The organism is Cupriavidus sp. SHE (assembly GCF_000812445.1).
Taxonomy (GTDB): Bacteria; Pseudomonadota; Gammaproteobacteria; order Burkholderiales; family Burkholderiaceae; genus Cupriavidus; species Cupriavidus metallidurans.
The window spans coordinates 1-115,343 of record NZ_JWMB01000005.1; the positions used below are offsets into that span (position 1 = coordinate 1).

The 115,343-nt window shown below is 64.6% G+C and carries 92 protein-coding genes and 2 tRNA genes (1 of these 94 running past the window's edge); 54 read left to right on the forward strand and 40 right to left on the reverse strand.

What is annotated here, in order from left to right:
• From RN01_RS33710 to RN01_RS01755, 6 genes are all read right to left on the reverse strand, one after another.
• On the reverse strand, positions 1-128 hold a 128-nt coding region (locus tag RN01_RS33710; RefSeq protein WP_156149772.1), incomplete at its 3' end, for an NAD-dependent epimerase/dehydratase family protein.
• A gap of 11 nt (positions 129-139) precedes the next feature.
• Positions 140-1,066 (reverse strand): formyltransferase, encoded by a 927-nt coding sequence (locus tag RN01_RS01735; protein ID WP_017513427.1) that lies wholly within the window; start codon positions 1,064-1,066, stop codon positions 140-142.
• Positions 1,054-2,055, reverse strand: coding sequence for a glycosyltransferase (locus RN01_RS01740; RefSeq protein WP_017513428.1), 1,002 nt, complete (start codon positions 2,053-2,055; stop codon positions 1,054-1,056). The genes RN01_RS01735 and RN01_RS01740 overlap by 13 nt, the downstream gene beginning before the upstream one ends.
• Complete coding sequence (locus tag RN01_RS01745; protein WP_017513429.1) at positions 2,034-3,209, reverse strand: DegT/DnrJ/EryC1/StrS aminotransferase family protein; 1,176 nt, start codon at positions 3,207-3,209, stop codon at positions 2,034-2,036. The genes RN01_RS01740 and RN01_RS01745 overlap by 22 nt, the downstream gene beginning before the upstream one ends.
• Positions 3,210-3,214: 5 nt before the next feature.
• Complete coding sequence (locus RN01_RS01750; RefSeq protein WP_008648542.1) at positions 3,215-3,586, reverse strand: multidrug efflux SMR transporter; 372 nt, start codon at positions 3,584-3,586, stop codon at positions 3,215-3,217.
• Positions 3,583-5,325: a glycosyltransferase family 39 protein gene (locus tag RN01_RS01755; RefSeq protein ID WP_017513430.1), complete on the reverse strand. Its 1,743-nt coding sequence runs from the start codon at positions 5,323-5,325 to the stop codon at positions 3,583-3,585. The genes RN01_RS01750 and RN01_RS01755 overlap by 4 nt, the downstream gene beginning before the upstream one ends.
• Positions 5,326-5,672: 347 nt before the next feature.
• On the opposite strand from RN01_RS01755, the gene RN01_RS01760 reads away from it, so the two are divergent.
• Together RN01_RS01760 and ilvD are read left to right on the forward strand one after the other, a co-directional pair.
• Complete coding sequence (locus RN01_RS01760; RefSeq protein WP_017513431.1) at positions 5,673-6,533, forward strand: hypothetical protein; 861 nt, start codon at positions 5,673-5,675, stop codon at positions 6,531-6,533.
• Positions 6,534-6,864: 331 nt separating this feature from the next.
• Positions 6,865-8,727 carry a dihydroxy-acid dehydratase gene (ilvD, locus tag RN01_RS01765; RefSeq protein WP_024570759.1) on the forward strand — a complete coding sequence of 621 codons (1,863 nt, stop codon included), beginning with the start codon at positions 6,865-6,867 and terminating at the stop codon, positions 8,725-8,727.
• 129 nt (positions 8,728-8,856) lie between these two features.
• Here ilvD and RN01_RS01770 read toward each other — a convergent pair whose 3' ends face one another.
• The 3 genes from RN01_RS01770 to RN01_RS01780 all read right to left on the reverse strand — a co-directional run bounded on the left by RN01_RS01770 (position 8,857) and on the right by RN01_RS01780 (position 12,501).
• Complete coding sequence (locus RN01_RS01770) at positions 8,857-9,156, reverse strand: hypothetical protein (RefSeq protein ID WP_008648536.1); 300 nt, start codon at positions 9,154-9,156, stop codon at positions 8,857-8,859.
• 155 nt (positions 9,157-9,311) lie between these two features.
• Positions 9,312-10,226 carry an amino acid ABC transporter substrate-binding protein gene (locus RN01_RS01775; RefSeq protein WP_017512119.1) on the reverse strand — a complete coding sequence of 305 codons (915 nt, stop codon included), beginning with the start codon at positions 10,224-10,226 and terminating at the stop codon, positions 9,312-9,314.
• Positions 10,227-10,410: 184 nt separating this feature from the next.
• A complete protein-coding gene (locus RN01_RS01780; RefSeq protein WP_017512120.1) occupies positions 10,411-12,501 on the reverse strand; it encodes a 3-hydroxyacyl-CoA dehydrogenase NAD-binding domain-containing protein in 2,091 nt (696 codons plus the stop codon).
• Positions 12,502-12,825: 324 nt separating this feature from the next.
• Between RN01_RS01780 and RN01_RS01785 the strand changes: the two genes are divergently transcribed.
• Positions 12,826-14,058: a TetR/AcrR family transcriptional regulator gene (locus RN01_RS01785; protein ID WP_017512121.1), complete on the forward strand. Its 1,233-nt coding sequence runs from the start codon at positions 12,826-12,828 to the stop codon at positions 14,056-14,058.
• Positions 14,059-14,106: 48 nt separating this feature from the next.
• Here the strand turns inward: RN01_RS01785 and RN01_RS01790 are convergent, their stop codons facing one another.
• From RN01_RS01790 to RN01_RS01820, 7 genes are all read right to left on the reverse strand, one after another.
• Positions 14,107-15,084 carry an ABC transporter ATP-binding protein gene (locus tag RN01_RS01790; RefSeq protein ID WP_017512122.1) on the reverse strand — a complete coding sequence of 326 codons (978 nt, stop codon included), beginning with the start codon at positions 15,082-15,084 and terminating at the stop codon, positions 14,107-14,109.
• A gap of 112 nt (positions 15,085-15,196) precedes the next feature.
• Entirely contained in the window at positions 15,197-16,174 is a 978-nt protein-coding gene (locus tag RN01_RS01795; protein ID WP_017512123.1) for an ABC transporter ATP-binding protein, read from the reverse strand.
• 40 nt (positions 16,175-16,214) lie between these two features.
• Positions 16,215-17,942, reverse strand: coding sequence for an ABC transporter substrate-binding protein (locus RN01_RS01800; protein ID WP_017512124.1), 1,728 nt, complete (start codon positions 17,940-17,942; stop codon positions 16,215-16,217).
• Between the two features lie 74 nt (positions 17,943-18,016).
• Positions 18,017-18,943: an ABC transporter permease gene (locus tag RN01_RS01805; protein WP_024570760.1), complete on the reverse strand. Its 927-nt coding sequence runs from the start codon at positions 18,941-18,943 to the stop codon at positions 18,017-18,019.
• Positions 18,943-19,899, reverse strand: a complete 957-nt coding sequence (locus RN01_RS01810) for an ABC transporter permease (protein WP_017512126.1) — start codon at positions 19,897-19,899, stop codon at positions 18,943-18,945. Before RN01_RS01810 ends, RN01_RS01805 begins: the two co-directional genes overlap by 1 nt.
• A gap of 209 nt (positions 19,900-20,108) precedes the next feature.
• Entirely contained in the window at positions 20,109-21,248 is a 1,140-nt protein-coding gene (locus RN01_RS01815) for an acyl-CoA dehydrogenase family protein (protein WP_024570761.1), read from the reverse strand.
• Positions 21,249-21,331: 83 nt separating this feature from the next.
• Positions 21,332-22,516: an acyl-CoA dehydrogenase family protein gene (locus RN01_RS01820; RefSeq protein WP_008648515.1), complete on the reverse strand. Its 1,185-nt coding sequence runs from the start codon at positions 22,514-22,516 to the stop codon at positions 21,332-21,334.
• Positions 22,517-23,279: 763 nt separating this feature from the next.
• Between RN01_RS01820 and RN01_RS01825 the strand changes: the two genes are divergently transcribed.
• The 10 genes from RN01_RS01825 to RN01_RS01870 all read left to right on the forward strand — a co-directional run bounded on the left by RN01_RS01825 (position 23,280) and on the right by RN01_RS01870 (position 33,716).
• A complete protein-coding gene (locus tag RN01_RS01825) occupies positions 23,280-24,380 on the forward strand; it encodes an acyltransferase (RefSeq protein WP_024570762.1) in 1,101 nt (366 codons plus the stop codon).
• 206 nt (positions 24,381-24,586) lie between these two features.
• Positions 24,587-25,825 carry a GTP cyclohydrolase II gene (locus tag RN01_RS01830; RefSeq protein WP_008648510.1) on the forward strand — a complete coding sequence of 413 codons (1,239 nt, stop codon included), beginning with the start codon at positions 24,587-24,589 and terminating at the stop codon, positions 25,823-25,825.
• Positions 25,822-27,129 (forward strand): URC4/urg3 family protein, encoded by a 1,308-nt coding sequence (locus RN01_RS01835; protein ID WP_011519021.1) that lies wholly within the window; start codon positions 25,822-25,824, stop codon positions 27,127-27,129. The genes RN01_RS01830 and RN01_RS01835 overlap by 4 nt, the downstream gene beginning before the upstream one ends.
• A 149-nt stretch (positions 27,130-27,278) precedes the next feature.
• Positions 27,279-27,971, forward strand: a complete 693-nt coding sequence (gene upp / locus RN01_RS01840) for a uracil phosphoribosyltransferase (RefSeq protein WP_008651376.1) — start codon at positions 27,279-27,281, stop codon at positions 27,969-27,971.
• A complete protein-coding gene (locus RN01_RS01845) occupies positions 27,971-28,633 on the forward strand; it encodes a TetR/AcrR family transcriptional regulator (RefSeq protein WP_017515220.1) in 663 nt (220 codons plus the stop codon). Before upp ends, RN01_RS01845 begins: the two co-directional genes overlap by 1 nt.
• A gap of 83 nt (positions 28,634-28,716) precedes the next feature.
• Positions 28,717-29,997, forward strand: a complete 1,281-nt coding sequence (locus RN01_RS01850) for an amidohydrolase family protein (RefSeq protein WP_017515219.1) — start codon at positions 28,717-28,719, stop codon at positions 29,995-29,997.
• 107 nt (positions 29,998-30,104) lie between these two features.
• A tRNA-Leu gene (locus RN01_RS01855) sits at positions 30,105-30,191 on the forward strand.
• A 372-nt stretch (positions 30,192-30,563) separates the two neighbouring features.
• The gene (locus RN01_RS01860) at positions 30,564-31,454 is read left to right on the forward strand and encodes a hypothetical protein (protein ID WP_024570763.1); all 891 of its coding nucleotides are present in this window, start codon (positions 30,564-30,566) and stop codon (positions 31,452-31,454) included.
• Positions 31,455-31,572: 118 nt separating this feature from the next.
• Positions 31,573-31,649, forward strand: a tRNA-Arg gene (locus RN01_RS01865).
• Between the two features lie 654 nt (positions 31,650-32,303).
• On the forward strand, positions 32,304-33,716 hold the full coding sequence (locus RN01_RS01870) for a DUF1254 domain-containing protein (RefSeq protein ID WP_017514189.1): 1,413 nt from the start codon (positions 32,304-32,306) through the stop codon (positions 33,714-33,716).
• A gap of 85 nt (positions 33,717-33,801) precedes the next feature.
• Here RN01_RS01870 and RN01_RS01875 read toward each other — a convergent pair whose 3' ends face one another.
• The gene (locus RN01_RS01875; RefSeq protein ID WP_024570764.1) at positions 33,802-35,901 is read right to left on the reverse strand and encodes a TonB-dependent receptor; all 2,100 of its coding nucleotides are present in this window, start codon (positions 35,899-35,901) and stop codon (positions 33,802-33,804) included.
• 133 nt (positions 35,902-36,034) lie between these two features.
• Positions 36,035-38,428 (reverse strand): 5-methyltetrahydropteroyltriglutamate--homocysteine S-methyltransferase, encoded by a 2,394-nt coding sequence (gene metE, locus RN01_RS01880; protein ID WP_024570765.1) that lies wholly within the window; start codon positions 38,426-38,428, stop codon positions 36,035-36,037.
• Positions 38,429-38,548: 120 nt separating this feature from the next.
• Here metE and RN01_RS01885 point away from each other — a divergent pair, with 120 nt between their 5' ends.
• Positions 38,549-39,472: a LysR family transcriptional regulator gene (locus tag RN01_RS01885; protein ID WP_017514593.1), complete on the forward strand. Its 924-nt coding sequence runs from the start codon at positions 38,549-38,551 to the stop codon at positions 39,470-39,472.
• Between the two features lie 22 nt (positions 39,473-39,494).
• On the opposite strand, the gene RN01_RS01890 is transcribed toward RN01_RS01885, so the two are convergent.
• Complete coding sequence (locus RN01_RS01890; protein ID WP_017514594.1) at positions 39,495-39,800, reverse strand: hypothetical protein; 306 nt, start codon at positions 39,798-39,800, stop codon at positions 39,495-39,497.
• A 168-nt stretch (positions 39,801-39,968) separates the two neighbouring features.
• Here RN01_RS01890 and RN01_RS01895 point away from each other — a divergent pair, with 168 nt between their 5' ends.
• Positions 39,969-40,439, forward strand: a complete 471-nt coding sequence (locus RN01_RS01895; RefSeq protein WP_008649534.1) for an Lrp/AsnC family transcriptional regulator — start codon at positions 39,969-39,971, stop codon at positions 40,437-40,439.
• 13 nt (positions 40,440-40,452) lie between these two features.
• On the opposite strand, the gene RN01_RS01900 is transcribed toward RN01_RS01895, so the two are convergent.
• Complete coding sequence (locus RN01_RS01900; RefSeq protein WP_051385321.1) at positions 40,453-41,391, reverse strand: DMT family transporter; 939 nt, start codon at positions 41,389-41,391, stop codon at positions 40,453-40,455.
• 126 nt (positions 41,392-41,517) lie between these two features.
• Between RN01_RS01900 and RN01_RS01905 the strand changes: the two genes are divergently transcribed.
• Positions 41,518-41,988 carry an Lrp/AsnC family transcriptional regulator gene (locus RN01_RS01905; protein WP_008649536.1) on the forward strand — a complete coding sequence of 157 codons (471 nt, stop codon included), beginning with the start codon at positions 41,518-41,520 and terminating at the stop codon, positions 41,986-41,988.
• 16 nt (positions 41,989-42,004) lie between these two features.
• Here the strand turns inward: RN01_RS01905 and RN01_RS01910 are convergent, their stop codons facing one another.
• Entirely contained in the window at positions 42,005-42,610 is a 606-nt protein-coding gene (locus RN01_RS01910; protein ID WP_024570767.1) for a uracil-DNA glycosylase family protein, read from the reverse strand.
• Positions 42,611-42,676: 66 nt separating this feature from the next.
• Here RN01_RS01910 and msrA point away from each other — a divergent pair, with 66 nt between their 5' ends.
• Positions 42,677-43,183: a peptide-methionine (S)-S-oxide reductase MsrA gene (msrA, locus tag RN01_RS01915; protein WP_017513051.1), complete on the forward strand. Its 507-nt coding sequence runs from the start codon at positions 42,677-42,679 to the stop codon at positions 43,181-43,183.
• A gap of 178 nt (positions 43,184-43,361) precedes the next feature.
• On the forward strand, positions 43,362-49,223 hold the full coding sequence (gene uvrA / locus RN01_RS01920; protein ID WP_017513052.1) for an excinuclease ABC subunit UvrA: 5,862 nt from the start codon (positions 43,362-43,364) through the stop codon (positions 49,221-49,223).
• 73 nt (positions 49,224-49,296) lie between these two features.
• Here uvrA and RN01_RS01925 read toward each other — a convergent pair whose 3' ends face one another.
• Entirely contained in the window at positions 49,297-50,040 is a 744-nt protein-coding gene (locus tag RN01_RS01925; RefSeq protein WP_017513053.1) for a TetR/AcrR family transcriptional regulator, read from the reverse strand.
• Between the two features lie 292 nt (positions 50,041-50,332).
• Between RN01_RS01925 and RN01_RS01930 the strand changes: the two genes are divergently transcribed.
• The 3 genes from RN01_RS01930 to RN01_RS01940 all read left to right on the forward strand — a co-directional run bounded on the left by RN01_RS01930 (position 50,333) and on the right by RN01_RS01940 (position 52,785).
• A complete protein-coding gene (locus RN01_RS01930; protein WP_017513054.1) occupies positions 50,333-51,490 on the forward strand; it encodes a porin in 1,158 nt (385 codons plus the stop codon).
• A 194-nt stretch (positions 51,491-51,684) separates the two neighbouring features.
• The gene (locus RN01_RS01935) at positions 51,685-52,266 is read left to right on the forward strand and encodes a helix-turn-helix domain-containing protein (RefSeq protein ID WP_035836917.1); all 582 of its coding nucleotides are present in this window, start codon (positions 51,685-51,687) and stop codon (positions 52,264-52,266) included.
• A 105-nt stretch (positions 52,267-52,371) separates the two neighbouring features.
• Positions 52,372-52,785: a hypothetical protein gene (locus RN01_RS01940; protein ID WP_011519001.1), complete on the forward strand. Its 414-nt coding sequence runs from the start codon at positions 52,372-52,374 to the stop codon at positions 52,783-52,785.
• 27 nt (positions 52,786-52,812) lie between these two features.
• Here RN01_RS01940 and RN01_RS01945 read toward each other — a convergent pair whose 3' ends face one another.
• A complete protein-coding gene (locus RN01_RS01945; protein ID WP_024570769.1) occupies positions 52,813-53,577 on the reverse strand; it encodes an SDR family oxidoreductase in 765 nt (254 codons plus the stop codon).
• Positions 53,578-53,680: 103 nt separating this feature from the next.
• Between RN01_RS01945 and RN01_RS01950 the strand changes: the two genes are divergently transcribed.
• The 3 genes from RN01_RS01950 to RN01_RS01960 all read left to right on the forward strand — a co-directional run bounded on the left by RN01_RS01950 (position 53,681) and on the right by RN01_RS01960 (position 56,910).
• The gene (locus tag RN01_RS01950; RefSeq protein ID WP_017513824.1) at positions 53,681-54,595 is read left to right on the forward strand and encodes a LysR family transcriptional regulator; all 915 of its coding nucleotides are present in this window, start codon (positions 53,681-53,683) and stop codon (positions 54,593-54,595) included.
• A 198-nt stretch (positions 54,596-54,793) separates the two neighbouring features.
• Positions 54,794-56,161 (forward strand): MFS transporter, encoded by a 1,368-nt coding sequence (locus RN01_RS01955; protein ID WP_024570770.1) that lies wholly within the window; start codon positions 54,794-54,796, stop codon positions 56,159-56,161.
• 191 nt (positions 56,162-56,352) lie between these two features.
• Positions 56,353-56,910, forward strand: coding sequence for a hypothetical protein (locus tag RN01_RS01960; protein ID WP_008649555.1), 558 nt, complete (start codon positions 56,353-56,355; stop codon positions 56,908-56,910).
• Here RN01_RS01960 and RN01_RS01965 read toward each other — a convergent pair.
• Positions 56,899-57,363, reverse strand: a complete 465-nt coding sequence (locus RN01_RS01965; protein ID WP_017513822.1) for a hypothetical protein — start codon at positions 57,361-57,363, stop codon at positions 56,899-56,901. The two genes, RN01_RS01960 and RN01_RS01965, sit on opposite strands and share 12 nt — an antisense overlap.
• A 102-nt stretch (positions 57,364-57,465) precedes the next feature.
• Positions 57,466-57,894, reverse strand: coding sequence for a RidA family protein (locus RN01_RS01970; protein WP_008649559.1), 429 nt, complete (start codon positions 57,892-57,894; stop codon positions 57,466-57,468).
• A 122-nt stretch (positions 57,895-58,016) separates the two neighbouring features.
• Here RN01_RS01970 and soxR point away from each other — a divergent pair, with 122 nt between their 5' ends.
• Complete coding sequence (gene soxR / locus RN01_RS01975; RefSeq protein WP_017513821.1) at positions 58,017-58,526, forward strand: redox-sensitive transcriptional activator SoxR; 510 nt, start codon at positions 58,017-58,019, stop codon at positions 58,524-58,526.
• Positions 58,527-58,550: 24 nt separating this feature from the next.
• Here the strand turns inward: soxR and serA are convergent, their stop codons facing one another.
• Complete coding sequence (gene serA, locus RN01_RS01980; protein WP_017513820.1) at positions 58,551-59,804, reverse strand: phosphoglycerate dehydrogenase; 1,254 nt, start codon at positions 59,802-59,804, stop codon at positions 58,551-58,553.
• A 243-nt stretch (positions 59,805-60,047) separates the two neighbouring features.
• On the opposite strand from serA, the gene RN01_RS01985 reads away from it, so the two are divergent.
• The 12 genes from RN01_RS01985 (at position 60,048) to RN01_RS02040 (ending at position 75,271) form a co-directional block, all read left to right on the forward strand.
• Positions 60,048-61,004 (forward strand): transporter, encoded by a 957-nt coding sequence (locus tag RN01_RS01985; protein WP_024570772.1) that lies wholly within the window; start codon positions 60,048-60,050, stop codon positions 61,002-61,004.
• A 120-nt stretch (positions 61,005-61,124) separates the two neighbouring features.
• On the forward strand, positions 61,125-62,765 hold the full coding sequence (locus tag RN01_RS01990; protein WP_017514676.1) for a phage integrase family protein: 1,641 nt from the start codon (positions 61,125-61,127) through the stop codon (positions 62,763-62,765).
• Positions 62,766-62,952: 187 nt separating this feature from the next.
• The gene (locus tag RN01_RS01995) at positions 62,953-63,468 is read left to right on the forward strand and encodes a DUF4381 domain-containing protein (RefSeq protein ID WP_017514677.1); all 516 of its coding nucleotides are present in this window, start codon (positions 62,953-62,955) and stop codon (positions 63,466-63,468) included.
• On the forward strand, positions 63,455-64,459 hold the full coding sequence (locus RN01_RS02000; RefSeq protein ID WP_024570774.1) for a VWA domain-containing protein: 1,005 nt from the start codon (positions 63,455-63,457) through the stop codon (positions 64,457-64,459). The genes RN01_RS01995 and RN01_RS02000 overlap by 14 nt, the downstream gene beginning before the upstream one ends.
• Positions 64,456-66,051 carry a VWA domain-containing protein gene (locus tag RN01_RS02005; RefSeq protein WP_024570775.1) on the forward strand — a complete coding sequence of 532 codons (1,596 nt, stop codon included), beginning with the start codon at positions 64,456-64,458 and terminating at the stop codon, positions 66,049-66,051. Before RN01_RS02000 ends, RN01_RS02005 begins: the two co-directional genes overlap by 4 nt.
• Positions 66,048-67,139, forward strand: a complete 1,092-nt coding sequence (locus tag RN01_RS02010; RefSeq protein WP_017513182.1) for a BatD family protein — start codon at positions 66,048-66,050, stop codon at positions 67,137-67,139. Before RN01_RS02005 ends, RN01_RS02010 begins: the two co-directional genes overlap by 4 nt.
• A 128-nt stretch (positions 67,140-67,267) precedes the next feature.
• Entirely contained in the window at positions 67,268-68,494 is a 1,227-nt protein-coding gene (locus RN01_RS02015; RefSeq protein WP_029700515.1) for a formylglycine-generating enzyme family protein, read from the forward strand.
• A gap of 63 nt (positions 68,495-68,557) precedes the next feature.
• Positions 68,558-69,634: an HAD family phosphatase gene (locus tag RN01_RS02020; RefSeq protein ID WP_017513184.1), complete on the forward strand. Its 1,077-nt coding sequence runs from the start codon at positions 68,558-68,560 to the stop codon at positions 69,632-69,634.
• 189 nt (positions 69,635-69,823) lie between these two features.
• On the forward strand, positions 69,824-72,358 hold the full coding sequence (locus tag RN01_RS02025; protein ID WP_038316093.1) for a fused MFS/spermidine synthase: 2,535 nt from the start codon (positions 69,824-69,826) through the stop codon (positions 72,356-72,358).
• Positions 72,355-73,335 (forward strand): MoxR family ATPase, encoded by a 981-nt coding sequence (locus RN01_RS02030; protein WP_017513186.1) that lies wholly within the window; start codon positions 72,355-72,357, stop codon positions 73,333-73,335. The genes RN01_RS02025 and RN01_RS02030 overlap by 4 nt, the downstream gene beginning before the upstream one ends.
• A 17-nt stretch (positions 73,336-73,352) precedes the next feature.
• A complete protein-coding gene (locus RN01_RS02035; RefSeq protein ID WP_024570777.1) occupies positions 73,353-74,360 on the forward strand; it encodes a DUF58 domain-containing protein in 1,008 nt (335 codons plus the stop codon).
• A 260-nt stretch (positions 74,361-74,620) separates the two neighbouring features.
• Positions 74,621-75,271 (forward strand): FMN-binding negative transcriptional regulator, encoded by a 651-nt coding sequence (locus RN01_RS02040; protein WP_024570778.1) that lies wholly within the window; start codon positions 74,621-74,623, stop codon positions 75,269-75,271.
• A gap of 33 nt (positions 75,272-75,304) precedes the next feature.
• On the opposite strand, the gene RN01_RS02045 is transcribed toward RN01_RS02040, so the two are convergent.
• Positions 75,305-76,105, reverse strand: coding sequence for an SDR family oxidoreductase (locus RN01_RS02045; protein ID WP_017515020.1), 801 nt, complete (start codon positions 76,103-76,105; stop codon positions 75,305-75,307).
• 144 nt (positions 76,106-76,249) lie between these two features.
• Here RN01_RS02045 and RN01_RS02050 point away from each other — a divergent pair, with 144 nt between their 5' ends.
• Complete coding sequence (locus RN01_RS02050) at positions 76,250-77,191, forward strand: GlxA family transcriptional regulator (RefSeq protein WP_017515019.1); 942 nt, start codon at positions 76,250-76,252, stop codon at positions 77,189-77,191.
• A gap of 20 nt (positions 77,192-77,211) precedes the next feature.
• On the opposite strand, the gene RN01_RS02055 is transcribed toward RN01_RS02050, so the two are convergent.
• Complete coding sequence (locus tag RN01_RS02055) at positions 77,212-77,880, reverse strand: helix-turn-helix domain-containing protein (protein WP_227874127.1); 669 nt, start codon at positions 77,878-77,880, stop codon at positions 77,212-77,214.
• Positions 77,881-78,385: 505 nt separating this feature from the next.
• Between RN01_RS02055 and RN01_RS02060 the strand changes: the two genes are divergently transcribed.
• Both RN01_RS02060 and RN01_RS02065 read left to right on the forward strand, forming a co-directional pair.
• Positions 78,386-79,210, forward strand: a complete 825-nt coding sequence (locus RN01_RS02060) for a universal stress protein (RefSeq protein WP_024570779.1) — start codon at positions 78,386-78,388, stop codon at positions 79,208-79,210.
• A 122-nt stretch (positions 79,211-79,332) separates the two neighbouring features.
• Positions 79,333-80,691 carry an MBL fold metallo-hydrolase RNA specificity domain-containing protein gene (locus RN01_RS02065; protein ID WP_017514205.1) on the forward strand — a complete coding sequence of 453 codons (1,359 nt, stop codon included), beginning with the start codon at positions 79,333-79,335 and terminating at the stop codon, positions 80,689-80,691.
• A gap of 63 nt (positions 80,692-80,754) precedes the next feature.
• Here the strand turns inward: RN01_RS02065 and RN01_RS02070 are convergent, their stop codons facing one another.
• Complete coding sequence (locus RN01_RS02070; protein WP_017514206.1) at positions 80,755-81,603, reverse strand: universal stress protein; 849 nt, start codon at positions 81,601-81,603, stop codon at positions 80,755-80,757.
• A 198-nt stretch (positions 81,604-81,801) separates the two neighbouring features.
• On the opposite strand from RN01_RS02070, the gene RN01_RS02075 reads away from it, so the two are divergent.
• Entirely contained in the window at positions 81,802-82,254 is a 453-nt protein-coding gene (locus RN01_RS02075) for a universal stress protein (RefSeq protein ID WP_017514207.1), read from the forward strand.
• Positions 82,255-82,284: 30 nt separating this feature from the next.
• Here the strand turns inward: RN01_RS02075 and RN01_RS02080 are convergent, their stop codons facing one another.
• Together RN01_RS02080 and RN01_RS02085 are read right to left on the reverse strand one after the other, a co-directional pair.
• On the reverse strand, positions 82,285-82,929 hold the full coding sequence (locus RN01_RS02080) for a response regulator transcription factor (protein ID WP_008645920.1): 645 nt from the start codon (positions 82,927-82,929) through the stop codon (positions 82,285-82,287).
• Positions 82,926-84,071: a PAS domain-containing sensor histidine kinase gene (locus RN01_RS02085; RefSeq protein WP_024570780.1), complete on the reverse strand. Its 1,146-nt coding sequence runs from the start codon at positions 84,069-84,071 to the stop codon at positions 82,926-82,928. The genes RN01_RS02080 and RN01_RS02085 overlap by 4 nt, the downstream gene beginning before the upstream one ends.
• Before the next feature lie 792 nt (positions 84,072-84,863).
• Between RN01_RS02085 and RN01_RS02090 the strand changes: the two genes are divergently transcribed.
• Both RN01_RS02090 and RN01_RS02095 read left to right on the forward strand, forming a co-directional pair.
• The gene (locus tag RN01_RS02090; protein ID WP_024570781.1) at positions 84,864-86,543 is read left to right on the forward strand and encodes a site-specific integrase; all 1,680 of its coding nucleotides are present in this window, start codon (positions 84,864-84,866) and stop codon (positions 86,541-86,543) included.
• Between the two features lie 174 nt (positions 86,544-86,717).
• Entirely contained in the window at positions 86,718-87,569 is an 852-nt protein-coding gene (locus tag RN01_RS02095; protein ID WP_017515519.1) for a 3-hydroxyacyl-ACP dehydratase FabZ family protein, read from the forward strand.
• Between the two features lie 7 nt (positions 87,570-87,576).
• Here the strand turns inward: RN01_RS02095 and RN01_RS02100 are convergent, their stop codons facing one another.
• The 4 genes from RN01_RS02100 to RN01_RS02115 are packed head-to-tail and all read right to left on the reverse strand — an operon-like array spanning position 87,577 to position 92,404.
• The gene (locus tag RN01_RS02100) at positions 87,577-89,139 is read right to left on the reverse strand and encodes a TolC family protein (RefSeq protein ID WP_024570782.1); all 1,563 of its coding nucleotides are present in this window, start codon (positions 89,137-89,139) and stop codon (positions 87,577-87,579) included.
• On the reverse strand, positions 89,132-91,123 hold the full coding sequence (locus tag RN01_RS02105) for an FUSC family protein (protein ID WP_024570783.1): 1,992 nt from the start codon (positions 91,121-91,123) through the stop codon (positions 89,132-89,134). Before RN01_RS02105 ends, RN01_RS02100 begins: the two co-directional genes overlap by 8 nt.
• Positions 91,104-92,153: a multidrug transporter subunit MdtN gene (mdtN, locus tag RN01_RS02110; protein WP_017515668.1), complete on the reverse strand. Its 1,050-nt coding sequence runs from the start codon at positions 92,151-92,153 to the stop codon at positions 91,104-91,106. Before mdtN ends, RN01_RS02105 begins: the two co-directional genes overlap by 20 nt.
• Positions 92,150-92,404, reverse strand: coding sequence for a YtcA family lipoprotein (locus RN01_RS02115; RefSeq protein ID WP_008643890.1), 255 nt, complete (start codon positions 92,402-92,404; stop codon positions 92,150-92,152). Before RN01_RS02115 ends, mdtN begins: the two co-directional genes overlap by 4 nt.
• Before the next feature lie 345 nt (positions 92,405-92,749).
• Between RN01_RS02115 and RN01_RS02120 the strand changes: the two genes are divergently transcribed.
• Positions 92,750-93,622: a flagellar brake domain-containing protein gene (locus RN01_RS02120; protein WP_008643888.1), complete on the forward strand. Its 873-nt coding sequence runs from the start codon at positions 92,750-92,752 to the stop codon at positions 93,620-93,622.
• 39 nt (positions 93,623-93,661) lie between these two features.
• Here RN01_RS02120 and RN01_RS02125 read toward each other — a convergent pair whose 3' ends face one another.
• Positions 93,662-94,873 carry a M20 aminoacylase family protein gene (locus RN01_RS02125; protein ID WP_024570784.1) on the reverse strand — a complete coding sequence of 404 codons (1,212 nt, stop codon included), beginning with the start codon at positions 94,871-94,873 and terminating at the stop codon, positions 93,662-93,664.
• Positions 94,874-94,938: 65 nt separating this feature from the next.
• The gene (locus RN01_RS02130) at positions 94,939-96,243 is read right to left on the reverse strand and encodes an MFS transporter (protein WP_017513733.1); all 1,305 of its coding nucleotides are present in this window, start codon (positions 96,241-96,243) and stop codon (positions 94,939-94,941) included.
• 281 nt (positions 96,244-96,524) lie between these two features.
• Between RN01_RS02130 and RN01_RS02135 the strand changes: the two genes are divergently transcribed.
• Positions 96,525-97,451, forward strand: coding sequence for a LysR family transcriptional regulator (locus tag RN01_RS02135; protein WP_017513732.1), 927 nt, complete (start codon positions 96,525-96,527; stop codon positions 97,449-97,451).
• On the opposite strand, the gene RN01_RS02140 is transcribed toward RN01_RS02135, so the two are convergent.
• On the reverse strand, positions 97,408-98,598 hold the full coding sequence (locus RN01_RS02140; RefSeq protein WP_017513731.1) for an AraC family transcriptional regulator: 1,191 nt from the start codon (positions 98,596-98,598) through the stop codon (positions 97,408-97,410). The two genes, RN01_RS02135 and RN01_RS02140, sit on opposite strands and share 44 nt — an antisense overlap.
• A 296-nt stretch (positions 98,599-98,894) precedes the next feature.
• Here RN01_RS02140 and RN01_RS02145 point away from each other — a divergent pair, with 296 nt between their 5' ends.
• The 8 genes from RN01_RS02145 to RN01_RS02180 all read left to right on the forward strand — a co-directional run bounded on the left by RN01_RS02145 (position 98,895) and on the right by RN01_RS02180 (position 111,635).
• Positions 98,895-99,902, forward strand: coding sequence for a tripartite tricarboxylate transporter substrate binding protein (locus RN01_RS02145; protein ID WP_024570785.1), 1,008 nt, complete (start codon positions 98,895-98,897; stop codon positions 99,900-99,902).
• 13 nt (positions 99,903-99,915) lie between these two features.
• Complete coding sequence (locus tag RN01_RS02150; RefSeq protein ID WP_024570786.1) at positions 99,916-101,613, forward strand: long-chain fatty acid--CoA ligase; 1,698 nt, start codon at positions 99,916-99,918, stop codon at positions 101,611-101,613.
• A 69-nt stretch (positions 101,614-101,682) separates the two neighbouring features.
• The gene (locus RN01_RS02155) at positions 101,683-102,666 is read left to right on the forward strand and encodes a tripartite tricarboxylate transporter substrate binding protein (RefSeq protein ID WP_024570787.1); all 984 of its coding nucleotides are present in this window, start codon (positions 101,683-101,685) and stop codon (positions 102,664-102,666) included.
• A 687-nt stretch (positions 102,667-103,353) separates the two neighbouring features.
• Entirely contained in the window at positions 103,354-103,854 is a 501-nt protein-coding gene (locus RN01_RS02160) for a sigma-70 family RNA polymerase sigma factor (protein ID WP_008643876.1), read from the forward strand.
• A gap of 27 nt (positions 103,855-103,881) precedes the next feature.
• Positions 103,882-104,868: a FecR domain-containing protein gene (locus tag RN01_RS02165; protein WP_024570788.1), complete on the forward strand. Its 987-nt coding sequence runs from the start codon at positions 103,882-103,884 to the stop codon at positions 104,866-104,868.
• A 103-nt stretch (positions 104,869-104,971) separates the two neighbouring features.
• Positions 104,972-107,206, forward strand: a complete 2,235-nt coding sequence (locus RN01_RS02170) for a TonB-dependent siderophore receptor (protein WP_024570789.1) — start codon at positions 104,972-104,974, stop codon at positions 107,204-107,206.
• Positions 107,207-107,216: 10 nt separating this feature from the next.
• A complete protein-coding gene (locus tag RN01_RS02175; RefSeq protein ID WP_017510607.1) occupies positions 107,217-109,631 on the forward strand; it encodes a TonB-dependent siderophore receptor in 2,415 nt (804 codons plus the stop codon).
• A gap of 543 nt (positions 109,632-110,174) precedes the next feature.
• Positions 110,175-111,635: an acetate kinase gene (locus tag RN01_RS02180; RefSeq protein WP_017510609.1), complete on the forward strand. Its 1,461-nt coding sequence runs from the start codon at positions 110,175-110,177 to the stop codon at positions 111,633-111,635.
• An 81-nt stretch (positions 111,636-111,716) separates the two neighbouring features.
• Here RN01_RS02180 and RN01_RS02185 read toward each other — a convergent pair whose 3' ends face one another.
• Positions 111,717-113,774, reverse strand: coding sequence for a TonB-dependent receptor (locus RN01_RS02185; RefSeq protein ID WP_017510610.1), 2,058 nt, complete (start codon positions 113,772-113,774; stop codon positions 111,717-111,719).
• Between the two features lie 1,014 nt (positions 113,775-114,788).
• On the opposite strand from RN01_RS02185, the gene RN01_RS02190 reads away from it, so the two are divergent.
• Complete coding sequence (locus RN01_RS02190) at positions 114,789-115,094, forward strand: hypothetical protein (RefSeq protein WP_017510611.1); 306 nt, start codon at positions 114,789-114,791, stop codon at positions 115,092-115,094.
• 199 nt (positions 115,095-115,293) lie between these two features.
• On the opposite strand, the gene RN01_RS34860 is transcribed toward RN01_RS02190, so the two are convergent.
• Positions 115,294-115,343, reverse strand: the end of a protein-coding gene (locus RN01_RS34860) for a hypothetical protein (protein WP_017510612.1). Its footprint extends 73 nt past the window's final position; only the last 50 of its 123 coding nucleotides appear in the window; its start codon lies beyond the right edge, outside the window; it ends in the stop codon at positions 115,294-115,296.

Sequence of the window (115,343 nt, forward strand, 5' to 3'; positions counted from 1 at the left end):
ACCAGATCGCCCAGGCGGTCCGACGACATATCCATGCCGTAGACCTCCCATTGCGTCGTTTCCAGGATGCGGCGCGTCAGATGGTGGCCGATGAAGCCATTGACGCCAAGAATCAGGACCTTTTTCATCGGTTTTCCTCTTAGGACTTCGCAGTAATGATGTTTTGGAATACTTGTACAGATACCGGGCTCGCGTTGTCGGCGTTCGGACCTTCGAGCAACTGCGTCACGCGGATGGCTCCGCCGTCTCCGCCGACCGCCACGATACGTCCATCCACGACATGCAGGCCAGGCTTCAGGCCCGCAGGCACGCTCGACGGTTCGATGCGGCGTGCCCGCGCGACGATGAAGCGGCGGCCGCCAATGTCGGTGAACGCGCCCGGGTAGGGCGGCGCGACCGCGCGGATCAAATTGTAGACCGCTGCTGCCGGTTGGCTGAAATCGATACGGCCGTCCTCGGGTTTGCGTCCCGAGAAATAGCTGCCCTCGGAGAGCACATTGGGCCGCTTGGGCGTCTGCCCGGCCATCATGGCGGGCAGCGCGCGCCACAGCGTTTGCTCGGCGGCGACGGTGACCTTCTCGAAGACCTCGCCGGCCGTGTCGTCCGGCAGGATTGGCACTGACGTCTGGTCGACGATATAGCCGGCGTCGGGCTTGGCTTCCATCGCGTGCAGCGTGGCGCCGGTTTCTTCCTCGCCGCGCAGCACGGCCCAGTTCACCGGCACGCGACCGCGATACTTCGGCAGCAGCGAACCATGCATGTTGAAGGCGCCCTGCGGCGCCACGGCCAGCAGGTCAGCCGGGATCATCGACCGGTAGTAGAACGAGAAGATGACATCGGGCTTCGCGGCGCGAACGGCTTCGGCCAATGCCGGGTCGGTCGGGTCCTCGCCATAGATGAACGACAGGTTCAGTTCGGCGGCCGTGTCGGCCACGCGGCGGAACCAGATGTTCTCGTCGGGTCGGTCGCGGTGCGTGACGACCAGCGCCACGTCCACACCGCGCGCGTGCAGCACGCGCAGGCAGCGGTCGCCGACGTTATGGTAGGCAAAGACTACTGCGCGCACGAGGCCTCCGCTGCGTTGTCGGTCTTCGGATCACGGGGGTCACGCTCGAGCACTGCCTGGATGCGGTAGCGCGGGCGGTCGCGCACTTCCTGATAGATCCGGCCGACGTACTCACCCAGCAGGCCGATGCCGAACAGCATGATGCCGACCAGGAAGAAGTTGAGTGCGAACAGCGTGAACACACCCTGGACTTCAGAGCCGAGCAGGAAGCGGCGAATCAGCAGGATCACGAACAGGCCGGCCGAGGAGATCGACAGCACCGTGCCGATCGCCGAGAACCATTGCAGCGGCACGATCGAGAAGCCGGTGACCAGGTCGAAGTTCAGGCGGATCAGTTGGTAGAGCGAATACTTGGATTCGCCAGCGTGGCGCTGCTCGTGGCCGACTTCGATTTCCACCGGGTTCGACGAGAACGTGTAGGCCAGCGCGGGAATGAACGTGTTGACTTCGCGGCACGCGTTGATCGTGTCAATGACGTTGCGATCGTAGGCGCGCAACATGCAGCCCTGGTCCGTCATCTTGATCTTCGTAATCTTCTCGCGCAGGCGGTTCATCGCGCGCGACGCGTAGCGGCGGAACGCGGAGTCGTTGCGCTGGCGGCGAATCGTGCCGACGTAGTCATGGCCCTTGCGCATCTCGGCCACCAGCCGGGGGATTTCCTCGGGCGGGTTCTGCAGGTCGGCGTCGAGCGTGATCACGATGCGTCCGCGCGTGTGCTCGAAGCCGGCCAGGATGGCCATGTGCTGACCGAAATTGCCGTTGAACAAGATGACCCGGGTCACGTCCGGGCGCTTGTGGAACTGCGCGGCCAGCATCTGCGGCGAGCGGTCGGCGCTGCCGTCATTGACGAAGATGATCTCGTAGGATTCGCCCAGGCTGTCCAGCGCCGGATAGACGCGGTCGAACAGCGCCTGCAGGCCACCCTCCTCGTTGTAGACGGGGATGACGACCGAGACCTCGACGGAGCTTAGAGAGAGAGGCGTTTGCATGTTTCGCTTAGAGTTGCGCAAACCCGCTCCACGTCGGCTGTCTGCATGGCGGGGAACATCGGCAGCGTGACGATGCCGCGGCCAATGCGCTCGGCATGCGGCAGCATGCCTTCGCGCCAGCCCAGGGAGCGGAAGTAAGTAAACAGGTGAACCGGTGGGTAATGCACGCCAGTGCCGATGCCTGACTCGCGCATCGACTCCATGACGTGCTTGCGCGCTTCAGCGGCGCCGCCACGCAGGCGGTCGGTCGGCAGCACCACCTGGAACATGTGCCAGTTGGTGGTAGCCACGTCCGGGTCGCGCGGCAGCGGCAGTTCGATACCGAGATCGGCCAGTCCGGCGTTGGCGGCGCAGCGGAAATAGGTCTCGGCCAGTTCGGCGCGGCGTGCGGTGATCGCGTCCAGATGCTGGAGCTGGGCCAGCCCAATGGCAGCGTTGACGTCGGTCAGGTTGAACTTGCCGCCCGGCTCCTCGACGTCCATGCCGTCCATGCCGGTGCGGATCACGCCTTGCAGCCGCAGGCGCTCCGCGCGCTGCGCTTCCTCCGGCGAGTTCATGACGAGGCAGCCGCCCTCGATCGTGGTGATGTTCTTGTTGGCCTGGAAGCTGAAGCTGACCAGATCGCCAAATGCGCCGATGCGCTGGCCGCGCCAGCGCGAGTCGATGGCCTGCGCGGCATCTTCGATCACACGCAGGTTATGGCGCTTCGCGATGGCGTAGAGGCGGTCCATGTCGACCGGCAGACCGGACAGGTAGACCGGAATGATGGCTCGCGTGCGCGGCGTGATGGCGGCCTCTACGGCATCCAGGTCGATATTGCGCGTGCGCGGATCGATATCGACGAAGACCGGACGGGCGCCGACCGTCAGGACCACGTTTGCCGTGGCGACCCAGGTGATTGGCGTGGTGATGACTTCGTCGCCGGGGCCGATGTCGGCGATGCGCAGCGCGATTTCCATCGTTGCCGAGCCGTTGGAGAACGTTCGCACGGGGCGGCCGCCGAACAGCTCGGACAGCGTGGCCTCGAACGCCTGCACCTTGGGTCCGGACGTGATCCAGCCGGATGCCAGCACCTTGCCGACTTCGGCAATGGTGGCATCGTCAATATTTGGGCGGACGAACGGCAGGAAATCCTGCGGAGCGGAAGCAGTCATGATCGTCAGGAGCGGGCAATCAGGAAAACGCCAGCCAGTATCAGCAGGATGCCGGCGACGCGCAAGGGGCCAATCATCTCACCGAACAGCCACCACGCCGCCAGGGCGTTGACCACGTAGCCGAGCGAGAGCATCGGGTAGGCAATCGACACGTCCACACGGGACAGGCCGACAATCCATACCGCCACGCTTACCACGTACAGGGTCAGGCCGCCGATAACCGGCCATTGGGTCAGCACGCGGAAAGCCGTGGTGAACAGCGTGGCGCGATCGATCGTGATCGCGCCCACGGCGTTGACACCGGCCTTGAGCAGGAGCTGCGCGCAGGCGTTGAGCAGCACGCCGGTAAAGATGAAGGCGAAGGTCGATAGCGTCATGGCGCGGTTCTGGAGTCCTTGGGCGACGGTGCCGGCGCGGCCGGCGGCGGGAAATTGCTGACTACCACGCGGCGCACGTCGCGGGCCACCACGTACATCGGCAGGTGGCTGGCCGCCAGACTATCGTAGGTGTCCGGAGACATGATGCCGAGGGCCGGCTGGCCGTCACGCCACTTGGCGAGGAAGCCGTCCATGGTGGGAATCCACTTGTCCGGCTCCTGCTGGGTGCCGAATTCGAGTTCGTCCGGGGCCGCCACCATGACCAGCGTGTGGCCCAGGTAGAACGGCAGCGTGTGATCCAGAACACCCACGCCATAGAGCGGCATGTCGTCCTTGAGCACGGCCTTGATGGCCGGCACCAGGTCGACGCCCGATGCCCGGCGACCCATCACTTCGTGGCCCATGAGGGCAATGGTGCAGGTCAGGAAGAAGGCGAGCGAGAACGCGGTGATGCTTGGCAGCAGACCATAGGCGCGCAGCAGGCGGCGCGCCAGCACCATTCCGACCAGAAGTACGGCAAACGCCACGCCAACGTAGATGGCGAAGACGCGGAACACGGCATTGGGGTTGGTCTCGTTGCCGAGCGTGGCGACGAACGGCGAAGCGATGATGCCGGCCACCGACAGCACCGTGACCGCATTGATCTGCCGCAGCCACGACCGTTCGTTGATCTGTTCCAGCGCCACGGCGACCAGGATGGCCAGCGCCGGGAACACCGGCACGATATAGCCGGGCAGCTTCGAGCCGGACAGGCTGAAGAACACGAAGATCGCCGCGAACCAGATGAATGCCAGCAGGGCGGGCTGGAACGGCTTCGCGCCCACGCCGCGCACCGCGCCAGCGCGTTCGCGCACCGCGGTCCACATGCGCGGGGTCAGGCCTAGCCAGGGCAGCGTCCCGGCCAGCAGCAGCGGTACGAAATACCAGATCGATCCCTTGCGCGAATGCACGGTCGAGGTATAGCGGTCCCAGTGCTCATGAATAAAGAAGAAATGCGGAAACTCGGGGTTGCGCGAGGAAATCAGCCAGAACCAGGGCACGGTGACCACGAGCATGGCGACGATGCCGCTCACCAGGTGCAGGCGGCCCCACAGGGCAAGGTTGCGTGTCACGAGGGTGTAGACCACCAGCACCAGGCCGGGCAGGGCGATGCCCACCAGCCCCTTGGTCAGGATCGCCACGCCCATGGCCGCCCAGCAGGCCAGCATCCAGCCACGGCGGGCCGCCGGCGACGCATCGGGGTGCTGGGCCAGCAGCATGAAGGCCAGCACGCACGCCAGCGCACCCGAGAGGGTCATGTCCAGCGAATTGAAATGACCGGTGACGCTCCACATCGGCATGGCCAGCAACGCCAGCCCGGCCAGCAGCCCGGCACGCGCGCCATACCAACGGATGACGGCCATCATGGTGACCACGAGACCAACAAGGCCGGACAGCGCCACGGCGAGCCGGGCTTGCCAGTCTCCGACGCCGAACAGCTCGTAGCCGATCGTCGTCACCCACATATGGAAGGGGGGCTTCTCGAAGTACTTGAGTGCGTTATAGCGAATCGTCACCCAGTCGCCCGTGGCGAACATCTCGCGCGAGATTTCTGCGTATCGGCCCTCGTCCGGGCGTAGCAGGTGGCGGGCATCGAGCGTGCCGAACCAGACCAGCAATACCGCGATGACGACCAGCACCACTGGGGCGATCATGCCCGGGGGCAGCCCGTCGTGACGCGAGGGCGAGGAACTACGCATAAATCTCCTGAAATGGCCGGAAGCCGGACGCGATACGACGGCCGGCGTGTGGCGAACTCCCCACAACGCGACAAGACCCGACTTGGTGGACAACAGGCTTTGAATAAGCCCCAGGAACCGGCAATACCGATCGGGCTCCCGAGCGCCCGGCATCGCCTGGGCCCGGCCGCGAGGGGCACGGGCGCGCAATGGTAGCACGACAGCACACCGGGGTCGTGGTTTCGGCCGGATCGGCCATGTATCAGACATGAGTCCGGCCATTTCTTTCAAGGGCATTTCGCGCAATACTCATGACTCGTCGGCCGGCTGCGCGGGAGGATGCCGACGCTCGAACCCGGGTGACCTCGATGAAATCGGCCTTGCTATCGATCTTGCTGTTAGGAGTGCTTGGTAATGCACTGGCGGATTCGGCCGAGCCGATGGCCGCGCCTGTGACCGATGGCGCATCCGCCGCCGAGGCGGCGCCCGTCGGTCCCCAGCTCTGCGACGCGCCCTGGTTCCGGTCCGGCGCTCGCGTCCAGATGGAAGGCGATGGCACCATGCCGATGTCCATCACAATGACGCTGCGTGACGTCATGCGCACCGCACGGGGCTGTAGTGCACAACTAGAAGTACGGTCGAAGTCGGCGCTTTCCGCCCTGATGGGGCCGCCGGTGGTGATGGATCAGGTCCACGAGATCAATATCGACCGAAACTCCACCCGTACCCGGATCGACAGCCGGAACGCCACGATCAACGCCCAGGCCCGATACGCCCGGATGTTCGGCGGGGCGTCATTTACAGGCAGCGGGGTCTTCAACTACGCCGGCATGACGATTCGCGAGAACACGACGCTGGAAGGCGAGACCTTCCAGTCCGCCGTCGACCTCAAGATCTACCCGCTCGGGTCCGACGACATGGTCGGCACCATGCAGGCGCAGCACGCCTCGATCATCGTCGGCTCGCGCCACGTGGGCCGCAAACAGATAATCGACACGGTGCTCGGCCGCAAGGAATGCATGCCGATTACCTATGAGAAGCGCACGTCGCTCGGGCCGTTGATGATTGGCGACGAACTGCTGCAACTCGAACCGAGCGTCCTGCACGTGACTGACTGGTACTGCCCGACCGAGGCGTTCGTGCTACGCACGGAGATCCGCCAGAACAACAAGGTGCAGAAGGTCAATGTCACGGCGCTGGAGCTGACCGGGGATGAGGACTCCCATTGACATCGACACGGTCATTGAAACGGTCACGGGCGCTTCCTTGACCGCTGACTGATTGCACTGGCAATGCCCGCAATCCTTGATGGCGGCGACGTCTTGTCTGCTTGCCTCCCAAGTCCGGCCTGACTGGACGCTCGTCCATTGATATTTTTTTCGACCTTGTTGTGGCGAAAAAATATATTGGACGTCTCACCGGTGCTCCCGCATTATTTCGCCTTTCCGCCATGCGCAAATGTGCGGCTGGCGGCTATGGCTTGCCCGGCCGCCGTATACCGGCGCCTTGGCTGGCCTGTGTCCAATTACAACCCCACAACTGCAAGATCCGAGGAAAGAGATGCCTGAGTACCGATCACGAACTTCGACGCACGGCCGGAACATGGCGGGTGCTCGCGCCTTGTGGCGCGCCACCGGGATGAAGGATGGCGATTTCGGCAAGCCCATCATCGCCGTGGTGAACTCGTTTACCCAGTTCGTGCCGGGCCATGTCCATTTGCGCGACCTCGGCGCGCTGGTTGCGAAGGAGATCGAAGCGGCCGGCGGCGTGGCCAAGGAATTCAACACGATCGCGGTGGACGATGGGATCGCCATGGGCCACGGCGGCATGCTCTATTCGCTGCCCTCGCGCGAGCTGATCGCCGACTCGGTGGAATACATGGTCAACGCGCATTGCGCCGACGCCATGGTGTGTATTTCCAATTGCGACAAGATCACCCCGGGCATGCTGATGGCCGCGATGCGGCTGAACATTCCCGTGGTGTTCGTCTCCGGCGGCCCGATGGAGGCCGGCAAGGTCAAGTCCCCAACGGACGGCCAGGTGATCGCAAAGATCGACCTGATCGACGCCATGATCAAGGCCGCGGACCCGAAGGTCAGCGACGCTGAAGTGGCCGAAGTGGAGCGCAGCGCCTGCCCGACATGCGGTTCCTGCTCGGGGATGTTCACGGCGAACTCGATGAACTGCCTGACCGAGGCGATTGGCCTGGCGTTGCCGGGCAACGGCACGATCGTTGCCACGCACGCATGGCGCAAGGGCCTGTTCGAACAGGCGGGCCGCCTGGTCGTGGACCTGTGCCGCCGCTACTACCAGGAAGAGGACGCATCGGTCCTGCCGCGCAACATCGCCACCAAGTCGGCATTCGAGAATGCCATGGCACTGGACGTGGCCATGGGCGGTTCGACCAATACCGTGCTGCACCTGCTGGCGGCAGCCCAGGAAGCCGGTGTCGATTTCACGATGTCCGACATCGATCGCATCTCGCGCAAGGTGCCGTGCCTGTGCAAGGCCGCACCGGCCACCGACAAGTACCACATCGAAGACGTGCATCGCGCGGGCGGCATCCTTGGCATTCTCGGCGAACTGGCGCGTGCCGAGTTGCTGGATCTGTCGTGCGGCAACGTGCATAGCGGCACGCTTGGCAATGCCATTTCCCAGTGGGATGTTGTCGGTGGTGCGGGCGAAGACGCGCAGAAGTTCTTCCGCGCAGCACCGGGCGGCATTCCGACGACCGTCGCGTTCAGCCAGGCGGCCACCTTCGAGTCACTGGATACCGACCGAAAGACCGGCTGCATCCGGAACAAGCAGAACGCGTATTCGAAGGACGGCGGTCTCGCCGTGCTCTACGGCAACCTCGCGGAGAAGGGCTGCATCGTCAAGACCGCTGGCGTGGACGAATCGCAATGGGTCTTCTCCGGGCGCGCCCGTGTCTTCGAAAGCCAGGACGAAGCCGTCGACGCCATTCTGGGCGACAAGGTCGTGGCTGGTGACGTTGTCGTGATTCGCTACGAAGGTCCCAAGGGTGGCCCGGGCATGCAGGAAATGCTCTATCCCACGTCGTACCTGAAGTCGAAGGGCCTGGGCAAGACCTGCGCGCTGTTTACCGACGGTCGGTTCTCCGGTGGGTCGTCCGGGCTGGTCATCGGACATGCCTCGCCGGAAGCCGCCGAAGGCGGCACGATCGGCCTGGTGGAGGACGGCGATCTCATCGAGATCGACATTCCGCAGCGCAAGATGCACCTGGCGGTGTCGGACGAAATCCTGGCGCGCCGTCGCGAAGCCATGGAGGCACGCGGTGACAAGGCGTGGGAGCCGGTGGATCGTGTGCGCGTAGTGTCCCAGGCATTGCAGGCGTACGCTGCGCTCGCTACTTCGGCGGATCGCGGCGCAGTGCGCGATATCTCCCAGCTCAAGCGCAAGTAAGGCGCGCGCGGCGCGAAGCAGGTCGTTTCGTCCTGCTTCGCCGTGCGCCGCTGAATGGCACAAAAAAAGCCTCGCATCTGCGAGGCTTTTTACTTGCGCGGACCCGATTCGGGCCCGTGCGCGGGGTGCTCAGTTGTTCGAGGCTGTCGGCTTCTTGGTCGCCTTCTTGCTGCTCTTGCTCGACTTCTTGGTCGTGTCGGTCGACTGGGTCGACTGATCGGTCAGGTCGGCACGCGTGCTCTTGTTCGCGCCCTGCGAATACGGGTCGAACTTGTCCCCTGACTTGGCGCCCTCGCTATAGGTATCGAACTTCTGCCCGGCCTTCGCGCCTTGCGAGTACGGGTCGAACTGCTTCTTGTCTTGCGCGACGGCAGCCACGGAGGCAGTGGCCAGACCCAGCGCGATAGCGGTGGCGATAAGCTTGTTCATGGAATTCTCCTGAGTGATGCCGCTTTCCGGCGGTTCGCGTTATTTCGCTTGATGCACGGGTTACCGGGAGGTAAAGACGCGCTCAAGCCAGTGTGTCCAAGGCCGGTTGGGCCGTCAACTCAGGGGTTTTCCGGGGGGAGCCCCCCGGAATGCGCTTATTCCGTCACAACGTCGGAGGGGTGCTTCCACGCCTGCAGGACTTCCGTCGACGGGGCCAGCGCCAGATTGGTACCGCGCGTGCCGATCGGCTGCTGGAACCAGCGCTTCTGCATTGCCGCGACGTCCGGGCTGGCGAAGGTCTTGGCCAGCGTCTGGTCGACCAGACGCTTCCATTCCGGATCGGCCTTCGACAGCATCAGTGCGTTCTGTTCGACCGACAGCGCCGGGCCGACGATCACGTACTGCGACGGATCCTTGGACTTCGCGCGCAGGCCGGCCAGCAGCACGTCATCCATGACGAACGCTTGCGCGCGGCCGGTTTCCAGCAGCAGGAACGATTCGCCGTGGTCCTTCGCGTAGACATCGCGGTAGCCGTACTCGGCCTTCAGGCGGCGCACATGGCGGTCACCGGTGGAGCCGGCGCTGGTCACCACGGTCTTGCCACGCAGGTCATCGAACGACTTGATACCCGAGTCGGCGCGCACGAGCATGCGGACGGTCGACACATAGTGCGACACGCTGAACGCCACCTGCTTCTGGCGCTCCAGCGTATTGGTATTCGGCGCGCAGTCGAGATCGACCAGGCCGTTGACCACGGCCGGAACCCGGTTCTGCGGCGTCAGCGGCAGCCAGCGCACCTTGATGGTCTTGAGCCCGAGCTTCTCCTTGGCGGCTTCGGCCACGCGCAGGCAGAGGTCGACGGCGTAGCCGGCCGGCTGTCCCTTGTCGTCGCCGAACGAGAACGGCAGGGCGGATTCGCGGTAGCCAAGCGTGATCGTTCCGCTGTCGCGAATGCGATCAAGGACCGGGCTCTGGGGATTCTGGGCGTGGGCGGCCGGCACCAGCGCGGCAGCCAGGGCGATACCGGCCAGCAGGCGTTGAAGAGACGAAACAGACACAATCGACGGCATGTTCGGGGTCAGGCAATGAAAGACTGCGAGGGTATACCCGGGCCGTTCCCGTTAGAAGAATTTCTTTTTCATAAGCTAATGCCGGGCGCCGAAGCGGGAAGGGGGTTGCCCTCCGCTTCGGCACTCAACGCTGCCTGTCGCGCCGGATCGACCGGATCGGCAGGATCGACTCAAATCGGCAGGATTAATCGAAGGTCTTGCCCGCTTCGGCCAGGCGCACCAGCAGCGGCGCAGGCTGCCAGGCCGGGTCGGCACCCGGTTCAGCGGCGAAGCGGCGCAGGCTCCGCACGACGTTGGGCAGGCCCACCATGTCGGCGTACAGCATCGGCCCGCCGCGCAGTCGGGGGAAGCCGTAGCCGTTGAGATAGACCACGTCCAGATCGGAGGCACGTGCGGCGATGCCTTCCTCCAGAATGCGCGCGCCTTCGTTGACGAGGGCGAAGATACAGCGCTCCACTACCTCTTCATCGCTGATGGCGCGCGGCGTGATGCCCTGGGCGCTGCGGAATTCGGCGATCAGGGCTTCGGTGGCCGGGTCCGGGATCGGGTCGCGGTTGCCGGCTTCATAGCGATACCAGCCGGCGCCGGTCTTCTGGCCCAGGCGGCCGGCCTCGGCCAGCTTGTCGGCCACCGACGGACGCAGCGGCACGCCGGCCTCGGCAGCCTTGCGCTTGCGCGTGGCATAGCCGATGTCCAGGCCCGCCAGATCGCCCATGCGATATGGGCCCATGGCCATGCCAAACTTTTGCAGCGCTCCGTCGATCTGCTGCGGTAGCGCGCCGGCGTTGATCAACGCGCCGGCGGCGGCGCCGTAGCGCGCCAGCATGCGATTGCCGATAAAGCCGTCGCACACGCCGGAGACCACGGCGATCTTCTTGATCTTCTTCGCCAGCGCCATGCAGGTGGCCAGCACGTCGGGCGCGGTCTGCGCGCCGCGCACGATTTCCAGCAGGCGCATCACGTTGGCCGGGCTGAAGAAGTGCAGGCCGATCACGTCGGTCGGCCGCTTTGTGAACGAAGCGATGCGGTCGAGATTCAGGTACGACGTGTTCGACGCCAGGATGGCACCGGCCTTGCATGTCTTGTCCAGCGTTTCGAACACGGCCTTCTTGACGTCCATGTTCTCGAACACGGCCTCGATGACCAGGTCCGCATCGGTCAGGTCCGCATAGCTCAGCGTGCCGGTGATCAGCCCCATGCGCTGCTCGACCTGCTCGGGCTTGAGCTTGCCCTTCTTCATCGAGTTTTCGTAATTGCGGCGGATGGTTGCCAGACCCTTGTCCAGCGCTTCCTGCTTCATCTCCAACAGTACGACGGGAATCCCGGCGTTAAGGAAGTTCATCGTGATGCCGCCGCCCATGGTGCCGGCGCCGATCACGCCAACCTTCCTGATCTCGCGCAGCGGCGTGCCGGCCGGCAGATCGGCGATCTTCGACGCAGCATGCTCCGCCTTGAAGATATGGCGCAGCGCGCGCGACTCCGGCGAGGCCATCAGGCTCATAAAGCCTTCGCGCTCCACGCGCATTCCTTCGTCGAAGGACTTGGTCAACGATGCGGCCACGGCTTCCAGCGCCTTCATCGGTGCGATCTGTCCCTTGGCTTGCTGCGCCACGCTGTTGCGGGCGAACTGCAGGAAGGACTCCCCTTGCGGGTGGCTGACGCTCAGTGCGCGGGTGCGGCGCGGCGGCGTCTTCGCTGCGATGAGCTCCTGGGCGAATGCCACCGCGGCGGCAACCACGTCACCATCGGCCACGCGGTCGATCAACGGCGTGCCCGCGAAATTCTTGGCCGGAGCCGGGTTGCCGAGGGTCACCATGTTGACGGCCGGCTCCAGGCCAATCAGGCGCGGCATGCGCTGCGTGCCGCCGCCACCGGGCAGCAGGCCAATCTTGACTTCCGGAAGGCCCAGTTGGGCGTCCGGCAGCGCGACGCGAAAGTGGCAACCCAGTGCCAGTTCCAGCCCACCGCCCAGGCACTGCCCGGCGATCGCGGCGACCACTGGCTTGGCGCCGCCCTCGATCTGGTCGATCACGACACGCAGATTGGGCTCGCGCGAGGCGTTGGGCGTTCCGAACTCGGTGATGTCGGCACCGGCCGAGAACGCGCGGGGCGTGCCGGTCAGCACGATGGCCTGCACGGCCGGGTCCGCGTTGGCCCGATCGACTGCATCGGCGATGGCCGTGCGCAGTGCCGCGCCAAGACCGTTGACCGGCCCCTTGTTCATCGAAAGCACGGCAACCGGGCCGCGAAGTTCGTAGTTGACAATGTCGCTCATGAGAAGTCTCTCTGCACGGGAGGTCGTGATGGGTGTGGGGCAAGGCGGCGCGCGATGCGGGCGACGCGTTGACGCCGGGGTCGGATGTGGCTCGGCAAGCGTAGCAGCACCGCTGGCTTCCTGCAAACCACGATTTCTAAAAATACATCGCGTATCAGAAAACTTAATGCTATCAATCAAGAGCGCACATACCATGTGTTCGATAACCGGAAGGTATGTGCCGATCCTCGACCGGCGCGGAACCGCCCTTCGCCCGCGAGTCGCTCACATATAATCCGCAGCACTCAACCTGCAGGCCCGCGCTCCCAGCGTGCCCAACCGCTTATGCTCACGGACCAATCGGAAGCCCGGCAGACCCGCCGTTACGTCGAAAAGCGCGAAGTCATTCTCGATACTGCTGCGGCACTGTTCAACCGCAAGGGGGTGCGCGGCACGACCCTGGCCGACGTCGGGCAACAGGTAGGGCTCAGCACCAACAGCATCACGTACTACTACCGAAAAAAAGAGGATCTGGTCCTGGCCTGCCTGATGCGTGCCATCGCGGAGACGTGCGGTCTCGTCGATAAGGCGGCGCAAGCGGATAGCCCCAGCGAACGCGCCCGGGCCTTCATCACGCTGTTCGTGGCACGGCTGGCGCGGACCGCAGTGGGCGAGAAGCCCGAGCTGATGAGCCTGCGTGAGATTCGCGCCTTGCCCGAGAGCCATGTGGAGGTCGCCTTCGCCGCCTTTAACGACATGTTCCGGCGCGTCCGTGGGTTGCTGTGCGACGCCTTGCCCAGCGATCCCACCCAGCGCAGCGCGTTGGGTGCCCGCGCGCACCTGCTGTGGTCGCTGACCAGCGGAGCTGCCGGCTGGATCGATCGATATGAAACCGATGACTACCCAAAGATCGCGCAAACGCTGGCGGACATCGTCCTGAATGGCATCGCGGGGCCAAAGTCGGCGTGGCAGGCGGAGTGCGACGTGACGGCGCTGCTCCCGGCGCTTGCGCAGCCGGAGACGACGCAGCAGGCCTTCCTGCGAGCCGCCACTGAACTGCTGAACGAGCAGGGATACCGTGGGGCGTCTGCGGACCGGATCTCCGCAAGGCTGAACCTGACCAAGGGCGCGTTCTATCACCATAACGAGAACAAGGACGACCTGATTTCGGCGTGCTTCGACCGCATGTCCACGGTTATTCGGGACACCCAGACGCTGGTCGACGACCTGCCCGGCACGGGATGGGACAAGCTCTGCGCGGTATCGCGCGCGCTGGTGCATTACCAGTTCTCCAGCCAGGGACCGCTGCTGCGGCTGACGATCTATGGCGCCTTGCCCGAGGAGATGCGGATCGCGAAGATGCGTGACATGGCGCGGCTGTCTACCCGCTTCGTTCGCCTCCTGGTGCAGGGAATGCAGGACGGCTCAGTGCGCCCACTGGACCAGGCGATTGCCGCGCTGCAAGTGCATGGCATGATCAATGCGGCCGTGGAACTCCGCCGCTGGGTGCGCGATGCCGACGCTGACAATGCCGCTGACCTGTTCGTGCGCCCGATGATGGTGGGGTTGTTGCGCTGAAGCCCGGCCATGCGGGCCAATCAGCCGACAGCCCGCCCACCCAGCCACTCACTCGGTCAGGTGACAGGCAACCATCTGCCCGTCGCCTCGGTCGCGCAACGGCGGGTCGTCGTTGTGGCATTGCGGCATCGCCATCGGGCAGCGTGTGTGGAAGCGGCAGCCTGAGGGCGGATTCATCGGGCTCGGCACTTCGCCTTTCAGTACGATTCGCTGGCGCCGTCGCTCGGTCTCCACATCGGCGACTGGCACGGCCGACAACAGCGCCCGGGTGTACGGATGCAGCGGAGAGGCGTAGAGCTGACGGCGCGTGGCGATCTCCACGATGCGGCCGAGGTACATCACGGCTACGCGATCGCTGATATGCCGTACCACCGCCAGATCGTGCGCGATAAACAGGTAGGACAGACCGAGCGTGCGCTGCAGTTCCATGAACACATTGACCACCTGCGCCTGGATCGAGACGTCCAGGGCCGACACGGGCTCGTCGCAGACAATCAGGCTCGGCTCCAGCGCCAACGCGCGCGCGATGCCGATGCGCTGACGCTGGCCACCGGAGAACTCGTGGGGGTAGCGGTCCGCCATATAGGGCAGCAGGCCCACCATGTCCAGCAACTCGCTCACGCGCGTCTGCACGGCTTGCCGGTCGCCGGCCATGCCGTGTACCTCGAGCGGTTCCGCAATCAGGTCACGGACCTTCATGCGCGGATTCAGCGATGCGAACGGGTCCTGATAGACCATCTGCACGGTGCGCCGGAACTGCTTCTGCCGCTGACCCTTGAAGCCAGCCAGGTCCTCGCCATCGAACAGGATGCGGCCGTCACTGGCGGGCAGCATCTTCATGATGGCCAGACCAGTAGTGGATTTGCCGCAGCCGCTTTCGCCGACCAGCCCCAGTGTCTCGCCGCGATTGAGCGTGAACGAGACGCCGTCGACAGCCTTCACAGTGCCAACCTGGCGTTTGAACAGCACGCCTTGCGTGACCGGAAAGTGCACCTTCAGGTTTTCGACGCGAAGAATCGGATCCACGACTGGAGCCAGCGGGGACGGTGAAGCCGCGGTAGCCGCAAGGGCTGGAGGCGTGCTGCCGGGGCGGCTTGGGGGCGCGACGCTCTGCGAGGGGCACGCCGCAAGTGGTGTTTCAGTATGCGTCATGGAGGAAGCAGGCGTTGAGGTGTTGATGGGAGATCTCGCGCAGTGGGGGCGGCGCCTGATCGCATGTCTCGTTGGCCAGCTTGCAGCGCGGCCGGAACGCGCAGCCCTGCCCGAGCGCGGTCAGATCTGGTGGCTGGCCGTCGATCGGCACCAGCGGCTGGCTGGTGTCGCCATCCAGACGGGGCACACAGGCGATCAGCCCGCGCGTGTACGGGTGGGCTGGGTGGCGGTACAGGGCTTCCGCCGAGGCCATCTCCACCAGACGGCCGCCGTACATCACCGCGACGCGGTCCGCGTATCGCGCCACCACACCCAGGTCATGCGTGATCAGGATCAGCGCCGTACCGGACTTTTGCGCGAGCGTCTTGAGCAGGTCCAGGATCTGCGCCTGCACGGTGACGTCGAGCGCGGTGGTCGGCTCGTCGGCGATGATCAGCTTCGGCTTGCAGGCCAATGCCATCGCGATCATCGCGCGCTGCCGCATCCCGCCCGAGAATTGGTGCGGATACGCCTGCACGCGGCTGCGCGGCTCGGGGATCTGCACCTGGGCCAGCAGCGCGACGGCCTCGTCGTAAGCATCGCGCCAGGGGCGGTGCTCGTGGATGTGAATGGGCTCCGCGATCTGCTTGCCGACCGTGAGTGCCGGGTTCATCGACGACATCGGCTCCTGAAAGATCATCGCAATCCGGTTCCCCCGGATGGCGCGCATCTCGGCGGGCTTGAGACGGAGCAGATCCTTGCCTTCGAACCGGATCTCACCGGACGCGATCTCGCCCGGCGGTTGCGGAATCAGGCCGAGAATCGACAACGCGGTCACGCTCTTGCCCGATCCCGATTCTCCGACGATCGCGAGGGTCTCTCCCGCGTTCACGTCGAAGGAGACCCGGTCCACGGCGGTGACCACGCCCCGGTCGGTACGAAAGCGCGTGGTCAGGTCTCTCACCTGCAGAATGGGCTCTGTCATGGTTACGCTCAGGTGGTTGGAGGGGCGGGTTTGCGGCGGATCAGAAGCCAAGCTTCTTCTTCATCTCCTGATCGATCCATGCGCGCGCGTAGATCGGGCCGCTACGCACGGCGCCAGCGCGCAGTTCGCCGTCGTAGTTCTTGACCCACGGCCACCAGGCGGTGAATACATAGGGCGTCGGCAGCCAGATGTACGGCGCTTGCGCGACGATGTCGCGGGTCATGGCGCGGATCGCCTCCTGGCGCTTGCCTTCGTCGCGGATCTGGAAGGCCTGGTCGACGCGGGCCGTAAAGGCCGGATCATTCCATTGCGAGGCGTTCCACACCTGTCCGGCCACGAAGCTCTTGCGCAACGTGGTGGTCGGATTCGTATGGCCATTCGCCATCATGTAGCCCGGCGCGTTGGTCTTCGTGGTCATCGCGGACAGGTACGCCCCGTACTCCATCGGCTGGATCTCGATCTTCACGCCCACCTGTTCCAGGTAAGCGCCGATCAGCGGCAGCATCTCCATGTGGTCCTGGTTGCAGGCGCATACCTGAACCTTGAACTTGAAGCCCTTCGGATAGCCGGCCTCCGCCAGCAGTTTCTTCGCCTTCTCGGGGTTGTAGGTGAACAGCTCCTTCACCGAATCCGGCATCGTGCTCAGCGGCTCGAAGTAGCCACCGTAGTCAGGATGCTGCGGGTAGGCGAAAAGCTCCGCGTTGCCGCCGTAGTACTGCTTGACGATCTCCTGCTTGTTGACCGCCATATTGAGAGCGCGGCGCACGCGGATGTCGTTGAACGGCTTGGTATCGACGCGCAGCGCCAGGTACTGGCCGGTGTACGAGAGCCACTTCGACCATTTGAGTTGCGGCGCGCTCTTCTTGAGTTCGTCCACGGCAGTCCAGCGCACCAGTTCCAGCACATCGAGCTTGCCGGTGCGCAGCATGGTGTTGCGCGTGGCCTCATCCTTGACGGTGCGCAGCACCATCTTGTCGACGAACGGCAGCTTGTAGTCCTTGCCGCCGATCTTGTCCGTGTCCCAGTACTGCGCGTTCTTTACATAGGTGGTGGAGTTGCCCTGCGTGAACTGGTTCAGCGTGAACGGGCCGGTGCCAGTGACGTTCTTCCAGTTCGCGGCCCCGGCGGTGGCTACCTCCTTGGGCATGATGCCGGAGTAGTAGCCCCAGCCGAAGCGATAGTCCCACTCGGCATTGAATTCCTTGAAGCGGAAGATGACCGTGTACTTGTCCGGCGCTTCGACCTTGGTCAGGTAGTCGTAGTAGCTGGGGATCTTCTTGGCGCTTGCGTTCATGCGGCCGTAGCTGAACAGCACATCTTCCGACGTCAGCTCCCGTTCTTCCATCACGCCCGGCTTCGCGGGGAAGCGGACATTCTTGCGCAGCTTGACCTCGAGCGTCAGCGGGTCGGTCCACTTCCAGCTTTCGGCCAGTTCGCCCCGGATCGCATCCGGCGGCAGCCAGGCATCGGCCTGGAAGGCGTACTTTCCGCCGTTGCGGCGCGACTTTGAGAGATCCGCGGCAAACAGTTGTTCATAGACCTGACCGGTGTCGTAGTTCTGCTTCCAGTTCCAGTCCGCCAGATCCCAGGACAACGCCGAGATGGTGGGGTAGACCGATCCGACCTCAAGCGTGCCACCGTACTTTGGCGCATCCGCCTGCGCGGCCGCGATGCCGCAGGCCAATGCCGCCGCTGCGGCCGCCACGGCCTTCGCCGCCATCAGTGGCCAGTTCGTCCTGCCGACATTCGCCTTGATATTGGGCACCATCTCTTGCTCCTTACAGGGTCTGAAGAGTCGTGATTCGCCGGGCCACATTGCCGGCCGGTGTTGGCGGGCGCGTTTCAGCGGCCGCCGCGTAGGCGTGGGTCGAGCAGGTCGCGCATGGCATCGCCATAGACGTTGATGGCATAGACCACCACGGTCAGGCAGATGCCTGGCGCAAGCGCGAGCCACGGCCCCTGGAACATGAAGGTGCGCCCGTCGCCCGACAGCATGCCGCCCCAGGTCGGGGCGGGCGGCGGCACGCCGAGGCCCAGGAATGACAGTCCCGATTCCGCCAGGATCGCGGTACCGACGCGGGTCGTGAACAGGACGATCACCGGCGGCAGCACGTTGGGCAGGATGTGCCGCCACAGGATGCGGCTGGTGGAGGCGCCGATCGATTGCGCCGCGTGCACGTACATGTTCTCGCGCACCGATACCACGGCCCCGCGCACGATTCTGGAGCCGCCGATACCGAGCAGCAGACCCAGGGTGCAGACGATCTGCCAGCTGCCCGGGCCCAGCACCGAGACCACGACGATCAGGATGATGAGGTCCGGAAAACTCATCCAGGCGTCGACCATCCGCTGCACCACCAGGTCCAGCTTGCCGCCCAGATAGCCGCACAGGATGCCAAGCACGAGGGAAACCAGCGTGGCCAGCGTGGCCGCCGACAGGCCGATCACCACCGACAGCTGCGCGCCATACAGGCAGCGGGAGAAGATGTCACGGCCGAGATTGTCGGTGCCGAAGAGATGCGCCCATGACGGCGGTTGCAGCCGCGCCATCATGTTGATCTCGTTGACACCGTATGGCGCCAGCCAGCCGGCAAAGACGCCGCAGAACAAGAAGATCGCGCAGATCACGGCGCCGGCCGCGCCGAGCGGTTTGTCGCGGAACAGTCGGCGCAGCATGGGAAACCGGGAGCGCCTGCGCGAGGCGGGAGGCGCCTGGGCGGCCACGATCGATGGGGACACGGCGCGTGGATCGACGGAGGGGTGTGCCATCAGTGGTGCCTCACTTTTGGGTCGAACAGGCCGTAGCTCAGGTCTACGAGCAGGTTGATCAGCATCACCGCCACGCCGACCACGAGAAAGACGCCAGTGATGACCGGATAGTCCCGCTGGTGCACGGCATCGAGCAGCAACAGGCCCATGCCCGGTACCGCAAAGATCTGTTCGATGACGACAGCGCCACCGATCAGCAGCGGTGCCTGCAGCCCGATGAGGGTCACCACCGGAATCAACGCGTTGCGCAGCGCATGACGGAAGATGACCTGTCGTTCGTTCAGTCCCTTGGCCCAGGCTGTGCGGATATAGTCCTGCCGCAGTACCTCCAGCATCATGGTGCGCGTCATCCGCATCGTGATGGCGGACAGTGCCATGCCCAGCACGATGGCTGGTACCAGCATCTGTTTCACGTGCTGCACCGGGTCTTCGAGAAAGGGGATGTAGCGCACGTCGGGGGACCAGCCCCACCACACTGACGGGAACACGATCACCATCGTGCCGAGCCAGAAGCTGGGGACGGCCAGCATCAGGATGGAGAACGACCGCGCCACGTAGTCGACGGCGCTGTCCTGGCGGGTGGCCGACACGATGCCGATGGGCAGCGCCACCGTCAGTGCCACGAACAGGGCCAGCACACCTAGCGAGAAGGTAGCCGGGATTCGGGCCATCACCATTTTCAGGACCGACTCGCTTTGCCACAGGGACTGCCCCAGATCGCCGTGCAGCACGATATTGGTGACCCAGCGCAGGTATTGATCCCAGATCGGGCGGTCGAGCCCGAGCGCGTGGACCAGTTGCTCGCGGGTGAGGGCATCGGCGCTGATGTCGTTCTGACTCAGCATGAGATCGACCACGTCGCCGGGCACCAGGCGCACGATGGTGAACACGATGATGCTGGCGAAGAGTAGCGTCGGTATCAGTGCCAGCAGGCGACGCACGAAGTAGGCGCTCATGGCAGACCCCTGAGCGATGCTGGCTGGATTCCGGGCGGCGATGTTGCTGCCGATGTCGTTCCCGGGGTGGCGCGTACAGTCGATACCGCAGACATGTTGCCTCCTTGTGAGCGATCGACCGGCATGGGCGTATGCCGACATCCGCGCGATCGCTTTCGCCTCGGTGTTGCGTCGTGCCCCGCCAGCGTCGTGGCGGGGGTCTGGCCAGATCAGTAGCCGCGCATCCCTGCCCAGCGGTTGAGCTGCCAGTTGGCGTCGCCCAACCACTCCTGGGCTGTGCGTGCGCGCTTCATGTAGAACCCGATGTCCAGTTCGTCGGTCATGCCGATACCGCCGTGCATCTGCACGCCCTCCTGCACTGCCAGCGTGGCGGTGGTGCCGGCCTTGGCCTTGGCGACGCAAACCAGCGGCTCCGGCCCATCCGAACGGCCGGCGTCCAGCCGCTGCTGACATTGCAGCACCGCGGCACGCGCGAGTTCGATCTCCGCGAACAGATGTGCGGCACGATGCTGCAGGGCCTGGAACTCGCCGATCTGCTTGCCGAACTGGCTGCGCTCCTTCAGGTAGGCGAGCGTGCGCGCGAACGTGGCGTCTGCAATACCGACCAGTTCGGACGACAGCACCGCGCGGGCGATGTCGAGCACCTTGTCGAGCATCGCGGCGCCGTTGCCGGCGCGACCCAGCAGCGCATAGGCCGGAATTCGGACGCCTTCGAAGGTGACGCGTGCCGCATTGGTGGCATCGGCGATCACGCAGCGTTCCACGCGGACGCCGGCGCTGTCGCGCGGCACCAGGAACAACGAGATGTCGCCATCGACCCCCGCCTGCGCGTCTTTCGCCACGACGATCAACGTATCGGCCACATGGCCGTCGACGACGAACACCTTGCTGCCGTCGAGCATGTACCCGTCGCCATGGCGTCGCGCCAGCATGGTGATGCGATCTGGCCGGTGTTTGCTCCCCTCGTCCAGCGCGAGCGCCGTCAGGTGGCGGCCCGATGCCATCTCCGGCAGCAGCGCGCTTCGCTGCGTGTCGCTGCCGAACAGCCCCAGCAGTGAGGCGCCAAGCACCGAGGTGGAAAGGAATGGCAACGGCGCAAGCGTGGCCCCGATAGCTTCGGCGATGATGCCGGCCTCGACCACGCCGAGGCCACTGCCGCCATAGGCTTCGTCGATCAGCACGCCGGTGAATCCCAATTCGGCGGCCTGGCGCCAGAGATCCCGGGAGAATCCAACGGGGTCATGCGTGTCGCGCAGCGTGCGCAGCGCGGAAATCGGGGCGTTGTCCTTCAGGAAGGCGAGGGCGCTGTCGCGCAGCATTTCCTGCGTGTCGTCGAATACGATGGGCATGGCGGCTTTGACGGTCCTTGGGCTTCGAGGGCTTCGATGTCTTTGGGCTGCGGTAGGCGTGGCGGTACGGGCGAGCCGGTACGTCAGGCGCCCGGAAGGCCGAGCAGGCGCTTGGCGACGATGTTGAGCTGCACCTCGCTGGTCCCGCCCTCGATCGAATTGGCTTTGGTGCGCAGCCAGCCCCGCGCCAGGGCGCCGTCCTGGCTACGTTCGCCTTCCCACTCCAGGGCGTCCGTGCCGCCGACGGACATCAACAGCTCATAGCGCCGCTTGTTCAGCTCCGCGCCGTAGTACTTCAGCACCGAAGAGAACGCTGCCATTCCCTCGCCCTGCTTGGCCAGGTCGCGTGCCCGCTCGCCGGCGGCCGCAAAGGCGGCTTCGTCAATCTCGAACTGGGCAATCTGGGCACGCAGCATCGGATCGTCGAGGCGGCGCTGCGCATCCACGCCGATGACTTTCGCCGCGTGGCGACCCATGGGCTCGCGGAAGCCACGGCTGCCAATGGCGCTGATCATTTCGCGCTCGTGCGTCAGCAGGTACTTGGCGATTTCCCAGCCACGGTTCGGCTCGCCGACCAACTGGTGGCACGGCACCTTCACATCGTCGAAGAAGGTCTCGCAGAAGGGGGATTTGCCTGAGATCAGCACGATGGGCCGGGTGGAGACCCCGGGGGTTTCCATGTCGAACAGCAGGAAGCTGATACCCGTGTGCTTCTGCGCCTGGAAGTCGGTGCGCACCAGGCAGAAGATCCAGTCAGCCTTGTCGGCGTACGAGGTCCAGATCTTCTGGCCATTGACGATAAAGTGGCCGTCACGCTCTTCGGCGCGCGTTTGCAGCGCCGCCAGGTCGGAGCCGGCATTGGGCTCCGAGTAGCCCTGGCACCAGCGGATCTCTCCGCGTGCGATCTTGGGCAGATGCTCCTGCTTTTGCGCCTCGGTGCCGTACTTCAGCAGCGCCGGGCCCAGCATCGAGATGCCGAAGCTCTGCAGCGGCGTCCGGCAGTTCAATCGGGCCATTTCGGCGCGCAGCACCCGGGCCTGTGCCGGACTGAGCCCGCCGCCGCCATATTGGGTCGGCCACTCCGGAACGGTCCAGCCCTTTTCGGCCATGCGTTGCAGCCACAGGCGCTGCGCATCGGACTGATAGCGGAACTTGCGCCCGCCCCAGCAGATGTCGTCCTCGTTGCGCACCGGTTGGCGCATCTCCGCCGGGCAGTTCGCTTCCAGCCAGGCATGCGCCTCCTGCCGAAATGTCTCCAGTCCGTCCACAATTGTCTCCTTGTTGCGTCCCTGGGAAGCCGTGCCACGCGGGCATCGGTCTGCCGGAAAATCGGATCAAGGTTGTTCCATGCCACAGTCTTATTTTTCTAAAACACTTGCAGAAGGTGGCGGGTACGGCAACTTTTATACAAGCCGACCCAAAGGGCGTCAATACTCCAAAACCTAACCCGAGTGGCTTGCCGAGCGCGAAGCCGTGGAGGTCGGATGCGACCCGTCGCTCCAGGGTGGCGCGACGCGGAGCGCGAATCTTGTCAGCGAGTGCGGTAGAAAATAGCTTAACTTCTGCGAAGATTGATCGAAGCGCTCATCGTGCTTCGCAATCCCGGAAGTTTCATTGCCTCGTTCGATCCAGTGGCAGGCACCGCCAGGAGCGGGTGCTTTGGCCCGATTCAGGTCGCTTGTCGAGAGAATATTGACGACAGTCAGGGCATTCTTCTTTTCCATACCATTCATACGAATTTTTTATGGAGACGAAAAAGCTCGCCCAAACGGTGTGGGCGCCGCTCACGGGGACAGGACAACCATGCCCATGCCTGTATGTCTGCATTTGAGAAACGTGGCCGGTTTGTCCAAATGCCACCGGTAATTTGTGCTTTCTTTTCATAAGCTAGTGCCAGTGGCGGAAGTTCAGTCGAAAGCGATGCAACGCAGGAGGGCAGTACACCTGCTTACATGCGTTACCCACTCTCCACATTTTGAAACGCAACAATGGAGGTACAATGCGCCCCACTTTGTATCTCACATATAACAAATGAGCCCCCGGCCTTCTCGTTTGGCGTGTGTAGACGCGCTGAAGGCGGTCAGCTCGCAGCTGATCGTGTTGCACCATCTGGCCTTCTATGGGCCGATGTCCGACGCCGCCCAATCTCTGGCCCCCGGCCTGATCGGCTGGCTGTCTGACTACGCGCGCATCGCGGTGCAGGTGTTCCTGGTCATCAGTGGATTCCTTGCCGCGCGCAGCCTGGCTCCTGCGGGACGCCTGACCGCCCAGAGCCCGTTTTCCACGGTATGGCGCCGCTATCAGAAGCTGGTCGTGCCCTACACCGTGGCGATGCTCGTCGCGATCATCGGCGCCGCCATCGCGCGGACGTGGATGCATCACGACTCGATACCCGCCGCGCCGCACCTGACGCAGGTCATCGCGCACATCCTGCTGCTGCACAACATCCTCGATGTTGACGCGCTGTCCGCGGGCGTCTGGTATATCGCAATCGATCTGCAACTGTTCGCGCTGCTGGTATTCGCGCTCTGGTTGGCGCGCGCGGTGTCACGCGATACGTTGCCGCTGGGCGTGCCGACGGTGGCCGCGCTAGCGGTGGCCTCGCTGTTCTGGTTCAACCGTGATGCCACCTGGGATATCTGGGCGATCTACTTCTTTGGCGCCTACGGCATGGGCACGCTGGCGTACTGGGCGTCGAACCCCGATCGTTCTCCGGTGGCCCTGATCGGGCTTGGCGCGGTTGGCGTGGCGGCCCTGACGATGGACTTCCGCCTGCGTATCGCCGTCGCGCTGGTCACGGCGCTGGTGCTGGCCATCTCTCGCCGCGGTGGCTGGCTCGAGCATTGGCCGGGTGGCCGGGTCACCGCATACTTCGGCAAGATCTCGTACTCGGTCTTCCTCGTGCACTTTCCGGTCTGCCTGGTGGTAAACGCCTTGGTGTTCCATTTCGCTCCGGGCCAGCCGGTGCTCAACGCGCTGGGGATGTTGCTGGCGTGGGTCGCCAGCAACGTAGCTGGCGCCGTGTTCCATCGCTATGTGGAAGCCGCCAGCCCGCTGCGCGCGGTGATCGACTTCGTCAAGGAAGGCATTCACACCCGCAAGTGGACGCGGGGCGAGAAGCCCCAGGCCTGAGCGGCCGCCGCAAACCTCGTCAAATCAATGCTGGTGCGGGCGCACCAGCATGTACCGCCTTCGTCATGCATTCCGCACCCGTCCGGTGCGTGCGGAATGTCACTCACGGTAACAACCCCAGTTGAGGGTTGGCATGGCCATTGCCTAGTATGGATATTTAAACCTGACCAACTGGTCAGGTTTCGATCCGGGGAGACGAGGCTGCCATGTCCGATCATATCGTTCTGACCTCGCACACACGCCGCGACAAGCCGGCCGAGCCGATTCACTGGGGCGCACCCACGGCGGCCGAGCGGGGGCCAGTCATTGCCAGCCTGACAGACCCCGCGCAGCGCAACGTTATCGGTACCCACGCCGGCGCCTATGCGATCTATCGCGCGCTCGCAGTGGCGGCGGGCAGCCTGCAGCGCGCGCATCGTCCCGACCTGACCGATACATCCCCGGCCGAAGCCATCGGCCCGCATCCGCAGTGGGGCGATCCGGACAGGATCGTGTCGCTGGATCCCTGGGGCCACCTGGTCTCCACCGTCTTCGCCGACCGCATCGCCGCCGGGGTGGACATCCGTCCGACCATCGCCATCACGCGTGCCCATATCAACATGCCCGAACTCATGGCCGCGATCTCGGCCGGACGGCTCAAGCCCGACGGCGACATCCTCGAGGCCAATGGCGACGTGCGCGTGACCAAGGCAGCGGTGGACCCGGTCTGGTACCTGCCCGGCATCGCGCGCCGCTTCAATATCAAGGAGAGCGTGCTGCGCCGCAGCCTGTTCGAGCAGACCGGCGGCATGTTTCCCGAGCTCGTGACGCGACCCGATCTGAAGGTGTTCCTGCCTCCGATCGGCGGCATGACGCTCTACTTTTTCGGCGATGTCACGAAGCTGGGCCAGCCCGACACCCGTGTGGCCTGCCGCGTGCATGACGAATGCAATGGCTCCGACGTGTTCGGGTCGGACATCTGCACATGCCGCCCGTATCTGGCGCACGGTATCGAGGTTTGTATCGAGATGGCGCAGCAGGGTGGTGTGGGTCTGGTGGTCTATAACCGGAAGGAAGGCCGCGCGCTTGGCGAGGTGACGAAGTTCCTGGTCTATAACGCGCGCAAGCGCCAGGTGGGCGGCGACCGCGCCGAAACCTACTTCGAACGTACCGAATGCGTGGCCGGCGTGCAGGACATGCGGTTCCAGGAATTGATGCCGGATGTATTTCACTGGCTCGGGATCAGGAGGATCGATCGCTGGGCCTCGATGAGCAACATGAAGCATGGCGCGCTGACGGCGCAGGGTATCGAGGTGGTGGAGCAGGTGGCGATTCCCGAGTCCCTGATCCCGGCCGATGCGCGCGTGGAAATCGATGCGAAGGTGGCGGCGGGTTATTTCTCCAGGTACACGCCGCCAGACGCCAAGGAACTCGCCCAGGCAAAGGGCAGGGGGTTGAAGGAATGAATGAATTTCCGGAAGGAGGCAGGGCAGGACGCGACGATGGCATGGGCAGCGGCTGGCATAGCCCCGTTCCACCCGATCATCCCGCGGCCGCGCTGCTCAGTGCGGAAGCCGTGCGAACGCGTTGCGCGGTGGTGACGGACTTCGTGGCCTCGGGGGAATCCGAGTTGTTCACGTGGCACCCGGACCGCGTTCACGCGATCGCCGACTATGTGGCCGCGACGATTCGCCGCCGCTATCCGACGCTGCAGGTGCCGTATCACAGCCGCTGGCGCCATTTTGAAAGCGGCGGGCCGGGGCAGGCCACGATCAACCGCTGGCAGATCCTGTGCGAGCGCGCGGGCATGTCGGGGCCCGAGCATCGCGAGGAGCGCGCGCGGATCGGTATCGATCTGGTGATCCCGAGCGTGCTGCTCGATGCGGGCGCCGGGCCCGACTGGCGCTACCGCGATGCGGCCAGCGACATGATGCTGACGCGTTCGGAGGGACTTGGCGTTGCCAGCTTCGACCTGTTCGCGCGTGGCGGCTTTTCCGCCGGGCAAGGTGATCCGTTACGTTCCGACGCTGATCGCCTTTGCCGCATCGACGCCTCGACCATTGCCTCGGCGTTCCAGGTGGCGCAGCACAACCCGCTGGTCGGCCTGGAAGGCCGCGCGGGACTTCTGCGCCGGCTCGGGGAGGTGATGCAGGACACACCGGCGGTGTTTGGCAGTCCGGCACGGCTCGGCAACCTGTATGACTATCTGGCCTCGCATGCGCGCGAAGGGCGGATCGAAGCGAGCTTCGTGCTGCGCACGCTGCTGGTGGCGCTGGGCCCTGTGTGGCCAGGCCGGCTGCAGATCCAGGGGATCTCGCTCGGGGATTGCTGGCGGCATCCGGCGGCGCCCGAGGGCATGGTGCCGTTCCACAAACTCACGCAATGGCTGACCTATTCGTTGCTGGAGCCGCTGGAGGATGCGGGGCTGACCGTGACCGGGCTCGATGCGCTGACGGGTCTGCCCGAGTACCGCAACGGTGGCCTGCTGTACGACTTCGAACTGATGGTGCCGCGCGATGCCACGTTCGCCAGCCGCGCGCACGCGGTGGATGAGCCGGAGATCGTCGAATGGCGCGCGCTGACCGTGACGGGGCTGGATCTGATCGCGGATGGCGTGCGGCAGGCGCTCGGCTTGAGCGAAGCGGACTTTCCGCTGGCGCGTGTGCTCGAGGGCGGCACGTGGGCGGCGGGGCGGCGTGTCGCGGCGCAGCGGCGTCCACCGGGCGGGCCGCCACCGTTCGCAATACAGAGCGACGGCACGGTGTTCTAGCGCGTCGCGCATGGATCGAACGCACGGAAGCAGGCAGCAGATAACAGACAGCAGACAACGGAAACGATTCGCTGGCAGCCCCAGGCGTGGCGGGCCCAAGGGCCGCCTTGCCCGAACTTCACGAGAGTTTGTCACTCAAGGAGCGCACCATGAACGATCTGCCAGCCGCGGCGGCGGCCGCGGAGACCTATGTCAACCCCGATAAGGCCACGTCGCCTTCGGTCATGGTCGTGAATCATCCACTGGTGCAGCACAAGGTCACACTCGTGCGCAACGAGGACACCACCACCGACAACTTCCGGCGCCTGGTGCGGGAGATCAGCCAGCTCCTGACCTACGAGGCCACGCGCGATCTGGCGATGGAGATCATCTCGATCCGCACGCCGATCGCGCCCATGCAGTCGCCGGTGCTGTCCGGCAAGAAGCTCTGTCTGGTATCGATCCTCCGTGCCGGCAACGGCTTTCTCGACGGGATGCTGGAACTGCTGCCGGCTGCTCGCGTGGGTCATATCGGCCTGTACCGCGACCCCGAGACGCTGGAGCCGATCGAGTACTACTTCAAGATGCCCGAGGACATCGGCGAGCGGATGGTGATCGTCGTCGACCCGATGCTGGCCACGGGCAACTCGGCCATCGCCGCCTTGAACCGTCTCAAGGAAGCGGGGGTGACCACCATGAAGTATGTCTGCCTGATCGCGTCGCGGCCCGGATTGCGCGCGCTGCAGGCGGCGCACCCGGATGTGTGCATCGTCACGGCGGCCATTGACGAGCAACTCAACGAGCACGGCTATATCGTGCCCGGTCTCGGCGACGCCGGCGACCGGCTCTACGGCACCAAATGATGGGCGCGCCGGCGCTTGCGCCGCCCGTGCGCGAAGCGGGAGGCCGTATCCGGCAGGAGAATGAGGCGCAGATCCTGCGCGCCGCGGAACACGTGTTCGCGCGCGCGGGGTTCGCCGGGGCCACGATGGCCGACATCGCGCTGCACGCTGGCATGCCGAAGTCGAACCTGCACTACTACTTCCGGACGAAGCAGGCACTGTACCGCGCGGTGCTGGCGCACACGTTGCAGCTCTGGCTATCGGAGACCGATATCATCAGCGCCGACCATGCGCCGCGCGTGGCGCTGGAGCAGTACATCCGCGCCAAGATGCGGCTGTCGGCCAGCCATCCGGACGCGTCTCGCGTGTTCGCCAACGAGTTGCTGCACGGCGCGCCTGAGATCGGCGGCGTGCTGCGTGAAGCGTTGCGCGAACTGGTGACGCGCAAGGCCATGGTGATTCGCTCGTGGATTGAAGACGGTCAGATGGCCCGTGTCGACCCCTATCACCTCTTCTTCACGATCTGGGCCGCCACGCAGACCTACGCGGACTTCGATGCGCAGGTCTGCGCCGTACTGGGCGTCAGCCAGCTCGACACCGAGGACTTCGAACGCGCCACCGAGCACCTGGTGGCGTTGTTGCTGCGTGGCTGCGGGCTGGATCAGGAAGCCTCGCTGGCCTGACCCAGCATCATGCGTGGCAGTTGCCATGCAGTCTTCGTCTACCATTGACACGTCACCGCCATCGGGATCACAAGGGACGCCTCATGTTCGACACCATCCTGCGCCACTGCAATATGCCTGACGGACGTACCGATATCGATATCGGCATTGCCAACGGCAGGATCGCGGCGGTGGAGCCACGGATCGCGGCAACGGCGGGCGAGGAGATCGACGCCGCTGGACAGCTTGTCTCGCCGCCGTTCGTCGATGCGCACTTCCATATGGACTCCACGCTGTCATACGGCCTGCCGCGCGTGAACCAGTCCGGGACGCTGCTCGAAGGCATCGCGCTGTGGGGGGAATTGAAGCCGCTGCTTACGCAGGATGCCATCGTCGAACGCGCGCTGGCGTATTGCGACTGGGCCGTCTCCAAAGGGCTGCTGGCGATCCGTTCCCACGTGGATGTGTGCGATCCGCGCCTGCTGGCCACGGAGGCGCTGCTGCACGTGCGCGAGCGCGTCAGGCCCTACCTGGATCTGCAACTCGTGGCATTTCCGCAGGACGGTCTGTTGCGCGCACCGGATGCGCTCAACAACCTTCGCCGCGCGCTGGACCTTGGCGTCGATGTGGTGGGCGGCATTCCGCATTTCGAGCGCACGATGGCCGACGGCGTGGCGTCGGTGAAGATGCTCTGCGAGGAAGCCGCCGAGCGCGGGTTGCGCGTGGACATGCATTGCGACGAAAGCGACGATCCGATGTCGCGCCATATCGAGACGCTGGCGAGCGAATCGGTACGGCTGGGTTTGCAGGGACGCGTCACGGGTTCGCATCTGACGTCGATGCATTCGATGGACAACTACTACGTCTCCAAGCTGCTGCCGCTGATGCGAGAGGCCGGCGTATCGGCCATCGCCAATCCGCTGATCAACATCACGCTGCAGGGGCGGCACGATACCTATCCCAAGCGGCGCGGCATGACGCGCGTGCCCGAGATGCTTGCCGCCGGCATTCCTGTGGCCTTCGGTCACGACTGTGTGATGGACCCCTGGTACAGCCTTGGCTCGGGCGACATGCTCGAGGTGGCCCACATGGGTCTGCACGTCGCGCAGATGACGGGGCAGGACGCCATGCGGGCGTGTTTCACCGCTGTGACAGAGGCGCCGGCACGTATCTTGGGTCTCGAAGGCTATGGGATCTCGCCGGGCTGCCGCGCCGATCTGGTGCTGCTGCAGGCGCGGGACCCGGTGGAGGCGCTCCGCCTGCGCGCAACCCGGCTGCTGGTGATGCGGGCAGGGAATGTCATCGCCCGCACGGCGCCGGCCACCACGATGCTGACGATCGAGGGTCGACCGGCTCAAGTCGACTTTCAGTTACACCGGGCATGACGGTGTGGCGCGTTTTTTGAAGAATCGATGAATTTTGTGTTGACAGAGATCGGCTTGCTCAGCATAATCTCTTTCTTCGCATCGCAGCAGCAATGCAGCGAAACGAAGCCCAGATGGCGGAATTGGTAGACGCACTAGGTTCAGGTCCTAGCGGTGGCAACACTGTGGAGGTTCGAGTCCTCTTCTGGGCACCAAATTCAGAAAAGCCCCGCGCAAGCGGGGCTTTTTTCGTTTCTCCGCCCGGAAAGAAAGGCCCTCGAGGGCCTTTCGCGAGGACGAGAAAAGGTTGCGCTTGCAAGCGCAACCCGGGGTCGCGCATGGGTGACCGAGCCCTCTTCTGGGCACCAAATTCAAAGAGCCCCGCGCAAGCGGGGCTCTTTTCGTTTCTCCCCTGAGAGGACCGGCTCCAGGAAGAATGATTGACACTATCAGGCAATCCTCAGGGCGCGCCACTCCGTGCCGCTCCCGTCCGGCAACCCGCATTACGGTCTAACTGACACGCCGGCTTTGACCTATGCTCCAGTTTGATCGGGCACGATTCAATAACGCCCGGCAAGGTGGTTGCCATGTCCGTACTGTTCACGTGCGGGAGAGGGGAGGGCGCCGGGCATTGTCCCGGCTGGGAGCGCTGTGTCGCCGCGCACCCAGGGCACCATTCCTGTCTCCATCTGGGCTTCCTGATCGTGCTGCTTGCGAGCGCCGCGGCCTGCGCCGAGGAACTTGCGAGCGGGCCGCCGGGCGCGGATACGCCGCCATCGATTGTCCAGGACAAACGCGACGCGGGCACGCCGCCTGCGGAAGCCGCCACACCGGAATCCCCATCGCTCGAGCCACCTCGCATGGTGGCCATGGACGACGATCCTGATCAGCCCGCGCCTGTCAACGTGCTGGCTTCGGAGCAGATGGCGGTGCCCGGCGGAGAGCATGAGGTCGTGGGCAGCGCGGGACCGATCGATCGCCAGGTCGAAACATACCGGGCCGGCACGCGTCCGGCGATGCTGCATCTCGATGACATGACAACGGCAACCGGGTTCGTCGATGGCGGCACGCGCACCATGGCACTGGCGATGGATACGCCGCTGTCGCGCAACAGATCCGGTCCGACCCTGCAGTCCCGTGTCGAGATGGCATACCGTCCTGGCATGGCGCCGGTAGCCGGCAACTGGGACGCGCCACCGGGCGAGGCCAATGCCACCGGGCTGGCCGTGCGGCTGTATAGCTCCGCACCCACGCGCCTGAATGGTGTCTACCCCTTCGTCGAAGCGGACTGGTGGCAAGACAATCGCGCACGCACCATCAACATCAACGGCACGCGCATCGACACCGACGTGCTGCGTGGTCTGCTGTCCTTCAACGTCGGCGCGCACAGCAATTCGACCACCGGCCTGAAACTATGGGTCAAGGCGCGCGCAGGACGCAACGCGGGCGGAACTCTGGGTGCCAGATACCGTTGGTAAGGGATGGTGGAAGCAGTGTCGCGGTAGTGTCTGACGAGGGAGTATCTGGTATTCGAGAAATAATTTTCACGAAGTACTTGCGCGCGATGCGAATTGCGATACAATTCGGGCCTCGCGTGCGGCTGTAGCTCAGTTGGATAGAGTACTTGGCTACGAACCAAGGGGTCGTGGGTTCGAATCCTGCCAGCCGCGCCACCTATTAGAAGGGCTTCCAGCAATGGAAGCCCTTTTTCATTTTGGGTTGCTGTGCGAGGGTGTGTCCGGCTCGATTGTGCTCGGTTGACGCAACTGAAGACGCTGACCCACTCGTATGCGATGGCCGCTGCGGTATTCCATGGCGCAAAGCAGAGGCGGCGAAACGATGTTCGGCTGGCGGGCATCCTGATTCGAACAACTGCGAGAGCGCGGCGGCGCTGGATAGCGCAGTTGCCCTCAAGTCGTTCTGTCAGGGCTTATAAGCCCAGAGATTAGTCGCCGGCCCTTCGATGCCAAATGGCATTTCGCTCGCCTGAGAACTTGTGCCCTAAAGGCCGCGTCGCACAATCAGAAACCCCTTGGATCAGCATTTGGGCTTGTGCGCTTCGTGTAGATGCCGCTTTCGCCTGAATATCTGTGAACGCACTCGGTCCACAGGGCACGAACTGGCAAGCACCCAAAGCATCCTGCGGCCTTTCATAGCCCCCCAAAAAATCCAACCCCAATGTACGTTTCCCCGCGCAACCACTCGCCGGGGCCATTGACAGCCGCCAACCCGGAAGCACATTATTCGTCCCTATCAGATGCGCCTCCGGAGCAACTCGCGCCCCTGCTGATGCCCGGAAGGCCGCCATTCCCATGGGAAACGGGGTCATGAATTCATCCATCCGCAGATTGGCGGGCGCAGTTGCGCTTGCCGTTTTCCTTTCCGCTTGCTCGTCAACGTCGGAGCGTTCGGCAACTGATTCGGCCGTCGAACAGCCGCCGTCCGACCAAGCGATGAAAACCCTCTCGGCCGAGGTGTTCACCTACGCCTATCCGCTCGTTCTGATGGACGTTACGCGAGAGGTGGCGACGGCCAAGGTGCCGGTCAATACATTCGGTCACAAGCGCGCCTTTCCGGACGCAGCCTTTACCGACGTTGTCAGCCCGAATGCCGACACCTTGTATTCGTCGGCGTGGCTGGACTTGTCGAAGGAGCCGATGGTGCTGTCCGTGCCCGATACCAGCGGTCGCTATTACCTGATGCCGATGCTCGATGCCTGGACCAATGTCTTCGCGTCGCCGGGCAAGCGCACGACTGGTACGAAGCGCGGTGTTTTCGCAATCGTCGGCCCGAACTGGCAGGGGCAGTTGCCCAAGGGTGTGAAGGAGATCCGGTCGCCGACCGATATGGCCTGGCTGATTGGTCGGATTCAGACCAATGGCAAGCAGGACTATGCGAACGTGCACCGGCTGCAGGATCAGTTCCGCCTGGTGCCGCTGTCGGCGTGGCGCAAGGGCAGCCGTACCGCAGTGCAGCCCGTGCCGCGCGCAGCGATGATCGATACGGAGACGCCGCCGGCCGAGCAGGTGGCGGCGATGGACGCCCAGGCATTCTTTACCCGTCTGGCCGCGCTGCTGCCTGCCAATCCGCCCGCAGCCGATGACGCCGCGATGGTCGAGAAGATGCAGCGCATGGGCATCAAGGTCGGTCAGCCGTTCAAGACCACCGTGCTGGAGCCGTCGACGGCGCGCGCCGTGCAGGAGGGTGCGTCCGCCGCGCTGACGATGATCAAGGCCAATGGGCGCAAGAGCGCTGCCGGCAATATGGGCTGGCGTGTCCAGCGTGATATCGGGGTGTATGGCACGGACTATGGCCGCCGCGCCGTGGTGGCGATGTTCGGTCTGGGCGCGAATCTGCCCGAGGATGCGATCTACCCGACCGCGCGCGCCGATGCGATGGGCCGCCCGTTCGATGGCGGCAGCCGCTACGTCCTGCACTTCGACAAGTCACAGTTGCCGCCGGTGAAGGCCTTCTGGTCGCTGACGATGTACAACGAAAAGCAGGCATTCGTCAGCAACTCGATGCAGCGCTACGCGATCGGCAGCCGTGATCGCCTGCGCTACAACCGCGATGGTTCTCTGGACATCTATATCCAGTACGAACGGCCCGACGAGCGCAAGGTTTCCAACTGGCTGCCGGCGCCGCCCGACGCCTTCAATCTGATGCTGCGAGCCTACTGGCCGGACCAGGTGGTGCTTGATGGCAAGTGGATGCCGCCCGCCGTCCAGCGCGTGAACTGATTTCCCGCGCCACGCCCGGCAAGGGCGTGGCGAAGCCCCCATCTGAGTGCAGTGCGTCCGAGCGCAGTGGGCGCAATGCCTACCCTTAGAACTTGTACTTGATCCCCGCGTAGAACGCGCGGCCGCTGCCCGGGTAGAACACCGAGGTATTGGCCGTCCGCGCATCCGTGACGGTGCTGAAATCGCTGATATAGCGTTTGTCCGTCAGGTTGCGGGCATCGAGGAACAACGTCACGCCACGCTCGAACTCGTAGCTCGCCTCGATACCGAACAGCACGTAGCTTGGCACCTTGAGCGTGTTGGCGTAGTCCACCCATGCCCCGGTCGGCACCCAGTCGATCGTGCCCGCCACGCGCAGGCGCGAGTTTCGGCTATAGGCCAGCGTCGTGCGCAGCACGTGCTGCGGCACCCCGGCGATCCGGTTGTTGCCATAGACCGGATCGTTGTCGAAGCGGAAGTCACTGTAGTTCCAGAGTTGGGACACATTGACCTTGTCGCCGCTGCCGAACACGTTGCGTAGCACGTCTACATTCGCGCCAAGCTCCACGCCTTGCAGGATCGTCTTGTTCGCGTTGAACGTTGACGCGGGGATGTCGGGGCTGACCGTGTACTGCAGCAACTGGTCGCGTACCAGAGAGCGGTACAGCGTCAGGTCCCAGCCGAAACGGTCCTGCTGGCCGCGCGTGCCGAGTTCCAGCGTCCAGCCGTGCTGGGCGGCCAGTGGCACGAACTGCTGTGTCATGCCGATCGTCTGGTTCAGGTCCGTGAAATCGGGGACATCGGCGCTACGGGTGATGTCGATGAACGCCTGGACGTTCTTCTTTGGTTCCCACAGCACGCCAAACTTCGGATTCACGCCGCTGTAGCTCGTGGCGTCCGACTTTGGCGTTGGATTGGTGGGCAGGCCACCATAGTCCTTGTACTCGCGGCGGTTGCGGTACGCCTTGGCGCCAGCCATCAGCGCCACGGTGGGCAACACATAGAGGCGGTCTTCGAGATAGAGCTCGTAGTTGTAGGCATCCTGCGCCGAATTCAGCGTCTGCGCGCCACGATTGCCATTGACGTTGACGTACTGGCGCGCGTCGTTGTTGCCGCCGAAGAATCGCATCCCGGCGATCAACTGGTTACGCATGCCGCCAAGCGCGAATTCGCCCGTGTAGCGGGGCGCGAAGCCATAGGTCCAGTAGTCCTGGTCGATCACCTGGAAGATCGGGTGATACAGGCTCTTGTGGATCGCCCAGGTAGTGAAGTCGATCTGGCCGCTGTCGAGCTTGATGGTGGTGACATTGGCCAGGCGCTCGGTGCGCGTGTTGCGCGCCTGGTCGCCCGCCAGCGCGCTTGGCGATGCCATGCGCGGATTGTTCAGCGCATCGTTCAGAGAGAGCGTGCCGGGCAGCAACTGATCGACGATATAGGCGCCAAAGTAGAAGCGCGTCTCCACCGCCGGGCTGAACCGGTAGCCGACATTGGCGTTAAGCTGCTCGTACTGGCCGCGTTCATGATTGCGATAGCCGTCGGAATGGCTGACCGTGGCGTTGACCAGGAAGTCCCAGTTGCCGATCTGCCGTGACACCTGGCCACTGCCGCGCACGGTGCCGAAACTGCCCCCATCCAGGCGGACCATGTTTGGCGCGTCGGCGGTCAGCGCGGTGGGCGTAGTGAAGTTGATGGCGCCGCCCAGGGTGGTGCTGCCATACGCCAGCCCGTTGCCGCCCTTGTAGACTTCGGCGGCCGAAAGGCCGAGCGGATCAATCTGGTAGAAATCGCCGCTGCCGTCGGCAAAGTTGGTCGGCACGCCGTCCTGCAGGATTTCCAGGCCACGCGTGTGGTAGCCGCGCGCAATTCCCGAGCCGCGGATCGACAGCCGCAACTCCTGGCCGTAGCGTTCCTGTACGTAAACACCCGGTGCATCCTTGAGCACATCGCGCAGGTCGCTGGCGTACGTGTTGCTATAGGAGTCTGCATCGACAAAGCCCACGGATCCGGCTGACTGGAACAATGACTGGCGCTGCTGCGCGATGCCCGGGGCGGTCAACGAACCCGCTGCGGCAGCCGTGGCGGTGACAGGAGGAAGGGTGGGAATCTCGGCAGGAACGCTTGCCGGAACGGTTTGGGCGAAGGCCACACCAGACAGTGCGGCGGCAGGAAGCGCCGCTGCGCGGCGCCATTTTTTTTGTCGTTGCATTGCTTGCGGTCGATAGGCCCACGCCGAGGATTCAACGTGGGCCAGATATGCTCTTATTCTGGCTCGACCGCAAGGATACGGAGGGGAGAATCCGTGCGCCATGCGACACAGCGACGCAACGGACCTTCTTGCCTTATATCGAAAGTTGTCCCGCGCAGTTAGGGTCGCATGCGGCACCGTGAGCGTGCGCCGTTGCCGCGCTGCGCGCACTTCCGGGGGCAGGCTGGGTCACACGCTTCCAAGTCACGGGTGGCTGGCTTGCCAGCTTGCCGCGCAACTGGCGCGTTGCCGTGATCATGTTCGCCAGCGCCGCTTCCGTTTCCGGCCAGCCGCGCGTCTTGAGACCGCAGTCCGGGTTCACCCACAGCCGCTCCGGCGGAATCACTTCGCACGCCCGCTCGAGCAGCCGGGTGATGGCTTCCACCGTCGGCACGCGCGGCGAGTGGATGTCGTAGACGCCCGGTCCGATTTCATTCGGGTAGTCGAACTCCCCGAAGCCTTCCAGCAATTCCATCGCCGAGCGCGAGGTCTCGATCGTGATCACGTCGGCATCCATGGCTGCGATGGCCGGCAGGATGTCGTTGAACTCCGCGTAGCACATATGGGTGTGGATCTGGGTCTGGTCAGATACGCCGGCGGCCGACAGCCGGAAGGCATTGACGGCCCACTCGAGATACGCGGTCCAGTCGTCGCGGCGCAGGGGCAGGCCTTCGCGCAATGCCGGTTCGTCGATCTGGATGACGCGGATGCCGGCCGCTTCCAGGTCGCGTACCTCGTCGCGGATCGCCAGGGCCAGTTGACGCGCCGTGGTGGCACGTGGTTGGTCGTCGCGTACGAATGACCATTGCAGCATTGTCACCGGGCCAGTCAACATGCCCTTCATCGGCTTGTCAGTCAGCGACTGTGCGTAACGGGCCGTGTCCACGGTCATCGGCTCGGGGCGATACACATCGCCATAGATCACCGGCGGCTTGACGCAGCGCGAGCCATAGCTTTGCACCCAGCCGTTCTCGGTGAATGCGTAGCCGCAGAGTTGTTCACCGAAGTACTCGACCATGTCGTTGCGCTCGGCCTCGCCATGCACCAGCACGTCGATGCCAAGTGCTTCCTGCTTGCGTACCGCCAGTTCGATCTCGCCACGGATGCGCTGCAGGTAGTCCAGCGCGCCGATCTCGCCACGCTTGTATGCCGCGCGGGTTTGCCGGATCGCCGTGGTCTGCGGGAACGATCCGATCGTGGTGGTGGGCAGCGCGGGCAGTTGCAGCGCCTCTCGCTGGCGTTCGATGCGGATATCGAAGGCGCTGGCGCGATCGGCCATGTCGGCGGTAACAGCCGCCAGGCGACCTTGTACCTGCCGGTTGACCACGCGGCGGGACGTGCGGCGCGATTCGCGTGCCGCGTCGGATGCCGCGAGCTGCGTCGCCACTGCGGCTTCACCCTGATTCAGCGCCACGGCCAGCGTGCGCAGTTCCTCGAGCTTTTCTGAAGCGAAGGCCAGCCACGATTTCAATTCGGGATCGAGGCGCTGTTCGGCATCGAGCGATACGGGCACGTGCAGTAGCGAGCAGGACGGGGCGATCCAGAGACGGTCGCCGAGTTGTGCGTGAAGCGGGGCGAGCGTCGCCAGTACGGCACGCAGGTCCGCGCGCCAGATGTTGCGGCCGTCGATCACACCTGCCGACAGCACCGCGTTGGCGGGCAGCACCCGCAGCCAGGTTTCCAGTTGCTTGGGCGCGCGCACCAGATCGATATGGAAGCCATGCACCGGCAGCGCGGCGGCGCGTGCCGCATGGGGAGCGGCGGTGTCGAAGTAGGTAGCCAGGAGGACCTTCGGAGGCGCGTCGGCCAGATCGCGGTAGGCGCGATCCATGGCGTCGAGCCACTCGGCGTCGATATCTAGGCACAGTACCGGCTCGTCGATCTGCACCCATTCGATACCGCGCTCGCGCAGTTGCGCCAGGATGCGGCGGTAGGCCTGCACGACCTTGGGCAGCAAGGTGAGGCGATCGAACCCCGGGACGTGCGACTTCGACAGGTACAGGTAAGTGACCGGGCCGATCAGGACGGGGCGCGTGGCCAGGCCCAGTGCCAGGGCTTCATCGACTTCATCGAGGAACCATGTAGGTCCGCCATCGAACGTGCTGTCCGCATCGAGTTCGGGGACGAGGTAGTGGTAGTTCGTATCGAACCACTTGGTCATTTCCATGGCCGGCTGGGCGGCATTGCCGCGTGCCAGTTCGTAATACTGGGCCAGCGTCAGCGATGCGGCGTCAAAGCCAAAACGCTTCGGCAGCGCGCCCAGCAGTGCGGTCAGTCCGAGCATCTGGTCATACCAGGCGAAGTCGCCGGCAGCCACGGTCGCCAGGCCGGCATCGGCCTGCAGCTGCCAGTGACGACGTCGCAGCGTGGTGCCGGTTTCGCGCAAGGCGGCTTCGGGTGTTTCGCCGCGCCAGAACGCTTCCTGCGCGAATTTCAACTCACGACGCGCGCCAATACGCGGAAATCCGAGGATATGTGTGCGTGCCATTCGTTACTCCCAATCCGATGTCTGATGTGGCGCACAGTTTCGGATTGCGGGTAAAATGAATCAAGCGATAAGTTCTAAACAAAGAATGAATGAAATTCATATCAAAAACGAGACTGGGCGATGATTGAAGTCCGCCATTTCCGCTCGCTCGTGGCCATCGCCGAATCGGGCAAGCTGGCAACGGCCGCTGAACGCGTGCACGTGAGCCAGTCGGCGCTCTCCCATCAGATCAAGGCCATCGAGGCGCATTACGGTATGCCGCTGTTCGATCGCACGCGCCAGGGATTGCGTTTTACGCCCGCAGGGGAACGCCTGCTGGCCCTGGCACGCGAGGCGTTGGCGGCGATCAGCGCGGCCGAGCGCGATCTGCTGCGCCTCAAGGGCGATACGCGCGGGGAGTTGCGTGTGGTACTCGAATGCCACACCTGTTTCGACTGGCTGATGCCTGTGATGGACGAGTTCCGTCGCCGCTGGCCCGAGGTGGAGGTGGATCTGGTAGCCGGATTTCACGCAGACCCGCTGGCACTGTTGAACAACGGCAAGGCGGACATGGTGATCGGATCGAAGCCGCCGGTAAAGCGGGGCCTGACCGTTGCGCCGTTGTTCCGCTTCGAGATTCTGGCGGTGATGGCCAACGAGCATCGGCTGCGCAGCAAGCGGCGCATCGAGGCACAGGACCTGGCGGGAGAAACGCTGATTACCTATCCCGTGCCGGAGCAGCGGATCGATCTGATCCGCGAGGTGCTGGAGCCGGCGGGTATTCATCTGCAGCGGCGCACCGCGGAGCTTACGGTGGCAGTGCTGCAACTCGTGGCCAGCCGGCGTGGCGTCGCCGCGCTACCGAACTGGGGCGTGAAGAACTACGTCGATCACGACTACGTGCTGGCCAAACGCATCGGCACGAAGGGGCTGTGGAGCGAGCTATACGCGACGGTGCCGGCCGCCATCGCCGACCGGCCCTATGTGGACGATTTCGTGTCGATCGTGCGCGATATCTGCGCGGCCGAACTCGACGGGATTGAACTGCTGGGGACGCCAGCCTAGCGGCTCAGGCTCAAGCTCAGGCTCAGGCGTGGGCAGCCTCGGCTTCGACCTCAACGCCACCCACCAGAAGCATGTCGACGTCGTCGGAGAACTCGGCGTCGACAACCTCGACTTCAACGCCGTAGCCGACTCGGCGCACGAACAGATGCAACAGGTCAGCCGCCGGCGCTTCGCAGCAGAGGTTGACCATGTGGCCGCGTTCGCTGTCGACCTGAAGTTGGCGCAGTGCGAGCCCCGTGCGACGGGCGCTGGCAAGCACCCATTCCAGGCTACCGAAGACGTCGGCGCGGTCGAGGCGGAGGGCGAGCTGGAGGGTGGGCAGGGGCATGGCAGGGTCCGGAAGCAAGGCGTAAGTGATGCGTAAGCGGTTCGGTAAATTTACCAGCGCACCCGCAAAATTGGCTTCTGATTTTTCTGTGTAGACCGCCGATTTTCAGAATGAATATCTTCGTCGGTGTAAATTTGAGGTTATTTCATCTTCACTGGACGATTTTCCGTGAACAACCCGCTCAAACTCGATGAGATCGATCGTCGCATCCTGCGCGAATTGCGCCGCGACGGCCGCATCTCCAATGCGAAGCTGGCCGAGCGTGTCGGCCTGTCCGCCACGCCTTGCTGGAACCGGGTCAAGGCCCTGGAGGACGCTGGCGTAATCAGTGGCTATGCCGCGCTGCTGAACCAGAAGGCGCTGGGCTTGCCCGATACGGTGCTGATCGAAGTCACACTCGATCGCCACGACGACGAGATGTTCAATCGATTCGGCGAGGCGCTGGCGCAGTTGCCCGAAGTGCTGGAGGCCCATCTGCTGACGGGCGAGTACGACTACCTGATCAAGGTGGCGGTGGCTGGCACGGAAGGCTATGAGGAATTCCTGCGCCACAAGCTCTACAAGCTTCCCGGCCTGCGGCACAGCCACTCGACTTTCGTGCTGCGCACGCTGAAGCGCGAGCCGTCGGTCGAACCCTGATCCTGGCTGGAATCTAGCGGGCAGCCAGCCTGCCAAGCCGGGGCGCGAGCGCGGTAGTCACCACACCCATCCCAATCAGCGCGAGGCCGATCGACAGATCGAGCGAGATCTGTTCGTGCCATGCCACGGTCGACAGCACCAGCCCGATCACCGGAACACCAAGCATGGCAATCGAGGTGGCGGCCGGCGGCAATGACTGCGTCACGTTCAGCACGACGATAAAGGTCAGCGCGGTGGCGAGCGGTCCCGTATAGGCGATCACCGGCCAGATGTCGACCATCGCGCCCAGGTCGGGCGCGCCATCTCGCAACCAGGCGAGGGCAATCAGCGGCACGGTTGCCACGGCGCATTCCCAGGGAATCATCTCCGCGCCGAGCCGGGTTGCACGATTTGCGCGCAACTGAATGATGCTGACCGACCACGCCAGTGATGCCCCGAGCAGCATCGTCAGGCCCATCACCGTGTGCAGTTCCCAGCCGCCGAGCGCCGGCGCGACGATCACGGCGATGCCGGCGTAACTGAATGCGGTCGCCAGCCATTGCAGGCGCGAGGGCCGCTCGCCGAGCACCAGCGAGGAAAGCGGGATCACCCAGATGGCGGTCGCATACGCGATCACCGATGCGCGGCCCGGCGGCACGTACTGCAGCGCCCACAACGCCAAGGCCGTGAATGCGCCCATCTGCAGCAGGCCGACGCCGATCACCAGCGGCCATTCCTGCCGCGAGGGCAGGCGGAGCCTGCGCAGGGCGCCAAGCACGAGGAAGCTGATCAGCGCGGCCGAGCCGAAGCGGCAGGCGGCGAACCAGAGCGGGCTGATGTGGGCCAGCCCCATCTTCATGACTGGCCAATTACCGCCCCAAATCACGACTGCACCAATCAATGGCAGAAAAGACCGGAATCCGGTGGTCGCCGGAGCGCGGGAAGAAGCGGTGGATGGGGTGGTAGCGGACATGCGAGGCGAGAGAGATCGTTTGCGAAAAGTCTACGATTCATCGCCCGGCATCAGTAACCGGATCGCACTGCTACAGTCGTCCAGTACGGCATAGAATGCTGAGAGTCAAAACTTTGGAAGCATGACATGCTGGACATCGAACTCGATGCCACCGACATCCGGATTCTCGGCGAACTGCAGCGTGATGGCAGCCTGACCAATGTGGAGCTGGCCAGCCGGGTCAGTCTCTCGCCCTCTCCATGCCTGGCGCGAGTGAAGCGTCTGGAGAAAATCGGCGTGATCTCGCGGCGCGTCACGCTGCTCGACGCGCGTCGGCTGGGCCTGAAAGTCGTGGTGTTCATCTCCGTGTCGCTCGACAAGCAGCGGCGAGAAACGCTCGATACGTTCGAGCGGCGAATCGCTGCGTTGCCTCAGGTGATGGAGTGCTACCTGATGTCAGGAGATGCCGACTATCTGTTGCGTGTAGTAGTACCCGACGTGGAAGCGCTCGAGCGGTTGATCATCGACCAGATCACCCGCATCCCCGGCGTGGCGAGCATTCGGTCGAGTTTCGCGCTGAAGCAGGTGCTGTACAGCACGGCGCTGCCGCTCGGTTAGGTCGAATCCCGCAGGTTCATAGCCTGGCGCGCACGGCCGCCCGCAGCGCTGGCAGCAATTCGGCTTCGAACCAGGGCTGCTTGCGCATCCAGCCGACAACGCGCCACGAAGGGTGAGGCAGCGGAAACAGATTGGGGCCGAAACGGCGGAAATCGCGCACGATCTCCGTCATCGTAGCGCCGACTTCGCCTTGCAGGTAATAAGCCTGGGCGTAGCTGCCGACGAGCAGCGTCAGACGGTCTTCCGGCAGGAGCCGCAGGATGGCGTCGTGCCAGAGCGGTGCGCACTCGCGGCGTGGCGGCAGGTCGCCGCTCGGACCCTTGCCGGGGTAGCAGAAGCCCATCGGCATGATTGCCACGCGCGATGCATCGTAGAACGCGTCGTGGCTCAGGCCCGTCCATTCACGCAGGCGGTCGCCGCTGGGGTCATCGAACGGAATGCCGCTGGCGTGTACCCGTGATCCCGGTGCCTGGCCGATGATCAGGATGCGAGACGTGGCGCTGAACTGCACGACGGGCCGTGGGCCGGCAGGCAGATCGGCGGCGCATCGGGTGCAGGATGCGATGTCACGCCGCAGGCTCGTGACGATAGCCTGCGCGCGCTGTGGGGACTTTGTGACCATGAGCGGATTCGACGCGGTGTGCGTATATTACTGGCCTCTACGCCACGCGATGCAAAGGACCAGAGTATGACGACGCAAATCGAAACCGCAATCCTCGCCGGCGGCTGCTTCTGGGGGATGCAGGACCTGCTGCGGCGGTACCCCGGCGTGCTGTCTACCCGGGTGGGCTACACCGGCGGCGACGTGCCGAATGCCACTTATCGCAACCACGGCACACACGCCGAGGGCATCGAGATCGCCTTCGATCCGAGCCAGATCAGCTATCGCCAGATCCTGGAGTTCTTTTTCCAGATCCACGACCCCACCACGAAGAATCGCCAGGGCAACGATGTGGGGACGAGCTATCGCTCGGCGATCTATTACCTGAACGACGAACAGAAGCAGACGGCGGAAGATACCGTGGCCGACGTGAATGCGTCCGGACTATGGCCTGGCAAGGTCGTGACCGAAATCGCACCGGCCGGACCGTTCTGGGATGCCGAGCCGGAACACCAGGACTACCTGGAGCGGTATCCGAGCGGCTATACCTGCCACTTCATCCGGCCGGGCTGGAAGCTGCCGAAGCGAGGTTGAGGCAGGGCCGGAGGTCTGCCTGCGGCCGGTGAGGTTTTCGACAATCTTGTCCGTATCCTGTCAGGATGACTGTACGTTTATACAGTATAGTTATGCCGACCACGCGGTCAGTGAGGCGCAGCGAAGGTGAGATATCCCTTCAATTGTCGCCTCCAACTATCTGATTAGAGAGGACAAATTGTCAGATTCCGGCACCATTCGCATTCGCGGCGCCCGTCAGCACAACCTCAAGGACGTTGATCTCGACTTGCACACGGGCCAGATGACCGTGGTGACCGGGCCGTCCGGTTCGGGAAAGTCGAGCCTGGTGTTCGACACGCTCTACGCCGAGGGCCAGCGTCGCTACGTCGAGACGTTCAGTGCCTATGCGCGCCAGTTCCTGGATCGCATGGATCGGCCGCAGGTCGACAAGGTGGATGGTGTTCCGCCGGCTATCGCGATCGACCAGACGAACCCGGTGCGTAGCTCGCGGTCCACGGTCGGCACGATGACCGAGCTCAACGATCACCTGAAACTGCTGTTCGCGCGCGCCGCGGAACTGTACGACCGGCAGACCGCCTTGCCGGTACGGCATGACTCGCCAGAGACGATTTATGCGGAACTGGTGGCCCGGACGAGCGCGGGGCAGCCGTTTGCCGATGCCCGGCTGGTGCTGACATTCCCGGTCGAGCTGCCGGAATCGGCCACCGAGGAAGAAGTCGCCCAATGGCTCTCGGTCAGCGGATACACCCGGGTGCACGGCCAGCGCGTGGTCGAATCGGCGACCGGAAACCGCAAGGTGCTCGACGTGGTGGCGGACCGTTTCCGTATTGGCAACGTGGAGAAGGCGCGGGCGCTCGAGGCCATCGAGGCCTCGCTCAAGCGTGGCAGCGGCCGTGTCAGTGTGCATGTGGTGACGGACGAGGGTGAAGGGCCGGTCTGGAAGTTCTCGACCGGGCTGCATTGTCCGGAAAGCGATATCCGCTATGCGGACCCGCAGCCAGCGCTGTTCTCGTTCAATTCCGCCTATGGCGCGTGCGATGCCTGCCGTGGATTTGGGCGCGTGATCGGTGTCGATCTGGGGCTGGTGATTCCTGACGTCCGCAAGTCGCTGCGCGATGGGGCGATCAAGCCGATGCAGACCCCCGCGTGGAAGGAGTGTCAGGACGATCTGATGCGCTACGCGGCCAAGGCCGGCATCCCGCGTGATCTGCCGTGGAACCAGCTCAGCGAGGCCGAGCAGCACTGGGTGATCCACGGGTCCCCAGACTGGAACGGGCAGTGGAACAAGCAGTGGTACGGCGTGATGCGGTTCTTCAACTACCTCGAGTCGAAGGCCTACAAGATGCATATCCGCGTGTTGCTGTCGAAGTACCGCAGCTACACGCCTTGCGAGACCTGTGGCGGTGCCCGCCTGAAAACCGAGGCGCTGCAGTGGCGCCTGGGGAGCGCCGGGAACGCCAACGCCGTGCTGCCGCCGGCGGACCGTTTCCTCCCGCGCGGCGTGGACTGGAGCCGCGCCCAACTGGAAGCACTGCCCGGCCTGACCGTGCACGACCTGATGCTGATGCCGATCGCGCGCATCCGCCGTTTCTTCGACGACCTGACGCTGCCGTCGGCGCTGCTCGACGATGCGCTCAAGTTGCTGCTGGCGGAGGTCCGCACGCGGCTCAAATACCTGTGCGATGTGGGTCTGGGTTATCTGACGCTGGACCGCCAGAGCCGCACGCTTTCGGGCGGGGAAGTGCAGCGGATCAACCTGACCACGGCGCTAGGCACCTCGCTCGTCAATACGCTGTTCGTGCTTGACGAGCCCAGTATCGGCTTGCATCCGCGTGATCTGAACCGCATCGTGGAAGCCATGCATCGCCTGCGCGACGCTGGCAATACGCTGGTGGTGGTGGAGCATGACCCGTCCGTGATGCTGGCCGCGGATCGCCTGATCGACATGGGGCCGGGGCCGGGCGAACGTGGCGGCATGATCATCTTCGACGGAACGCCAGAGGCCATCCGCAAGGAGCGGACCCTCACCGGGGACTACCTCGGCGGACGCCGCCGCGTGACGGACACGTCGGACTGGCAATTGCGCCCGATCGACGCCGCCACGCCGCGTCTGCGGCTGGAAGGGGCGCGCGAGCATAACCTCAAGGACGTCACGGTCGAGATCCCGCTCAATCGCCTGGTCTGCGTGACCGGTGTGTCGGGCTCGGGCAAATCCACGCTGCTGCAAGACGTCCTGTATCCGGCCATGGCACGCCATTTCGGCAAGGCTACCGAGTCGCCGGGCGTGTTTCGCGAACTGGTTGGCGCGGACCAGGTCGATGACGTGGTCTTCGTCGACCAGTCGCCGATCGGCAAGACTGCTCGCTCGAACCCGGCCAGCTACGTTGGCGCGTTCGACGAGATCCGGAAGTTGTTTGCCAAGGCGCCGCTGGCACTGCAGCGCGGCTATACGGCTGGCACCTTCAGTTTCAACTCTGGCGATGGCCGTTGCCCGACCTGCGGTGGTTCGGGGTTCGAGCACGTCGAGATGCAGTTTCTCTCGGATGTCTACCTGCGTTGCCCCGATTGTGATGGCACGCGCTATCGCGCTGAGGCGCTGGAAGTCAAGATCGAGCGCGCCGCGCGCGGCCAGGCGCCACGCGCGCTGAGCGTGGCCGACGTGCTGGAACTGACGGTCAGCGAAGCCACGGCCCTGTTCGAGAGCGATCCTGCCGTGTTGCGCGTGCTGGCGCCGATTGCGGACGTCGGCCTGGAATACGTCAAGCTGGGGCAGCCGGTGCCGACACTGTCTGGCGGCGAGGCGCAGCGCCTCAAGCTGGCCGGCTTTCTGGCGGAGGCGGCGCAGGCCCAGCCGGTCAAGAACCGCAAGGCGGTGGTGTTGCCGAAGCGCCTGTTCATGTTCGACGAGCCCACCACCGGGCTGCACTTCGACGATATTGCCAAGCTGATGCGGGCTTTCGGCAAGCTGCTCGACGGCGGCCATTCGCTCATCGTCATCGAGCACAACCTGGACGTGATCCGTGCTTCGGACTGGATCGTCGATTTGGGTCCGGAAGGCGGCGACGCCGGCGGCGAGGTGGTCTGCGTGGGGACCCCGGACGACGTCCGGGCGTGTGCCGAATCGCATACCGGCCGCGCGCTGATCCACTATGACGGGGCGTTGGGCGAGGCCGGCACGCTGGCGGCGGAGCGCGCCGAGACTGCGGAACATGGCCTGCCGCTGCAGGCGGCGGTGCAGGCCGCGCGGGCGCGCCGCGCCATCGAGGGCGAAAACGTCGTGCGTATCGTGAATGCCCACGAGCACAACCTCAAGTCGCTCAACGTCGATATCCCACACGGCAAATTCAATGTCATCACCGGGGTATCGGGTTCGGGCAAGTCGACGCTCGCGTTCGACATCCTGTTCCACGAAGGACAACGCCGCTATCTGGAGTCCCTCAACGCCTATGCGCGTTCGATCGTGCAGCCGGCCGGGCGGCCTGAAGTGGATGCGGTCTATGGCATTCCGCCCACGGTGGCGATCGAGCAGCGCCTGTCGCGTGGCGGGCGCAAGAGTACCGTGGCCACCACGTCGGAGGTCTGGCACTTCCTGCGGCTGCTCTACGTCAAGCTCGGCATCCAGCATTGCGTGCACGACGGCGCGCCCGTGACTTCGCAGAGTCCGGCATCGATCGTCGCCCAGCTGATGCGCGATCATCGCGGCCAGCACGTGGGCTTGCTGGCGCCGCTGGTGGTCAACCGCAAGGGTGTCTATACCGATCTGGCCAAGTGGGCCAAGGCACGTGGCAACACGCATCTGCGCGTTGATGGCGAGTTCCTGCCGGTCGATCCGTGGCCACGCCTGGACCGCTTCCGCGAGCACACGATTGAGTTGCCGGTGGGCGATATCGTCGTGTCGCCGGACAATGAGGCGGAACTGCGCGCGCTGCTGGAGCAGACACTCGAACTCGGCAAGGGGGTCATGCATCTGCTGGCCCCGCTCGATGGATTGCACGACGCGATGCAGGGAGGCAAGAACACCGGGCACGTGGGCGAAACGAAGGTGTTTTCGACCAAGCGTGCCTGTCCGGTCTGCGGCACGAGCTATCCGGAGCTTGATCCCCGCATGTTCTCGTACAACAGCAAGCATGGCTGGTGCAACACATGCGTGGGCACGGGTCTGGCGCTGACACGCGAGCAGCGTGCCGCGTTTGACGATACCGTGCTCGGTGGCGATGACCGTGGCCGTGAGCAGAGCCTGCCGTCGGAAGAGCAAGAGCCGGAGGGCGTGGGTGACGCGGCGTGTCCCGATTGCAGCGGGACGCGTCTCAATCCCGTGGCGCGTGCGGTAACGTTCGATACCAATGCGATTACCGATGTGGCGCAATGGACGGTGTCCGATACCCGTCGCTGGGTGGACGGTTTGCGCCTGAAGGGGCGCGATGCCGAGATCGCGCGCGACGTGGTGACGGAGATCGCCAGCCGCTTGCAGTTCCTGGAGGAGGTGGGGCTCGGTTACCTGAGCCTGGACCGCGCCGCGCCGAGCCTGTCTGGCGGCGAGGCCCAGCGTATCCGCCTGGCCGCGCAGCTCGGCAGCAATCTGCAGGGCGTTTGCTACGTGCTCGATGAGCCGACGATCGGCCTGCATCCGCGCGACAACCAGATTCTGCTCGATGCCTTGCGCAAGCTCGGCGACAAGGGCAATACGCTGGTGGTGGTGGAGCACGACGAAGACACGATCCGTCGCGCCGATCACATCATCGACATCGGCCCGGGCGCAGGCAAGCGCGGTGGCAGCCTTGTGGCGCAGGGCGGCGTGGAAGCGCTGGCGGCGGCCAAGGATTCGACCACCGGGCAGTTCCTGGCCCATCCGATGATCCATCCGCTGCAGGCGCGCCGTCCGGTCACGCCCGCACGCGCGGGCAAGCCCGCGGATCCGCCGCAATGGTTGACCGTCCACGGTGCCAACCTGCACAACCTGCGTGATGTCACCGCGCGGATTCCGTTGACGCGGTTGGTGACGATTACCGGTGTGTCCGGATCCGGCAAGTCGACGCTGGCGCGCGATGTGCTGATGACGAACCTGCTCGACGCGGTCGGTCGATCGGTGATGTCCTCGCCGGCCACGCGCCGCGCTCGGGCTGTGGCAGAGAAGGCTGGCAAGCCGACGGCGACCAAGTCGCTCAGCGTGGAACACGCGTGGCATGGCTGCGATTCGATCAGTGGCTGGGAATCGATCGACCGTGTGCTCGAAGTCGATCAGACCCCGATCGGCAAGACGCCGCGTTCCTGTCCGGCGACCTATATCGGCGTGTGGGACGCCATCCGCAAGATGTTCGCGGAAACGCTCGAAGCCAAGGCGCGCGGTTATAGCGCGTCGCGGTTCTCGTTCAATACCGGCGAGGGCCGCTGCCCGGCGTGCGAGGGCCAGGGCGTTCGGACGATCGGCATGAGTTTCCTGCCGGACGTGAAGGTGCCGTGCGATGTCTGCCATGGGCAGCGCTTCAACCCGGAAACGCTGGCGGTGACCTGGCGCGGCAAGAACATCGGCGAAGTGCTGACGATGGAGATCGACGAGGCGGTGGAGTTTTTCTCGGCCATCACGCAGATCGCGCATCCGCTGCAACTGATGAAGGATGTCGGGCTGGGCTACCTGACGCTGGGCCAGCCGTCGCCCACGTTATCGGGCGGCGAGGCGCAGCGCATCAAGCTGGTTACCGAACTGTCGAAGGTCCGTGACGACATCACGCGCCGCGGCCAGAAAGCGCCACACACGCTGTATGTGCTAGACGAACCGACGGTGGGCCTGCATATGGCGGACGTGGCGCGCCTGATCAAGGTGCTGCATCGCCTGACCGATGGCGGGCACAGCGTGGTGGTGATCGAGCACGATCTTGACGTGATCGCCGAGGCCGACTGGATTATCGACCTCGGGCCGGAAGGTGGCGCGAATGGCGGCACGATCGTTGGCGCGGTGGATCCCGAGGCATTGTCCCGCATTCGGGCCAGCCACACCGGCGCGGCGCTGGTGCCGGTGCTGGCACGCGCTGCGCAGGGTAGCGAAAGGGCGACGGGCTGAAGTCGGCGGAAGTGATGCCAGCGGGAGGACGAGGCCGGCTGGCCTTGCGGGCCGGCTAGTGCTCTCGGGTCGGCTAGCGCTTTCGGGCGGAACCGGGGGGCGTCGGCCCCTGGATCGCCGCCGCGCAGAAATCAATCAGTTCCTCCATCGGCGGTTCCGAGCGCGAGCGTTTCCCGCGCTCGCGCACCCAATGGGCCAGCGCGTAGACCACGGTGTCGATGAACCAGACCATGCGCAGTTTCATCACGTCGCGCGGCACGTTCGGAAACAACTGGTAGATGTGCTCCCGCACGCGGTACAGCGCGCTCATCGCGGTCCGATCCACAAGGCCTTTGCTCAGCAGACCCGGGCTGAACGTGGTCTGTGCCAATACCTGCAGGTAGTTGGTGCCCCAGTCCGTCTGGAGCACCACGTCGACCAGCGGACGAATCGTGGCATCCACCACGCCGTGAATGTCGACGGGCGTCCCGCGTTGCTCCAGCGCGTCGAGATAGCCGTTCCGAATCCGGTTGATCTCGTGCAGGCGGCGGTTGAGCAGATGGCTCACCAGGGCCTCGCGTGACCCGAAGTGGTAGTGCAGGGCGGAGCGGTTCTTCTGGCCGCTTTCCACCACGATCTGCCGTAGTGCCACCTGCTCCACGCCCTGCTCGGCAAAAAGCCGCTCGGCGATCTCGAGGATCCTTCTTGCCGTGTCGGTCAGGCCGTCGCCATTGTCGTCGGTCGCTTCCGCGTCGGGGCTGCCGTGCTTGCCAGCCTTGCCGTGCGCAGGTGGCTTGTGCTCGTCGGCGATGATGGTGCGCGCTTGCTTGAGCTTCATCAGAAATGTCCTGCCGTTCCCTGAGCTTCTCGGTGGATGAATGAAAGCCCGGCAAGGATACGGAAAAATCTGATGTCCGACATCTGTCGCGGTGCCGAATTCCGTCCGAATACCCGTCCAGTTGGGGAAAGTCCTAGCTATCTGAACCTTCGGATGGCCTTAGCCTTCGTCCTTGTCAATTTAATACGAGAGATTAAATGACGTGATGCAATCGCAAGATTGCACCTCAGGACACCGGGTCGGAGGAACCGGAGTCATGGGCCACCACACCAGAGGACGGGGATCCCAAAACATGAAGAAGACGCTGTTCGCCGCCATCGCCGGCGGCCTGCTTGCGCAAGGGGCGCAGGCACAATCTTCCGTGACGCTCTATGGCGTTGTGACGACGAGCATCCAGTACGTCAACCACGTGCAGAACACCAACAACGGCGTGCTGGCGCCGGGCAGCGGGTCGGACGTGTTCATGAACTCGTCGGGCATCGCGCAGTCGCGTTTCGGCCTGCGCGGTATCGAGGATCTTGGTGGCGGGCTCCAGAGCCTGTTCGTGCTGGAGAACCAGTTCAATACCGACAATGGACAGATGGGTAACGGCGGCCTGCTGTTCGGCCGTCAGGCTTACCTGGGCCTGCAGAACCAGTGGGGGAAGCTGACGTTCGGCCGCCAGTACACGTCGGCGTTTCTGATCATGGGTAGCTTCACGCCGGCGGCGTACGCGCCCGAGTTCGAGCCCGTGGTCGGCATTGCCGGGGCGAACTTCCGCGAAAACAACATGGTCCAGTACCAGGGCACGTTCGGCCCGGTTTCGCTGATGACGCACTGGTCGTTCGGAGAGCGCACCGGTACGTTCGCGGCCGGTTCGGCGTACGGTATCGGCGCGTCCTACCAGTCTGGTCCGTTCGGTGTCGCGGCAGCCTATGACGAAGTCAAGACGCTGAATACCGCCCAGGCATCGGGCGCGTCGGGTTCGAACGACTACGGTCGCGACATGCGCGCGATGGTCGCGGGCAGCTACCGTCTCGGACTGGTGAAGATGGTCGCCGGCTATCGCTGGGGCAACTCGGTGGCGCCGTCGACCGGCACGCCGACGCTGTTGCCGCATCGCGACAACATGTACTGGGCCGGCGTGTCCTGGGACGCCACGGCCGCGCTGCGCCTGACCGCGGCGTACTACTACGACGACATCAAGGACGCGACGATCGCTGGGCAGCACGTCAACCCGAAGAATCCTCAGCAGTACCTGGCGCTGGCCGACTACAACCTTTCCAAGCGCACGGATGTCTTCTTCGCGGTGATGTACGCACGCAACGCGTCGCTGAACTGGGACAACATCTCGTATTTGCCGAACGGTCAGTCGGTGGGCTATCTGCCGTCGACCTCGCAGGTCTATTACAAGACGCCTGATGCCAGCGGTCAGATGGGCGTTTCGCTGGGTCTGCGCCACATCTTCTGATCCAACTGAAAGCGAGGGCCTGCGCGGCACTCCACTCCGCGCAGGTATTCTGGCGCCGCAATGGATGTTGCGGCGCCGTTTTTGTTGGTCGCGTTGCTTCTGTCGCTGCCCTTGGCGCCGTCATGGGGGCGGGGTCGGGGCCGGCCGCCACCATTCCAGATCGTCCGACGTTGCCGAACGTAGGTATCATCATCATGTTTTCGCCAAACGGTCCGGACGATATGCAACGCAAGACTTTCCGCAATATGCAATGCCCGATCGCCCGCAGCCTCGAGCGGGTGGGCGAATGGTGGAGCATTCTGATTCTGCGCGATGCGTTCTATGGCACGAAGCGCTTCGACGAGTTCCAGCGAAACCTCGATATCGCGCCGAACATGCTGACGCGCCGGCTCAACGGCCTGGTCGAGGAAGGCCTGTTGGAAAAGCGCCAGTATTCGGAGCGCCCGCCGCGCTACGAGTACGTGCTGACCGATTGCGGACGGGATTTCCGCCCGGTATTGCTGGCGCTGCTGGCCTGGGGCAATCGCAACTTCGCGCCGGAAGGGCCCAGTGTCCAGATCGTCGATCGCGAAACCGGCAAGGTGGTGGAACCGATGCTGGTGGATACCGAGAACGGCGAGCCACTGCAGATGGGCAGGCGCCATGTGCTCAGGGCAGGGCCGGCGGCCGATGAGTCCACGCGCGCGAGGCTTTCTTCCGCGACATCTCACATGACGACGGCGGCTCCGGCAGCCCCGGCCGCCCCTTTGGCGCGGGAAGCCGGCAAGGTTGCGTGACGCGCCAGTGCCTTCCAGGTTGCTCCGAGAGCATTTCTGACATAGAGTCCAAGGCATAGCACCCGTCTTCCGACGGTTTTTTCCGCCGACTCCGGATACGACCTGATGCCACGTCTTTCCTATCCGTGCCTGGCCCTGGCCGCGTTGCTCGCAGCCTGCACCAGCACACCAATGCCTCCTCCCACCCCGCCACAACGCACGCCGCCCACAAGCGTGGCGCCTCCTGCCGGAAACTATGGCGGCGTCAGTCGGGCGCAGATGGAAGCCGCCGGCAACGCCTGCGAGAAGATGGTCGCTAACGCCGTCAAGAATCGATATCCGCAGCCGGGCAGCGTGATGATGATGCCGGACCGCGAGCGGATCTATCAGCAATCCGCCTCGCAAGCCGGCGTGAGCGGCGAGGGCACGTTCGAGCCCGATGGCACCGAGGAGAGCATGTCGTTCCGCTATACGTGCCTCTTCAACTTGCGCACCAACCACGTCGATGACGTGCAGATGCGCTACGGCCCGTACTATTGAACGGGCGGCCTTGCACCTGCGTGGCCGCTAGACCATTCCCCCATTCGCGCGTAACACCTGGCCATTGATCCAGGCCCCATCGGGGCTGGCCAGGAATGCCACCGCAGCCGCGATATCTTCAGGTGTGCCCAGTCGTTCGAGCGGATTGAGCTTCGCGAGCCGTTCGATCGTTTCAGGTGATTTGCCGTCGAGAAACAGATCAGTGGCGGTCGGCCCGGGTGCCACCGCATTGACGGTAATGGCGCGGCCGCGCATCTCCTTGCTCAGTACGGCGGTCATCGCTTCCACGGCCGCCTTCGAGGCCGCGTAGATGCCGTAGCGCTCCATGCGCAAGCCAATGACGCTGGTCGAGAGATTGATGATCCGGCCGCCATGGCGCAGGCGGCGGGCAGCCTCGCGCATGGTGTGGAAAGCCCCTTTCAGATTGATGTTCATCACGCGCTCGAATGCTGCGTCGTCAGACGCTGCGATCGTGTCGAGCACCATCACGCCCGCGTTGTTGACGACGATGTCGACGCCGTCGAACGTTGCCTCGGCTGCATCGAACATGCGGGCGACCGCGCTGGCATCGCTGACATCGGCCTGGAAGGTCATGGCCCGGCCGCCACTTGCTTCGAGCTTGCGAAGCAGATCCCCGGCGGTGTCCGCGCCGTTCGCATAGTTGATGACAACCGCGAAGCCGTCGCGGGCCAGCCGCGCCGAAATGGCGGCGCCGATGCCGCGTGATGCGCCGGTAACGATGGCGACCTTTTGTGATTCCCCCTGCGACGGCTGCGAGTGGTCTGTAGTCATGGCATTTCCTCGAATGAACTGAATCGGTGAGGGAACGATAGACCTTACGCCATGCTAGATAAACAGGCAGAATTCGGCATCAGTATTCGAAAATCCGAACAATATGGACCGGATCGACGCCATGCGCGTGTTCACGCGAATCGTGGAGCGGCGCAGTTTCACCGCCGCGGCCAAGGACCTCGACTTGCCACGGTCGTCGGTGACCGACGCGGTCAAGCAACTGGAATCGCGGCTTGGCGTGCGATTACTGCAGCGGACGACACGCCACGTGAGCCCGACGCTCGACGGCGAAGCCTATTTCCAGCGCTGTCTGCGGCTGCTGGCGGATTTTGAGGAGGCAGAGGCGGCATTCGCGGGCACCTCACCTAAAGGCGTGCTGCGGGTCGACGTGCAAGGGCAACTCGCGCGCCGCTTCCTGTTTCCGGCCTTGCCGGCATTTCTGGCGCAGCACCCGGGCATTACGCTGCAAATCAGTGAGGGCGATCGTTTGGTCGATCTGGTTCGGGAGGGCATCGACTGCGTGCTCCGCGTTGGCGAACCGCAGGACAGCGAGATGGTGGCCAGACGCGTGGCCCGGCTGGCGCAACTCACGCTCGCCGCTCCCCCGTACCTGGCGCGGTATGGCAATCCAGTGTCGATCGAGTCGCTTGGCGACCACAGCATGGTCGGGTTTCGCTCCACGCTAACCGGTGGCCTGCTGCCGCTCGAATTCATGACCGGTGGGGTCCGCAGTGAGGTCATGTTGCCGGCGCCCGTGTCGGTGAGCGGCGCGGAAAGCCTGGTGGCGGCATGTCGGCTAGGCCTCGGATTGATTCAGGTGCCGCGTTACCACGTCGAGGAGGATTTGCTCCGCGGCACGTTGGTCAGCGTGTTGTCGGAAATTCCCCCACCGACGATGTCGGTATCGCTGCTGTACCCTCGGAGTCGTCAGTTGTCGCAGCGAGTGAGAGTGTTTCTCGACTGGGTTTCGGCGGAGTTCGCAAAACATCGTGGAACGAACGGCGTAGAAGTCGACTGAACGCGCGATACTTGCCAGACATCAGTCAACCGGGCGTTGAAGCGAGTCCAGCAGACCTTCGCGTTTTCCCGTATTGTTGCGACTTGGCGATAGTTGACGTTGCAACGAAATCGCCGTTTCCGACACTCGCTCCCGTTCGACACCGTGCAGAACAACGCCAGCCAGCCAGCCTCCGCCGCCGCGCCCCTCGACACCCCGATGACCGCGCGCGAGAAGCGCGGCATGGCCGCCATCATGATCGCGGTCTCGCTGGCCACGCTCGACACGGCGATCGCGAATACGGCGCTGCCCAATATCGCGGCCGACCTGAACAGCACGCCGGCCGCTTCCGTGTGGATCATCAACGCCTACCAGCTGGCCATGGTGGCGACGCTGCTGCCGTTCGCGGCGCTGGGGGGCATTCTTGGCCATCGGCGGATCTATCTCGCCGGCGTGGTGGTGTTTATCGTCTCGTCGGTGATCTGCGCGATGGCGTGGTCGCTGCCATCGCTGGCCGCCGCGCGCGCGCTTCAGGGCATCGGCGCCTCGGCGATCATGAGCGTGAACACTGCCCTGATCAGCGCCATCTTTCCGATTCACCGCCTTGGTCGAGGTGTCGGGCTCAATGCGCTGGTGGTGGGGGTGTCCTTCGCGGTCGGGCCCACCGTGGCATCGGTCATCCTGTCGTTCGGATCGTGGCCGTGGCTGTTCGCGGTGAACCTGCCGATCGGGCTGCTTGCGCTGGCGATCGCCATTCCGTCTCTGCCGAAGACCAAACGTAGCGACCATGGTTTCGACCCGGTGGCGGCCATTCTTAACGTCATCACGTTTGCCTCACTGATCTTTGCATTGGGCGAAGGCGTCCAGCGCGCGCCGGCCGAATACGTGGTGGCCGCTGCAATCGTGTTCGTCATTGCGTTCGTATTGCTGCTGCGCCGCGAGCGCGGCCACCCGGCCCCGATGTTGCCTGTGGATCTGTTCAAGCGGCCGATGTTCGCGCTCTCGACGTTGACGGCAATCTGCTCATTCGCGGCGCAAGGGCTGGCCTTTGTGTCGTTGCCGTTCTATTTCGAGCATGTCCTGGGTCGGAGTCCGGTGGAAACCGGGTTCCTGCTCACGCCGTGGTCTGCCGTGGTGGCGCTGATGGCGCCGATCGCGGGCCGCCTTTCGGATCGCTATCCGCCGGGGCTGCTCGGCGGTATAGGTCTGGCGATCATGTCCGTGGGCATGGCATCGCTGGCGCTGATGCCGGCTGACGCCAGCGTCCTCAATATCGGTATCCGCATGGCGATCTGTGGCGCTGGTTTTGGCTTCTTCCAGTCACCCAACCTCAAGGCACTGATGGCAAGCGCGCCGCGCGAGCGTGCCGGCGGCGCCAGCGGAGTGGTGGCCACGGCACGGCTGCTTGGTCAGGCCACGGGCGCTGCGCTGGTGGCGTTGTCTTACAGCATTGCCGACAGCCACGGCCCGACGCTTGCGCTGGCACTCGGCGCAGGATTCGCGGGTGCGGCAGCCGTTGCCAGTGGGCTGCGGCTGGTGACGCCGCAGAGTGCCGATAGCGCCGCGATGCAAACCGCCAGAAAGTAATCGAGACATATCGCCGGACGTCTCCGCCGCCTATAGTGGTCCTGAAGGGGACCACGTATCGGGACAATGTCCCGCCTGGGACGTCCAACCGCCCGCCAGAGGCTGGAACGCCTGTCGCAAAGACATGGCGTGCATCGTGACCGGCTGGCGGCGCCGTGCCTCCCGCTGGCGCGCGTGCGAGGGAGGTAGCGATGAATCTAGCCGCCATTCTGGTCAGCGCGAGCGTGGCCGCGTCCGTGGCCGTGTCCTCCACGCCTGTCGAACGGCAGTTGCTTGCCATCAGTCCCCACGATTTCGCCCAGCAGTTCAATGCCGTTGCCCATGATTCCGGGGCAAAGATGGTCCTGCCGGATTTTCATGCCAAGCCGGGCTGGCATCGGGCCAAGACCAGCGAGGGAATTTCGGTGATGGTGCGCGGGGCGCCGACCGGCTATGCAATCGACGAAGTGATCGTGGTGTGCCAGACCGGCGAGCAATGCCTGCAGACGATTTCCACGGCGGCCCAGGCCATCGACTCGACCATCGACCAGACATTGCTGCAGTACTTCGTGGCCGCGCGCATCGCCGAGCAGATCGGCGAGGTGGCACTGGTGATCTCGGGGCTGGTGTATCTGGTGGTCTCGCCGGACGACCAGGACTACGTGGCGCTGGTTATTCGCCCCTATCTGCCGCAGCAGGAGTTGACCGCGAAGACCCAGGCGGCGCTGCAACCAGCGGCCTTGCCGCCACCCGGCGCCTTAGCGATGTAGCGGAGGCGTTGCGTGGGCCGCGCGCTCATCGCTATGCGAGTGATCGAGATCCATCGCGCGTTGTTCGAGTAGGCGCTGCAGTTCCGTTGCGCCACGATAGTAGTGCGCCAGCAGCAGGCGCAATTCGACGTCATCCAGTGGTTCGCGTAGCAAGTCGCCGTATGCGGCGGCGGCGCGCGCTGCCTGCTGCGCTGCGAAATCGATCAGACCCTGTTTGCCGGCGAGGAAGGGCGGAATCTCCCGAAGACTGACCGGAGGATCGTCGGCATCCTCGTCAGGGATGCCGGCACGCGCCGCCAGTTCCGCGGCCGCGCAATGCTGCAGATTAGCGCGATGCGCCAACTCGGCACGCCACTGAGGTTCTGTAGCCACCGCGGCCACGGCTGCCAACGATTCCGCGCACCGCCTGGCACGGAGGCTGAGCCGCGCCAGTGCAGTGGTCAGTGCTTCCATGACGTACGTCTCCGTTGCATCTCCACCTACTTTAGGTGACGCACGCCCGGTTCGCTCGCGGTACGAATCTTGCGTCCGGCAGTCCTCTTTGTGGCGGTCCTTTTACTCCGGCAATACAGCGATGGCCTCGATCTCGAACAACATGCCATCCAGCGCCAGGCGCGGCACGGGAATCAGCGTGCAGGCGGGGGCCGGCCAGTCACCGAGCATGGCTTGCCACGCGCGGCTGAAGATCGCCAGACGGTCCATCGAATGGTCGACGATGAGCACGGTGATCTTTGCGATATCAGGAATGTCGGCGCCGCCGGCCTGCAGCGCGACGCGCAGGTTGGCAAGCGCCTGTTTCACCTGCTCCTGGAAGCCGGCACGCAAGCCGCCGATCATGTCTTCCCCGCCTTGCCCGGCCGCGAAAATGATCCTTGCCGGGCGCGTCGCTACAGCCACATGCGAATAGCCGTTGAGCTTGGGGTCGTACAGATCGGGAGGATTCATGAACTGGAGATAGGGAGCGCGGGGCGATTCGAGCAGCATGGCAAGGTCCTCAGTGGAAAGTCGCGCCAGTATCAAACCTCAAGTGCGCTTGAGGTCAAGCTGTTTGTAGGCGAGTTTTCACGCTACGATGGCGCATCGTCCGTGACCAGTTTTCCACCACCATGAAACGCGCCCTCGAAGATCATGAAGACCACCCGTTGCGATCCGGCGATCCGCTCACCGTTGGCGAAGTTGCCGCGCGTAGCGGCGTCGCGGTGTCCGCCCTGCATTTCTATGAATCGAAGGGATTGATCTGCAGCACACGAAGTGCCGGCAACCAGCGCCGGTATCCGCGCGGGATACTGCGGCGCCTCGCGGTCATACGGGTGGCCCAGCGCATGGGCTTGCCGCTGTCCGTGATTGCCGAAGCGTTCAGCCGCCTGCCGGATGACAAGGCGCCGACGGTTGCGGACTGGCGACGGCTTTCAGCCGTATGGCGCGCGGATCTGGACGCACGCATCCGCACGCTGACGCAACTCCGCGATCAGCTCGATGGCTGTATCGGATGCGGGTGTCTGTCCCTGAAGGAGTGTCCGTTGCGCAATCCACAGGATGCGCTGGCGGAAGAAGGGCCCGGCCCGCATTTTGGGGCCGGGCCCTGCGAGCACCGGAAATCGGGCAAGGCGCGATGACCGGCGCGGCGGTGAAGCCGCCGGTCAGGGCGCCACGATCACCCGGGTGCGAATGAAGGCATCATCCTTCATCAGCGCCTCCGCCCAGCCGGCCGGCGGCACCAGGCTGATGTCGGTAATCGCGTAGCCGATATCGCCCTCGGTCTGCAGTTGCTGGGCCACGATATTCGCGCCGATCTCGGCCAGCGCCTGGTTGAAGTGCGACAGCGTGCCCGGGCGGTTGTAGTGGATGTTGAGCACGCGAGCCGGAGCCTGTTGCGGCGCCGGCTGAATCTGTGGCAGGTTCACCGCGCCCAGGGTCGCGCCGGTTTCGAGAAAGTTGACCAGCTTGGTCGCCACTTCCACGCCGATGTTCTCCTGCGCTTCCTCGGTGCTGCCGCCGACATGGGGCGTCAGGATGACATTCGGCTTGCCCTGCAGCGGCGAGACGAACGGATCGGCGTTACTGCGCGGCTCTTCCGGGAACACGTCGATGGCCGCGCCGGCCAGTTGCCCGTTGTCCAGCAATTGCGCCAGCGCCGGGATATCCACCACGGTGCCGCGCGAGGCATTGATCAGGATGCTGCCATGTCGCATGGCAGCCAGTGCCTTGGCATCCATGAGGTTGCGTGTCTGCGGCGTGGCGGGGACGTGCAGCGTCACCACGTCGGCCTGCAACAGGGCATCTTCGAGCGAGTGCACCGGCATGGCGCCTCCGATCGACAGGCGGGGGCGGATGTCGTAGAACACCACGCGCATGCCCATCGCCTCGGCCAGGATGCCAACCTGCGCGCCGATGTTCCCATAGCCGATCACCGCCATGGTCTTGCCCCGGATCTCGAAGGCGCCCTTGGCGGTTTTCTGCCATTGGCCGCTGTGGGCGGCGCGGCTCTTCTCCGGGATGCGCCGCATCAGCATGATGGCCTGGCCGATGACCAGCTCCGCCACGGAACGTGTGTTCGAAAAAGGCGCATTGAAAACCGGGATGCCGGCATGGGCAGCCGCGCCCAGGTCCACTTGGGACGTGCCGATGCAGAAGCAGCCGACCGTGAGCAGCCGCTGCGCCTTGGCGAACGCTTCGGCTGTCAGCGTGGTAGCCGAGCGGATGCCCAGCAGTTCGTAATCGCGCGTGGCGGCAAGCAGCGCGTCGCCGGCCAGGGCCTTGCCCTGGGTGGCGAGGTCGATCTGGTGGCGGCTCAGCAGTTGCTGGGCGCTGGCGTGGATGTTCTCGAGAAGCAGGGCGCTGGCCATGATGGTCGGGCTGAATGCAGGAGAGTTGGGAAGGCACGGGGCGTCCATACGCGATATGCGATATGCGGGACGCGCATGGGCACACCTTACCACCGACGCTTACCCGTGCTGTTGACGTGGGCAAGGGGATCAAGGCGATTCCCCCGGGACTCCGGAACCCCGGAGGAGTCGGGACAGCGAAAACATTCAACTCGTGAAATTAGAAAGCTGAATTCGGACCCGGGAGGAATCTGAGACGATGCAGCATCTGCGCCAGGAGGGGCGCATTGTCATCGTCAAGGGGAAACAAGAATGAAGCGCGCGCAATCGGCCGTCCTGACCGCTTTGGCAGCGGGAGGGCTACTGGCTCCGCTGGCATGTCACGCCACGGAAGGCGCACTGGGTCGCCCGGTGACCGGCACGAGTGTGTCGCCCAATGTGGCCGTTATCCCGTCCGAGCCGGTCTGGATTGCAAATTTGCAACAGCTTTACATGGACGGATCGGTCAGTGGCGGCCGGGAAGTGCCGATCGCCGGCAAGACCTCGATCGGTCTCGACGCGAAGGTCGCCTTCACGCTGGCCACGCTGATGAAGGTCTGGGATACCGGCGGAGGGGCGTGGAACTTTGCCTCGAGCTTTACGCTGCCCTACGTCTGGATGTCGGTCCATACAACTGCCGGTATAGGCAATTTCTCGCGTGGGACATCGGATCGGGCCTCCAATCTATACGACATGTACTTCAGCCCGATCATCGCGGGCTATCACTTCTCGAAGACCAGCCATATGGCGCTGAGCTTCAACGTGTGGGCGCCCACGGGCCAGTACGACAAGAGTGCGCTGGCCAACCCGAGCCTGAACAACTGGACCTTCGTACCGCAGATTGCATTTACGCATCTGATGCCGGAATACGGGCTCGAATTCAACGCGGTGGGGGCTTTCCAGTTCTATACGCGGAACACCGCTACCGACTATCAGAATGCGCCGCTGTTCACGCTCGACGTGATGGGCGTGAAGAAATTCGGCAAATGGGGCGCAGGCATCGTGATGGGCACCGTGCAGCAGCTGGGCAACGACAGCGGTCCGATTGCGGACCGCCTGAACGGATTCCGTGGCCGTGACTTCGCCATGGGCCCGATCGTGACCTACGACACTAAACTCGGCGGCAAGGCACCGCTGTCCCTCTCCCTGCGATGGGTACCGACCGTCGCCAGCAAGAACCGTCTGGACAGCACGGCGACGGTGATGGGGAGCGCGACGCTGGTGTTCTGAGGCGCGGCGTGTTCGCAGGTCCCCTTGGGATGAAGGGGCCGGCCTGGCAAGGTACTGGGTGCGTGATGGCACCGCGACTCGCGGTATCATCGCGCCCTTTGTCGTTTACGCCTTACCGCCTTGCCTCAAGCCGTACCCCGTATCGCCCCGCCGGCCCGCCGGCGTCAGCGCCCGCCGGTCACCCCCGGCCGCGCGCTTGGCCCCAATGATTTCGCGTTCTACCGTGGGTACCTGCAGGGGCTGGACCTCGGACGTCTGGCCGACCGCTATCTGGACAAGGGTCTCGATCTGCGCCTGGTCCGTTCCCAGCTTCTCTGGATCGAGGAAGCGCTTGCGCGAGGCGTCAGGCGTCTGGCTACCCGTCCGCGATCCGGTGGCAGCGGCCAGGAGCGGATGCTGACCGAGTCGGCGTGGCTGGCCCTGATTCATGCACCGGCCGGGGAATCCGTCACAGCCAGGCAGACCCGCCAGCGCAGGCTGCTGCGGGCGCTCGACGCGCTCCAGCCGATGCTGCTGACGCGCCCCACTGCAGCCGATGCGGTGAGTGGCTGGTTCGCCCCGGCCATCGCCGCAAGGCTGGCCGACGCCGGCTGGCAGACGCTGGGCGCATTGCAGGCCGCCGTGGGCGCGGGCGGACAGGGCTGGTACCGGCGCGTACCCGGCATCGGCGCGCGGACCGCACGGCAGGTGGAGATCTGGTTGCAGGAGCAGGGCGCCCATATCGGCGCGATGGCTGCCGTATTGGCGCCGGGGCCGCTCGAGTCGCTGCGTGCGCCGGGCGCACGCGCCGATGTCAGGGCGGTTCAGGGCTGGCTGGGCGGCTATCAGCCGGAAGGCGGGCACACCTGGCGCGCCTACCGGACGCAGGCCGAGCGGTTCCTGCTATGGACCCTGCACGCGCGAGGCAAGTCCCTGGCGACGGTGACGGCCGAGGATGGCGCCGCCTATATCGCGTTCCTCGCCGATCCGCAACCTTCCGCCCAGTGGGTGGGCCGGCGCGGCACGCCACGCGACCGCCATGACTGGCGGCCTTTCGAAGGACCACTCTCCCCTGCCAGCATCCGTCATGCACGCAAGATCCTCAGCACGCTGTATGGATGGCTGATCGAGCAAGGCCATGCGCGCGCGAACCCGTTCGAGGTGTTGTCTCTCCCGACTGGCGGGGACACCCCTCGCATCCAGGTTGCCCGCAGCTTCACTGAGCCGCAGTGGCGCTTCCTGCTGCGTCATGTGTCGGATCTGCTGGCCGACGACCCGCGTGCCGCGCGGTTGACCTTTATGCTGCACCTGGCACATGCCTCGGGGCTGCGTATCTCGGAGCAGGCGGCGGCTACGGTCGGGCATCTGACGTGGAACGGACACTGGACGCTTGCGGTGCCGGGCCCCAAGCCGCGCCAGATTCCACTTCCCGAGGCAGTGATCGATGCCCTGCGTGGGCATCTGGCAGCGCGTGGGCTGGGGCGCGGATTCGAAAGCCTGCCGGCTGCCACGCCGCTGATTGGCCGCGTCAAGATTGGTGACGAGGGTGGCGCGCTGTCGGTCGCGCAGATCGGCGCGATCTGGAAGCGGTACTTCGCCCAGGCCGCCACCTTGGCGGGGGCCGAGGATGACGCGGCGCAACTGGCCCAGGCCAGCGCGCACTGGATGCGGCACACGGCGGGTGCGCACGCAGTGGCGCGAGGCGTTGCGCTCGAGGTCGTGCAGCAGCAGCTTGGTCATGCGAGCCTGGACACGACGTCGATGTATGTGTTGGCTGCCTGATGGTCACGTGATGGTCACGTGATGGTCACGTGATGGTCACGTGATGGCCGGCTACCCGGCCTTCGTCGATTTCCTTCAGCCCGGCGCTCGAAAAATCTTACTTCGGTCAGCCTCCGACTCAGCGTAACCTGCCCGAATTCCGGGCGATCCGCACGAGAGGGAGCATTCGCATGACACGGGTGGGGCCGTGAACGAACTGATCGATATCGTCACGCCAACGCCGCCGTCGTGGATGCCGAAGACGGTAGGCTGGCTCGTGGTTGGCGTCGTGCTGCTGGTCGGCGTGCTCTGGCTGGCCTGGAGGACCGCGCGACGCTGGTACGCCAATCGTTTCCGCCGGGCGGCGCTCAGGGAATTGGCTGCCTTGCAGCAGACGGCGGATAGCGCCGAACGGGCCACGCTGCTCTTGTCGCTGGCCGAACTGCTCAAGCGGCTGGCACTGGCCCAGTGGCCCCGGCACTCCGTGGCGGCCCTGTCTGGCCCGGCGTGGCGCGATTTTCTGCACACCCATGCAGGTGGCGCGGGCGATGCGGTTCCGGCTCTCGCTGCGCTGATCGACGATGCCGAGTATCGCGGCGCGGCTACCCTGGCCCAGTGGCCCGAGGCGCAGCTTCGGGCAACCCTTGGCGCGTGCCGGATCTGGATCGCCGGCTATCGGCACGATGCGCACGATGGGCACGATGGGTACGATGATCATCTTTGAGTATCCCTGGCTGTTCGCGCTCCTGCCGCTGCCGTTGCTGCTCTGGTGGTGGCTGCCGCCATATCGCGAGGAAAGCGCGTCGGTCCGCTTGCCGTTTTTCGGGGAGGTGGCCAGTGCCGCTGGCCTGAAGCCCGCGCTCGGGGCGCACGTGCCACGGCGCAATCTCGTCCAGTTGCTGCTGGGGCCGATTGCATGGGGCCTGGTAGTCGTTGCGCTGGCCCGTCCGCAGTACCTCGAGCCGCCGCTGCAACGGACCCAGCCCGTGCGCGATCTGCTGCTGGCGCTCGATCTGTCGCAGTCGATGGACACGCGCGACTTCAAGACCCCATCGGGCGTCCTGGAGCCGCGTGTCGATGCCGTGCGGCAGGTGGTGGCGGATTTCGTGGCGCGCAGGACCGGTGATCGCATCGGGCTGATCGTATTTGGCGATGCCCCGTATCCGCTGGCCCCTTTCACACTCGACCACGCACTGGTGCGTGAACTGCTGGCCGACATGGTGCCCGGCATGGCCGGGGCAAGCACATCGCTCGGTGACGCCATCGGCCTCGGTATCAAGATGTTCGACCAGAGTCACGCGCAGGAGAAGGTGATGATTCTGCTGACCGACGGCAATGACACCGCCAGCCGGATGCCGCCGGCTCAGGCGGCCGACATCGCGAAGACGCGCGGCGTGGTGGTCCATACCGTCGGCATCGGGGACCCGGCCACGACCGGCGAGCAGAAGGTCGATCTGGACGCGCTGAAGCACATTGCCAGCACCACCGGAGGCCGGTACTTCTTTGGCGCCGACCAAACCAGCCTGGCCTCCATCTACGCCACGCTGGACCGCGTCACGCCGCACAGGGAGAAGACACTGACCTGGCAGCCGCGCCGCGAGTTGTTCATGTGGCCGCTTGGCGCCGCCGTGTTGCTGATGCTGTGCTACCAGTTGGCGATGGCGCTCTACGCGCGCTGGCTGGCGCGGGCGGCTGCGTTGGAATCGACCGCATGAGTGCGTACGTCGAGGCCCTGGCCGAGTTTCATTTTCTGAGGCCCTGGTGGCTGCTGGTGCTGCTGGCGGCGATCTGGCTGCCCTGGGCTGTGCGGCGCCGTGACGATATTCGCCGACGCTGGCGGGGTGTCATCGCGCCCCATCTGCTTAATGCGCTGGTGGTTGGAGGGACCCGCAAGCGCGCGCTGCGCCCGGTACATCTGTCGGCCTTGCTGCTGGCATTGGGCGCCATCGCGCTGGCGGGGCCGACCTGGGAGCGCGAACGGCCGCCGTTTCCGTCGGACAAGGCACCGCTGGTCATTGCCGTCGACCTGTCGCCGACGATGGACGCCATCGACGTGACCCCGACCCGGCTCGAGCGAGCCAAACTCAAGATCAAGGCATTGCTGGCCCGGCGCGACGGCGGGCGCACGGCGATCTATGCGTATGCTGGCTCGACCCATCTGGTACTGCCGCTGACCGATGACCCGACGCTGCTGCAGACGTTCGCCGATGCGCTGCAGACCCGCATCATGCCGGTGCCCGGCAAGGACACCGTGCTGGCCGTGCGGACCATCGACGCAGCGCTGAAGAAGGAGACCGTTCCCGGAACCATCCTGTTGCTGACCGATGGCGTGGAGCCCGCGGCCGTGGAGCCGCTTCACGCCTACGCCCGCTCGGCGCGGACGCAAGTGGTGGTGCTGGCCATCGGGACGGCGGATGGCGGGCCGCTGCGCGGTCGCGATGGCACCGCGCCGGGGCTGGACTCAGCTACGCTTCATGCGCTGCGCGCGGCGGACATCGACGTTGCGACGCTGACCCCCGATGGCGATGCCGACGTGGCGTGGGTACAGCGCCATGTGCGGCAGCACGTGGAACAGGCCGCGTCGCCCGACACGGTGCGCTGGCACGACGTGGGCTGGCCCCTGACGATTCCAATCGCGCTGCTGGCGCTGCTCTGGTTCCGCAAGGGCTGGACGATCCGCTGGATCGTCGGCATCGGCGCGGCCATGGTGCTGGCTGCGCCGCAGGCCGATCTGCGGGCGCAATCCACCGCCGCCCCGCGAGCATGGCGCTTGGCCGATCTCTGGCTCACGCACGACCAGCAGGGGCGGAGGGCGTTCGAACAGGGCAAGTTCGCGGAGGCTGCGACGCAATTCGACGATCCGATGTGGCGCGGCGTGTCGTGGTACCGCGCAGGTAAGTTTGCCGAGGCCGCGCGCGAGTTCGAGCACATCAGCAGTCCGGACGGGCATTTCAATCTGGGCAACGCGCTGGCGAAGCAGGGCAAGTATCAGGAGGCCATCCCGCAGTACCGGCTGGTACTGCAGCAGCGGTCCGGCTGGGCGCCAGCGCAGCGGAACCTGGCGCTGATGCAGGAGTTGATCGAGCGCCAGAAGCAGAGCGAGAAGCACGACGAAGAGGCGCCAGACGTCAAGCCGGATCAGATCCAGTACGACGCCTCGACGCCACCGCCCCCTCCCGGTGGTGACAAGATGCAGAAAGGCCTCGCGCAGCAAAACGCGGAGATGTGGATGCGCGCGATTCAGACGTCTCCAACGGAACTGCTGGCGCGGAAGTTCGCGCTGCAGAGACAACAGGGGAAGCCATGATCGCGCGCCTGCTTGCTCTGATCGCGTTCTGCATGGCGGCTCTGGCCCATGCGGCCGAGCCGGCGCCGATCGTTCGCGTTGAGGTTGGCGGCAACGGTGCCCAGCGTCCCGCCGTGGTTGGGCAGTCCGTCCAGATTTCGGTGACGATCCTGGCGCCGAACTTCTTCATGTCGGCGCCGGTGTTCCCGCCACTTCAGGTGGCTGGCGCCGTGATCACGATGCCGGACGATCGCGCCGTCAACTCAACCGAGACGGTGGGCGGCGTCAGCTATGCGGCGATCACCAAGACCTATGTACTGACTCCGCAAAGCGCCGGCGATTTCACGCTGCCGCAGCCGGAGGTCCCGTTTACGTACGCGGGTAATGACGGCAAGCCGCTCTCCGGCAGCATCACGTTGCCGCCCACCGTGATTCATGCCGGAGGGCAGGGCGGGAGCGGTGCGCCGGGCGCGGCATCTGGCTTGCAGGCAATTGTCGGCACGCTTCCGGCCGGACCCCTCCAGATCACGCAACAGTTCGATCGCCCGGTCACGGGCAAGGATGCTCACCTGCGCGCAGGCGATGCCGTGGTCCGGACGATCACGATCGTCGCGCCCAATGCGCCGGCCATGATGATCCAGCCGCCCGTGCTCGAGGCGCCAGTTGGGGTGAAGCTGTTCAAGGCGGATCCGAAGCTATCCGATGGCGCAGCCGGTGCCGGCGAAACCCCGGGCGGGCGGCGCGTGGAGCGCGTGACCTATGTGTTCGAGTCCAGCGGCAGTCACACGCTGCCGGCGGTGACCGTGAAATGGTATGACCCCGCCAGCGGCAAGCCTTCCGAGTCTGTGGCTCCGGCCATTACCGTGGAAGTGGGCCGAGCTGGGGCGGGCCTGGGCCTTGCGCCGACCGGCGACGCGTTCGGCGCAGAGGACTGGTGGCCGGCCTGGCTCGACGGCAGGGTCTTCGCTGGATTGGTGGGGCTGGCCGTGATCGCCCTGGCGGCGTTCGGGCTGCGCAGGCGGATGCCGGTCTGGTGGCATGCGCAACTGAAGGCATGGAAGACCGCCTGGCGCGAGTTGCGTGGCCCGCTGCCACCGCTCAACCCATAACCGGTCTGGGCGCCATTAAGAATCTTGTAAAAAATCATTCAGATCAGTCAATAAAATATTGCATTCCTTCGCCGAGCCAGGATGCTCATACTGCCCGAGTTCAGGATTGCACCGGGCAAGGAACACTGATGGCACGTAAACAGCAGGAAAGAGCGGCGGCTGCGAGCGCGGCGCCGTCATCGTGGCGGCGGCGGATGTGGCTGGGCGCATTGGTCGTAGGGATGGCCGGGGCGGGCGCAGCCGGCACGGTCTGGTATAGCCGGCACAATGGGCAGGGCGTGGACCCCGCGTCGATTCGCGCGGGCGACGGCGTCAACGGCCCGGCCGGCATGGTGCATGTCCCGGGCGGCGAATTCCTGATGGGTAGTGACCACAAGATGTCCCAGGCCAACGAGCGCCCGGCACACAAGGTGCAGGTCAAGGCCTTCTGGATGGATCAGCACCACGTCACCAATGCCGAATTTCGCAAGTTCGTCGAGGCCACGGGCTACCTGACCACGGCGGAGCGCAAGCCGGACTGGGAGACGCTGAGGGTTCAGCTTCCGGCCGGCACGCCACGCCCGCCTGACAGTGCGATGGTTGCGGGCGGGATGGTCTTCGTCGGCACCAACAGCCCGGTGCCGCTGCGCGAATACTGGCGCTGGTGGCGCTTCGTACCCGGCGCGGACTGGCGTCACCCGACCGGCCCGGGTAGCTCGATCGACGGCAAGGACAATCATCCCGTCGTGCAGGTCTCGTATGAAGACGCGCAGGCGTATGCCAAGTGGGCCGGCAAGCGTCTGCCCACCGAGGCCGAGTGGGAGTTTGCCGCCCGTGGCGGCCTGGAGCAGGCCACCTACGCCTGGGGCGACAAGTTCGCGCCGGATGGCCGGCAGATGGCGAACGTCTGGCAGGGCCAGCAGGTGCAGCCGTTCCCGGTGGTCAGCGCCAAGGCGGGCGGCGCGGCTGGCACCAGTGCTGTCGGCACGTTTCCAGGCAATGGTTACGGGCTCTATGACATGACCGGCAACGCCTGGCAGTGGGTGGCCGACTGGTATCGCGCGGACCAGTTCCGCCGCGAAGCCACGGTGGCGGCCGTGCCGCAGAATCCGACCGGCCCGACCGATTCGTGGGACCCGACCGAACCGGGCGTGCCGGTGTCGGCGCCCAAGCGGGTCACGCGCGGTGGCTCGTTCCTCTGCAACGAGGACTTTTGCCTCAGCTACCGCCCGAGTGCCCGGCGCGGTACCGACCCATACACCAGCATGTCGCACCTCGGCTTCCGGCTCGTGATGGATGACGCCCGTTGGGCGGAAGTTCGCAAGCAGCCAGCCGTGGCAATGGCCGCGGGCGGGCAGCAGAACGTGCAGAAATAACGCATCGAAGCCGCAAGCCGCAAAGCCGCCATACAAGAGACGCACTGAACCGGAGAGAACCTGATGGAAAATGCCCGCGCACCGTGGTTGCGACGCTGGATCAATACCGCGGTCGCGGCCCTTGTCATTGGCGCCACCGCCACCACGCTGGGTGGATGCGCATCCAGCGCGCCGCAGTCTGGCGGCACGCAGGAATCGGCGCAGACCGCCGTCAATGCCGAGGCGGCACTGCCGTCCTGGCGCGATGGGGCCACGCGCAAGACGATCATCAAGTTCGTGGCCGACGTGACGCAGCAGGGCTCGCCGACCTACGTGCCCCCGGCTGAACGGATCGCCGTGTTCGACAACGACGGCACGCTGTGGAGCGAGCAGCCGTTGTATTTCCAGTTCTTCTTCCTGCTCGATCAGGTCAAGGCGGCGGCACCTTCGCATCCGGAATGGAAGAACAATCCGGCGTTCAAGGCGCTGATGGCCAATGACATGGCCGGGCTCATGCGCGAGGAAAAGCGGTTGCTGCCCCTGATCACGGCGGCGAACAGCGGCATGACCGTCGACGAATATGACCGCACGATTCGCGCATGGATCGATACGGCGCGGCATCCAAAGCTCAACCGGCGCTACACGGATCTCGTCTACCAGCCGCAGTTGGAACTGCTGTCGTATCTGCGGGCCAACGGCTTCAAGACGTATATCGTGTCCGGCGGCACGATCGAGTTCATGCGTCCCTGGACCGAGCGCGTGTACGGGATTCCGCCTGAGCAGGTGGTTGGCTCGACCCAGACCATCACCTATGACGTCCGCGACGGCAAGCCGGTGCTGATGCGTGGTCCTAAACTCGACTTCATCGACGATGGCCCGGGCAAGCCGGTCGGCATCTATCGCCAGATTGGCCGCCAGCCGATCCTGGCGGTGGGCAACTCCGACGGCGACCTGCAGATGCTGCAATACACGATGGCCGGCACCGGCGCGCGCCTGGCCATGCTGGTCCACCACGACGATGCCCAGCGCGAGTTCGCCTACGATCGCCAGTCGAAGATCGGCAAGCTCGATAGGGCGCTTGACGAAGCGACGACGCGTGGCTGGACCGTCATCAGCATGCAGAAGGACTGGGCTCAGATCTATCCCGCCGCGAAGCCGTGAAATGCCCCTTCAGGCTGCCCCCTCGGTTGACACCTCGGTTGACCCTTGGGGTTGCGTTGCCAGCGCGGACGGAACAATACAAACCACAACACCAACACCAACAATAGCGGAGCCCTCGATTGGCAGACTTCACAGGCAACAAGCGCGGCAAGAAACGTGACGGCAGCCGACCGTAAGCTGGGGCAGGGGATGCGTGCGAAACGGCGGCCAGCCCAAGCATCCGAGCCTGCAGCCGTGCCGCGGTCGACCGCGTGGCGATGGCCCGCGTTGCTGCTGATCCTGTCCGGCGCCGCGGGCCTGGTCTATCAGGTGCTGTGGATCAAGCAGCTTTCGCTGGTGGTCGGCGTCGAGGTGCAGGCGGTGACCACCGGTGTCAGCGCGTTCTTCGCGGGCCTGGCGCTTGGCGGCTGGCTGGTTGGCCGTCATGCCGATCGCAGTACGTCCGCCTGGCGGCTATACCTCTGGCTCGAAGTCGCCATCGCCCTGCTGGGTATTGGCGCGACGCTGGCGCTGGCTCATGCGGCGGCGCCGTTCGCATGGCTGCAGTTGCGCGCGGGGGCCGTGGCGTGGGCGCTTCCCGTGCTGCTGGTCGGCCTGCCCGCGGTCGCAATGGGCGGCACGCTGCCGGCGCTGCTCCGGGCGGTGACGCCCGCCGAGCACGAACTCGGCGGCCACGGCGGCCGGTTCTACGCGGCCAACACGGCCGGTGCCATTGCGGGCACGCTGCTCGCCGGGTTTGTGTGGATTCCTGCGTTCGGCGTCACGGGTAGCGCCTGCGCGGCAGCCGCGCTGAACCTGCTGGCCGCACTCGGCGCGTACTGGATGGTCCGCCGCGCCCCCAAAGCGACCACCCAGACCGTGCCACAGGCGCAAGCCGAGGCAACGCCAAGGACTGGGCAGCGCGCACTGGCGCTCACGCTTTATGCCCTGGCCGGCGGTATCGCGCTTGGCTACGAGGTGGTCTGGTCGCAAGCCATTGTCCAGTTCCTGAGCACGCGCGCATTCGCGTTCGCGGTGATGCTCGCCACGTATCTGGCGGGCCTCATGCTTGGTAGCGCGCTGGTGGCACGCAAGGTCGATCGAGCCAGGGACCCTTGGGGTGTGTTCGCGGCGCTGGTTGTCGGCGCGGGGCTGGCGGGTCTGGTCGAGTTCGCATGGCTGGGTGAATGGCTCCCGGTCGCCCAGTCCGTGGTGTCGCAGCGCGTGCTCGGTGCCACCGGCAGCCAGCTTGCCGCCATGTGCGCGAGCTTTGGCATGGCGGCGTTTTGTATTGTGTTCGTGCCGACGGTGCTGCTTGGCGCGGCGTTTCCGTATGTCGTGCGACTCTCCGTCGATGTCTCGCGCCCCGGTTCAGGGCTCGGCGCCGTGCTTGCAGTGAATACGCTGGGCGGCATTGCTGGCTCGGTGCTGGCCGGCTTCGTGCTGGTGCCGTGGATCGGCGTGGTCCATACGCTCGGCGTGCTGGCCGTGGCGAGCGGCGTCGTGGCGGTGCTGGCTACCGCATTCGGCACCGGCGTGCACCGCCTCGCACGGGTGGCCGTGCCGTTGCTGGCCGTGGTGACCTTGATCGTGGCCGTGGTGACGCCGGCCGATCGGCTTGCCGCATTGCTGGCGCAGACGCGCGGCGGTGAACTTGTTTTCTACGAGGAAAGCCGCGGCGCCACGGTGGCCGTGGTCGAGCAGGGCAAGGCCCGTCAACCGTTCCGCCGGCTCTATATCCAGGGCGTCTCGAATTCCGGCGATACGATGACGTCGCTGCGCTATATGCGGTTGCAGGCGCTGCTGCCCCTGCTGATCCATAACGGCGCACCGCGCTCGACCCTGGTGATCGGCCTTGGGACCGGCATTACCGCTGGCGCGCTGCTGCAGTATCCGGGGCTCGAGCATCGGGTAGTGGCCGAACTGCTGCCCGCCGTGGTGCGTGCCGCGCCGAACTTCCAGGGCAACTACGGCGTGACTGGCGACAAACGTGTCGACATCCGCTTGCGCGACGGCCGGCGCGAGCTGCTGCAAAGCACCCAGCGTTACGACCTGATCACGCTGGAGCCGCCGCCGCCGTCGGCCAGCGGTGTCGTGAACCTGTACTCGCGTGATTTCTATCGTCTCGCCGCGCAGCGTCTGGAGACGGGCGGTATCGTGGCGCAATGGCTGCCCCTGCCGACGCAGAATCCCGAGGACACCCGCTCGCTGGTGCGTAGCTTCCTCGATGTGTTCCCGCACGCCACGCTCTGGACCACCGAACTGCACGAGATGCTGTTGGTTGGATCGTTGCAGCCGGTCACGCTTGACGTGGCGCGTATCCAGTCGCGTTTTGCCGATGCCGGGGTCAGCGCGGCGCTGCGGTCCGTCGGCGTGGCATCGCCTGCCGCCTTGCTGGCTACCTACGTGACCGACCGCACCGGCCTCGACTGGTTTGCCAGCGACGCGCCCGCCGTGACGGACGACCGTCCGCGCATCGAATACTCGGGCTGGGTGCGCAAGCAGTCGTTCCCGCCCGTGCTGGAGGAGTTGCTGAATCTCTCGTCCGAACCGCAATTGCAAGGCGCGGACGACGCGCTGCAAGTCGCCATCCGGCGCGAGCGGGCCAACCTGCATTCGTTCTATCGCGCCGGGCTTGATGCATACCTGGGCGACCGCCAGCAATGGATGCGCGATATCTCGCAGGTGATGCGCGAGGATCCGGGCAATCCGTACTACAACTGGTTCACGGGAGGCGCGCAATGAGCGCTCGCGACGATTTTCTGGCGCTGCAGGCGCGTATGGGCGAATCCATCGTCGGCCAGGCACGCATGATCGAGAGACTGTTGCTTGGACTGCTTGCCGACGGGCACCTGCTGGTGGAAGGCCTGCCGGGGCTGGCCAAGACCCGTGCCATCAAGAGTCTGGCGAAGCATCTCGACGCGCGGCTGTCGCGCGTGCAGTTCACGCCAGACCTGCTGCCCGCCGACATCACTGGCTCGGACATCTATTACAGCGAAGGCGGCAAGGGCGAATTTCGCTTCCAGCCGGGTCCGCTGTTCGCGAACCTGATTCTTGCGGATGAAGTCAACCGTTCCCCGGCCAAGGTGCAATCGGCGTTGCTCGAAGCCATGGAGGAGCGGCAGGTCACCGTGGGCGGTAATACGCACCCGCTGGAACGGCTGTTCCTGGTCATGGCCACGCAGAACCCCATCGAGCAGGAAGGCACTTATCCGCTGCCAGAAGCGCAGATGGACCGCTTTCTGATGCACGTGAACGTCGACTATCCCGCGGCCGATGCCGAAGCGGAGATCATCCGGCTGGCGCGTGCCGAGGAAGAACCGGACACCCATCAGGGTGGTGCCGGTCGCAGCGAAACCCGCATGTCCCCGGCAACGGTGTTCGACGCGCGCCGGCAAATCCACGAGATCAAGGTGAGCGAACCGGTGGAGCGCTATATCGTCGCGCTTGTGCAGGCCACGCGCGATCCCGCGCGTCTCGACGACGATCTGAAACGCTGGATCGAGGTGGGTGTGAGCCCGCGTGGTTCGATTGGTCTCGACAAGGTCGCGCGGGCGATCGCCTGGCTGCGCGGGCGCGACTACGTCACGCCCGAGGACGTGCAGGCGGTGGTGCACGACGTGTTCCGGCACCGGCTGATCCTCTCGTACGACGCCCACGCGGCGGGGGTCAGCGCCAACGCGGTCATCGACCGCCTGGTGCAGCGCGTGGCGGTGGCCTGAGGCCATCCGGCTTCGTTATGAAACCCGATACTGCCGCACTCGGCCGCTCGCCGGCCCAGCACAAGACGCTCCCGTCCAGCGCCACGCCCGGCGTCAACGTCGATACCGCATCGCTGGCCGCGCTTGAGGCTGCGGCGCGGGATTTCCATTTTCTGTCGCGCCAGCCCGTGCACAGCCTGCTGTCGGGGCGCCACGGGTCACGCGTGCGGGGCCGTGGGCTGGCCTTCGAGGAATTGCGCCCCTACCTGCCCGGGGACGACGTGCGGACGATGGACTGGCGCGTGACGGCGAGAACCGGCAAGCCGCACGTGCGGGTCTATGCCGAGGAAAAGGAGCGTCCGGCGCTGGTGGTGGTGGATCAGCGCATCAACATGTTCTTCGGCAGCCGCCGTGCGATGAAATCGGTGGCGGCGGCGGAAGTGGCCGCGCTGGCCACGTGGCGAATGGTGGCGGAGGGGGACCGCGTGGGCGGTGTCGTCTTCGGCGACAAGGAGGTGACCGCGCTGACACCGCAGCGCAGCCAGCACGGCGTGCTCCACCTGCTTGGCGAACTGGCGCGCCACAATCAGGCGCTGCGCGCGGACGCCCCGGCCAGCCAGGGCGCCAGCCAGTTGAACGCGGCGCTGCAGCACGCGCTGCAACTGGCCCGTCACGACTATCTGGTCATCGTCATCAGCGACTTCAGCGGCAACGATGCGCAGACCCGCGACCTGATGCTTGAACTGCGCCGTCGCAACGACATGCTGTCGGTGCTGGTCTATGACCCGTTCCTGCTGAACCTGCCCGATTCCGGTCACCTCGTGGTCAGCGACGGGGAACTGCAGGTGGAACTCGGCTTTGGCCGGGAGACACTCCGGAGCGCGATTCACCGCTTCGCGGACGATCACAATGCGTCGCTGGTCGAGTGGCACAACGGGATTGGCGTGCCGCTGCTCCCGGTATCGGCAGCCGAGGATACGGCGCTGCAACTGCGCCGGCTGCTGGGATACCCTGCCGACGCGTCGCCACGGCGCGGCAGGGCATAGAACGCAGCTTCGGGCTGGATGTGCAGTCCAGGTCCCCTCAATTGGTCGTTATGACGGCGAAGCACAACTGGCGGGGATACCTGCCGAAAAAGAAGCAGCGTCTGGGTCAACGTCTGGGTCAACGTCTGGGCCGATGCCGCTGAGCCTGCGGTTCTCGATCAGCGTGTGGGCGATAACCGCAAACTGCGGCTACACTCGGCTCCAGTTTCCGATGACAATGCCTGCATTCCGAACCCTACACCCCCACGCCCCGCACTCTCATGTACGTCCCTGCCCATTTCGAAGAATCGCGCCCTGAGGCTCTCCATGCGTTGATGACCGCGTATCCGTTTGGCACGCTGGTCACGCATGGCAGGAACGGTCTGGATGCGAATCACATTCCCTTCCATCTCGATCCCTCGCAAGGGCCGAATGGGATGCTGAAGGCTCACGTTGCCCGTGCGAACCCGGTCTGGCAGGACGTGGCGAACGGTGATGAGGTACTGGTGATCTTCCGCGCCGCTGATGCGTATATCTCGCCGAACTGGTATCCGAGCAAGCACGAGGCCCACAAGCAGGTGCCCACGTGGAACTACATGGTCGTGCACGCGCACGGTCGCATCACGATTCGCGACGATGAGCGCTTCGTGCGCGGCGTGGTGGCCCATCTGACGCGCACGCACGAGGCCACGCAACCGAGGCCGTGGAAGATGTCCGACGCCCCGTCTGATTTCGTCGACACGATGCTGAAGGCGATCGTCGGTATCGAGATCGAGGTCACGCGGCTGGAAGGCAAGTTGAAGCTGAGTCAGAACAAGGAAGTGCGCGACATCCGTGGCGCGGGCACGGCGCTGGCCGAGCAGGGCAGCACAATGCTCGGCGAAGCGATGCTGGCCCGCGCAGATGCCAAGGAGCGGGGCGAGACCCAGTAGTTCCCGGGCCTTCCACCCTTTACCTTCCGCCTCTCAGCGTCCCGTCGCGTACCGGGGCGCGGGAGTGTTGGTCGATAGCTGGCCCGCCATCGCCTGGCGCGCGCCTTCATACGCATTCCATTGCTCGATCGCGTGCAGCGGTGGAATCGTCACCAGCTCGCCACGATCGAAGCCTACCAGCGCCGCATCGACCATCGCTTCAGCCGGCATAACGATCGCCTTGTCGAGATGTTCGATCGGCAGGCCACCGGTTTCCCAGAAGTCCGTGGCGGTCGCCCCCGGCAGTACTGCCTGCACGCGCAGCCCCTTGGCCGCGAGTTCGTGGTGCAGCGACTGGCTGAATGCGAGTACGAACGCCTTGCTGCCGCCGTACACCCCGTTCAGGATTTCGGGCGCGATGCCGACGATCGACGAAATGTTGATGATCGCGCCACGGCCGCGCGCAACGAAGCCCGGCACGGCGGCATAGGTCAGGCGCGTCAGCGCGGTGACGTTGAGGTCGATCATCCGGCTCATGGCATCGACATTGCTGTCGAGCAGCGGCGTGTGCGTGCCGACGCCTGCGTTGTTGACCAGCAGCGTGATGCTGGCGTCCTGCCGCAGCTTTTCCTCCACCCGCGCGAGCGATTGGCGGTCGTTCAGATCGGCCGGGAAGACTTCGACCACGCGCTGCGTGTCGTCAGTGATGCGCCGGGCCAGGGCGTCGAGCTTGTCGCGATTGCGGGCGACGAGGATCAGGTCATAGCCGCGGCGTGCCAGACGGTCTGCGTAGATGGCGCCGATGCCAGAAGATGCGCCGGTAATCAGTGCGGTGCCGAGATGGGTTTGCGTCATGGTGTTCTCCTTGCGATGTCGTTGCGATGGGGATTCGAAAATCGCGGTACGTCGAATCCATGCGTTGCATCGTAAGGCGACTTGACCATGGCAGAAATGACGATTATGGTCATGTTTTAGGACATGGGTCCAACGAGGCCAATCATGCACAACATCGGCTTCCTGCTGACAGACGGTTTTCAGGTGATGGCGCTGGCGACGCAGAGCGTCTTCGAGTACGCGAATCTTGTCGCCGGCGAGCCCTTCTACCGCATCAGGAATTACTCGATCGACGGTGGTCCGGTGGTGTCTTCGCTGGGGATGACGGTAGAGACGCACGCGGCAAGCGCGCGCGTGGCGGTGGATACCTGGGTGCTGGCCGGCGTTGGCGACCCAGCCGCGCAGCCAACACCCGCACCGGTACTGGCGTTCGTAAGCAAGGCGGTGCCGCGTGCGCGCCGGACGGCGTCGATCTGCACGGGGGCGTTCATCCTGGCGGAAGCCGGTCTGCTCGATGGCCGACGCGCGACCACGCACTGGGCCTTCGCGCGCGACATGCAACGGCTCCATCCGGACATCAAGGTGGAGGGCGATCGCATCTACATCGTCGATGGCGCGATCTGGACGTCGGCGGGCATGACGGCCGGGCTGGACCTGGCGCTTGCCATGGTCGAAAAGGATCTCGGCGCGGATATCGCGCGATCGGTCGCCCACAAGCTGGTGATGCACCAGCGGCGCTCGGGCGGACAGTCGCAGCACTCGGAGCTACTGGATATGGCGCCGAAATCCGACCGTATCCAGAATGCGCTGGATTACGCGCGCAAGAACTTGAGCCAGGCACTGACGGTGGAGGAACTGGCGGAGACGGTGCATCTGAGTCCACGCCAGTTTAGCCGCGTGTTCACCGCGGAGACCGGGCAGTCGCCGGCCAAGGCGATCGAGAATCTGAGATTGGAAGCGGCGCGGCTGATGATCGAACAGAGTCGCCACCCGTTGGAAGTCGTGGCGCGGGAGGCCGGCTTTCGAGACCGGCGCCATATGCGCGAGGCCTTCCTGCGGGGGTTCGGCGTGCCGCCGCAGGCGGTGCGGCGGGAGGCCCGTGAGTAGCAGGCGCGGGTGCCAGCGGCTCAGATGGCCGCGAGCGCCTCGATATCGAACAGTTCGATGCGCTTGCCATCCACGCGGATCAGGCCTTCGCGCTGGAAGCGGGAGAACGTGCGGCTGACCGTTTCGAGCTTGATGCCGAGGTAGCTGCCGATTTCCTCGCGGGTCATGCGCAGCGTGAAGTCGCGCGAAGCATAGCCGCGTTCCTGCAGGCGGCACGACACGTTGATCAGGAATGCCGCGACACGCTGTTCCGAAGTCATGCCCGACAGCAGGATCATCTGCTTGGACTCGCGCAGGATCTCGCGGCTCAGCATCCGATGGAAATGCTGTTGCACGCTCTTGACGTCGCGGCACAGTCCTTCGAGCGGTGAGAACGGCAGCACGCAGACGGCACTGTCTTCGAGCGCGATCGCGTCGCAGTCATACTCGCCTTCGCCAATCGCGCCAAGGCCGACCGTTTCTCCCGGCAGGAAGAAGCCGGTGACGTGCTCATGGCCGCCGGCGTGGGTGGCCACGGTCTTCAGCGATCCCGAGCGGACGGTGTAGAGGTTCTGGAACTTGTCGCCGGAGCGGTACAGGTACTCGCCACGATGCACCATGCGCCAGTGGCTGACCACGGCTTCCAGTTGCGGAAGCTCCTCCGGTTCGAGTGACGAGGCGATGCAGAGGCGGCGGAGGCCGCAATCCATGCAGCGCGCCTGGAAATGCCGCGTCGTGCTCGGCGCGTGCGCATGTCCGGTGCATGCCCCATCCATTCCTGCTTCGACGGTTGACCCCTCTACCACTTCATACATGATGCTCTCCCCTGGGGCCGTCAGGCGTTCACCGCCAAATCAAGGTTCTTTGATCTGAATAACTCCCCATCTGCGCGGAAGTATGCCTTGTGATCGGAAAGGCTGAAATCAGCGTCGGCTGATACCTGTGTCAGGGTCTGGAGCGCACCTGTAAGGTTTACCTGACAGGCCAGGCATTACCTACGTGCAGCACAGGTGCTCCCGATAGCCGAGGCAAGGTAGTTCGCCTTCAATTGAGTCCTCCTTCAGCCGGTTGATTGCCGCGACTTGCACCGACAATGTTTGGTTTCCTGGCTGTCATGTATTTGACTTGAGGCAAGCGCGGAGCATCTTTGACGATTAAAGTGCACAAGACGGTATCCATTCTTGCCGCCCGATCGCCCCCTTGCCTGGAGCCCCCATGGATTTCAAGACCATCCTCGTCGATCTTGCCGCTGATCCCGCGCGTGATGCGCGTCTGGATGCCGCGCTGACGCTGGCGTCTCTGTTCACCGCCCGGGTCGTCGGACTGACCGCCACTGGCACCTTGCTGGATCCATTCCGGAGCGCCGGCGAGGAGACCGCGCGTTATCAGCAGATGCGCGCCGACATGCTGCGCAACCTGAAACAGGCCGATGCCGCGGCGCTCGATGCGGCAGTGGCGCGACGTGGGCGGGGCATCGAGATTTCACACGTGGTGGTCGAGCAGGAGGCGGGCTGGGCGCTGACCTCGCGCGGTGTCAGCAGCGATCTGATTCTGCCGGCGCCACCGTCGCTGGCGCAAGATACGCCGGCGCTGATGGCCACTTCCGCCGAGTATGTGCTGCTGAACTCTGGCCGTCCGATTCTGGTAATCCCCCCCGACGTTAGTCTGGTGCCGGGCGGCACCGTCGTGGTGGCCTGGGACGGCCGGCGCGAAGCCGCGCGCGCCATGAGGGATGCGTTACCGCTACTGGCATTGGCATCGCGTGTGATCCTGCAGGTGGTGCTCAGCGGCGCGGGGCCGAACGAGCATGGCGCGGCCGAGGCCGTGCGCTGGCTGGCCGATCACGGCGTCAGCGCTTCGCTGCGTATCGACGAGGCCGCGTCGCCAGCTGACAGCCTGATGCGCGTGACGCGCAACGAGGCAGCCGATCTGCTGGTGACCGGCGGCTACGGCCACTCACGGCTCGGCGAACTCGTGATGGGCGGAACCACGCGTACGCTGCTGCGCAACGTACCGGTGCCACTGCTGATGTCGCATTGAAGCGCGTGATACGTGCTGTTCTGCCATCGTTTCAAAGCCAGTGAACGGCTACGGCAATACTGACAACACCGCTACTGACGACGCCAACACCAACACCAACACCAACACCAACATCACAGACCATGCACATCCAGTTCCTTGGGGCAACGGACACCGTGACCGGTTCGCGCTTTCTGCTCGACACCGGAGAAGCGCGGGTGCTGATCGACTGCGGACTGTTTCAGGGCTACAAGTCTCTGCGGCTACGTAACTGGGATCGCTTTCCAATCAGCCCGGACAGTCTCGATGCCGTGGTGTTGACACATGCGCATATCGACCACAGCGGCTATCTGCCCCTGCTGGTGAAACGCGGTTACAAGGGGCGCGTGCACTGTACGACGGGAACCGCGGAGCTTTGCGGCCTGCTGCTGCCGGACAGCGCCCATCTGGCGGAAGAAGACGCCAACTATGCCAACCGCAAGGGGTATTCGCGTCATCAACCGGCGCTGCCGCTCTATACCGTGGCGGATGCCATGCATGCGCTGGAACATCTGAAGCCTGCGCCTTACAGCAAGCGGGTGACAATCGCACGCGGTGTGGAAGCGGAGTTTCATCGCGCGGGCCATATTCTTGGCTCGTCCAGCGTGACGATCCATGCCAAGGGCCGGCGCATCCTGTTCTCCGGCGACCTCGGCCCGCAGGACGACATGCTGATGCGGCCGCCGGAGCCGCCCACCGCGGCGGATTACCTCATAGTGGAATCGACTTACGGTGACCGCCTGCATCCAGAGGGCGATCCCATCGAGCTGCTGGCCGATATCATCCGCAAGACCGTTGCCCGGGGCGGCAGCGTGATCATTCCCGTCTTTGCGGTTGGCCGCGCCCAGTTGCTGCTGTATTGCCTCTACCGGCTGCGCCAGCGACGGCGCTTTCCCGATGTGCCCATCTATCTGAACAGCCCGATGGCCATCGAAGCCACGCGGATTCTCACCGAGCACACGGACGAACTGCGCATCGACCCCGAAACGTGCGCGGCTGCTTGTTCGGTGGCGATTCCGACCCGGAGCATGGAGGAGTCGATCCGCATCAACCGGGTGGATCAGCCGAAAATCATCCTGGCCGGTAGCGGAATGCTGACGGGCGGGCGCGTGGTGCATCACCTTGAATCGTTCGGGCAGGACCCGCGCAGCACTTTCCTGCTGGTGGGGTTCCAGGCGGCGGGAACGCGGGGGGCGGCGCTGGCGTCCGGCCAGCGCACATTGCGTATGCACGGGCGCGAAGTCGAACTGCGTGCTTCAGTCGAACAGATTCGCCATTTTTCGGCACATGCCGATGCGGATGGGCTGATGGACTGGATGAGTGCCATCGGGACGCCGCCACGGCAGACGTTCATCGTGCATGGCGAGCCCGGTGCCGCCGATGCGCTACGCCAGCGCATCGAGCATTCGCTGCGCTGGGGTGTCACGATGCCCGAGTACCGGGGTATCTATAGGCTCGACTAGGCGCCCGACTAAGCGCTCGACTGAGCGCTCGACTGAGCGCCCGAGCAAGGGGTGTCGGCGCGGCTAGTAGGAAAAGAGGGTGGGAATCGTGGCGTGGCGCAGCACGGTGTCCGTCACGCCACCCAGCAGTTCCTCGCGCAGCAGTCCCCGTCCATATGCGCCACAGACCAGCAGGTCGGCCCGGCGCTGGCCGGCGATGGCAAGCAGTGACTCGCCAATATCGGCCGATCGTTCCAGCACCATCTCGACCATGCTCGCGTGCACGCCATGCCGAGCCAGCCAGTTTGCCGCGTAGGCGGGTGGGGAGAGTTCGGCCTTGCGGCGCGCGTGCGGAGGAATGCACGACACCACGTCGACCTGGGTGGCACGCTTGAGCAACGGCAACGCGTCATGCAGCGCACGCGCGGATTCGCGGGTACCGTTCCAGGCCACCACGATCGAGCCATAGGGGAAGGTGGAGGCGTATGGCAGCGGCCCTTGAGGAATGACCAGCACCGGGCGGCCACTCGAAAGAATGGCCGTCTCGACGAAGTGCCGGGCTACTTCGCTGTCGGTGTTCGATCGATTCGGCTGGCCGACGATCAGCAGGTCGGCCAGCCGGCCTTCGCACTGGATGGCGTCGGTGGGCGCGCCCTCGCCGACGCGCCAGTCAACGGCAAACGTCGCGGCTTCGGTGGCGATGTCGAAGGCTTCCCGGGCGGTTTCACATGCGGCGCCAAGATCCGGCTCGTAGGCCTGGCGCTCGCGGCGGCCGTCCGCGGTGCGATAGACCCACGCTGGCTCGTCCGCGCTCAGCGAGAGCAGGCCGATCAGCGTGGCGTTGAACGATCCGGCCAGCGCCACGGCATGACAGAGCCGGGCCTCCACTGATTGCGAGGCATCGACGTGGACCATGATCGCCGAGATGTCCATGTGGTCTCCTGAAAAAGCAAGGCGCTTCGGCGCCATTTGGGTCTCAAATGTATGCGTGATGTGCCGCGTATGGTTGCGACAGATCAAGAGCGCCTGATTCGGTCGGCTCGGGTCATCTTGCGATACATCAACCATGGAGCCTTGGCACGTCCTATGCTGGGTCAGTGAGGGCAGGTGGCCCGGACTGAGGAGACCGATATGTATGAACGCATCCTGGTTGCCGTGGATGGCAGCCCGTCTTCCGACCTGGCCATTGCGCAGGCGGCCGGGCTGGCCAAGGGCATGGGCGCGGAGGTGAAGGTCCTGTTCGTGGTGGACGAGGGCGAAGTGTTCCTTGAGGCAGGTTTCGTCAATCCGCAGGACATCCTGAATGGGCTGACGGACTTCGGCAGGAAGGCCCTGGCTGCCGCCGCTCACCGTCTCCAGGACGCTGGCGTGCGGTTTCAAACCGAACTGGCAGAGAAGTCGGTGGTGCCGGGTGACATCGCCGGCGCGATCGTCGGCTATGCCGACCGCTGGCCAGCCGATGTGATCGTGATGGGTACACGCGGCCGACGCGGTGTGCGCCGCATGATCATGGGTAGCGTCTCTGAAGGTGTGGTGGCCAAGACCAGCAAGCCGGTGCTGCTGATTCGCGGCGAGTCGGCCTGAACGACGGGGCTCTGGCTGGCGACCGCGACGCTATAGCTTGTCTTCGTCGCCGAACAGCCTTGCCTCGATCGCATAGCGGACCAGCGCGGCGTCGCTGCGAAGCTGGAGCTTTTCCATCAGGCGCATCTTGTAGGTGCTGACCGTCTTGGCGCTGACGCACAGCGCGGCGGCGATCTGCGTGAGCGACTCGCCATCGACGATGCGCCGGAATACCTCGAGTTCACGATCCGACAGGCCTTCGTGCGGCGCATCGGGCTTTTCCTGCAGGCCCAGCGCCAGCTTTTCGGCCATGGCGGGGCTGACGTAGGTGCCGCCCGCGGCCACCTTCCTGAGCGCCTCCACCAACTCCGTCGCCGCGCTTTCCTTGGTCAGGTAGCCGGCCGCGCCGGCACGGAAGGCGCGGACCACATACTGCTCCTCCGCGTGCATCGTCAGCACGAGGATTCGTAGTGCAGGATGATCGGCCCGCAGCTGCCGGATCAGTTCCAGCCCGTTCCGGCCGGGCATCGACAGGTCCAGCAGGATGACATGCGGCGACAGCTCGCGCACGAGTTGCGGCACCTCGGTGCCGCGGGCTGCTTCGCCAACCACCTCGAAGTCGCTGGTGCGTTCGAGGATATGGCGCAATCCGTTGCGCACCACAGTGTGATCGTCTGCAATGATCACGCGAATCATGCCTGGGTCTCCTTGCAATCCGGATGACCCGGAAACGTGACGACGAGTTCGAAGCCCTCACCGGGCGAATGTTCGATGGACACCGTGCCACCCAGCAGGCGTGCCCGTTCCCGGATGCCAAGCAGGCCAAACGAGCGTCGCGCGCCATCCTTCGGCTGGCCGTTCCAGCCGCGCCCGTTATCGAGCACGCGCAGCACGTACTGGTCGTGATCGTGGTTCTGGTTCTGGTGGGTCAGCGTCACCCAGGCCTCGCTGGCGTCCGCATGATGCACGACGTTGTTGAGCGCCTCCTGGACGATCCGGAACACAGCGGTGGCGGCTTGTTCGGTGACGTCGATTTCCTCGGGGGTCCGCGTGCTCACCGGAATCGCGTAGCGCCGGCTGAAATCCTTGGCCAGCCAGTCCAGCGCGGCAGCGAGGCCCAGTTCATCGAGCAATGCCGGGCGCAGATCGGAAGAAATCCTGCGCACGGCGGCGATGGTTTCGTCGATGACGGTGTGCATGGCGCTGACCTGTTCGAGCGCGCGCACGGCGCCGCAGTCGGCACGCAAGTCGGTCTCCAGCATCACCAGATCCATTTTTAGCGCGCTCAGGCGCTGGCCCAGATCGTCGTGAAGCTCACGCGCGACGCGCCGGCTTTCGTCCTCGCGCGCGGCCAGGATGCTGTCCGACAGCGCCTGGAGTTCCTCGCGGGACCGCTGCAGCGCTGCCTCGGCACGCACGCGGGCGGTGACGTCTCGCAGCATGACCGTGAAAAGCTTGTGTCCGGCACCATCGGAGGTCTGCGAGATCGACGCTTCGATCGGGAATTCGGTTCCGTCCTGACGCAGGGCGTGCAGCGTGAGCTGGCGCCCCATCTGCCGGTCGGAAACACCGGTCACGCCAAAACGCGTGACGTGCGCCGCATGGGCAGTGCGAAAACGGGCGGGGATGAAATCGCCAAGGGGGCGGCCCATGGCCTGTTCCGCCGGCAAGCCGAACAGCGTTTCCGCCATCGGGTTGAACAGCACCACGCGCTGTTCTTCGTCCACCGAGATGATGGCTTCCATCGACGAACGGATGATTCCCGCCAGCCGTGCTTCGTTTTCGGCGATTCGCCGGTCGCCATTGTCATCGGTGCCCGTCAAGGCTTCCGGCCCCATTCCCAACTCCTGTCCTGGATTCGTGGTCGGTGGCGGGCGATTTGCTGCACCAGCCAGAATCTGTATTCGTAATTATGCGATGAAACATGGGGGTGGCGCCACGCGTGTGCCCAATATCCATCGAGCAAGCGCAAAACCGGTTTTGTGCCTGGGGCGTACGCGCAATCCAGGCTCAGGCAGCGTCAAGGGGGTGCCATGGATGAATCAGGAGTTTGCGAATGCAGCAGGAACGCAGTTTCGGACTCAGTAATACGGTTGTCGCCAAATCGGCGTGGCGATTGATGATTGACGTCTTGGTACTTCAATTTCTTATTTCGGTCTATTAATACGATATCGGACGATTTTTATCGTGGGAAATATTGTCGCCAATAACCCCTCGAGCTGATCACGCAATACCGCAGGGCCCACATTCACCACTTGGTGCAGTCGCAAGGCTGGACAGTGGAAGGCGATCGCGTTGCATTGTCCAAGACCGCTGATTGCATTTGTGCAAACCGTTTCGGGCTTGTTATCGAAAGTCTCGTTGGGCGGTGCCAGGATCAACAAGCGGGATTGGGGCGCCGCTGCCGCCGCGCCGTCGGCCTGAGGGCGTCCTACGCCTCGTTTGTTGAAAGGACGAGGCGTATTTGCTGAGTTTTCCCGCCTCGACAGGTTTTCGATGGGTTCCTCTGCCGGGGGGTCTCTACGCGGTGCCTCGGACGCAGATCACCGGCCATGAGTTTGCTTCCATGCAAACGCTATTGCGATAAGAAAAGTTATCGCAACAGCATTGGTAAATGTTAAGATTCCGCCATGACGAATCGCCCGACCGCCACGCCCATGGACTTTCCCGACGCCGCTGCCCTGGCCGCCCTGCGAGCCTGGCATGCGGGACTTCCCACGCGTGACGCGGTCGCTCGGTATCTGGACGATGCGCGGGCTACGGGCCAGTCCTCGCGCGGGATGGTGAGCAGGATTCGCCGGCAGCTTGCCGCCTATGCGCGCTACCGGCTGCGTGAAGATCTTGCGCAATTGTTCGAGTTCCCGGCTGCCGAACGGGCGGCAAAGGGTAGGGAAGCAGACCACGCAATCGAAACACTCCGTGGCTTGCCGCCGCCAGCACCGGCGATTTCCGACGATATCGGCCTATGGCTGGCACCGGCTGCCGTGGAGGCCCTGCGCGCTTGCGACATTCACACGCTGGCTGACCTCACTGTGCGAATCCCCCGCCGGCGCCAGTGGTGGCGCGGCATTTCGGGGCTGGGAGTGGCAGGCGCCAGGCGAATCGAGGCGTTCTTCGCCGGCCATCCACAACTGACGGCCCGCGCGCGGGCGCTGATCGAAGCCGAGCCGCGCGGCGTGATCGTGCCCTGGGAGAAGATGGGGCGACTGCCGCATGAGGTGGACGGCTCGCTCGGCCAGTTCCGCGCGCCGCGCGAGACCTCCACGCTGAACGCGGACAACGACTACGCGGCCGTGCAAGCGTGGCTGGGGTTGCACGAATCGCCGTCCACGCTGCGCGCCTATCGCAAGGAAGCCGAGAGACTGATCCTGTGGGCGATCATCGAGCGCGGGCGGCCGCTGTCGTCGCTGACCACCGAGGACGCCACGGCCTACCGGAACTTCCTGCGCCAACCCGCGCCGCGCGAACGCTGGGTAGGGCCGGCCCGGCCGCGTGGCGCTACGGATTGGAAGCCGTTTGCTGACGGGCTGTCGCCACGGTCGGCCGCCTACAGCCTGCAGGTGCTTGGGGCGCTGTTTCGCTGGCTGGTGCAGCAACGCTACGTGCTGGCCAACCCGTTCGCCGGCATCAAGGTGCGGGGCGGCGCCAAGACAGCGGCGCTCGATGTATCGCACGCGTTCTCCGAAGGGGAATGGCTGCTGACGCGCAGCATCGCGGATGGCCTGGAGTGGTCATACGGCTGGGAAGCCTCCGCCGCGCAACGGCTGCGCTTTATCCTCGATTTCACATACGCGACCGGACTGCGGGCGAGCGAACTGGTCGGCGCCACGCTGCGCAATGTCGAAACCGACGTGCACGGCGATCACTGGTTGCGGCTGGTGGGCAAGGGCGCGAAGGCGGGCAGGGTAGCGCTGCCGACGATGGCCCGCAACGCGCTTGACCGCTATCTGGTCGAGCGGGGCTTGCCGGTGACACGCGCCCTCTGGGACCCGACAACGCCGATCGTCGGCAATCTGGGTTCCGACGAAGCCGGCGGCATCACCGGAGCGCGATTGTGGATGGTGATCAAGCGATTCTTCGGCACCGCCGCCGACCAGCTCGAAGCCGAACGCCCGGCCACCGCCGAAAAGCTGCGCCGCGCCAGCCCTCACTGGCTCCGCCATACGCACGCCACCCATGCGCTGGCGCGCGGCGCGGAACTGACGACGGTGCGCGACAACCTGCGCCATGCGTCGGTCTCGACCACGTCACTGTATCTACATGGCGACGATGTGAAGCGTGCCAGGCAGATGGACGACGCGTTCCAGTGACGGCTAACAGACACGTGCCGGCCATGTGACGGATGGCGCGAACGCGGACAGAGGTATTCCCAAGCTTGGCCCCCCGGCATCGCCCAGATTGCATCAGATTGCGTCAACGCAAACGGCGGGCCGCTTCGGTGCTCTAGCCTGACGGATCATTCCGCCTGCTTGTCGAGCCTCCTCATGTCGCATACCGAGATTCCTTGCGCGGCCACTGCGCTGCGCGACCGGCTGTTTGTCAGCGGTTCCGATCTGTTCGCGCTGGGCCACTACCCTGGCAATCCCGTTTACCCCGGCGCGTTGATGCTCGATCGCATGTTGATCATGGCCGCGGCGCTGGCCGGTCAGGCGTTCGGCCAGGAGGCCTGGGCGCGGCGCGTGAAACGGGTTCAGTACCTCGGCGTGGTCGTGCCCGGAGATGTCGTCGAACTTGACGTGTCCATCGTCGAGCGCGACGGCGATCAGATTACGTGTCTTGCCGTGGCGCAGGTTCAGGGCAATGCGCGTGTGCAAGCCACGATCGTGTGCGTGCCGAACGCGGAGCCGGTTTCGGCGCCGCTCGAATGTGACGTGGCCAGCGAGGCACCGGTGCTGACGCATCCCGACATCGCCCGCCTGTTGCCGCATCGCTACCCATTCCTGCTGCTGGACACCGTGCGCAGCTTCACCCCGCGTGAGCACATCCTGGCCACGAAGGTCATCAACCGTGAATCCCCGATTCTGGGGGCGCACCCGCCCGCCGCATATCCGGCCTCACTGGCGATCGAGTCGTTCGGGCAGGCCGGCGTCACGCTGTTCTGCCTGAGCCAGGACAACGCCTCGCCGGCGCAGGTGCTGGTTGGTCTGATGCGCGACGTTACCGTGCATCGGACCATTCCCTACGACACGGTACTGACGCTGGATGTCCGCATCGAACGCCTGCGCTCCAATGCCGTGATCTTTGGTGGCGATATCCGGATCGGCAAGGAGTCCGTCATCCACGTGGGCAGTCTCGTGGTCATGGTCGGGCCGGAGCAGCCCTCGGCGGGCGCGTAGCCAGCGCTCAGCGCGGTGCCCAGCCGCCCGGCTCTGGTGTCGCGCCGACCGCTCCCGTGGCCAGGGCCAGCGCGGCTGCCGCCGATAGCGCGCCACTGTACGCGTCGGACGATGCATTCCGCGCCAGCAGTAACTGGTTCTGGGCCAGATTGGCATCCGTGACCGTGCCGACGCCCTTGCGGTAGGCCGCGAACGCGGCGTCGTACGTGATCTGGGCGGCGTCGGCCAGGGCCTTGGCGGCTTCGTATGCCGCAAGGCTGGTTTCGAGCGCGCTCTGACTGACCACGACCTGGCGCACCGACTCTTCCTTGGCCCGCGTGAGTTTGGTCGACGCGCTGTCGGCGTCGTTACGCGCCTGGGTCAGCACCGCCGATCGCAGCCCGCCGTCGTAGATCGGCACGGTAATGCCGAGGAACACGCTGGCGCCATAGCGGTAGCCATTCAGGTTCACGGTCGGTGCCTGCTGGGCCACCGAGGGGATCGCCGTGATCGAAGACCCGCCCGACGCATACGACGTGAACGCCGACATGAACACCTTGGGCAGGAATTCGGCTTCGGCCGCCTTGACCTTGGCCTGGCTGGCCCGCTCGATTGCGTAGGCGCCCAGCACGTCGGGTCGCCGCGCGATGGCTGATTCCACGATCTGCTCGACGGAGCTATGCAACGCCGGCGACAACGGACGGACTGGCATCTCGGCGATGCGCGGCTTCGACAATGGCGAGATGCCGATCGCGGTGACCAGCGCCAGGTAGGCATCGGTCTCCGCGCCCCGCGCCTGCACCATCGCCAGGTTGGTCTGCGCGCGGTTCTGTGTGGCCTGGGCAACTTCCACAACGGTACCGATACCGCGCTGAAAGCGGGACTTGGCGGCTGCCAGCACGGCATCCGCGTTTTCCATGGCCTGCTGCACGGTGCCCGCGCGGGTGCGCGCTGCCTGATAGCGATAGAACGCCACGCTGACGTCGTGGATGATGCGCTGGTGGGCGGCCGTGAACGCAATGTTTGCCGCGAGCGAAGTCTGTTCGGCGGCTTCGACAATGCCCGCGCGCTCGCCGAAATCGAACAGCAGCCATTGCAGCGACAGCACGCCCACGCCGCCGTGGCCCGAAGAATTCGTGCCGACTGATCCGAGCGCGCCCGATACCGAACCGTGCCCGTTCTGGTAGCCGCCCAGCGCGGAGGCGGAGATCTGCGGCAGATAGCTGCTTTTCGCGATCCCTGCAGCCAGCGCGGCGTTGCGTGCATCGTTCCAGGCCACGCGCGTGATCGGATTCGCCGATTCGGCCATGTCGATCAGCTCGGGCAACGTGTAGGGATACGCCGGATCGAGCGCCGCTGGCGGTGTGATCGACGCCAGCGCCGAATTGGCTGGCAGCCGGTAGTCGGCCGGCTTGCTGGTGTTGGCCGTTGCGGAAGGCTTGCCCGGCACGAGTTCTCCGGATGCCGTGGTCGTTGGCTGCCACGGACGATCGGGCTGCTCCGGCGCCAGGTCGAGCGACGCCGTCGCGCAACCGGCAAGGCTGGCGCCGAGCAGCATCAGCGGGAAAAGCGGTAATCCTGTTCTAGGCATGCAACGGTGATCCGGTGGCGGCGGCCGGCGGATCGTCCTGGCGCGGAGCGGCGAGATGCCGGTCCACCAGGGCGAGCAGCGCGTCGCGCGGGGAATGCTGCGGAGAAAGCGGGGCCGAGCTTGTTACGGGCGCGTGGCCATCCATGCGAACGGCCTGCAGGCGGCGATCGACCTCCGGATCGCCCGGAAACCGCTCCGCCAGCAGAAAAAGCGGACCGGCTACGGCGTCCAGCGTTGCCAGATGGCGCTGGCGGGCCTCGATCCAGTCAGTGCCGGGTCCGACCAATGCCGGCTCATATCTGGCCAGGATCAGGTCCTGCGTGATCGCGCCATGCAGCGCCAACGCGGCGGCGGCGTTTTGCCGCTGTGCTTCGCGCCGAGGCGTGGCAATTAGTTGCCGCCATTGCCGCACCATGTCATGGAGCGCGGCTTCGATCCGCCCTGAAATGCTGACCGGCCAGATGCGCGTGAAGACCAGGAATGTCACCAGATTGCCGATCACGATGCCGATGGTCCGGTCCCGCGCAATCGTCAGGTCGTAGCCGGGTCCGGCTCCCTGAATCACGCAGAGGTAGAACGCGAACGCGATCTGGAAGCCCGCATACGAGATACGGGGCGACCCCTGCGCGACCCAGGCGGCTACCCATGTGCCCGCGAAGACCAGCATCAGGAGTCCACCGACGGAGTCGATCGACGGTACGACATAGACCAGCGCGGCAGTGCCGATCAGCGCGCCGATCAGGCAGCCAGCCAGCCGCAGCGAGAGCTTTTCGACCGTTTCGGCCGCGGTCGACAGCGATACCAGGTAGACGGTGATGAAGCAGGTATGGATGCCGGGCCAGTTCAGTTGCTGGTAGAGCACGTAGCAGAACATTGCCGCGCCGGTGGTCTTGAGCGCGTAGCGGATGTGCTCGGGATTCGTGAAGGCATCCGCGCTGAGGAATCCGCTTTTTTTCTCTTCCGTTGCGTTGGGGGCCTCGGCGAGGGCCGCGTTGGCCTGTGCGCTCGGCGCATCCGCATCGGTGAAGCCGACGATGGCGTCACGCAGTTCCACGGCGATGGCCTGCTGCACTGGCGCGAGCGATTCGAGCGTGGGAAGCGCCAGCGTGATTTCCACCGGGTAGCCGCCCGCCTGGAGCATCGCCGCCATCTGATCGAGCGTGTCTGCGATCGGGGCGCGGAAGGCGGCCGGCAAGCGGGCGTTCGGCTGCCGGAGCGCCATGTCGGCGGCGATCAGAATGGCCGTGGTCGACGCAGCGGCCCGTCGCAGCGCCGCAAGGTCTTCGGCGCGGGACAGGCCCTCGATCTTCGCCAGCTTCAGCCACATGCCGACGGGTTGCGCGCCGTCGCGCAGCAGCGGGACGAGCATGGCGGGGGCGGCGTCCTCCTGCCGCAGGCTGGCAGCAGCCATGCGCAGGCAATGGGCGAGCCGGTCGCCCGCCAACCGGCGTGGCGAAGGTCCCATCACCAGATTGACCACTACATTGACGCCAATCGGAATCGCTACCATCAGCCACGCGTAGAGCAGGGCGCGCGTGGCGGCTTCTCCGCCCGGGACCAGTCCGAGTTCATCGAGCCCGAAGCCGATGATCATTGCCACGATGGCGCCGATCGGCCGAAGCTTGCTGGCCGACGTGAGAAACAGCAGCGCGGCCGACAGGACCGCCATGAAGGCCAGCCGCCGCAGCGAATCGTCGACACTGAAGTTGGCCAGCACGATCACCAGGCCAATGATCAGGCTGACCAGCACCAACGCTGCCACACTCATCACGATGCTGACGGTGCGATCTTCCCGGTTGATGAAGAAGATGACGTAGGCAGAGATAGCGGCTTCCGGCGTGCCGTAGATGGCGGTGACGAGCACCGTCAGCACGCTCGCCACGGTGATGCGGGTGGTGGCGGCCGCCCGGCCGGGCGTCGGCGCGAGCAGGGCGCCGATGTCGGCCAGGCCGAGGCGCAGCTTGTCAGCGGCAGGCTGCGCCATGCCGGATCTCGACGTTTGCGCTGGCGCCAGCACGGGCCAGCGTCTCGGGCGGATCTTCGAGCCGGATGCGAACCGGGAAACGCTTGGCGACGCGTACCCAGTTCACCGAGGCCTGCACGTAGGGCAGCGAGCGCGGCAGGTTGAGCCGTTCCGTATCGGTGATGCCCGCGCCGATGCCGGTCACGGTGCCGCGTATCGCCTTGCGCCGGTCGATCATCGAGTAGACCGTGGCGCAGTCGCCGATATGAATATCGGCCAGCGATGTCTCCCGGAAGTTCGCCACGGCAAACCATTCGCCGGTATGAACGAGCAGGAACAGCGACTGGTTTGGAATCACGACTTCACCGGCCAGCACGGAGAGCCCGGTGACGCGGCCTTCCTGCGGGGCATGGACTACGGTGTCCTGCAACGCGCGCTGGGCGATTGCGAGCGCGGCTTCCCGGGCGTGGACCGCGGCGATGGCGTCGTCGTCGTTGCCGATGGCTTGCGTGGTTGCCGAGTGCTGGACGTTCGCCTGCTTGAGCGAGACCGCCGCGTCATGCTGCGCCACCTGGGCCTGGTCGAGCTGCTGCTTTGGCACGTAGCCATCGGCGGCCAGCGGGCGCAGGCGTTCCACCGTGCGTGCCGTCAAGGCGTAGTTTTGCGCCGCGCGTGTGGTCTGCTCGGAGGCGATCGATGCGGCCGCGCGTTCGCTGACGATGGTGCGCCGCCGCGTGCCGAGGCCCGCCTGCGCGAGTTCGAGATCTGCCCGCGCCTGGTCCACCGCCAGCTTGTAAGGCACAGGGTCGATTTCGAATAGCACGTCGCCCTTGGCTACGTGCTGGTTCTCGGTGACGGCGATGCGGGCGATGCGTCCGCCTACCGGCGAGGCCACATGAACGACATCGGCGTCGAGCGTGGCATCGTCCGACGACGGATGGTGCACGGTCCGCTCATAGGCATAGACGGAAAGCAACACGGCCACCAGCACGATGGCCAGGGTAATGACCCGGCCGCGTAGCGGCCCCTTTTGAACGCCGGCCATTTTCATAGAAGATGCCCCGTACCGATCAGCCAGACGATCTCGGCGATGATCAGGCCAATTGCTGTATTGACAATTAATTGGGAACGAACGGTTTCCGCCCAACCGGTTTTCACGAACACGCGGTAGGAAACCACGGCGCCGAAAATACCGATGACGGCGCTTAACAGCCACAATGGAAAATAAGCGCCAAACAGGCCGACCGAAGGCGCTCCGGCGCATCCTTCAAGTAGACAAGTCAACGTGCCGATAATGGCCATGCGAGCCCGAAGTCCAAGCCGGGCAACGGTTTTCGGGGAAAAGGCACCGGGCATCCGCATCACTCGGGAAGCCGATGGGCTGATGGATCAGCAAATTCAGGAAACTGGCGAGCGGAATACCGGGGACCGGTTGTAGACGTGGACAGTTCAGAGGTCATGGATAGCGTCGCTCACATGCATGAAACCGAGACAAAATCGGCTCAGGCAATATAACAGCGCACATTGACGCTTGTCCAAAGGTGATTGATTGGTAATTCGCACAAGGCACTCGAACGCTTGCAACAGATACGGCGGTAGAGTAAGGGCCAACAGGCACGACCAGGGAAGAATCAAGGGCAGACTGCAATGCGAAGGGAAATTCTGGCAAATGAGATCGAGCTGGGGCAGCCACTGAAATCGGCGTTGGTCGATGAACTGGGCTTTCCCGTGGCGGATGAGGGAACCGTCTTCCAGACCGGGGACGAAGTTGCGCTCGTGCTGCAGGCGGGACGTTGTTTCTGGGCGGACGACATGGCGCCGCTCAGGCCGGACGAGCCATCGCCCCCATGGGCCGGCGGTTACGGGCTGCTGGTCGGCACGCTGCTGCACGTCAAGCGACCGGGCGATCTGGAGCGCGCCTGGGTGAGCCGCTTGATCGGTTTCAACGATGACGCCGTGTTCGTGGCGTGGCCCGGCCTGGCCGGCACGTCTGCGGAGCCCTGCGACGGCGATCTGGTGCTGGTCCGTGGTTTCACGGGCACCAGCATCCACAGCTTTTCGGCACGTGTCCGGGCGACTTCGCGCACGCCGTTCCCTTATTGGATGCTTACGGACATCAGCCATGTCGATGCCCGTGAAATGCGTGGCAGCATCCGTGTGCCGGTCCGGCTGGTGGGACGAATGTCCCGGGTGGATGGTGCCGACGCCCCTCAGACCGTGCTGATCACGGACCTGAGTACCGGCGGCGTGTCGGTTTCCACGGCCAACGACGCGCTGACCGCGCCGGGCTTGCAGGTGCGGCTGGCGTTCACGCTGCGCACCGGCGGGATCAAGTCGGCCTTCTCATTGGAGGGCTGGACGCGGCAGGACCCGAATGCTGGCGCCGCCGCGCCGTACCACAGCGTCGGCGTGGCGTTTGACGGCTATGGCGAACGCGAGGCGCTGCTGCTGCGCTCCTTCGTCCACGAACAGTTGCTGGAAAGCGCGACCATGCGCCCGGCAAAGCTGGCGAAGGACTAGCCGCCGACGGGGCCGGCGGCCAGATCGGGGCTCAGGCAGTCAGGCTGTCAGGTACGTCTGCGCCAGCCGTACCCAGCAGGCGGCGCCAAGCGGCAGCACCTGATCGTTGAAATCGTAGCCGGGGTTATGCACCATGCAGCCGCCGAATTCGCCTTCGCCGTTGCCGAGGATCAGGTAGCAGCCCGGGACTTTATTGAGCATCCAGGCGAAATCCTCGCTGCCGTTGAGCCCCTTCGGGGCTTGCGTGACGACGTTCTCCGCCCCCACGAGATCGGTGCAGATCCGCTGCGCCAGTCGGGTTTCGGCTTCGGTATTGACCATGGGCGGGGTGAGCTGGCGGTAGTCGATGTGTGCCTCGACGCCGTGGGCCTGCGCGGTCAGGCTGACGATCTCGCGGATGCGCTGCTCCACCATCGCCCGGGTTTCCGCCCGCGCCGCGCGCACGTTGACGCCCAGGGTTACCAATTCGGGGATCACGTTGTGGGTGGCGCCGCCACGAATGAAACCGATCGACACGACGGCGGTGTCGTCTGGCGCCACATTGCGGGCTACCACGGTTTGCAGCGCCGTCACGATCGCGGCGGATGCTGCAATCGGATCACGCGCGCGGTGCGGCATCGCCCCATGCCCGCCCACGCCCTTGATGGTGATGTCGGCCACGTCGGAAGACAGGCTGACCGACCCTGGCAACACACGGAAACTACCCGCCGGCACGCCCGGCATATTGTGGAGCGCAAAAACCGCGTCGCAGGGGAAGCGCTCGAAGAGCCCGTCTTCGATCATCGCGCGCGCGCCGCAGAGGTTCTCTTCGTCAGGCTGGAAAATCAGGTTGAGCGTGCCGTCGAAGCTGCGGCTGTCGGCCAGCGCTTTCGCCGCGGCCAGCAGGATCGCGGTATGCCCGTCGTGTCCGCAGGCGTGCATCTTGCCGTGGTTGCGGCTGGCATAGGGCAGGCCGGTGGCTTCGACGATGGGCAGCGCGTCCATGTCGGCGCGAATGCCCAGCCGGCGCGTGCCGTTGCCTAGTTTCAACTGGCCTACCACCCCGCTCTTGCCGATACCCGTGTGGACGTCATAGCCCCAGCTCTGCAGCAGGTGCGTCACCAGCGTGCTGGTGGCGCCGACTTCGAAGCCGAGTTCGGGCTGGGCGTGAATCTGACGACGGATGTTGACGAAGGTCTCGGCGTCGATGTCGACCGGAGGCAGCAGATGGGGCAGCAGTTGAAAGGGCTGGAGCGTGGGCGCTTTGGTCATGTCAGGGTTCCTTGCGGGGAAAGGGGGCAATCGGCGGCTAGCGGGTGCTGGCAGATGCTGGCGGGTCAGTGGGTTTCGCGCACTTCGCGCAGGGTCAGCACGGTTAGCAATGTCACGGCGCTGCAGGCCATCATGTAGAACGCTGGGGACAGCGGATTGCCGGTGCGGGCCAGCAGCCAGGTGACGACGAACTGGCATGAGCCGCCGAACACCGTGACGCCGATGGCGTAGATCACCGACAGGCCGCTGGCCCGTACCTTGATCGGTAGCATCTCCATCATCATGAGCAGCAGTGGCGTCGTTCCCAGATACAGGCTCGCGGTCAGCAGCGCGGAGAGCGACAGCACCAGCGGCACGCTGGGGTAGTGCGTCATCAGCCAGAAGGCCGGATAGAGGGCCACCACGGTGAACAGGATGGAGGCGACCACCAGCGGCTTGCGGCGCTGGAGGCGGTCGGCCAGCCAGCCGGAGCAGAGCGACGCGGCAAAGCTGGTCAGACCCGTGACGCAGCCGGCCAGCAGCGATAGCGAGGCCGGGAGATGCAGTTCCCGGATCATGTAGGTCGGCATGAAATAGATCACCAGATACGTGCCGACGGTGCCGCCGATGATGGTGAGGACGCCTTTGGCCACCAGGGTGCCGTGCTCGCGGAACAGCGTGCCGAGCGGGCTTGGCGCATGGGTCTCGGCCGTGTGCGTTTCGTCCAGATGCGATCGGATGTAAAAGCCTACGGGCGCAATCAGCAAGCCCAGGAAGAACGGCACGCGCCATCCCCAGCTCTGCAGCGCTTCCGGCGACAGGCTGCCGTACAGCACCGCCGCTGTCAGCGCGCCGCACAGGGCGGCAATGCCCTGGCTGCCAAGCTGCCAGCTCACACGAAAGCCACGCCCGCGGATACCGCCGGCCTCCATCAGCATGGCGGTGGAGGCACCGATCTCGCCGCCCAGCGAGAAGCCCTGAAGCAGACGCCCCGCCAGAATGATCAACGGGCCAAGCAGGCCCGCCGTGGCGTACGTCGGGGCCACCGCCAGACAAAGCGTTCCAACCACCATCAGGCCGATGGTCAGCGTCATGGCAGCCTTGCGCCCGTGGCGGTCGGCATAGTTGCCGATCACGAAGCCGCCCAAAGGCCGCATCACAAAGCCGATGCCGAACGTTGCCACGGCCAGCAGCAGCGAACCGTAGGCGCTCTCGGAGGGGAAGAACAGCTTGCCGATCATGAGCGCGAAGAAGCTGTAGACGGTGAAGTCATACATTTCCAGCGCGTTGCCGATGGAGCAGGCGGCGATCAACCGGGCCTGGCTGGTTCGTCGTGGCTCGGCGGCAGCCGGTGCGGGGGCAAGAGCCGGCTGCAGGGTGGCGTCATTCATCGGTGGTCTCCGAAGGTGGGGGACGGGCTTCTGTGCAGGAACCCTTGGCGATGAAGTATTCGGGGAAGTCGCGAACCTACAAAATCGCAAATATTCATCCCGATAACCAAATAGAATCACCGTCATAACCAGTGTTCACCGGCTATCGGGGAAAGCCCGGAAGTGCTGGCGCGAGAGACCGGACGCATGCTGCACCGCACAGGCGCGCGACGCACCTGATGCGGGCATGGTCCGGTCGGGACGCCGCAGCGGGCGCGCAGAAGAGGGGAGACCAGGCGAACGTGAAGCTACATCAACTGCGCATTCTGCTGGCCGTGGCGCAGCACGGCAGCATCCACGAGGCGTCACGCGGGCTGCATATTTCGCAGCCCGCGCTATCCAAGGCCATCGCTGAACTGGAGCGAGAGCTTGGCGTCACGCTGCTGTCCCGCTCCGTGCGCGGTGTGAGCTTGACCGCGTACGGGATGGCGCTGGTCAAGCGCGCCACCGTGGTCGAACAGGAACTGCGTCACGCGCTGGAAGACATCGAATCCATACGCGGCCATGCGGAAGCCGAACTCAACATCGGGTTTACCGCCGTGGCCTCCAGTGGCCCGCTGCCTGATGCCATGGCGGCGTTGCGCAAGCGCTTTCCCAACGTCGCCTTGCGTGGCTTCGAGCAGCGCCCGCAGCAGATTCAGGAGGGGCTGCGGGAGGGGCGGCTTGATCTCGGGCTGATCTCCACCAATAGCGGGCCGGGAGCGGGCGGACTCCAGTGGGAGTCCTTGTTCTCGGTGCCGATGCGTCTGGCTGTGCGGCCGGGCCATCCACTGCGACGCGTCCGCCGGCTGCGTCCGCTGCTGGATGCCGACTGGCTGGTGCTGGACCCGCTCGATGACCCCGGCAGCCCGATATCGAGCCTGATGCGGTTGCACCGACTGGAAATACCGCGCCGGATCGTGCAGAGCGCATCCAATCTGCTGGGGCTGCAGCTGGCGACCAAAACCGACCTCATCAGCATGTGGTCAGATTTCGTTTTCCGGGGCACTGGCGGGCCATTGCGCATGGACCCCGGTTCGCTGGAGGTGCTACCGATGGAGGACGAACTGCCGGACTTCAACGTCTACCTGGTCTATCGCTCGATGGACCTGATGACGCATGTCTGTGCCGAGTTCAGCAAGGAAATCAGGCACTTTGCCGAGGGCTATCGTCCTGGATGGGCGAGATAGGTTGCATGCCGCGCTGCCGGTACTCGCCGGGCGCGACGCCGGTCCATTTCTTGAATGCGCGGTGGAAGGTGCTCAGCTCGGAAAAGCCCAGCCTCAGCGCCACCTGTTGCAGCGACAGGCATGAGTGCTCGAGCATGCCGATCGCCGCGTCGCGGCGCAGGTTGTCCTTGATGTTCTGGTAACCGCGGCCTTCATCGCGCAAGCGACGGCTCAGGGTTTGCGGTGTCAGGCGCAGCATCTGCGCCATCTGCTCCAGCGACGGCAGCTCGTCATCCAGGTGGGAGCGCAGGTGCAGCCGGATGCGTTCCGCCAGGCAGCTATTGTCGCGATAACGCACCAGCAGCTTGTGCGGGGTCTCCAGCAGGAATTCGCGCAGGCCGGCGGGATCCTGCATCACTGGCAGCCGCAGCCAGGCGGCATCGAAGTGCAGGGCCGTGCAGGACTGCCCGTATCGGACCGTCGTATTGAAGATGCGCTCGGTGTCGGTCAGCGCCTGGGGCGGGCCCGAACCCAGATCGACGTGCGACAGGGGCACGCGCCGCGCCACCAGCCAGTTGATCAGGCCGTAAGCATGGAACGCGAAGGTCGACTTGGCGAAGATCTGGCACGGCGTGGCCGGCGCATGCCCGTGCAATATCAGGGAAGCCGTCTTGCCATCGGGGCTGAGGTGCAGCCGTGGCGTGAATTCGTCGATATGCAGCCGATACTGGCGCAACCCGGCCTGGATGGCCTCCTCCAGGGTGGCGCTGTGGATCATCGCGCCGGCCGCATGGGCGAAGACGCCGGGAGGCACGGGGCGGCTAAGCAGGCCCCACAGTTCGTCGCGCGTGGTGCGGCGCAGCGTACGGATCAGCGCGGCGTACTGGTCCTGGGTCACGCGCGCGTTCGGCGATGCCAGCAGCGCTGGAGAGATCGCGGCGCGTCGCAGCACGGCATCGATGTCGAATCCCAGTCGGCGCACCCCGAGCAGGATCTGGTCGACATGATGGATGGCGATGGTATGGCGGGCCGGCGCTGGCGTTGGCGTTGTCGCAAGCGGGGCGATGTTGGTGCCAGTAGTGCCAGCCAATGCCGGCCCCGGTACAGCGGTGCTGCGCTGCTTGCCCGGCACGGGGTGCCGGTGAGCGGGAGTGGCAACAATGTGCATGAGTCTCCTCGTCGTGTAGGGCAGCTCCGGAACCCTGCCGCGCGCAATGGCGGCATGCCGGGCTGATGCGGACCTTACCGCGCCCGGTTCGCGCCACACAATCGGGATTTGCCAAAGCCTGCCTTCCGTCTGAACGATTCGGCCAATGATTTTGGGTTGTCTGGTCATTGTCCAGACCGTGCCGGATCACGCACTCTCTCACTATGCAGAAGTCCGGAGCCGGGCGGATCGCCGCCGGCAACGCCGGACTCGGCAGCGACCCGGGACAAAAGGACAACAAGAAAGGAGACAACCACATGCTGGCAAATCGCCGGAGTGCATTGCTGCGTCTTGGCACCGGAGCGCTGGCGCTGGCAGGTACCGTTGCTGGCCTGTCAGGCGCCGGTACCGCCATGGCACAAGGGGCTTTCCCGTCGAAATCCGTGCGCCTTGTGGTGCCGTACCCGGCCGGCGGGGCTACCGACGTACTGGCGCGGGCAATTGCCGATGGCCTCGGCAAGGTATGGAAGCGCCCGGTCGTGGTGGAAAACCGCCCCGGTGCCAGCGGCATGATCGGCGCCGAGGCCGTAGCCCGCGCGGAGCCAGACGGTTACACCGCGCTGCTGACCATCACCACGCTCGTGCAGGCACCGAGCCTCTACACCAAGGCGCCGTTTGACCCGGTCAAGGACTTTGCGCCGGTATCCGAGCTTGGCACCACCAACCTGGTGTTTGCCATCAACAGCAGTGCGGTGCCGGCCACCAGCCTGAAGGAATTCATCGCGCTGGTCCGCGCCAAGCCCAGGCACTACTCCTTCGGATCGTATGGCACGGGATCGAGCGGCCACCTCTACGGCGAGATATTCAACGAATCCGCCAACCTCGACATGATCCACGTCTCGTACAAGGGCGAGGCGCCGGAGTTGAACGACTTGCTCGGTGGCCAGGTGCCAGCCGCGGTGATTTCGGTGATGGGCGCCAAGCCCCACGCCGCGTCCGGGCGTCTGCGCGCGCTTGCCGTGACCGGCGCGTCGCGCTCGCCCCAACTGCCTGATGTGCCGACCTTCAAGGAGAGCGGCGTTTCGGGGATGGATTCGCTGGGCTGGTTTGGCCTGCTGCTGCCCGCCGCCACACCGCGGCCGATCGTCGAGAAGTTCTCTGCCGACGTCAACAAGGTGTTGGCAGACCCCACCGTGCGTACGCGCATGAACGACATGGGCGTGATCCTGACCGGCAGCACGCCCGATGCCTTTGCGCAGACCGTGCAGGCCGACTATGCCCGCTGGGGCAAAGTGATCCGTACCCACAACATTCGTCTTGATTGAGCCTTTGCCTGACATGAAGTCCGCCAGTACGTCCCAGCCTTACCGTTCTCCCGCCTGGCCTGCCGGCCTGCCTGGCACGCTGCATGTGCCGCAGACCAGCCTGTTCCACAACCTGGAAGTGGCCGCGCGGCGCTATCCCGGCAAGACGGCGATCCAGTACTTTGGCACCGCGATCACCTATGCGGAACTGCTGGATGACGTCGAACGGATGGCCGGCTATCTGCAGCAAAGCTGCGGCATTCAGCCCGGGGATAGGGTAGTGCTCTACAGCCAGAACGCCCCGCAGTTCATCGTGGCGTACTACGCCATCCTGCGTGCCGAGGCGGTGGTCGTGCCAGCCAATCCGATGTGGCTGGAAGCCGAACTGGAGCATGTGGTTACCGATAGCGGCGCGGTGGCCGCGTTCTGCGGCAGCGAATTGTATGAGCGCGTCGCGCCGCTGCATGGCAAGGCGCTGCGTCATGTGATCACGTACCACTACGCGGGGATGCTGCGAGACGATGGTGGCCTGCCGGTTCCGGCCTGGCTCCGCGAGCCTGCTCCCGCGCAGCGCGCGGCCCCGGGTGGCGCCATGCCGGTGGACTGGGACACCGCGCGCAATGCCGCCGGCCAGCGTCCGCGTGCGCACGAGGCTGGCTACAACACGCTTTGCATGCTGGCATATACCTCCGGCACCACGGGCAATCCCAAGGGCTGCATGCATACCCACGGCACCATGATGAGTTCCGCGGTGGGCTCGCAAGTCTGGCGCAGCAGTTCGCCGGAATCGGTGGTGTTGGCGGTGGCGCCGATGTTCCACCTGCTCGGCATGCAGAACTGCATGCATTCGCCGATCTACCTGGGTGCCACCGTGGTGCTGATGCCGCGCTGGGACCGCGCGCTTGCCGCCGATCTGATCGAACGCTACCGCGTCTCGGCCTGGGGCGCGCCGCCGGCCATGCTGGTGGACTTTTTCGCGCAGCCCGATGTCGCCCGGCGTGACCTGTCCAGCCTGGCATTTCTGGGTGGCGGCGGCGCGGCCATGCCCGACGCGGTGGCCAACATGTTGCAGGAGCGCTTCGGCCTGCCGTACGTAGAGGCCTATGGCATGACCGAGACCGCGTCGTTCCTGCTGTCCAACCCGCGCCAGAAGCCCAAGCGTGAGTGCCTGGGCATCGCCACCTTCGGCGTGGACGCCCGCGTGGTGGACCCCGCATCGCTCGCCGAACTGCCGCAGGGCGAGATCGGCGAGATCGTCGTCCACGGTGGTCAGGTGATGCAGGGCTACTGGAACAACCCGCAGGCCAATGCGGAATCCTTCATCGAAATCGCCGGCAAGCGCTTTCTACGTACCGGCGACCTCGGTTTCATGGATGAAGAGGGCTATTTCTTCATGCGCGACCGCCTCAAGCGCATGATCAACGCGTCTGGCTTCAAGGTCTGGCCGGCCGAGGTGGAAAACCTGCTCTACGGCCACCCGGCCATCCACGAGGCCTGCGTGATCGCCGCGCGCGATGAGCATCGCGGCGAAACGGTCAAGGCCGTGGTGGCGCTGCGCCCCGAATCGCGCGGCACACCGGAGGCCGATGCGGAACGCATCATGGCCTGGTGCCGCGAGCGTTTGGCGGCCTACAAGGTGCCGCGCATCGTCGAGTTCGTGGACGCGCTGCCCAAATCGGCCACCGGCAAGATCCAGTGGCGCGCGCTGCAGGAAGACGCCATGCGGGCATAGGCGGCGGGGGAGGCCGGTGTATCCGGCGTATCCGGCGTACCGAATCCAGTTCTTGAGAGAGACAGCTTCATGCAAACGAGCAGACGAACCTGGCTGGCGCAAGCCGGCACCCTGGCGGGCGCCGCCATGCTGGGCGGCGTTGGCCAGGCACTGGCCCAGCCCAGCTACCCGAGCAAGCCGATCCGGCTGGTCGTGCCGTATCCGGCCGGCGGCGGCACCGATACTGTGGGCCGCATGATCGGCCAGCGGCTGGCCGAAGCCTGGGGCCAGCCCGTGGTCGTCGACAACAAGCCCGGCGCCAGTGGCATGCTGGGCAACGATACCGTGGCCAAGGCCGCGCCCGATGGCTACACGGTGCTGCTGGCCATCACCGCGCTGATCCAGTCGCCCAGCCTTTACAAGCGTATGCCGTATGACGTGAACAAGGATTTCACGCCGGTCTCGCTGATTGCCAAATCGTCCGACCTGTTTGTCGTGCCCAACCGCGTTCCGGCCAGCACGCTACGCGAGTTCGTCGCGCTGGCCAAGGCCGGCAAGCTCAGTTACGGCTCATACGGCAACGGGACTTCGTCGCATCTGCACGGCGAACTCCTACGGCAGCAGACCGGCGTCGAACTGACACATATTCCGTACAAAGGGGCTGCGCCCTTGCTCAACGATCTGCTCGGCGGCCAGGTGGATTCGGCTTTCGTCGATGTGACATCGGCGTATCCGTACCTGACCAGCGGCAAATTCAAGATCCTGGGCATTACCGGTACCCAGCGCTACAAGGCGATTCCGAACGTGCCGACGTTCGCGGAGCAGGGCTTGCCGGGATTTGAGCCTAGCGGATGGTTTGCGCTGTTCCTGCCCGCCAATGCGCCGAAAGACGTGACCAGCCGTATGGCCACCGAGGTGGCGCGGATCGTCAAGCTGCCTGAAATCAGCCAGAAGCTGGCGGGCATGGGCTTGCAACCGGTCGGGTCGGCGCCGCAGGAACTGGCGGCGGTGGTCTCGGGTGATATGCCCAAGTGGGCCAAGATCGTGCAGGACGCCCATATCCAGCTCGACTAAACACCGTCGGATCACGCGCGGGCTATCGGACAGGTTCCGATGTTTGGAGGAAAGGTCCCAGCCCATGGCCGCCAGTTGCCCGTGATGGCTTTTCCAGCAATCAGACGCGGAGGTCGTGCACGACCTCGCGTGCGAACACCTCACATCCGCGCCGGGAAACGGTGTGTCCTTGAAGATCGCGCGAAATTGCAGGGGTTTGCCACTTGGCACGATGTCGAGGGGCAGGGTCTCGCCCTGAAACGTCTTTTCGCTGCCGATCAGGCGCGCGTAGAACATTGGCTTCACCACGCCAATGCGGTGCCGTGTCCAATCCTTGACGACCTAGTGCGTGCGATTCAGTGGCCAGTGCTGTTTCGCCTTGGCGCGGCATTTGTTTGGACACGTCCCAGACATCTCATATGCCGTATGCGACACATGTGGCGGTGTTTCTAGTAACGTTCTTTCTTCGTAAGTGAGAATAAGTTACATTTGCATCTGATGCGAATCCGAAATTCCTGAACCGCCGTGCAGCACGGCGGTGCCCGCAGCAGTGTCTATGTCCACCAGGTTGCCTCTTTTACTTGCCGTTTTTCCTGCCTATCAGGGTTGGGATCTCAATCAGCTCGTCCATAGCGGGGCGCCCTCAGTTGGCGGCGTATTTCCTGGAAGACCTGATGACCCCCGCTGCGGTGAGATGAGGTAGTCGCGATGGATCCAGGTACCCGTTCGCAGGTCGATGTCCTTTACAGCCGGCATCACGCTTGGCTGCAAGGCTGGCTGTTGCGGAAGATCGGCAATGCATGCGATGCGGCGGACATCGCCCAGGATGTATTCGTCAGGGTGCTTCACAGGAAAGTCGTCGAGATCCGCGAGCCGCGCACCTACCTGGGCACCATTGCCAATGGGCTGGTCATCGATTTCTGGCGGCGGCGGGAACTTGAGCAAGCGTGGCTGGAGACGCTGGCTCAATTGCCGGAAGCACATACGCCATCGCCCGAAAGCCGTCTGCACTTCCTGCAGACGTTGATCGAGATCGATCAGATGCTCGATACGCTGAAGCCGAACGCGCGCACGGCATTCCTGCTGGCGCAGCTCGACGGCCTGACTTGCCCGCAGATCGCGGAGCGCATTGGCATGTCGCTGGCGACCGTCGAGCGGTACATCAGCCAGGCGCTGCGCCGATGCTACGCGTTGCAGTTCGGCGCTTAGCAACCGGCACAAGCACAGGGCGCAAAGATGTCCAGTTCGCAAGCCGATTTGCCGTCAGAAGTCATTGATGCGGCCATTGATTGGGCCGTCCGCCTGCTGTTCAATGAACCCAGCGACGAGATGCGCCAGCGCTTTCTGGTCTGGGAGGGCGCGGATCCCCGGCACCGGCTGGCATGGCAACGCATCCAATCACTACGCGATGGATTCCCCCGTGTGCCGGCGAAGCTGGCTGTGGAGACGCTCCGCAACGCCGAGACCATTCGCGGCCGCCGCCAGGCAGGGCGCCGCCAGGCGATCAAGTTGCTGGGTCTGGGTGGCGTATCGGCGTTTGGGTTGTCCATGGCCTATCGCGAATCGCCATGGAGAAGCTGGGCCGCCGACGTGCGTACCGGCGTGGGCGAACAACGCAGGCTCGCGCTGGAAGATGGCACGATCGTCGTGCTCAATACCGAGACCGCCCTTGATATTCGCTTCGATCGCCAGCATCGCGACGTGTTGCTTCGGCGTGGCGAGATTCTGGTCACGACCGGGCACGACGGCGACGCAGCGCGGCCATTCCGTGTGCAAACGCCGTTCGGCGCGATGCGCGCGCTCGGGACACGTTTCGCGGTGCGGCTCGAAGCGGATCGCGCGTGTGTCAGCGTGCAGCAGGGCGCGGTCGCGCTGCACGACGGCAAAGCGCCATCGCAAGCCGTTGCCACACCGGGCACGAAATGGACGATGACGCAGGACACGAGCGCATTGAGCGATGCCGCCGCGCTGTCGCCCGACAGCTGGGCCAACGGGCTGCTTTCCGGCAGCAACATGCGCCTGGCCGACGTGCTTGCGGAGCTGGCCCGCTATCGCCACGGGCGCATCGATTGCGATCCCGCCGTGGCGGATCTGGTCATCTCGGGTGCGTACCGCATCGACGATACGGATCGCACGCTGCGTTTCCTGGAGAAGGCGCTGCCGATCCGGGTGTCGTACTTCACGCGCTACTGGATTCGCGTCGGGCCCAGGGTGCATGCCTGAGACAGGGTGATGTGAAAAAAATCGAGGTGAATTGAGGGGATTGGGCGACCTGTCCGGCTTGGATTGTAGGAACCCTCTTCAATCCGCTCTGGACTTCGCAACCATGTCGTCACACCGATCCCGCCATCTGTCATCCCGCACCAGCACCCAGTCCGCATGCCTCCCTTCGCCCAAGCCACTTGCTGCCGCACTCCATCAGGCGATGCTCTGCCTTGCCGTCGGCTCGGGTGCCATGTCGATCAACGCCGCCGCGCAGACTTCCACGGACAAGGCTCCGGAAACCACCCTTCCCGCAGTGACGGTGAGCGCCGTGGCCGCCAGTGATTCCACCGATCTTCCGGCAGCCTATGCGGGCGGGCAAACCGCGCGCGGCGGCCGCCTCGGGATGCTCGGCAACCGTGGCAGCCTGGACACCCCGTTCTCCACCACCAGCTACACGGCCCAGCGCATCGAGGACCAACAGGCCGTGACCCTGGCCGACGTGCTCAACGCGGACCCTTCGATTCGTTTCACCGGCCAGACCGGCGGTGTCACCGACTCGTTCATGATTCGTGGCTTCCCGATCAATGAAGGGAACCTGTCGGAAGTCGCGTTCGACGGCGTGTATGGCGTTTCGCCGAACTACCATCTGTTTCCTGAGTACATGGAGCGCGTCGAGGTCCTCAAGGGGCCGGCCGCCATGCTCTACGGGATGTCGCCCAACAGCGGCGTGGGGGGCGTGGTGAACCTCGTTCCCAAGCGGGCGGGTGCCACGGACCTGACACGCTTCACGCTCGACTATGCGTCGGACGCCCAAGTGGGCGGGGCCGTTGACTTGAGCCGTCGCTGGGGCGACGACAAGGAGTGGGGCGTTCGCTTCAATGGCTTGCACCGTCAGGGGCCCACGCCGCTGGACAACCAGAAGTCACGCAGCGAGGTGGCGGCCGTATCGCTGGACTATCACGGCGACCGTCTGCGGGCATCGCTGGACCTGATCGAGCAGTACCAGTGGATCGATGCGCCGACGCGCCCGTTCCTGGTGGCTCCTGGCATCGAAGTGCCGGCGGCACCCGATGGCCGGCGTAACGTCACGCAGCCTTGGGGATGGTGGAAGTCCAACGACGTCTCGACGCTGTTGCGCGTCGAATATGACGTGGCGGACAACGTCACTGTCTATGCCGATGCTGGCGGGACGCGGTCCGACGTGTCCCGCCTCTCGGACCAGACCCCGACAATCCTCAACGCGGCAGGCGATACTTCCGCCGCAGTGCAAAACTGGCGGTTTCAGATCAATCGGATGTCGTTCGATACCGGCGTGCGAGCGAAGTTCGACACCGGTCCGGTCAAGCATGCACTTGCATTGCAGGCCAATCTCTATTCGGATCGTATTGCCAACGCCAACGTCGCGGGAACGCCGGTCCGTTCGAATATCTACAACCCGGTGGTGAGCCCCGAGCAGTCGATCGCGCCGCCGAGCTTTGTTCCCAAGGTGTCGGATTCCACGCTCTCCGGCGTAGCCCTGGTCGACACGGTCAGCACCATGGATGATCGCGTGGCCCTGACGCTTGGCTTGCGGTATCAACAGGTCGAGTCGAACAACTACAACACCGCAACCGGCGCAAAGTCGTCCTCGTATGACGAGAACGCTGTGACGCCGCTGGCCGGCATCGTCTTCAGGCCATGGCGCAATGTTTCCTTCTATGCGAACTATGTCGAGGGGCTGAGCAAGGGTGATATCGCACCGGCCACTGCCTCGAATGCAGGTCAGGTATTCGCCCCCTACAAGACGAAGCAGCAAGAGGTCGGCGTCAAGGTCGATGCCGGATCCATCATGGCCACGCTGGCAGCCTTCCGCATGACCAAGCCGAGCGGCCAGTTGTTCGGCACGGTTTACGCTGTGGACAGCGAACAACGAAATCAGGGGCTGGAACTGACTGTCTCTGGCGAAGTGATGCGGCGGGTTCGGCTGCTGGGCGGCATTACCTGGCTGGACGGCAAGCTGACCAAGACCAATAGCGCTGCGACGCAGGGCAACCGGCCGGTGGGCGTACCGGACTTCATGGCCAATCTTGGCGCCGAATGGGACCTGCCCTGGCTGCAGGGCCTGACGTTGACTGGCGCGCTCAACTACACGGGTCGCACCGACGTCAACCAGGCCAACACGCAGTCGGTGCCGTCGTGGACCACCGTCGACGTTGGGGCTCGCTACCGGACGAAGGTGTCGGGCAAGACCACCACGTTCCGGGCCACGGTCATCAATGCCTTCGACAAGCATTACTGGTCGGGCGTGGCTTCCTACAGCACGATCTCGCAGGGCGCGCCGCGCACGTTCCTCGGCTCGGTGACGGTGGACTTCTGATGCAGGGTCAATGCAGATAGGCTGCCGCCAGATCCTGGTTGGGATCATTCTCGCGACGGCTATCATCCTGGATGCCCAGGACTGTCCGGCCGCTGGTTCCGTGCAAGGGGCGGCGGCCGAGGCTCACACCTACTCGATACCACCCGGTCCGCTGGACGTGGTGCTCATACAGTTCGCCACGGCATCGAAGATGGACCTGGCCTTCGATGCCGACGCGCTGCGGAAGCTGCACAGCGCGGGGCTGACGGGGCCGCATACGATTGCCGACGGCATCGGGATTCTGCTTCACGAGACTGGCTACTACGCCGTCGACCTGCGCGATGGGGGGTACCTGATACGCAAGGCCTCTGCCGCCGACACGCAGGCGGAAGCCGCGCAGACATTGCCCACGGTGACTGTAGTCGGCCAGGCCTATCGCGCTGATGTGTCGCAGGGCACGGAAGCCGGTCATGGAATCGCCCGCACCGTGAATCTGGGAGCCCTGGGAAGCATAGGCGGCATGGACTCGCCAGTCAGTACCCGGGTTTTCGACGCGCGCGAGATCCGGGACCAGCAGGCGTATAGCGTGGCCGATGTCGTGGAGAACGATGCTTCGGTTCGCTCGGTCAGCAAGCCGGGCGGCATTCTCGACGCCTTCACGATTCGCGGATTTCCGTACAGCAACGGCAACTTCGGCGAAATTGCGTTCGATGGCGTCTACGGCATCGCCTCCAACTATCGCGTTGCGACGGGGTACGTCGAGCGGGTGGAACTGATCAAGGGCCCCGCGACGCTGCTCTACGGCATGTCACCTGGCGGCAGCGTGGGCGGCGCCATCAACATCGTGCCGAAGCGGGCAGGGGACGGGGACGTGACCGAGGCTGCTGCGGACTATGGCTCGTTGTCCCAGTTTGGCGCGAACATCGATGTGGGCAGACGGCTCGGCGGCGACCGTGCGTTCGGCGTTCGCTTCAATGGTGGCTACCGCGGTGGTGATACCGCCCTGGACAACCAGCATCGCGATGCCGGCTCGGGGGCGCTGGCTTTCGACTATCGCGGCAGCCAGTTGCGCGCGAGCCTCGATGTCATCGCCCAGTATGAGCGGATATCGGCGCCGTTCCGGCTGCTGCATATCGTTGCGGGTATCGACGTGCCAGCGGCGCCGGACGGCCATCGCAACATATCCCAGCCATGGGAGTCTTCGGAAATCCACGATGGCGCGACATTGGCGCGGGTTGCCTACGACGTTGACGAGAACACGCAGGTGTTCGCCCACGTCGGAGGTGGCCGCACACGTGTGGCGCGCGTTTTCGCCATCACGCCGACGATCATCAACGAGGCGGGAGACGTATCCGTATCCGATACGAACTACCGATTCGACGTGGCACGCACTAGCGCCGAAGCCGGTATGCGATGGCGGGTTGCCATCGGCCCGATGACGCATCGTATTGCACTGTCTGCCAGCGGCTACAGGGACCGGCTCAATCGCGGACTCGTGAACTCTGCGATCACGTCGCTTACCAATCTCTACGATCCCGTGCCGCTACCCCCGCAGTCAATTGCCGATCCTGCCAGCGTGCCCAAGGTGTCGTCGACGTACCTGACAGGGTTGTCCCTTGTCGACACGGTATCGACAAGGGATGAGTCCTTGCAGTTGACGGCCGGATTTCGCTATCAGCGCATTCGTTCCGACAACTTCAACCCGGAAGGCGTTGTGATCGAGCACTACGACGCGGGTGCGTTAGCCCCTCTGCTCGGTATCGTGTTCAAGCCGAACCAGGCCGTATCACTCTACGCGCACCGCATTGACGGACTCAGCAAAGGAGATGTCGCGCCGACGAGCGCGGCAAACGCAGGTGAGGTGATGGCACCTTACCGTTCTACCCAGTACGAGACCGGGGTCAGGCTCGCGCGGCAAGACCTTGAGGCGACCTTCAGCGCCTTCCAGATCAGCAGGCCTGTTGGCGTGATGAGTGGGGCGAGTTTTGCGGCCGACGGCGAGCAGCGTAACCGCGGACTGGAACTTGGCGTACGACACGAGTTGCTGCCAGGCGTGCGCGTCAACGCCGGTGCGATGTGGCTCGACGCGACGATCTCGGGGAGTCCAGCGCTGTCTGGAAAGACCCCGGTCGGCGTGCCATCGTGGCAACTCAATCTTGGTGCGGAATGGGACGTCCGCCAGATTCCAGGCCTGACGCTGGTCACTGCCGTGGCTAGCAACGGTGCGCAGTATGTGGATGCGGCGAATACCCAGCAGGTGCCATCGTGGACTCGCTGGGACCTGGGAATGCGATATCGCGTGAGTGGCGCGCGCTATCCCGCCACGGTGCGTCTTGCCATTCGCAACGTTATGGGAAGACGAGGATGGGCCGCCGTTGATGCCTACGGAGGGCTGGCTCAAGCGGATCCACGGGTCGCATTGGTCTCAGTAACTGCCAGCTTCTGATTGTCAGCGCCTGCAGGCAAAGGTCGCGATTCCATGTTCAGTGGGTCCCACACAGGACCCTATCTGCGGTCTCACATTGCGAGGCAGCAGCCTTGCGATGGCTCCGTAGCATTCCGAACTGCCAGGAGTATGGCTCCACCTGATGTCTGGGCAGCATACCTCCGCCTCCCTAATGATTTTTTGCGCAGACATATGGAAGGTGATCTGGTGGCATTGAACAGTTGACAGATTGTCACCTTGATCCGCCAAGTCACGGGCAAGATCGTCACTACGTAGGTGCGGTATCGAACTTGCCGTCCAACCTACGTCAGCATAATCTCAATAGCCAGGGCATCCAGAGCATCCAGAGCGCGAAGGCGGTCAACGCAAGCATGAGGACGTTTGCGTTCCTATTGAGCATGGACCACTTTCCCTCGGTGCAGGGTTGTCCGAATATCGTCCGGAATGAAGTCGCCGCAAGCCATGGTGCGCGCAGGCGAACATCGACCGGGCCGATTTCGAGCATCCGGGTAGCCGAGCGTCGGCCCTTGGGAGAAGGACGTCATGAAGAAGCGCTCGCTGTGGGGCACTCGCTTTGCCAGTTGCTCCACGATGTTGCTGCTAGGCGGCATGGCCCATGCGCAGACGACGCCTGATGACGCTCCCACCCTCGCGCAGCTTGAGTCGCTACAGAAGGAAATCGCCGAGCGGGCGAAGCAGCTCGAAGCCATGAAGCGAGTGCTGACCGAACGGGCGGATATCATTCGCGAACTTCGTAACACTGTGGACAACGAGATGCTGGCGCATAAGCGCGGCGGCCAGGCAGAGGTTGGCGCCGGCGCGACGCCGGGCAATGCCGCGACCGGCGCCGCAGCAGCGGCCGCGGCAGCCAGCAGCGCCACGCAGATCAACAGCACCGCGCAGGCCCAGCAGACGCCATCCGAAACGCCGCCACAGGCCGTTACGCCACAGGATACGCAACAGGGTCAGGCAGCCCAGGGCGAACAGCAGGGCGAATCCGCAGCAGGTGCCGAGCAGCCGGTGGGCAATCCGCCAGAGCGCGACACGCGCCCGCCGGCAATCGCGCCGATCTTCGACCAGCCAGGCGTGCTCACGCCAGTCGGCAAAATTGTCGTCGAGCCGAGCTTCCAGTACAGCTACTCGTACGGCGACTCGGTGTCGCTGGTGGGCTACACGGTAATCCCCGCCATACTGGTCGGCTTGATCGATGTGCGCGACATCAGGACGTCCACTTACATCAGCGCGTTCGCATTCCGCTACGGCATCACCAAGCGCCTCGAGATAGAAGCCAAGGTGCCGTACGTGAGCGCAAGCAGCAACACGATCAGTCACGAGGTCTTCACGGGGACCGCTGTCGACAGCGCCTTCACCGCCAATGGCAGCGGCCTTGGCGATGTGGAAGCGACCCTTCGCTACCAGCTCAACTACGGCAGCGAGAAGATGCCGTACTTCATCGGCTGGCTGCGCTACAAGTCGAACACCGGCAGGGATCCGTTCCAGGTGGTCACCGATTGCGTGACCCGTTGCGTGGGCAATGCCACCGGCACCGGTCTACCCCTGAGCATGCCAACGGGAACCGGTTTCCAGGCGATCCAGCCCGGCATTACGTGGTTGTTTCCAACCGAACCGGCGGTACTCTTCGGCGGCTTCAGCTACATGCACAACTTCGCGCGTGACAATGTCTACCGCAATGTGCTTGCTGGCCAGCAGGAGTTCCTTGGCAAGATCGCTCCCGGAGACATGTTCGAGTTCAACTTCGGCATGGGTCTGGCGATCAATGAGAGCGCGTCATTCAGTATCGGTTACGACCAGAGCATCATCTGGCCGACCAAGCAGAACGGAGAAACCATCGCGGGATCGGTGCGTATCACGCAGGGCACGCTGCTGGTGGGCTACTCGTATCGCTTCAACAACCGGTACACGCTGAACCTGTCGGTGGGCGCGGGCGTGACACGCGACACCCCTGACCTGACAGTCACGGTGCGGCTGCCGATCACCTTCTAAAGGCATGACGAGCTGTAAAGTCGGGACGAAAATCGGAACCCGTCAATCGTCGCTTGCATCATGCCTCGCAAGCTTCAATGTTCAGAAACTCCACAAGACACCAACCCGGAACGTCCTCGGTTCGGCGGGGTGGATATGGTGATCGTTGATCCCGGCAGGCGAGCCGTCTGCGTTGAGCGGTGACGTTTCGCCCTTCAGCAGCGAAGCATAGTAGTAGTCGATGTCGTTGACCCGCTTGCCGAACACGTTCAGAACTTCGGCAAAAATCCGCACGCCCTTCAGTAGCCTATAGCCCACCTTCAGGTTGACGAGAAACGAGGAGGCGGAGCGCACGCTATTGTTCTCGATGAGCGGACGTGGGCCGAAATAGCGGGCCCGCGCGCCTACCGACCAGCGTCCGGTGTGGTACGACACGCCGGCCGACGCCGTGGTCTGGATCGATTCCGGAATGTAGTCGCCGATTTCCTCGTGATCGCGGAAGCGTGCCCGCGAGAAAGCCGCGTCCGCATCGAGGATCAAGCCGGCGAGCGGGCCGTCGGGCGGTGCATAGTAGCCTGCCAGTTCAATCCCGCGGCGGCGGCTTGGTCGGCTCGGTTCTGTCGTGCCGCTGTCGCCCGAGAAGACCAGTTCCGATCCGATGTCGAGTTGCCAGAGCGAGGCCGACAACTGCAGGCCGGGGGCGAGCCGCCGGGGGCGCACGCCGACCTCGTAGCCGGTGGCTGGCACGAGAACGCTGACTTTCTGCGCCGGCTTGCCCGTGGACGGGTCAATCGTGGTGGTGGCGCCGCGTACGTCGTTGCTGTGATAACCGCGCCCCCAGTTCAGGAACACTTCGGTCTGGTCGGCCGGCGACATCACGACGCTGAACTTGGGACTGACGATGTGGTCGGTGCCGTTTCCGGAGTTGGCGGGGTTGTCGCTCGAAACGCCGTACCAGAACTGATCCGCACGCAGCCCTGCGATCGTGCGCAGCCAAGGCAGCCATTCGGTTGTGTTGCGCACATATAGCGCGGCGCTGGTTTCGTTGACCGTATCGGTCCGAATCGTTTCGTAGATCTGCCGCTCTTCCGAATTGGCCAGTGTGATAGGGTCCAGCCGGTCGAATCGGACCTGCGCGCCGACCTCGGTCTCGGTGTCGCGCAGCCCCAGCTTGCCGAACCAGAGCCGCGACGCATTGACGCCCGCGGTGACGCGATTTTCGAACTGCTGGAATTGGTCGCCACGCTCCGGGTTGTTCAGCGCGTAGGTGAAATTCGAGAACAGTTGCAGCCGGCTCTTGATGACATAGGCATTCGCCCTGAACAAGCCCGATTGCACGGGCCTGAGCCAGTCGGCGGACAGGCTGTAGCGCGACGCATAGCCACCGTCCGTGGGATCGATATTCCCGACGCGGGAGATCAGCCCTTCGTTGATCGCGCGCTGCGGCACCTGGTCGGTCGAGTCCCAGCTATTGCGATAGCCCATGGCGGTGATGCTGACGCGCTCGCCGGCACTGAGCGGCAGCGTGTAACGGAACATACCATTGAGCTTGCGCACGCCTTCCGGCAACACCCATGGACCATTCACCTGCAGCCATTCCAGCCCACAGAGCGCGGTGCCGGGGCCCACCTGGTGGGAATTGGCCAATACCGCCCGACGGTAGTCGTGCTGGCCCAGTTCGATCTGCGCGATACCGGTCGGCAGTTGCGACACGTAGTCCATGCTCACGGCACCCGCCGCCGAGAAGTCTCCCTCTTCGGCAAAGTACGTGCCCTTCTTGTAGGCGATACCGCTGACCAACTCGGGAATCACGAAATTGAGATCGGTGTACCCCTGGCCATGGGCGTTGGTACGCATGTTGACCGGCATGCCCGCCACGGTCGTGGACAAGTCGGTGCCGTGGTCAAGGTTAAAGCCCCGTAAGAAGTACTGGTTCGCTTTTCCGTCGCCGCTGTGTTGCGTGACGATCAGTCCCGGGACGGTTTCCAGCAGTTCGCCGGGACGCAACAATGGGCGATTGGCGAGTTGCTCGCGGCTGACGTAGCCCTGGTTGGCGGAGACGGTGGAATCCGCAGTCGCGACATCGAAACGTGCTGCCTGGACGGTGATCGCCGGAAGCTCTTGTTGGGCTTGCTGAAGGCCGCCTGCAAGGGCGCTCACTGGAATAGCGCCAAGTGTCGCCGCGCGAAGGCGAAGTTTGGGCGAGGTCGGGCGCCGCAAAGGCGCCCGACGAGAAGAATTGCTCTGGCTCATTTTTGTTTTGTGAATTGGTATGAAGAAGTGCGCAAACTTCATACCAACGAGCAAGCACCGATGTGGTGCAGATCGAACGGGCAGGGCGGGGGCCGCTCGCAGACCGAAGCGGTCTCGTAATTGCAGCCAGTTGTGGCATCACGCGCGGCCGGGGACGATGCGAAAAGCCGCACATGTGGCAGGTGGCCGAAGGAGCTAAGCCGTTGAAGATCCTTGCACACTGCCACCGGCATGGCCCGCTGCGTCAGTGTGGCCGAGTCAATACCAAACGAGCCACACGTTGGGCAGGTGCAATGGAAGCGGCGCAGTTCACATGCGCGGACGCATTACGCGGCTTAGTGGCTTAGTCGCAAAGAGGGCAATTTGCCGGTTCGGGTGAGCATGGCCGATCCCAGGTTGGGGGCGACACCCGTGCCCAACAAAAAGCAGTAACTGTGAATGGGACCTCAACCTAAGCCCACCCGCCAGGCTTGCCGAAGAGGTAGCCTTATGCGCAGCGTCTTCAATCAAATCGCTGCCTAATCATTCATTTAACATAATATACATTATGAACATCGAATCAAGTTTTAAGAAGTCGCAGAAAACATCAGTCAAGCCCCTGCATCGGGGGTTCAAAGCGCAGAAGCCAGCACCTAAGGTTGCTGGCTTTTTTCTTGCCAGAGACGCCCATGAAAAACACGTCCAGGCGCTGGGTCAGTCAATCAGAATTCGAGCACTACACCAGCGGGCTATCACGAAAACACCTCATCCGTCTATTGCGCCGATGCGACAGAACCATCAGGGATTGGCAGACCGGCAGACGACCAATTCCAGCATGGACAGTCGACACAATGCGAGTGCATCGATTTGAAATAGAACAGGCGTGGATACAGATGTTTCCCCCGGACCCGTTAAAATGCGCCAAAAAAAGAGGGGTCGAAGATGGGAATCTATGACAGGGATTGGTGGCGGGACCGCTACAACCAGCAAAGCGGCAAGCCCCGAAAGGACGCGGCGTGGCGTCGGCCGGAAAAGGACGGAGACCGTGCAGCCAAGGCTGCCGTCTACAACCCAAGAGCATTTCGCGCCGAGAGCCCCAAGAACAGCCGCGACGGCGCTGATCAGAGAAACGAGCCGCCAGAGCTACCCGGAGCGCAATGGCACTGGACTATCAAGCTGCTTTGGATGGCCGGTGTCGGGACAGTGTTGCTGATCATCGCCAAGAACTACGGTCGATGGTTTCACTAGACGCGTCATCGCAGTAGAAAGGCCGGGGATTGGCTTGCAGTGAGGGGGAGCCTTAGCCCGGCCACGACTTCGCAACGACCGAGCCGCGCCGCCCGCTACTCGGTCCCGCCAGCCTCGCTGAGCCGCTCGACAACCGCCACGAGGATTGCCCTGGCTTAATGCAATACGCGGTTCTGGACGAGCGCGGACACTCCTGACGCTAGACGTCCCGTGACAGCAATGCGGAGATAAAGACGGCGGAGCAGACAA

Bases quoted from the DNA above. Each gene is read 5' to 3' on its own strand.
- RN01_RS01740 (WP_017513428.1), bottom strand. From the start codon at position 2,055: ATGCAAACGCCTCTCTCTCTAAGCTCCGTCGAGGTCTCGGTCGTCATC.
- RN01_RS01745 (WP_017513429.1), bottom strand. From the start codon at position 3,209: ATGACTGCTTCCGCTCCGCAGGATTTCCTGCCGTTCGTCCGCCCAAAT.
- RN01_RS01750 (WP_008648542.1), bottom strand. From the start codon at position 3,586: ATGACGCTATCGACCTTCGCCTTCATCTTTACCGGCGTGCTGCTCAAC.
- RN01_RS01755 (WP_017513430.1), bottom strand. From the start codon at position 5,325: ATGCGTAGTTCCTCGCCCTCGCGTCACGACGGGCTGCCCCCGGGCATG.
- RN01_RS01760 (WP_017513431.1), top strand. From the start codon at position 5,673: ATGAAATCGGCCTTGCTATCGATCTTGCTGTTAGGAGTGCTTGGTAAT.
- ilvD (WP_024570759.1), top strand. From the start codon at position 6,865: ATGCCTGAGTACCGATCACGAACTTCGACGCACGGCCGGAACATGGCG.
- RN01_RS01770 (WP_008648536.1), bottom strand. From the start codon at position 9,156: ATGAACAAGCTTATCGCCACCGCTATCGCGCTGGGTCTGGCCACTGCC.
- RN01_RS01775 (WP_017512119.1), bottom strand. From the start codon at position 10,226: ATGCCGTCGATTGTGTCTGTTTCGTCTCTTCAACGCCTGCTGGCCGGT.
- RN01_RS01780 (WP_017512120.1), bottom strand. From the start codon at position 12,501: ATGAGCGACATTGTCAACTACGAACTTCGCGGCCCGGTTGCCGTGCTT.
- RN01_RS01785 (WP_017512121.1), top strand. From the start codon at position 12,826: ATGCTCACGGACCAATCGGAAGCCCGGCAGACCCGCCGTTACGTCGAA.
- RN01_RS01795 (WP_017512123.1), bottom strand. From the start codon at position 16,174: ATGACAGAGCCCATTCTGCAGGTGAGAGACCTGACCACGCGCTTTCGT.
- RN01_RS01800 (WP_017512124.1), bottom strand. From the start codon at position 17,942: ATGGTGCCCAATATCAAGGCGAATGTCGGCAGGACGAACTGGCCACTG.
- RN01_RS01805 (WP_024570760.1), bottom strand. From the start codon at position 18,943: ATGGCACACCCCTCCGTCGATCCACGCGCCGTGTCCCCATCGATCGTG.
- RN01_RS01810 (WP_017512126.1), bottom strand. From the start codon at position 19,899: ATGAGCGCCTACTTCGTGCGTCGCCTGCTGGCACTGATACCGACGCTA.
- RN01_RS01815 (WP_024570761.1), bottom strand. From the start codon at position 21,248: ATGCCCATCGTATTCGACGACACGCAGGAAATGCTGCGCGACAGCGCC.
- RN01_RS01825 (WP_024570762.1), top strand. From the start codon at position 23,280: ATGAGCCCCCGGCCTTCTCGTTTGGCGTGTGTAGACGCGCTGAAGGCG.
- RN01_RS01830 (WP_008648510.1), top strand. From the start codon at position 24,587: ATGTCCGATCATATCGTTCTGACCTCGCACACACGCCGCGACAAGCCG.
- RN01_RS01835 (WP_011519021.1), top strand. From the start codon at position 25,822: ATGAATGAATTTCCGGAAGGAGGCAGGGCAGGACGCGACGATGGCATG.
- upp (WP_008651376.1), top strand. From the start codon at position 27,279: ATGAACGATCTGCCAGCCGCGGCGGCGGCCGCGGAGACCTATGTCAAC.
- RN01_RS01845 (WP_017515220.1), top strand. From the start codon at position 27,971: ATGGGCGCGCCGGCGCTTGCGCCGCCCGTGCGCGAAGCGGGAGGCCGT.
- RN01_RS01850 (WP_017515219.1), top strand. From the start codon at position 28,717: ATGTTCGACACCATCCTGCGCCACTGCAATATGCCTGACGGACGTACC.
- RN01_RS01860 (WP_024570763.1), top strand. From the start codon at position 30,564: ATGTCCGTACTGTTCACGTGCGGGAGAGGGGAGGGCGCCGGGCATTGT.
- RN01_RS01870 (WP_017514189.1), top strand. From the start codon at position 32,304: ATGAATTCATCCATCCGCAGATTGGCGGGCGCAGTTGCGCTTGCCGTT.
- RN01_RS01875 (WP_024570764.1), bottom strand. From the start codon at position 35,901: ATGCAACGACAAAAAAAATGGCGCCGCGCAGCGGCGCTTCCTGCCGCC.
- metE (WP_024570765.1), bottom strand. From the start codon at position 38,428: ATGGCACGCACACATATCCTCGGATTTCCGCGTATTGGCGCGCGTCGT.
- RN01_RS01885 (WP_017514593.1), top strand. From the start codon at position 38,549: ATGATTGAAGTCCGCCATTTCCGCTCGCTCGTGGCCATCGCCGAATCG.
- RN01_RS01890 (WP_017514594.1), bottom strand. From the start codon at position 39,800: ATGCCCCTGCCCACCCTCCAGCTCGCCCTCCGCCTCGACCGCGCCGAC.
- RN01_RS01900 (WP_051385321.1), bottom strand. From the start codon at position 41,391: ATGTCCGCTACCACCCCATCCACCGCTTCTTCCCGCGCTCCGGCGACC.
- RN01_RS01905 (WP_008649536.1), top strand. From the start codon at position 41,518: ATGCTGGACATCGAACTCGATGCCACCGACATCCGGATTCTCGGCGAA.
- RN01_RS01910 (WP_024570767.1), bottom strand. From the start codon at position 42,610: ATGGTCACAAAGTCCCCACAGCGCGCGCAGGCTATCGTCACGAGCCTG.
- msrA (WP_017513051.1), top strand. From the start codon at position 42,677: ATGACGACGCAAATCGAAACCGCAATCCTCGCCGGCGGCTGCTTCTGG.
- RN01_RS01925 (WP_017513053.1), bottom strand. From the start codon at position 50,040: ATGAAGCTCAAGCAAGCGCGCACCATCATCGCCGACGAGCACAAGCCA.
- RN01_RS01930 (WP_017513054.1), top strand. From the start codon at position 50,333: ATGAAGAAGACGCTGTTCGCCGCCATCGCCGGCGGCCTGCTTGCGCAA.
- RN01_RS01935 (WP_035836917.1), top strand. From the start codon at position 51,685: ATGTTTTCGCCAAACGGTCCGGACGATATGCAACGCAAGACTTTCCGC.
- RN01_RS01940 (WP_011519001.1), top strand. From the start codon at position 52,372: ATGCCACGTCTTTCCTATCCGTGCCTGGCCCTGGCCGCGTTGCTCGCA.
- RN01_RS01945 (WP_024570769.1), bottom strand. From the start codon at position 53,577: ATGACTACAGACCACTCGCAGCCGTCGCAGGGGGAATCACAAAAGGTC.
- RN01_RS01950 (WP_017513824.1), top strand. From the start codon at position 53,681: ATGGACCGGATCGACGCCATGCGCGTGTTCACGCGAATCGTGGAGCGG.
- RN01_RS01955 (WP_024570770.1), top strand. From the start codon at position 54,794: ATGACCGCGCGCGAGAAGCGCGGCATGGCCGCCATCATGATCGCGGTC.
- RN01_RS01960 (WP_008649555.1), top strand. From the start codon at position 56,353: ATGAATCTAGCCGCCATTCTGGTCAGCGCGAGCGTGGCCGCGTCCGTG.
- RN01_RS01965 (WP_017513822.1), bottom strand. From the start codon at position 57,363: ATGGAAGCACTGACCACTGCACTGGCGCGGCTCAGCCTCCGTGCCAGG.
- RN01_RS01970 (WP_008649559.1), bottom strand. From the start codon at position 57,894: ATGCTGCTCGAATCGCCCCGCGCTCCCTATCTCCAGTTCATGAATCCT.
- soxR (WP_017513821.1), top strand. From the start codon at position 58,017: ATGAAACGCGCCCTCGAAGATCATGAAGACCACCCGTTGCGATCCGGC.
- serA (WP_017513820.1), bottom strand. From the start codon at position 59,804: ATGGACGCCCCGTGCCTTCCCAACTCTCCTGCATTCAGCCCGACCATC.
- RN01_RS01985 (WP_024570772.1), top strand. From the start codon at position 60,048: ATGAAGCGCGCGCAATCGGCCGTCCTGACCGCTTTGGCAGCGGGAGGG.
- RN01_RS02000 (WP_024570774.1), top strand. From the start codon at position 63,455: ATGATCATCTTTGAGTATCCCTGGCTGTTCGCGCTCCTGCCGCTGCCG.
- RN01_RS02005 (WP_024570775.1), top strand. From the start codon at position 64,456: ATGAGTGCGTACGTCGAGGCCCTGGCCGAGTTTCATTTTCTGAGGCCC.
- RN01_RS02010 (WP_017513182.1), top strand. From the start codon at position 66,048: ATGATCGCGCGCCTGCTTGCTCTGATCGCGTTCTGCATGGCGGCTCTG.
- RN01_RS02015 (WP_029700515.1), top strand. From the start codon at position 67,268: ATGGCACGTAAACAGCAGGAAAGAGCGGCGGCTGCGAGCGCGGCGCCG.
- RN01_RS02020 (WP_017513184.1), top strand. From the start codon at position 68,558: ATGGAAAATGCCCGCGCACCGTGGTTGCGACGCTGGATCAATACCGCG.
- RN01_RS02025 (WP_038316093.1), top strand. From the start codon at position 69,824: ATGCGTGCGAAACGGCGGCCAGCCCAAGCATCCGAGCCTGCAGCCGTG.
- RN01_RS02030 (WP_017513186.1), top strand. From the start codon at position 72,355: ATGAGCGCTCGCGACGATTTTCTGGCGCTGCAGGCGCGTATGGGCGAA.
- RN01_RS02035 (WP_024570777.1), top strand. From the start codon at position 73,353: ATGAAACCCGATACTGCCGCACTCGGCCGCTCGCCGGCCCAGCACAAG.
- RN01_RS02040 (WP_024570778.1), top strand. From the start codon at position 74,621: ATGTACGTCCCTGCCCATTTCGAAGAATCGCGCCCTGAGGCTCTCCAT.
- RN01_RS02045 (WP_017515020.1), bottom strand. From the start codon at position 76,105: ATGACGCAAACCCATCTCGGCACCGCACTGATTACCGGCGCATCTTCT.
- RN01_RS02050 (WP_017515019.1), top strand. From the start codon at position 76,250: ATGCACAACATCGGCTTCCTGCTGACAGACGGTTTTCAGGTGATGGCG.
- RN01_RS02055 (WP_227874127.1), bottom strand. From the start codon at position 77,880: ATGGATTGCGGCCTCCGCCGCCTCTGCATCGCCTCGTCACTCGAACCG.
- RN01_RS02060 (WP_024570779.1), top strand. From the start codon at position 78,386: ATGGATTTCAAGACCATCCTCGTCGATCTTGCCGCTGATCCCGCGCGT.
- RN01_RS02065 (WP_017514205.1), top strand. From the start codon at position 79,333: ATGCACATCCAGTTCCTTGGGGCAACGGACACCGTGACCGGTTCGCGC.
- RN01_RS02070 (WP_017514206.1), bottom strand. From the start codon at position 81,603: ATGGACATCTCGGCGATCATGGTCCACGTCGATGCCTCGCAATCAGTG.
- RN01_RS02075 (WP_017514207.1), top strand. From the start codon at position 81,802: ATGTATGAACGCATCCTGGTTGCCGTGGATGGCAGCCCGTCTTCCGAC.
- RN01_RS02080 (WP_008645920.1), bottom strand. From the start codon at position 82,929: ATGATTCGCGTGATCATTGCAGACGATCACACTGTGGTGCGCAACGGA.
- RN01_RS02085 (WP_024570780.1), bottom strand. From the start codon at position 84,071: ATGGGGCCGGAAGCCTTGACGGGCACCGATGACAATGGCGACCGGCGA.
- RN01_RS02090 (WP_024570781.1), top strand. From the start codon at position 84,864: ATGACGAATCGCCCGACCGCCACGCCCATGGACTTTCCCGACGCCGCT.
- RN01_RS02095 (WP_017515519.1), top strand. From the start codon at position 86,718: ATGTCGCATACCGAGATTCCTTGCGCGGCCACTGCGCTGCGCGACCGG.
- RN01_RS02100 (WP_024570782.1), bottom strand. From the start codon at position 89,139: ATGCCTAGAACAGGATTACCGCTTTTCCCGCTGATGCTGCTCGGCGCC.
- RN01_RS02105 (WP_024570783.1), bottom strand. From the start codon at position 91,123: ATGGCGCAGCCTGCCGCTGACAAGCTGCGCCTCGGCCTGGCCGACATC.
- mdtN (WP_017515668.1), bottom strand. From the start codon at position 92,153: ATGAAAATGGCCGGCGTTCAAAAGGGGCCGCTACGCGGCCGGGTCATT.
- RN01_RS02115 (WP_008643890.1), bottom strand. From the start codon at position 92,404: ATGGCCATTATCGGCACGTTGACTTGTCTACTTGAAGGATGCGCCGGA.
- RN01_RS02120 (WP_008643888.1), top strand. From the start codon at position 92,750: ATGCGAAGGGAAATTCTGGCAAATGAGATCGAGCTGGGGCAGCCACTG.
- RN01_RS02125 (WP_024570784.1), bottom strand. From the start codon at position 94,873: ATGACCAAAGCGCCCACGCTCCAGCCCTTTCAACTGCTGCCCCATCTG.
- RN01_RS02130 (WP_017513733.1), bottom strand. From the start codon at position 96,243: ATGAATGACGCCACCCTGCAGCCGGCTCTTGCCCCCGCACCGGCTGCC.
- RN01_RS02140 (WP_017513731.1), bottom strand. From the start codon at position 98,598: ATGCACATTGTTGCCACTCCCGCTCACCGGCACCCCGTGCCGGGCAAG.
- RN01_RS02145 (WP_024570785.1), top strand. From the start codon at position 98,895: ATGCTGGCAAATCGCCGGAGTGCATTGCTGCGTCTTGGCACCGGAGCG.
- RN01_RS02150 (WP_024570786.1), top strand. From the start codon at position 99,916: ATGAAGTCCGCCAGTACGTCCCAGCCTTACCGTTCTCCCGCCTGGCCT.
- RN01_RS02155 (WP_024570787.1), top strand. From the start codon at position 101,683: ATGCAAACGAGCAGACGAACCTGGCTGGCGCAAGCCGGCACCCTGGCG.
- RN01_RS02160 (WP_008643876.1), top strand. From the start codon at position 103,354: ATGGATCCAGGTACCCGTTCGCAGGTCGATGTCCTTTACAGCCGGCAT.
- RN01_RS02165 (WP_024570788.1), top strand. From the start codon at position 103,882: ATGTCCAGTTCGCAAGCCGATTTGCCGTCAGAAGTCATTGATGCGGCC.
- RN01_RS02170 (WP_024570789.1), top strand. From the start codon at position 104,972: ATGTCGTCACACCGATCCCGCCATCTGTCATCCCGCACCAGCACCCAG.
- RN01_RS02175 (WP_017510607.1), top strand. From the start codon at position 107,217: ATGCAGATAGGCTGCCGCCAGATCCTGGTTGGGATCATTCTCGCGACG.
- RN01_RS02180 (WP_017510609.1), top strand. From the start codon at position 110,175: ATGAAGAAGCGCTCGCTGTGGGGCACTCGCTTTGCCAGTTGCTCCACG.
- RN01_RS02190 (WP_017510611.1), top strand. From the start codon at position 114,789: ATGGGAATCTATGACAGGGATTGGTGGCGGGACCGCTACAACCAGCAA.